We start from the raw sequence: 114158 nt of genomic DNA on the forward strand, positions 1-114158 counted from the left end.
CTCTGCCGTGCCGGGCTGCCAGGCATCGGGCGGGGTCAGGCCCGGCTCGACATAGGCAAAATACAGGGCGTCGAGCTGCGCCCACAACACGTGGCACTTGAAGCGCAGGGCGTTCAGCACCGCCTCCTGCTCTTCCGGCCGGCGGGCGTTCTCCAGACAATACTCCAGCGCGAAATCGGAATCACGCTTGGCCTGCACGGGACGCTTGTCGAAATAGGCCAGCGTCTCGCGCGAGATGAAGTCGTAATGCTCGAGCATGCCGCGCACGCGCGTGCCGATCACGTTCGGCGAGAACAGCTCGGTCAGCGACGAGGCGATGGCCTCCAGCAGCGTCTTCTCCTGCACGAAATGCACATAGGCATCGACCGCGAAACGGGTGCCGGGCAGGATACCGGCGCCACTCTCCACATAGGCACGATCGAGGCCGACACCATCGGTCAGGGCAATCCATTTCTCGATACCGCCGCGCTGCGCCGGCTGCCCCTCGGTGGCTTCCTGTCCGTCGTGGTCGATGATCCGCTGGCGCCATTCCCGCCGCAGCTCCGTCGTCTGCAGACGTGCCAGGATATGCGAATCCTTCACCGGGATCTGCGACTGGTAGTAGTAGCGATTGAGGGCCCAGGCCTGCACCTGCTCGCGGCTCAACTCGCCATTCTGCAGCATCTGTTGGAACGGATGCAGGTGATGGTAGCGCTCGGCGCCGATCTGGCGCAGCGCCGCCTCGAAGGCCTCGCGATCCATCATGGCCGTCATGGCGCGATCTCCATGCCATCCTTCGCGACCTGCCAGCCGGCTGCCTCGACAGCCTGCCGCTGGTCGGATCCCTCGATCAGGATCGGATTTGTGTTGTTGATGTGGATATAGGTCCGGTGGCCGATCCCCAGATCGTCGAAGGCGTTCAGGCTGCCGCCCTCGCCCGAGATCGGGATGTGGCCCATGCGCCGACCGGTCTTCGGACCGACGCCGGCCTGCGCCATCTCGTCGTCCTCGAATACGGTGCCGTCGAAGAGCAGCGCGTCGGCGCCCCGCACGCGCTCGCGCAGCGGTTCCGTGACCGCGGCGCAGCCGGGAATGTAATAGGCGGTCTGGCCATGCGCCGTCAGCCGGACGCCGACGGTCATCTCACCTTCCTCGCCGACGTCGACCTCGCCCTTTTCCAGGTAGAGCGGGACCTTGCCGGGAACCGAGAAGATCTCGACCTCCAGTCCGGGCACCGGCTCGAACACCTGCCCGACCGCGACCGGCCGGCGCTCAACACAAGCGGGGTCGAGGACGGAAAAGATCGGGTTCTGCTGGATGACGTCGAGAACGCCTGCCGTTCCGTAGAGCGGGAAAGTCTGCTTCTCGCGCAATGTCAGGAGGCCGGCGACATGATCGACGTCGCCATTGGTGACGAGCACCGCGCCGATCGGCGACGCACGCCGCGTCGTATCGGCAGCCCCGGCCATCGGCGAGATCGGCGGGGATCGCATGATCTGCTCGCGCAGGTCGGGAGAGGCGTTCAGAAGAAGCCAGTTCTCACCGTCCGCCGTCGCGGCGATCGAGGATTGCGAGCGCGCGCTGACACGGGTGTCGCCGGTCCAGTAGAGGCGGCACACGTCACAGAGGCAGTTCCACTGGGGATAGCCGCCGCCGGCAGCGGAGCCCAATACAAAAAGCCGCAGGCGGGTCTGTGCCCGCCCGCGGCTATCATGTGCAATCGACAATTAGAATTCGATCGGCATGTAGCCGTTGATTTCCATCGCGACGCAGACTTCCGTGATAACGGGCTTGTTCCAGGCCATTGTCATTCTCCCAAAGTGCCGCGACCGACAGAAGGTCGATCGCTGTACCCACCAACGGAAAGCTAGCAAAAGCGTTTCATCATCGAAAGCCACGCGGGGTCACAAAGACCGGTGGGAGCCGTTATCGGGAATGTTTCCCATACGGCGCCGCTACGGTCGACAGCCAGGCCGAGGCCCACTATTGCAGGCTCCCATGGCCGATTTCACCGATCCCGACACATTGGCGGCATCCTTGCTCGAAGGATCGCGCGCCGCGCTCTCGCGAGCGATCACCCTGGTCGAATCGACCCGGGCCGACCATCGCGCGACGGCAGCCGCGCTGCTCGATCGTCTCGCGCCGGAGACCGGACGCGCCATCCGCATCGGCCTCAGCGGCGTTCCGGGGGTCGGCAAGTCGACCCTTCTCGACGCCTTCGGCTCCATGCTCACGGCGAAGGGGCACCGGGTCGCGGTGCTGGCGGTGGATCCGTCCTCGGTCCGCAGCGGCGGCTCGATTCTCGGCGACAAGACGCGCATGGCGCGGCTGAGCGTCGATCGCAGTGCCTATGTCCGTCCCTCCCCATCCTCCGGCACGCTCGGCGGCGTCGCCGCCCAGACCCGCGAGACGATGCTTCTCTGCGAAGCCGCCGGCTTCGACGTGGTGATCGTCGAGACCATGGGGGTCGGCCAGGCCGAGGTCGCGGTGGCGGAGATGGTCGATCTCGTCCTTCTCCTGATGATCCCCGGTGGCGGCGACGAATTGCAGGGGATCAAGAAGGGCATCCTCGAGGTCGCCGACATCATCGCCATGAACAAGGCCGATGGCGGCAATGTCGACGCGGCGAAGACCGCCGCCTCCGAGATCCGCTCGGCGCTCAACATACTGGCGCCGCGTTCGGCCGCATGGCGCGTCCCCGTCGCCACGGTTTCCGGCATGACCGGTACCGGGCTCGACGCGCTCTGGAGCGAGATCGAACGCTTCCGACAGGTGCATCGCGACAACGGCGCCTGGGACGAGCGCCGGGCCGACCAGCGCGTGCGCTGGCTGTGGTCCAGCCTCGACGCCGCGATCCGTCGGCGTGTCCTGTCCGGGCCGAACTGGCCGGCTGAGATCGCCGCCGGCGAAAACGCCGTGCGCACCGGGGAGCGGGCACCCTCGGCCGTTGCCGAAGATATCCTCGACCATCTGGGTCTGCCCCGCTCCGGCGGGAACCGATGACGACCTCGCCACCCTCACAAACATCCATTTCGCGCGTGTCGCAGCCGATGCCTGTGCACCGGCGCCGCGCGCCTTAGATCGCCTCTCACGAGAGCCAAGGATTTCTGCATGTCCAACACGAGACCCGACCGCACCGCGCGCCTAGCCGTGCTGATCGACGCCGACAACGCCTCATCGCGGATCGCCGACGGCCTGTTCGAGGAAATCGCCAAGATCGGCGAAGCCAGCGTGCGTCGCATCTACGGCGACTTCTCCTCGTCGCGCTCGAAGGGCTGGGCCGACGTGCTGTCGCGCCACGCCATCATCCCGCAGCAGCAATTCGCCTACACGACCGGCAAGAACGCCTCCGACATCACCCTCGTCATCGACGCGATGGATCTGCTCCACAGCGGACGCTTCGACGGCTTCTGCCTGGTCTCATCGGACAGTGATTTCACGCGGCTGGCGGCGCGGATCCGCGAGCAGGGTGTCGATGTCTACGGCTTCGGCGAGCAGAAGACCCCCGAGAGCTTCCGCCAGGCATGCCGTCGCTTCATCTACACCGAGAACCTGCTGCCCCAGCGCATCGCGCCGGAGAAGGACGACGGCAAGCCGACCAGCGCGCCGCTCGCCAAGCCGCAGGAAGCCGCCGAACTGCTCAAGCGGGTCATCGACCAGATGGACACCGAGGATGGTTGGGTGAATCTCGGCAGCTTCGGCAAGCAGCTTCTCAACCTGTCGTCGGACTTCGATCCGCGTACCTACGGCTTCAAGAAGCTGTCGGACCTCGTGCGCTCGACCGATCTGTTCGAGGTGGACGACCCGGAAGGCGGCAGCGTCGACATCCGGCTGAAGCCGACGACCAAACCGGCGCCGCGCCGGCGCTCCACCCGCAGCCCTGCCAAGAGCGGCGAGCGGACGCGGTCGGCGCCGAAGAGCGACTGGAGCTGATCGGCTGACGCCGGACTAGTCGAGCGTCGCCCGGACGGCGCCGACCTCGGTCTTCTCCCAGTTGCGCAGGGTTGTCATGGACAGCGCATCGAAACGGGCCGCCAGATCGGCATCGTGGCTGCGCAGCGCTGCGGCGATGACCGCTGCCGCGAGCACTTCGCTGGCCCGCGTCGCGCCGTCGTCGATCTTCAGCGCGAAGCCGAGGCCGAGCTCGGGCAACGCCCCGCAGAACATGCCCTCGGCACCGGTCTTGGCGAAAACCTGGCCGGGTGCGGCCTGCATCAAGGCCTCGCAGGCCCGGCCGGTGCCCGACATTTCCCAGGGATGGGCCATGCAGGCGTCGATGAGGCGCAGGCCGGCAGCTGCGCGCTCGGGCGCAATCCCATGTCCGCTGACCAGCTTGGCGAAGCCATGGGCAAAGCTCTTCAGCGGCGCGGCGAAGGTCGGGATCGAGCAGCCGTCGGTACCGCAGACATCGGAATTCAGATCGAAGCCGGTCAGATCCTCGATCACCGCCTTGGCGCGCTGCTGCACCGGATGACCGAGCCCGACATAGCCGCGCGTTTCCTCACCCTGATGCACCGCCGTGCACAGGAAGCCGGCATGCTTGCCCGAACAGTTGTTGTGCAGCGCCGTCGGCTTCTCGCCGCGCCGGGCAAGATCGCGCGACACCGAGGCGTCGAACGGCCAGTGGCAGCCGCATTCGAGCACCGTGCCGTCGAGCCCAGCTTTCGCCAGCATCTCCGCCGCCAGACGCGCATGGCCGTCCTCACCCGAATGGGAAGCGCAGGCCAGCGCCAGTTCCCGGTCGCCGAAACCGTAGGCATCGGCGGCGCCGGTCTCGATCAGAGGAATGCCCTGGAACACCTTGATCGCCGAGCGCGGGAACACCGGCCGCAGGATGTCGCCGCGATGGTCGATCATCTCGCCCGAACCATCGACGAGCGCGAAACCGCCGCGATGGAAACTCTCCACGATACCGCCGCGGGTCACTTCCACGAGAACCGGGTTTGCCATTGGGCACCTCGACCTTAAGCTGCTGTTTCGAAACGTCGCCTCAATATCAGTCCGACACGCCCCCCGCCACCTGCCCGCGAGCCGATGCGTCCCTTGAAATTGCTGCTGCTTCTCATTGCCGGAGTCTATGTGCTGCCGGCGGCCCTCTCCGCGTTGCTCTGGTGGACCGGCGAACATCCCGGCTCGTGGCGCCAGGCGGACTGGAGCTCGGCCCAGATCCTGCCGGTGCCGGCCAAAGACACGCCGGCGGCCCTCTACATTCTCGCCGCGCGCACCGGCGGAATGAAGGGCGCCGTCTCGCAGCATTCCTGGATCGTCGTGAAGGACGATGGCGCCAGCCCCTACGATCGTTGGGACAAGGTCGGCTGGGGCATGCCGATCCGGCAGAACCACCGGCCGGCCGATGGCCTGTGGTACTCCAATGTTCCCGAGATCGTCGTCGCCGTCACGGGAGAGCGCGCCGAACGCCTGATCCCGCAGGTCCGGGACGCCATCGCCTCCTACCCGTTCGCGGCTTCGGGCGGCTACCACATCTTCCCCGGGCCGAACTCCAATACCTTCGTCGCCCATGTGATGCGCGCCGTGCCCGGCATCGCCGCCACCCTGCCGGCCGCCGCGATCGGCCGCGACTACCCTTCAGAGGGGCGCCTCGTCGCGCTTGATCCCTACCGAGCCGAGTTCCGGCTATCGCTGTGGGGCTATGCCGGCCTCGTCGTCGGCTGGGACTCCGGCGTCGAGGTCAATTTCCTCGGCCTCGTCGCCGGGCTGGACCCCCGCCGCCTGGCGATCAAGGTGCCGGCCTTCGGGACCTACGCCCTGCGCGGGACCTAGCGGAACGCCAAGAAGACGGACGTGTTCGCGAACGCAACATGCAATGCCGCCCCGCACCGATGCTTCACGCGCGGAAACAGCAACCTTTCGTTCACCACGACTTGCTAGGCTTCCCGGAATTGTTGCGGGGGAGACGCCGGCATGCTGCAGATGATGCGCAAACAGAGAAGCTATCGCGAGCAGTTCGCCGACGCGGTGATCGAAGTCTCGCCCGACGGCTACTACGTTCTTCAGGACGGCGTGATCCGTGATTGCAATCCCGCGACCGAGGCGATGCTGAGGGGCAAGCGCGAGGGCATTGTCGGCCTCACCCCAAAGGCGATCTCCCCGGACAACCAGCCCGACGGCAGTCGCAGCGACGCCCGGCTCCACGACATTCTCGCCGAGGCGACGAAGAACGGCGCGGCGCGCTTTGAATGGACGACCAAGCGCCTCGACGGCACCACCTTCCCCGGCTTCGTCACCATCATGGCGACGAAGATCAACGGCAAGCCGGCCTATGTCACTTTCCTCGTCGACCTCACGGTGATGGTCGAGATGCGTGAGGAGGGTGCGAAGGCGCAGGCTGCAGAAGCTAGAGCCGCGGAAGAGCAGACTCGCGCCATAGAGACGCTGGCGACGGCGCTGAACCAGATCGCCGGCGGCGACCTGCGTGCCCGCCTTGCGACGAAGCTGCCGGCCGCCTTCGGCAAGATCGGCACCGATTTCGACAGCGCCATCGGCGCTCTGGCCGACGCGCTCGCCGAAGTGGCATCTACCGTCGGCAGCGTCGAGCAGGCGACGGGCGGCATTGCCCAATCCTCCGCCGATCTGGCGCACCGCACCGAGCAGCAGGCAGCGTCCCTGGAGCAGACGGTCGCGGCCCTCGGCGAGGTGACGGCGGCAGTCAACCGAACGGCCGAGAGTTCCAGCCAGGCGCGGACCGTCGCGACCGCCGCCCGCGACAAGGCGGAAAAGGGCGGCGAGGTCGTCTCCCGCGCCGTCGCCGCGATGAGCCGCATCGAGACCTCGTCCCACAAGATCGGCGAAATCATCGGGGTGATCGACGAAATCGCCTTCCAGACCAATCTCCTGGCGCTGAATGCAGGCGTCGAGGCGGCCCGTGCTGGCGAGGCGGGCAAGGGCTTTGCCGTCGTCGCGCAGGAAGTGCGCGGCCTCGCCCAGCGCTCCGCCGATGCGGCGAAGGAGATCAAGCTGCTCATCTCGGCCTCGGGTGAGGAGGTGAAGAACGGCGTCGAACTCGTCACCGCGTCAGGTCGCAGCCTCGACGAGATCGTCCAGGAAGTTGCCGCGATGACCGACGTCATCGGCCGGATCGCGGTCTCCGCGACCGAGCAGGCGACGAGCCTCAGGGAGGTCTCCGGCGCCGCGGCCGAGATGGACCGGGCGACCCAGCAGAATGCCGCCCTGGTCGAGGAGACCACCGCCGCCGTGCAGGCACTGGCGGCTGACGCGCGCAATCTCGGCGATGTGGTCGAACGCTTCCGCCTGGACGACGATGCCGTCCATCAGCGCAGCGGCTCGCAGCAACCCGCTGCGCGCTCGCGCCTCGACCGCGCCGCCTGAACGGCAGCCAGACGAGGGCGCGTCGCCCGATCGTTGAGCCAGGCAACGCGTTCGCGTTTCGAAGAAGGCCGGAAACACGAGCGGAGTTTCCGTGCCGCTCGCGATCGGCTCAGCCTGTTCGTGCCGCCTGCGCCAGTGACAACCGGCCCAGCAGATCCCGCGCCGTGCGCGTCGCCGCGCCGGCGGCCATCGCCATCTGCGGCAGGATCATCCATTCCAGCGTCCAGGCCGCACCGGACCGCTCGTTCTCATGCACCAGCGACTGGTGCAGACCCGAGACCAACGTGGCGTTGAAGCGCGCCAGCGTGACCAGTACCTCCGCCCCGACGGGGTTCTGCTTGTGCGGCATGGCCGAAGAGCCACCACCTCCCTGCAGCGCCAGTTCGCCGACCTCGTTCTGCAACGACAGTGCGACGTCCTGCCCGAACTTGCCGAGCGCGCCGGTGATCAGCGACAGCCAGGTGCCGAACTCGACGATGCCGTCGCGGTCGGAATGCAGCGAGCCCGGCGCCGACCAGAGCCCCAGTGTCTCGGCGACGCGCGCGGCAATCGCGTCCCCCCTGCCGTCGAGACCGGCACGGTCCCCGACGGCGCCACCGAACCGCAGCGCGAAGGCCCGCGGGGCGATCTCCTCGCGCCGCAGCCGGCACCGCACCAGCGGGTCCGACCACGCCGACAGCTTGCGCTGGAACCGGGTCGGGCGGGCCGCCTGCATGCGGGTATGGGCCATCACCTCGGCATCGCCCGCCGAAATGCTCCACTCTGCCAGCCCGTCGACCAGTGCGGCCAGCCGCCGGTCGAGGACGAGGGACACCCCCTGCATGCGCATCGCCATGGACGCGTCGATCACGTCCTGGCTGGTCGCACCCTTGTGCAGCGCCGCCGCATGATCGTCGGCGAGATCGTCCCTGAGCTGCCGCAGCAGGTCCGGGACGACCACCCCGTCGCGGGCCGTTCCCTCCGCCAGACCGGCAATGTCCGGGGTGAAACCCGCCGTCCGTGCCGCGATCGCGGTAGCGGATTCTGCGGAGATCAGCCCTTCCGCGGCCTCGGCCTCGGCCAGCGCCGTCTCGAAGGCCAGCATGGCTTCGATGTCCGATGCGGGGGTGAAGTAGGAGGAGAGTTCCTCGTCCCCTAGGAGACCGGCGAGGATCGGATTGGAGAAGACGGCTGCCGTCATTGGTTGCCCGCGCCGCCGAACACCTCCGCCGCGAAGTCCGCGACCAGGCGCGTCGTCGCCTGCGGCTGCTCGATGCATGGCAGATGCCCGGCATTCTCGACGATCTCGAAGCGCGCGCCGGCGATGAGATCAGCGGTCGAGCGCACGAGATCGGGCGGGGTCGAGCCGTCGTGGTCGCCGACGACGCAGAGTACCGGTAGCGTCAGCGCTCGTGTCGCCTCCGTATAATCGGCATCGCGCAGGGCGCAGCAACTGCCCAGATAGCCGGCCAGCGGCGTGCGCAGCAGCATGTTGGAATAGCCGACGAAGTCGGGCTTGCCGGGCGCGCGGAAGCCGGGTGTGAACCAGCGCTGCAGGATCTGGTCGGAAATGACCGCGATGCCGTCCGCCTCGATCGCGGTAATCCGCTGGTTCCACAGCTCGTCCGAGCCGATGCGATGCGCCGTATCCATCAGCACCAGCCCCTTGGCGACGCCCGGATGCTGCGAGGCGAGCCCCTGCGCGATCATGCCGCCGATCGACAGCCCGACGACCAGCGGATCGACAAGCCCCAGATGATCGATCAGCGCCTTGAGGTCGGCGACGTGGTCTTCCATCGCATAGGGTGACGGCGTCGCCTCCGACAGGCCATGACCACGCTTGTCGTAGCGAACGATCCGGTAATCGGCCGCCAGATCGGCCACCATGGCGTCCCAGATGCGGAAATCGGTCCCGAGCGAATTGGCGAAGAGCAGCGTCGGCCCTGCCGCGTTCCCCTCGACCTTGTGATGGAGAACGACGCCGTTGACCCGTTCGAATGCCATTGCTGCGGTATCCTTGTTGCTTGCTCCGTTCGCCGATCATAGGCGTGGCGGCGGCGGAAGAAAGCCCGTCGCGGCGTCCGTGCCGAACGCCCCTCGCCTTCCCCGTTTCGCCGAGACCTGCTAGCCGCTAAAGGCACCAGAGTGGATCCGGGGTGCGGGAGGCCTGCCATGTTCCTCAGTTGCGGCGATGCGCTGTTCGATCTTTTCGTCGAAACCGGCGACGACGTAGCGCAGATCGCGCTTGCCGGCCGTGTTGGCGGCTCGCCGCTGAACGTCGCGCTCGGTCTGGCGCGCCTCGGACATCCCGCCGGCTTCTTCACCAAGGTCTCGCGCGACATCTTCGGCACCCGCATTCGCGGCTTCATGGAACGCGAGGCGATCGACCAGCAATTCCTGATCCCGACGGATCGCAACACCACGCTCGCCATGGTCTCGCTCGCGGCCGACGGCTCGGCGGCCTACGATTTCTACATCGAGGGCACGGCCGACCGTTCGGTCGAACCGTCGGACGTCCCGGCCGAATTTCCCGAGGCGCTCGCCGCGATCCATGTCGCGTCCTATTCGACCGTTACCGAACCGACGGCATCCGCACTGATGAAGCTGGTGCGCCAGGAATCCGGACGACGATTCATCTCCTACGATCCGAACATCCGCACTGCGATCGAGCCGGACATCGACATCTGGCGCGCGAAAGTCGCCGAGCTCGTCCCCTTTGCCGGGTTGGTGAAGGCAAGCGAGGAGGATCTCGAACAGCTCTATCCGGGACGCACCGCCGAAGCCGTGCTGGCGGACTGGGTCGGCGCCGGAGCGGAGATGGCGGTGGTCACCCGCGGCGAGAACGGCGCCGTGGCGCTGACGGGTGGCGGCGTCACCGCCACGGTCGCGGGGCAGCGGATCGTCGTCGCCGATACGGTCGGCGCCGGCGACACGTTTCAGGCCGCTCTCCTGGCAGCGCTCGAGGAGCGCGGGCAATTGTCGCGCGCCGCCCTGAAGCAGGCCGACCAGGCCAGCGTGGAATCGCTGCTTCGTTTCGCGGTTGGGGCGGCGGCGGTGACCTGCTCCCGTCGGGGCGCCGACCTGCCGCGCCGCGCCGATCTCGGGCTGCCGCCGCTGGCCTGACCACGGTCATTCCCGCCGGTTTCGGAAATCCCCAAACGAAAAAGCCCGACGGATCGCGAGGATCCGCCGGGCTCTGAAGCGAAACCGGACGCGCGAGGCGTCCGGAACCGTTCTTAGTTGAAGCGATACGAGGCCTTGGCCCAGATCGTGTGGAAGTCCAGGTCGTCGTTGTTCGACTCGCTGGTGAAGCTGACGGTGTTGGTGCCGTTGGTACCGGTGACCGTCTGATCGTTCGAACCGAGGTTCGTGTAGAGATACTCGACGCCGAACGAGATGTTGTTCGTCGCCATCACGTCCACGCCACCACCGACGGCATAGCCGATGTCGGTGTCGTCTTCGTCCTGGTCGAAGGTGTAGCCAGCGAAGCTACCCGACGAAGCCGGAGCCGTCGCGTCGTTGTCGACGCCGGCATAGGCGAGACCGCCCGTACCGTAGAGCAGGACGCTGTCCATGGCGTAACCAACGCGCGCCCGGACCGTGCCGAGGTAGTTGATGTCGCTGCTCGTCGAGAAGGTCGAGCCACCGGTCGTATAGGAGCGGTTGGTCTCGGCGTCGATGTAGTTGATGTCGGCGACCGCACCCACGACGAAGTCGTTGATCTGGTAGTCGTAACCGATGTGACCACCGCCGATGAAGCCGGCATTGTCGTCATCTTCGGAATACGTGCCGGTGCCGAATGCGCCGCCGCCGCCCGGGTTGAACGTCGCGCCATCGGACTCGTTGCCGAATGCGACGCCAGCCTGGCCACCGATGTACAGGCCGGTCCAGGTTGCGGTGGTGGCGACAGGCTCAATGGCCATCGGTGCCGGTGCCGGCGGCTCCTCATAGATGACGTCCGCGGCCAGGGCCGGGGTCACGAAAGCCGTGGTGGCGAGAAGCAGTGCAAGGCGTTTCATAGTCGTACTCCATTATGTCGCTTGCGCGACCTTGTCTCCGGACCGACGCTGCCGTCGGCTCCGAATGCCGCACCCGTCTTGTCGGGTTCGGGAGGGTTATGGTTCGCATCCGTGCTCAGAAAATGGCAGGAATACGTTCTCCTTCGCCGTGTTGCCGATCCGCAACGAGGACCTGCAGGACCCGGCGTCGTGAATCCTTCGTAACGCCCGACCCTTTATTCTCCCTTAAAAACGATGGTTTACGTCAACGGCCCGTTCACGGACGCCCTTAATCAATGAGGCGAAGTTGTGTCGGAAGTTATTCCTAGACCGCAATGCAGCAACGTTCTAAGCCGATCCCGCCGCGGCCTGTGCCCGACATCGCAGGGCGTCGGCGAGGATTGAGGATCGAGCGGCGACCGAGCGGAAAGCCGCCCCATTCCCGCCATGCTCAATCACCGATTTTCACCGATGGAGCATCGGTCCAGATCAGAGCGCAGATCGTCTGTCTGACACATCCGCATGGACATCCGCCGATCGCCGCGCCTCAGCTCTCGTCAGTCCGGCCGGTCATCGCGCTTCGGGAGACTGGAGCGTTGCCACCTTCCCTGCTTGGATACACTTCATCTGGGCAGGCCGGACCGCCGCATGAGCAGGCGCGTCAGGGCGGCGACCGCCTGCCGCCCACGCCGCGCAGCGCCGCCATTCCATTCGCGCGGCCACGCCGCCTGCGACCTGAATTCGCGGTCCGGCTGATTGCCCTCTCTGGAACCGTTCCATATCCTTCCGAAGGCACCGTCATTGGTTGGAGGACATATGAACAGGTTGATCGTCGCTGCGGGAGCCCTGCTCTCGCTGACACTGGCGAACGGGGCTCTTGCCCAGACCGCCGGAGATCCGGATGCCGGCAAGAAGGTCTTCCGCAAATGCATGGCCTGCCACGCCGTCGGCGAAGGCGCCAAGAACAAGATCGGCCCCGAGCTGAACGGCGTCATCGGCGAGAAGCCCGGCGCCGTCGAGGGCTATTCCTTCTCGCCGGCCTTCCAGGAATGGGCGGCCGACAAGGCGGCCTGGAACGAGGAACTGATGACGGCCTGGCTCACCAATCCGCGCGATGTGGTGAAGGGCACCAAGATGGTCTTCCCCGGCATCAAGAAGGAACAGGAGATGGTCGATATCATCGCCTATCTCGCCTCCTTCGACGAAGCCGGCGCAACGCGCGATCCGGCCGAGGCCCTGGCTGCCGCTGCGGCCCAGTAGGCTCACTTCCCGGAGACGCAGATCGCGGCCGCCCTCGGGCGGCCGTTGTCGTTTCGGCGCAGCCGGGCGTCAACGGCCTGCGAACGGACGCCTCATTCGGGAGCCGTTTCCACCACCGGCTCGCCGGCCGGCAGTCGGTCAATCAGGGCGTCGATTTCGGGATAGAACCATTTACGTCCCGGATAGCCCTCGAGCCGTCCGATTTCGCGGCCCTCGTCGTCCACCAGCACGAAGGTGGGCGTGAAGACGGCGGGCACCAGCGTATCGATGCCGCCGCGACGATCGTCATGGATGTCGACCCGGCGCAGCGGGGCCAGCCTCCCGGCGTTGCTGGCGGGATAGCCCGGTGCGATCTCGGCGTCGAAGGCCTCGCAGAACGGACAGCCAGCCTGCTCGAACATCAGGAGCTCGGCAGCATTCGCCTGTCCCTCGGCAGCGAACAGCACCGCCGCCAGCCAGACCGCCGCGAGAGCATCGAAGACCCGGCTTGATAGGAAGAGCGCCGACATGGCGTCACGCTAGCACGAACGCGCAGGTCCCGGAGGGCCCGGCAACTCCAATACCGGCGGCGCCTGTCCCGGCGCCGCCGAACATTGTCTAGCGGTAGATGTCCATGACTTCGTTGAGAAGCGCCAGCGCCTCTTCCTTCGGGCGCTGGAAGGAGTTGCGACCGATGATCGAGCCGTTGCCACCACCTTCGCGGATAGCGCGCACTTCGTCGAGCAACTCGTCGGTGTTCTTCGCGGCGCCGCCCGAGAAGACCACGAGGCGCTTGCCGGCAAAGGCCGCCTGCATGATGTGGCGGACCCGCGCTGCGGCCGTGTCACCGGGGATCTCGTACTTGTCGTAGACCGTCTTGGCCGCGTCGAGATCGAGATGGCTGGTCGGCAGCTTCACCTTGATGATCGTCGCGCCCATCAGCGCCGCCATGTGCGCGGCATAGGCGATGATGTCGAGCGCGGTTTCTCCGTCCTTCGTCACCTTGCCGCCGCGCGGATACGACCACACCACCGTCATCAGGCCGCGCGACTTGGCCTCGTAGCTGATCTCGCGCAGTTCCTCGATCATGGCGTAGGAATTGTCGGCACCCGGATAGATCGTGAAGCCGACGCCGACGCAGCCGAGACGCATGGCGTCCTCGACCTTCGCCGTCACCGCCTGGTCGGCGCCGCCGACCAGCGAATTGCCGCTGTTCAGCTTCAGGATCAGCGGCACCTCGCCGGCAAAGGTGTCAGCGCCCTGCTCGAGCAGGCCGAGCGGAGCGGCATAACCGGAAACACCAGCGTCGATGGCCAGCTGGTAGAGATAGTGCGGGTCGTAGCCGACGGGGTTCGGCGCAAAGCTGCGGGCCGGACCATGCTCGAAGCCCTGGTCGACCGGCAGGATCACGACGCGGCCGGTACCCGCCAGCTTGCCGTGCATCAAGAGGCGGGAGAGATTGCTTTTCAGGCCGGGCGTCTCGCCCTCGTACCAGGACAGGATCTCGCGGACGGTCTGCGTTCTTAGCATGTCTCTCCCCTTCGTGGCACCGGCGGCCACCCTGGCCCACCGGTTGGTTCGTCATCCCTATTGATGACCCGGACGCGTGACGTCCAGTACCGGGCGCATGCTCGCCGGTATTAAAATCGGTTGAATAGCCGGCGGCGTCGATCGCGCCCGTTTTGAGCCGACTAAAGAAACCGGATCAGTGACTTCGGGGGTTTGTCCGCGCAACGAAACGGCCGTTCGCGCGTTAACGGTTCGGAGGTCTGTGATGCTCGGTGTTTCTGCGTTCCCGCCTGGATTTGGTAGCGACGAATATATGATGTTCGCCTGCGGCGGCAGCGCGGCGCGGACGGATGCTGTCTCCGCCGATGTGCCCGCGACTGAAGCGGCGCCATCTGCAGCGGCAGACCCGATCACGACAGCCGCCCAGGCGGACGTCGTGCGCGAGCCCGTCCATGCCGCGGAGCCGGTACATTACACACCGCAGGTCTGGGCGCAGGCCGAACCGACACGGCAGCAGGTCCGGCTGGGCAGACGGGGCTTCTATCTGGCCCGCTCGCAGCGCGACGATCTGGCGAGTGGCGCGGCCGTCGCCGACAACCGGATGACGAGCGTCATGATCCCGACGGCAGTGGTCGGAACCCTCCTCGCCATGGCCGGATATTTCTTCGACGTTCTCCTCTGAGCATTCCGCCCGGCCATGCCCGGGTACCTGCTCAAGGACAAAGACGCCCCAATCGGGCTGACGACACGCGCGGCGTCTCATTTCGGCCCGCCGGTTGATCCATAAGGCTGAATCAGCAACATCGCTTTTCCAGCCGATTGACCGGAGCAGTTTCATGAGATGGTTCGTCACCGTCCTCGCAGTCCTGTTGACTGTGTTCGCCGGACCGACCGCCGCGCAGACGTCCGACGAGACCCTCGTCGTCGGCCAGATCGCCGAGCCGAAATCGCTCGATCCGCAGACCGTGACGGCGACCAACGACTTCCGCATCCTGGTGAACGTCTTTGACGGGCTGGTGCGCTTCAAGCGCGGCACGCTCGAGGTCGAACCGGCGCTCGCGACCGACTGGACCGTGTCCGACGATCAGCTGACCTACACCTTCAATCTGCGCGAAGGCGTGACCTTTCACGACGGCACGCCGTTCGATGCGGAGGCGGTGAAATTCACCTTCGACCGGATGCTCGACCCGGACCACCCGCAGCACGGCACGGGCCCCTTTCCCCTCGCCTTCTTCTTTTCCATGGTCGAGGCCGTCGAGACCCCCGATCCGATGACCGTGACGTTCCAACTGAAGGAGCCGTTCGCGCCATTCCTGTCCAATCTGGCCTACCCGACCGGCCTGATCGTCTCCCCGGCGGCCGTTGCAGAAAGCGGCCAGGGCTTTGGCCGCGCGCCCGTCGGAACGGGAGCGTTCCGCTTCGCCGAATGGACACCGGACGAGGCTGTCACCCTTGCCCGCAACCCCGATTACTGGGATGGCGCGCCATCGATGGAGTCGGTCGTCTTCCGACCGATCCCGGACGCCGCCGCCCGTGCCTCCGACATGCTGTCGGGGGGTATCGACATCATGGCCGAGGTGCCGCCCGCGAGCCTCGTTGCCTTCCGCGACAACCCCAATTTCATCGTCCACGAGGAAACCGGCCCGCATCTCTGGTTCCTGATCCTCAACACAAGGGAAGGCCCCTTCTCCGACAAGCGCGTTCGCCAGGCGGTCAATTACGCCATCGACAAGGAGAGCCTGATCGAGGACGTCCTGCAGGGCACCGCGGACATCGCTGCCGGTCCCATTCCGCCCGCCTTCGACTGGGCCAATGACGGCTCCGTACAGCCCTATCCGCACGATCCGGAGAAGGCGCGCGAACTGATCCGGCAGGCCGGCGTCGAGGGCGCTTCCCTCACCTTCTACGTCGCCGAGGGCGGGTCCGGAATGCTCGCTCCCGTGGCCATGGCCGAAGCCATCCAGACCGATCTGAAGGCGGTCGGGCTCAATGCCCGGATCGAGACCTATGAGTGGAATACCTTTCTTTCCAACGTCAATCCGGGCCTCGCGGGCAAGGCCGACATGGCCGAGATGGCGTGGATGACCAACGACCCCGACACCTTGCCCTTCCTGGCGCTGCGCAGCGATGCCATGCCGGAGACGGGTGGCTTCAATGCGGGCTATTACGCCAACGCCGAGGTCGACCGCCTGCTCGCCGAAGCCCGCCGGACGACCGATCCCGCCGCTCGCGGCGCCCTCTACAACCAGGTGCAGGCGATCATCCACGAGGATGCGCCCTGGGCCTTCATCGCCAACTGGAAGCAGAATGCCGTCGCCACGACGGCGATCGAGAATTTCGACCTGGAGCCGAGCTTCCTCATGCTCCTGCGCGGCGTCTCCAAGGGGTAGCTCCCCCGGCAACCGGCGTCGGCGGACGGCGCGCTCGCCGATGCCGGACTCCGTGCGCCCTCGGCCGACAAATCATCTGCCGCAACACAAGCAAAACCAAGCAGATCGGATTCTTTGAACGACTCTAAACTGGACTTTAAGAGTTGACTTTACACCGGCCCAAGTTCTAGCCCGAAACGACAGTCACGGGCTGACGGCTCGCCCCTGGCAATTTGGCAGAAGCCGGACAGGCGTTCGGCCAGAACTGGAGCACGACCATGAACTCTCTCCGCCCAATGGCCCGAACCGGCCTCGCCGCCCTTTCCGGCGTCTTCCTGCTGGCGGCCGCCCCGTCGGCCCTCGCCGCCGACGGGGCACCGGACAAGGCCGCGGTTCTCGCGAACTATTCCGACATCGCGCTCGCCGGCTACCAGGACGCGCTCGCTGCGGCGAAGACGCTCGACGAGGCCACCGACGCCCTGATCGTCGATCCCAGCGAGGCGACCCTGAAGGCCGCCCGGGATGCATGGCGGGCTGCCCGGCCGAGCTACCAGGAGACCGAGGCCTTCCGCTTCGGCAATCCGATCGTCGACGACTGGGAAGGCCGCGTGAATGCCTGGCCGCTGGACGAGGGCCTGATCGACTACGTCGCCGGCACCTACGGCACCGAGTCCGACGCGAACAATCTCTACACTGCCAACGTCATCGCCAACCCGTCGATCACCATCGGCGGCGAGACCATCGACGCCTCGACCATCACGCCCGAACTCCTTCAGGACAAGCTGCAGGAAGCCGGTGGCGTCGAGGCGAATGTCGCCACCGGCTACCATGCGGTCGAGTTCCTGCTCTGGGGCCAGGACCTGAACGGCACGGACGCCGGCGCCGGCGAGCGCCCGCACACCGATTTTGCCAGCGGCGACGACTGCACTGGCGGCAATTGCGACCGGCGCGGCCAGTATCTCGACGCGGCCACAGACCTGCTGGTCACCGACCTGGAAGAGATGGTCGGCAATTGGGAAGAGGACGGCGCGGCCCGCAAGGCTCTGCTCGATTCCCCCGAGAACGGCATTTCCGCGATCCTCACCGGCATGGGGTCGCTCTCCTACGGCGAACTGGCCGGCGAGCGCATGAAGCTCGGCCTGCTGCTGCACGATCCGGAGGAGGAGCATGACTGCTTCTCCGACAACACCCACATCTCGCACCTTCACGACGCCATCGGCATTCGCAACGTCTATACCGGCCGCTACGAGCGCACAGACGGAACGATTGTCGAGGGCCCGTCCGTCTCCGACCTCGTTGCCGCCAGCGCGCCGGAGATCGATCAGGAGCTGCGCGCCAAGCTCGACGCGACCGTGTCCGCGATGGAGACGATGGCCAAGGCGGCCGAGGACGGCGAGGCCTACGATCAGCAGATCGGCGAAGGCAACGACGAGGGCAACGCCCGCGTCCAGGCCGCGATCGACGGCCTGGTCGACCAGACCCGCGCCATCGAGCGCGCCGTCGCAGCGCTCGATCTGGGCAATGTCAGCATCGAGGGCTCCGACAGTCTGGACAACGTCAACGCCGTCTTCCAGTAAGCTCCGGCGCCACCTCCGGCGGCCCCAGGGTCCGTCGGAGGTGGCCTTGACCGCGCCGACGAGACCCTTCGCCACAGTGCGGCCGGCGCGATAATCGACAATACCGGGGCGCGGCGGGTTCGCCGCGTCGATATCGGGAGAGGCGAATGCGCTTCGCCGCAGGCATGGCAATCTTCGCGGCGGCGCTGACCGTGCCGCTCGCGCTTCCGATCGGCGCCGCCATCGGACTGGACCGCCCGGTCCGCGATGACCTGACGCCGAAGGATCTGGCCCGCGTCCGGGCCGTCACGACCCCGACCACCGACTTCACCAGACCGGAAAATTTCGAGGCGATGCCCGGCGGTGGCGCGACCTCGACCAAGCTCGTCAATCGCGATTCCTTCAGCCAGGTCTCGGCCAACCAGACCTTCGCCGGCGAAGACCGCTTCAAGCTGGGCAACGCCCTTTTCCGCAAGCTCTGGGTGTCCTCGCCCTCCTCGACCGAAGCATCCGACGGTCTCGGACCGCTGTTCAATGCCCGCTCCTGCCAGAGCTGCCATATCAAGGACGGTCGCGGCCGCCCGCCCCGGCCGGGCGAAGACGCCGTCTCCATGTTCCTGCGGCTGTCGGTCCCGCCCTCGACGGACGAAGAGCGCCGCAAGCTCGCCACGCGCGAACTCAGCCGCATTCCCGAGCCGACCTATGGCGGCCAGTTCCAGACCTTCGCCACGCCGGGCCTGAAGCCCGAGGGCCGCGTCGTCATTGACTATGACGAGCGCGACGTCACCCTTGCCGACGGCACCAACGTCTCGCTGCGCCACCCGACCTATTCCGTCGCCGATCTCGCTTATGGGCCGATGGCCGAGAATGTCTTGATGTCGCCGCGGGTTGCCCCGCCGATGATCGGCCTCGGCCTCGTCGAGCAGATCGAGCCCGCCGACATCCTCGCCCGCGCCGATCCGAACGACGCCGATGGCGATGGCATTTCCGGCAAGCCGTCCATGGCGCGTGATCCCAAGACCGGCGAGCCGGTCCTCGCGCGCTTCGGCTGGAAGGCGACCATCCCGACCATCAAGACCCAGACGGCCGAAGCCTTTTCCGGCGACATCGGCATCTCGACCCCGCTGGTCACCGATGCCTTCGGCGAATGCTCGATTGCCCAGACCGTCTGCCGCGACGCGCCCTCCGGCGTCCAGCCCCGCCTCGGCGAGGTGGAGGCGCCCGATCCGATCCTCGGGCTCGTCACCTTCTATTCGCAGAATCTTGCAGTGCCGGCCCGGCGCGACGTCGATGCGCCGGAGGTCCTGAAGGGCAAGCAGCTCTTCTACAATGCCGGCTGCGCCGCCTGTCACACCCCGAAATTCGTCACCTCGCGCGATGCCGAGGACAAGGCGCTGCGCTTCCAACTGATCTGGCCCTATTCCGACTTCCTGCTGCACGACATGGGCGAAGGCCTTGCTGACGGCCGCCCGGTGGGCGACGCCGACGGCAACGAATGGCGCACCCCGCCTCTGTGGGGCATCGGGCTCACCGAGACCGTCAACGGCCACACGATGTTCCTGCACGACGGCCGCGCCGGCAATCTGACCGAAGCGATCCTGTGGCATGGCGGCGAAGGCCAGGCCGCGCGCGATGCCTATGCTGCGATGGACAAGGCCGACCGCGACGCGCTGCACGCATTCCTGGAGTCCCTATGATCGCCTCTCTGTCCCGCAGCGCGCTTGTCGGCCTTGCGCTCCTGTTTGCCGGCGCCACGGCCTCGCACGGCCAGGAGGACGGCACGGCCGAGCCGTCCCGCGCGACGGAGGCCGAGAAACTGGCGGTCGTCGCCAACGCCATCGACGGCTTCATCCGGCCCGGCTATGCGCAGTTCCACGACCACGCCACGGCCGTCGCGAGCGCCATGAATGGCCTCTGCAGCGAACCGGGCGACACCGCACTGCAGGACGCCCGCGACCGCTTCGCCAACCTCGCGACGAGCTGGTCGCGCATCGAGTTCGTCCGCTTCGGCCCGGTCATGGAAGACAACCGGCTGGAGAAGATCCTCTTCTTTCCCGACCGCCGCGGCATCGCATTGCGTCAGATCCAGGGCATTCTCGGCGGCGAGGACGAGACAGCGGCGACGCAGGCGCGCCTCGCCGACAAATCGGTCGCCGTTCAGGGGCTGGGTGCGCTGGAATTCGTCCTGCACGGGACGGATGCCGAGACGCTCGCCACCAATCAGGGCGCCTTCCGCTGCACCTACGGCCGGGCCATCGCCCGCAACCTTGCGTCCATCGCCGGCGAACTCGACGCAGCCTGGGCCGCGGACGTCGGCATCGCCGCCCGCCTGACCGCGCCGGACGCCGCCGATCCGGCCTGGCGCAGCGCCGAAGATTCGCTGCAGGAGATCGTCGGCATCTTCATCCATGGCTTCGAGGCGATCCGCGACCTGCGGCTGCGCCCGGCAATGGGCGAAAGCGCCGAAGCAGCGAAGCCCAACCTCTTCCTGTTTCGCCGCTCCGAACTCGCGCTGGCCTCCCTGCGCGCCAATTTCGCTGGCATGAACGACCTCTTCGCCGCATCGAAGCTCGCTGGCCTCCTGCCCGAGCCGCAGGCCTATCTGGAGGATTCGATCCTGTTCGAATTCGCCAATGCCGAACGCACCCTGTCCGAACTCGCGCCGCCGCTGACGCAGGTGGCGAGCGAACCCGACAAGCGCCAGGGGCTGACCTATCTCCTGATCGTCACCGACAGCCTGCAGAGCCAGTTCGCCGAACAGGTCTCGCCCATTCTCGGCCTGTCGGCCGGCTTCTCGGCCCTCGACGGCGACTGAGAGACGGTCGCGCCGAACCAACGCAGGCGCAGCCCATGGCACGCGCCGGGAATTGTCCGATGTCCTTTCGCCCGCATCCCGCCAGCCGCGGCATCCTTCTCGACCGCCGGCGCTTTCTCGCAGGCGCCGGTGCCGCCTTCGTCGGGGGCCTGACTGCCCGTTCCGCCGCCGCTTTTGAACGAGCCGACGCCCTGTTCGGCGCGTCCTGTCGGCGGCCCGACGGCAGCTATGGCTGCGCGATCTTTTCCGAGCGCGGCGAGATCGTCTCGACGGTCTCCCTGCCGGACCGCGGCCACGACGTCGCCTATGATCCCGTCCGTCGCCGCGCGGTGGTCTTTGCCCGCCGGCCTCGCACCTTCGCCATCGTCTTCGATCCGGTCAGCGGCGAGACACTCCAGACGCTGACCTCGGTCGAAGGCCGGCATTTCTTCGGCCACGGCTTCTTCTCGCCCGACGGCGCGCTGATGTACGCCACCGAGAACGACTACGACGCCGCCCACGGTGTGATCGGGGTCTACGATGTCGCGGCCGGCTACCGGCGCATCGGCGAGTTCGATTCCCACGGCATGGACACCCACGAGGCGCTGCTGATGCCCGACGGCGAGACCATCGTCGTCGCCAATGGCGGCATCGAGACCCACCCCGATTACGGCCGGCAGAAGCTGAACCTTGCCACCATGGAGCCGTCCATCGCCTTCATCGATCGGCGAAGCGGCGACCTTCTCGACCGGCAGCTGCTGCCATCGCATCTGCACAAGCTGTCGCTGCATCACATCGCCGTCGATGCGCAGCACCGGGTCTGGTTCGGTGGCCAGTACCAGGGCGCGTCCGGCGACGCGCCGCCGCTGGTGGGCTTTGCCGAAGCCGGCCGGCCGCTGGCCCTCACCGCCATGCCAGAGACCGACCTTGCCGGCCTTGGCAATTATATCGGCTCGGTCGCCACCAGCCGCGACGGCGCCCGCGTCGCGGTCTCCTCGCCGGTCGGCAACACGATGCTGATCCTCGAGGCTGCCACGGGCGACATCCTCTCCCGCCATGCCCTGCGCGACGGCTGCGGCCTCGCCCCGGACGGTTCCGGCTTCATGGCGACCAGCGGCGCCGGCGACATCGTCCGCCTGGAAGACGACGACAGCCCGACCCGGGCCGACCTCGAATGGGACAACCACATCCTGGCGCTTGACGCGGTGGGCTGACCCGGCGGACGATCCCCCTTCGCACTCAAGGAGGTCACGTCCATGTCCCTGCTCGTTCCCGTCATCCTCGGTTCGGTGCGCACCGAACGGCAGGGCATCAAGGCGGCGAAATTCGTCATCGCGAAGCTGAGCGAGCGCGGGCACGAACCGGTGCTGGTCGACCCGATGGAGCTCGACCTGCCGCTCCTCGACAGGATGTACAAGGAATATCCGCGCGGCGAGGCACCGGAGAAGCTGGAGCGGCTGGCCGACCTCTATCGGCGGGCCGACGGCTTCGTCGTCGTCAGCGCCGAATACAACCAGTCGGTCCCGCCGGCGCTGAAGAACACGCTCGACTATTTTCTCGAGGAGTATTTCTGGCGCCCTTCGACGATCGTGTCCTATTCCGCCGGCCGGTTCGGCGGTGTCAGGGCGGCGATCGCGTTGCGCCCGATCCTCGCGGAAATGGGCATGCCCAGCCTGCCGTCGATCCTCGCCGTCCCGTCGATCGGCAAGTCGCTGGGCGAGGACGGCGCCGCCACGGAGGACTGGATCGACCGCTCGGCTGCAAAATGGCTCGACGAATTCGAATGGTACGCCACGGCGCTGAAGGCCAAGCGCGACGCCGACGGCACGCCGTCCTGAGCCAGGCTGGCAGTAACTTCCCCTCGTCATCGCACTCTGCCATGATCGCCCCGGATGCAGGGCCATGGTCGGGAGACGGACGATGCCGGGTCGGCTGACATTCTACCACAATCCACGCAGCCGGGCAGCGATGGTGCGCTGGATGCTTGAGGAAGTCGGCGCCGAGCACGAGATCGTGCCGATCGATTTCGAGGCGGGCGACAATCGCCGCCCGGACTTCCTGGCGATCAATCCCATGGGCAAGATCCCTGCGCTGGTGCTGGACGACGGCACGGTGATCACCGAGACGCCTGCCATCATCGCTTGGCTCGCCGATGCCTATCCCGCCGCCGGCCTCGCGCCCCGCCAGGACCGCCCCGAACGCGGCAGCTATTATCGCTGGCTGTTCTTCGGCGGAAGCTGCTTCGAACCGGCCCTGACCGAAACGATGATGCGCAAGGACGCCGTGCCTCTGTCGAAATCCACCGTTGGCTGGGGCTGCTACAACGACGTGATAGACACGCTGGAAGCCGCTTTGTCGGGCGGCCCCTATCTGCTGGGTGACAATTTCACCGCCGCCGATCTCTATATCGGCGCGCAATTGAACTGGGCGGGAATGATCGGCGCACCCCGCATCGGCGACAGCACGCCCATCCAGGCCTATGTCGAGCGCGTCATCGACCGCGATGCCTTCCGCCGGTCGATGCGCCCCCTCTGACCCGTCTCAGACCGCCGGAGCCCGGCTCGCTTCGGCGAGGAACGTCCAGACATAATCGGCGAAGGATCGCCAGCACTCGATCTCGAAGCGCTGTTCGCCGGTGCGCCACAGAACGATCTCCGCCTTCGACAGCACCGTGCGGCTGCAGGCCCCCAGCGGAAAGCTGACCGGCCGGATATCCTGCGGACAGCCGGCGGCAACGACCGCTTCGGCGGCCGGCCCGTCGACCACGACCCCGACATTGCGATGGGAAATATCGACCACGGCGATGCCGGAGACGACGGCGAGCGCCTCCGCCAGGGGCCCGTCCGACGCGGCGAGGGATTCCGCCGCCTCGCTCCCGTCGAGGATCAGCCATTCGTCCGGTCCCAGCCAGAGCGCCGATACGCCGCCCTGGCGGGCGCTCGTCTTTGGCCGCACGGGCAATTCCAGACCGAGCGCGGCACCGGCGGCGCCGACGGCATCCCCCCTTGCCCGCAGGATCAGACGGCGGCGCGGTGCGGTCGGAACCAGCGTCACGCCGGGCCCGCTGGCCTGGCGCCCGTCGAGCGGTGAGAGCCGCCGTGGCATCTCGCCGGTCCTGCCGGCCCCATGCGCCGGCGTTGCCCCCTTCGGTCCGTTTGTCTGCGGATCAACCATGCAGCCGCTCCCCGTCCGGATCGAAGAACACCGGCTCCGTCACTTCCACCGCGATCGTCTCCGTCGGCATGGGCACGTAGAGGGTCTGGCCGACCAGCTTGCGCCCGTCCTTGACCATCGCCAGTGCGATGGACCGCCCCAGCGTCTGCGAGCGATAGGCCGAGGTCACATGGCCGAGCATGGTCATCGGCACGCGCTGGTTCGGATCGGCGACGAGCTGCGCCCCCTCTTCCAGAACCGTCAGCGGGTTGGCGGTCTTCAGGCCGACGAGCTGCTTGCGGCCCGGTGCCGACAAATCCGGCCGTTCCAGCCCCCGCTTGCCGACGAAATCCGCCTTCTTGCGCGACACCGCCCAGGCCATGCCGGCATCGGCCGGCGTCACGGTGCCGTCCGTCTCCTGGCCGACGATGATGTAGCCCTTCTCGGCCCGCAGCACATGCATGGCCTCGGTGCCATAGGGCTCGACGCCCAGGCTGCGTCCCCGTTCGCGCAACGCATCCCAGACGCTGCGGCCGTAATCCGAAGGCACGTTTATCTCGAAGCCGAGCTCGCCGGTGAAGGACACGCGGAACAGCCGGCAAGGCAGTCCCATGAAGCGGCATTCGGCGACGGACATATGCGCGAAGGCGTCCGGCCCGATGTCCAGCCCTTCGACGAACGGCGCGATCAGGTCCCGCGCCCGCGGCCCCTGCACGGCGATCACCGACCATTGCTCGCTGATCGAACTGGTCCAGACCGCCATCTCGGGGAATTCGGTCTGGCGGTAATCCTCCATGAGGTTGAGCACGCGCGGCGCACCGCCCGTCGTCGTGGTGACGTGAAAGCGGTCCTCGGCGATCCTCGCAACGATGCCGTCGTCGATGATGAAGCCGGCCTCGTTCAGCATCAGCGCATAGCGGCACTTGCCCACGGCGAGCCGCGACAGCGGCGTCGCATACATCAGATCGAGAAACGCTCCCGCATCGGGCCCGACCAGTTCGATCTTGCCGAGCGTCGAGGCATCGAAGAGCCCCGCCGCCTCGCGCACCGCGTGGCATTCGCGGTCTACCGCCGCGTGCTTGTCGGCGCCGCGCGGGAAATACCAGGCGCGCTTCCACATGCCGACATCCTCGAAGACCGCGCCGTCTGCTGCCGCGCTCTCGTGGATCGGCGTCTGCCGGGTCGGATCGAACAGCGCCCCCTGCGCGAAGCCTGCAATGGTACCGAAGGACACCGGCGTGAAGGGCGCGCGGAAGGTGGTCAACCCCACCTCGGGCATCGGCCGGCTGAGCGCTTCGGCCGCAACGCCGAGGCCGTGAATATTCGACGTCTTGCCCTGGTCGGTCGCCATCCCGGTGGTGGTGAAGCGCTTGATATGCTCGACCGACCGGAAACCCTCGGCGACCGCGAGACGTATGTCGCGGGCCGTCACGTCGTTCTGGAAGTCGACAAAGGCCTTCACGGCCTTGCCGGGTCCGGCCGCCGGCGTCGCCCCGGCCATGCCGCCGCCGAACCCAGCCGCGCCGTCGACCGTGACCGCCTCCGCCGCAGCGTCATCACCGCCAGCGGCGGCGCGACCGGCGCTGCGTGCGCCCGCAATGGTTTCGGCGAGATCGAACTGGCCGGCAGCCGCGCCGACGCTGACGCAGGCCTGCACCGGCTCGGACGGCACATAGGCCTGCAGGTCGGCGTCGAAGGCGAGCTTGCCGCGCGATTGCGAGAACAGATGCACCGACGGCGTGAAGCCGCCCGACATCAGTAGCGCATCGCAGTCGAAGCTGCGATTGTCGTGTCCCGAGCGCAGCTCCTCGATGGTGATCCCGCGGATCCGGCGTCGGCCGCGCACGCTCTTCACGCCATAGCCGCAGAGCACCTCGATGCCCGCAACCCGCGCCGCGCCCGTAAGACCCGGCCCCGGTTCCTCGCGCAGATCGACGATGGCCGGCACGTCCACACCGGCGCGCTTGAGATCCAGCGCCGTGGCATAGGCCGCGTCATGGGCGGTGAAGACGCAGACCCTCTCGCCAACCGCGACGCCGTAGTGATTGAGATAGAGTCGCGCCGCGCCCGCCAGCATGATCCCCGGCCGGTCGTTGTCCGGAAACACCAGCGGCCGCTCGATGGAGCCCGTCGCCAGCACCACCTGTTTCGCCCGTACCTGCCACAGCCGCTCGCGCGGCAGGGCCGGGTCCGGCTGCGCCAGATGCTCGGTCACCTGTTCGCAGAGCGCGACCATGTTGTGATTGTAATAACCGAAGGCGGTGGTGCGGGGCATCACCCGCACATTCGGCATCGCCGCGAGACGGGCAACTGCATCGGCGACCCAGTCCATCGCCGGCACGCCGTCGATCGTCGTGCCGCTTTCGGCCCGCAGCCAGCCGCCGAAACCGGCATTCTCGTCGCAGATCAGGACGCTTACCCCGCTCGCGCCGGCCTCGAGCGCCGAAGCAAGACCCGCCGCGCCCCCGCCCGCAACAAGCACGTCCACATGCGCGAAGCGATTGGCGTAAGTGTCGGTGTCGGGCGCATCCGGTGCCCGGCCAAGCCCCGCGGCGGCCCGGATATAGGGCTCGTAGACCCGGTGCCAGAAGGTCTTCGGCCACATGAAGGTCTTGTAGTAGAAGCCCGCCGTCAGGAAGCGCGAGAACAGACCGTTGACGGCGCCGACATCGAAATCGAGCGACGGCCAGCGATTCTGGCTGACGGCCTCCAGCCCGTCATGGAGCGGCTGCATCGTGGCGCGGATATTGGGCGTGCGCCGCGCCGCGTCGCGGCGGATCTCGACCAGCGCATTGGGCTCCTCCGGCCCCGAGCCGACGATGCCGCGCGGCCGGTGATATTTGAACGAGCGGCCGGTCAGATGGATGCCGTTCGCCAGCAGCGCCGAGGCCAGCGTGTCGCCTTCGCGGCCCGCATAGCGCTGGCCGTCGAAGCTGAAGGCAATGCGCCGGGCATTGCCGAGACGGCCGGCCTCGGGAAGTCGCCGCGACGTCATCGTCCCGTCTCCCCGCCACCGACATTCAGACCGTCGGCGCCGACGGTTGCCGGCGTGGCGCCCGCGCCAAGCGGGTCGAGCGCAAGGCTATTCTCGGCGGCAATGTCCGGCTTCGGCTCGCCGGCCTTGTAGAATGCGAGAAACCGGTCGGACACGGAATGCCGGGCGGCGTTGAAGAACCGGCCGCAGCCATGCACATGCCGCCAGCGCTCGAACACGACACCGCGCGTGTTGGTGCGCAGATAAAGGGATTCCGCGACCGCCCGTCCGGCGTCGAGCTCGGCGGAGGGCCGCGCGATGTGCGCTTCGCCGGCATGGCGGAACTCCGGTTCCGGCCGGTCGTCCTCGCAATAGGGGCAGTGGATCAGCAGCATCGTCCGCCTTTCCGCGCTAGTGGGCGACGGCGGCCGCGGCCGCCTCGTCGATGAAGCGCCCGGTCTCGAAGCGGTCGAGGCTGAAGGCGGCATTGATGGGATGCGGCTCGTCGCGGGCGATCGTGTGGGCGAAGACATGGCCCGAGCCCGGCGTCGCCTTGAAGCCACCGGTGCCCCACCCGCAATTGACGTAGAGCCCCGGCACGGGCGTCTTGGACAGGATCGGCGAGCGGTCCGGCGTCACGTCGACGATGCCGCCCCAGGTCCGCAGCATTCGCATGCGCCGGAAGATCGGGAACATCTCGGCGATCGCGTCGAGCGTGTGGTTGAAGATCGAGAGGCTGCCGGTCTGCGAATAGGACGGATACTGGTCGGTGCCTGCCCCGATCACCAGTTCGCCCTTGTCCGACTGGGAGACATAGGCGTGGACGGTGTTGGACATCACCACGCAAGGAAAGCACGGCTTCACCGGCTCGGAGACCACCGCCTGCAGCGGGAAGCTCTCGATCGGCATGCGCACGCCGGCCATGTCCATGACGACGGAGGTGTTGCCGGCCGCCACGACGCCGACCTTGCGGGCGCCGATGAAACCGCGCGAGGTCTCGACGCCCGCCACGCGGCCGTCGGTGCTGCGCCGGATGCCGGTAACCGTCGTGTTCTGGAGGACATGCACGCCGCGGGCCGAGGCCGCGCGGGCATAGCCCCAGGCGACGGCATCATGCCGGGCGGTGCCGCCACGCCGCTGCAGCGCACCGCCGATCACCGGATAGCGTGTGTTCGCCGAGATGTTCAGCGGCGGGCAATAGGCCTTGCACTCGTCCGGCGTCAGCCATTCGTTGTCGACGCCGTTCAGCCGGTTGGCGTGAATGTGGCGCTGGGCGCCCTGCCGGTCGTGCTCGTTGTGCGACAGCATCAGGACGCCGCGCGGCGAGAACATGACGTTGTAGTTGAGGTCCTGGGAGAGGCCCTCCCACAGATTGACCGCGTGGTCGTAGAGCGCCGCGGATTCGTCATAGAGATAGTTGGAGCGGATGATCGTGGTGTTGCGGCCGGTGTTGCCGCCGCCGAGCCAGCCCTTCTCGATCACCGCGATGTCGGTGATGCCGTGCTCCTTGGCGAGATAATAGGCCGTGGCCAGCCCATGGCCGCCGGCGCCGACGATGACCACGTCGTAGGTCTTGCGGGGTTCGGGCGAGGCCCATTGCTCGGTCCAGCCGGAATGGCCGCGCATCGCTTCGCGTGCCAGCGCAAAGGCCGAAAATCGTCGCATAATTCGCCCCGCATCCGAATGGCGCACGATCGAGGACACCGTCCGCCCGTCAGGTGTAGCGCCGCCCTGCCCGCTGGAGCAATGGCCGCACTCCCCATGTCTAGCGGGGATCGCGCCGCACCATGCTCCGATTGCGACGGCCGGTGACGCAGCGACGAAATGCCGGCGGCGACGGCGCGGAGCGCTGTGATCGCCGCCGGCCCTGACGACTTTACATCACCGGTCGGCGGGACCGGCCGACGAAACCACCGGCCGCGCCGACCAGCAGGCCCAGCAGCAGTGCGACGAAGGCACCGAAGGACGCGGAGGACACCACCTGCGCCGCCTCGGCCGCCGCGCGCCGGGCATCGCGCTGCGCCTCGTCGAAGCGCTGCTGGAACGCCTGCAGCCGCTGGCGCGCCTGCGCCGTCGGGATACCCGCGCCGTCGGCGATGGCCTGCACGGCGGCCGTGCGCTCGTCGGACGTCGCATCCTCGGCAAGTCCGGCGGCGATCGTCGTCACCGCGCCGGCAAGATCGGCGGAGCCGGCCTGCGCAGCGGAACTCGCAACATTTGCGTCACTGTCGCCCGCCACGCCGTCCTCGCCGTCAGGTCCTGCGGCGTCGGTCGCCGCCTGCGAAGCCGGGGCGGCCGTCGCGCGATCGAGAAGCTGCGCGACCTCGCGGCGGATCGGATCGGGCAGGCTCGAATCCGACTGCGGTGCGGCCGTGGCCGCGGCCCGGGTCAGGCCCTGGATCGAACTGCCGATCGCACCGAAGGCGCCGCCCACCACGGCCGAGGCACCGCTGGTCAGGAGAAACACCACCACCAGCGTGGAGGTCGCCCAGGTGATGACGCCGTGCAGAACCGCGTCGGTTCGAGAGACGCTGCCCGACAGGCGACCGGCAGTATAGGCGCCGACGAACAGCCCGATCAGGACGACCGCGATGGTCCACAGCCCTCCGGCGGACAGGAGCGCACCGGCATCTCCGGCGGCGGCAGCCTCGATGCTGGAAAGGCCGATGCCCAGCCCCAGGAGGCCGAGCATGAATTGCAGCGCCATCGCCAGCAGCGAACCCGCGACGATCGCCCCCCAGGAGATGCGCGGCAAGGCCTGTGCAGAGGCCGAAGCCATTGTCCGCTCGCGTCGAATGTCACTCATGTTATGTTGTGTCCCGCTCAGGTGGCCTAGGGTCAGTTTCGCGACCCTAGGCAATTTTGCACTGCACTTGAAGCAGCGAAGGCTGCGCGGGCGCATATACTCTTGGTGGATACGATATCCATCGTGAAATCGCGATTGCCTGTGGGCCCCTGTGCTGGCTGCGGACACGGCGAGACGATACGGCATGGCCGGGGCACCGGCGGGTGGGCGAACGGACGAAGGAACCAGGAATGACCGGATTTCCACGCAAACTCGCCATTGGCCTTGCCGCCGGCCTCATCGCCGCATCGGCCACGGGACCTGCCGCAGCGAACAGCGATGTGCCCCGGATCGCACTCGCCAACATCTACTATCTCGATACGTCGGGCGAGCCGGGCGACAGGACGGCGGAACATGCCGCACGGATCGCTCTGTTCGAGTCGAAACTCGGCGAGGGTCTCGCCGACCGCGCTGCCTATGAGGTCGTCGCGCTGACCTGCGGCCAGCCCGAATGCAGCGTCGGCACGCTCAGCGTCGAAAAGGCGGTCGAGGCCGCCGCGGCGCTCGACGTGGACTATCTCCTGCTCGGGGCGGTCCAGAAGGTCTCGACGCTCGTCGGCATGGGCCGTGTCGACATCATCGACATCGAGGGTCGCAGGGACGTCTTCAGCCGCGTCCTGTCATTTCGCGGCGACACCGACCAGGCCTTCGTCAGGGTCGCCGACTTCGTGGTGACGAATGTCTCGCAGGCCGACTTCGATGCCGCCGGGCCCGGTCCCGCCGGCGCTGCGAACCGCTGACGCCATTCGGCACGGTCAGTGTGGCCGGAGGACCTCGACAAGAAGGCCATCTCCTGCTATCGGCCAGCGCGCTTCGAAGCAACAGGCTCCGCGGCACAGCTTTTCTCGTCCCTATACGGCCCGTCCACACTTCAGAAACGGAACACCCCTGTGCAGGTAGTTGTACGCGACAACAACGTCGACCAGGCGCTTCGCGCGCTCAAGAAGAAGATGCAGCGCGAAGGAATCTTCCGCGAAATGAAGATGCGCGGCGCGTTCGAGAAGCCCTCCGAGAGGCGGGCCCGCGAGAAGGCCGAGGCGGTCCGCCGCAGCCGCAAGCTGGCCCGCAAGCAGGCCCAGCGTGAAGGCCTGCTGGCCGGCGGCCGCGTCCACTAAGCAGCCGTAATTTCGACCGTTTTGGTAATTCAAGTGCGGCGGCCGGCCTCCGGCCGCCGCCTTTCGTCGTTTGCGGCGCAACCGCATGCATGGCATAGGACAGTTCGGTTTGCCGTCGCGCGGGCGAGCGTCCCAGGCGATCCGAACGTCCGAACCGTCTCTTGAGGAACAGTCCGTCGATGCCGCAGCTTTCCCACCCGATCGCCCTTCACCCGGCCGACCATTGCGCGCCGCATGAACCCGCCGGTCGCGCGGCTGGACTTCTGCGGGCCACCGCGGCGCTCGGGCTGATCGCGATTCTTTCCGCCTGCCAGACCGCCGACGGCCCCGCCGTGACCGCGATCGCGCTCGACCAGAACCAGGGACTCGAGCAGAACCTCGCCTCGCTCAGCCAGACGGTGGACGCCAATCCCCGGGACCCGGAAGCCTACAATGTGCGCGGCACCGCCTATGGCCGCGCCGGCAACTACAAGGCCGCGATCGCCGATTTCACCATGGCGTTGCAGCTCGACCCGAATTTCCATCAGGCCTATGCCAATCGCGCGCTGGTCTACCGCCAGACCAACGAGCCGTTGAAGGCCGTCGAGGACTACAACGCCGCCCTGCGGATCAATCCGAACTACGATTCCGCCTATATCGGCCGCGGCAATGTCTACCGCGTGGCCGGTCGCAACCGCGAGGCGCTGGCCGACTTCCAGCGCGCCATCGACCTGAACACCACGGATCCGCGCGCCTATCACAATCGCGGCCTGCTCTATCAGAAGGACGGCCAACACAAGCAGGCGATCGAGGACTTCTCGACGGCCATCTCGCTGCAGGCCAACGCCTCGGAGCCCTATTCGGGTCGCGGCGTCTCCTATCTCGCGCTTGGCGACGAGGAGAATGCCTTCACCGACTTCAATACCGCCCTGAAGCTCGACGACACCAAGGCCGAGTACTGGACCAACCAGGCGCTGGTCTATGAGCGTCGCGGCGAGACCAAGCGCGCCTTCCAGTCCTATGCGCGCGGCGCGCAGATCGACCCAAAATACGTGCCGGCCAAGGACGGCATGGCCCGCACGCGCGGCGGCAACGCCACCTGATCAGTGCGACGCCCGGCCGCGCAAGCGGTCGGGCCGGCTCTCCCCGGCGATCGGGAGAGCGTCCGTGACCTCCGCGATCACGGCCATTTCAAAATGACATCATCCGTCACGGAACAGGAAGGCTCCTGCGCGGTTCTCCCCGGCGAACGGGACAGAACAATGCAAGGAATGCCCTTATGATTTCCAGAATTTCGAGCCTCGCCATCGCAGCCACGCTCGCCGCGGCACCGTTCGCCGCAACCTCCGCTCAGGCGGCAGAAGTGAAGGCCGGCGTGCTCGGCTGCCACAGCGACGGCGCGACGGGCTTCATCGTCGGCTCCTCCGAGGATCTGGTCTGCGAGTTCACGCCGGCCGGTGACGGCCCGGTCGAGCTCTATGCCGCGACCCTCGACACCTTCGGCCTCGATGTCGGCGTCACCGGCCGCACGGTCATGACCTGGGCCGTCGTCACGGCCGACGGCTACACCTACCAGCCGAACGGCCTCCAGGGCACCTATGTCGGCGCCACGGCAGATGCCTCGGCCATCGTCGGCGGCGGCGCCAACGTGCTCGTCGGCGGCGCGCAGGACAGCTATTCGCTGCAGCCGGTCAGCGTCCAGGCGCAGGAAGGCATCAACGCCGCCATCGGCGTGTCGAAGTTCACCCTGACGCCGGCCGAGCCGGTCGTCACCGAGCCGGCCACGGTCGCGGTTCCGGCCGTTCCGGCAGGCCCGGGCGAAGTCCGCCCGAAGTAAGCCGGCCGACCCACGGTCCAGAAACGGAAAAGGCCCTGCCGGCATCGCCGGCAGGGCCTTTTCACATGGGCAGAGCGAAGGGTCGCTAACGCCTAGTCGTTCAGCGACTTGACGATGTCCTCGACCATCTTCTTGGCGTCCGAGAACAGCATCATCGTGTTGTCCTTGTAGAACAGCGTGTTGTCGATGCCGGCATAGCCGGAGCCGAGCGAGCGCTTGATGAACAGGCAGGTCTGCGCCTGGTCGACGTTCAGGATCGGCATGCCGTAGATCGGCGAGGCCTTGTCGTCGCGCGCCGCCGGGTTGGTCACGTCGTTGGCGCCGATGACGAAGGCGACGTCGGTCTGGGCAAACTCGGAGTTGATGTCCTCCAGTTCGAACACGTCGTCATAGGGCACGTTGGCTTCGGCCAGGAGCACGTTCATGTGCCCCGGCATGCGGCCCGCCACCGGATGGATGGCGTATTTCACCTCGACGCCCTCTTCCTTCAGCTTGTCGGCCATTTCGCGCAGCGCGTGCTGGGCCTGTGCCACCGCCATGCCGTAGCCCGGGACGATGATGACCCGGCCGGCATTCTTCATCAGATAGGCAGCGTCCTCGGCCGAACCCTGCTTGACCGTGCGGTCGCCCAGATCGTCGGCACCGGCCGGGCCGCTCTCGCCGCCGAAGCCACCGAGAATGACTGAGATGAACGACCGGTTCATGCCCTTGCACATGATGTAGGACAGGATGGCGCCAGACGAGCCGACCAGCGCACCGGTGATGATCAGCGCCAGGTTCTGCAGCGTGAAGCCGATGCCCGCGGCGGCCCAACCCGAATAGGAGTTGAGCATCGAGACGACCACCGGCATGTCGGCGCCGCCGATCGGCACGATCAGCAGCACGCCGAGCGCCAGCGCCACCAGGACGATCAGCCAGAACATCACATGGCTCTCGGTCACGGCGAAGCCGATGACCAGCGCCACCATCACCACGCCGAGCGCGATGTTGATGAGATGGCGCGACGGCAGCATGATCGGCTTGCCGCTCATCCGGCCGTCGAGCTTCAGGAAGGCGATGATTGAACCCGTGAAGGTGATCGCACCGATCGCCACGCCGATCGACATCTCGACCAGCGCCTGGCCGTGAATGGCGCCGACCGTGCCGATGCCGATGGCCTCCGGCGCATAGAGCGCCGCGGCGGCGACCATGACGGCGGCCAGGCCGACCAGCGAGTGGAAGGCGGCGACGAGCTGCGGCATCGCCGTCATCGGAATGCGCTTGGCGACGATCGCGCCGCCGGCACCGCCGATGGCGATACCCAGCACGATCAGCACCAGGCTACCGAAGGACGGACCGGCCAGAAGCAGCGTGGTAACGATGGCGATGGCCATGCCGACCATGCCGAACATGTTGCCCTGACGACTGGTCGTCGGGTGGGAAAGGCCCCGCAGCGCGAGGATGAAGAGCACCCCCGAGACGAGGTACAGGAAGGCGGCGAAATTCTCTGTCATCGGTCGCTACCGCCTCACTTTTCTTTTTTCTTGTACATCGCCAGCATGCGCTGGGTGACGAGGAAGCCGCCGAAGATGTTCACCGACGCCAGGATCAGCGCGATGAAGCCGAAGGTCGTCGCGATGCCAGAGGCGGAGATGCCGACGGCGAGGATCGCGCCGACGATGATCACCGAGGAGATGGCGTTGGTGACCGACATCAGCGGCGTGTGCAACGCCGGGGTCACCGACCAGACCACGTAGTAGCCGACGAAGATCGCCAGAACGAAGATCGCCAGGTGAAAGACGAAGGGATCGATGCCGGACACGGCATGGCCGACGGCGCCTGCCGCCTCGCCATAGCCTTCGCCGAGCATGCGTTCGACACCGGTGCGCGCGTCGCGGATGGCAACACTGGCATCGTTCAGACGCTGCAGCGTCGCCTGAGCGGTTTCATCGGCCATTACGCCTCTCCCCCTTCGGTCTTCTGTGCCGCGTCACTTGCCGGCGTGGCAGGTGCGGCCGGCGCCTCGGCGGCGGCGAAGTTCGGATGCACGACCTTGCCGTCGCGGGTCAGCAGCGTCGCCTGCACCAGCTGATCGTCGAAGTCGATCTTCAGCGCCTTGGTTTCCTTGTCGATCATCGTCTCGAGGAAGGTCGCGAGGTTCTTGGCGTAGAGCAGCGAGGCACTCGCCGCGATGCGGCCCGGAACGTTGAGATGGCCGATGATCTTGGCCGGTCCGACCTGCGTGACGGTGCCGGCTTCGGCACCCTCGATATTGCCGCCGCGCTCGACGGCGAGATCGACGAGCAGCGATCCCGGCTTCATCGATTCCACCATCGCACGGGTCACGAGGCGCGGTGCCGGCCGGCCCGGGATGAGTGCCGTGGTGATCACCACGTCCTGCTTGGAGATGTGCGATGCGACGAGCTCGGCCTGCTTGGCCTGATACTCCTTCGACATCTCCTTGGCGTAGCCGCCGGCAGTCTCGGCGGCCTTGAACTCGTCGTCCTCGACGGCGATGAACTTGCCGCCCAGGGACTCGACCTGCTCCTTCGCCGCCGGCCGCACGTCGGTGGCCGTGACGATGGCGCCGAGGCGCTTGGCGGTCGCGATGGCCTGCAGACCGGCAACGCCGGCGCCCATGACGAAGACGCGCGCGGCCGGAACTGTGCCCGCCGCAGTCATCATCATCGGAAAGGCCCGGTCGAACTCGGCCGCCGCGTCGATCACCGCCTGGTAGCCGGCGAGATTGGCCTGCGACGACAGGATGTCCATGGACTGGGCGCGGGTGATGCGCGGCATGAACTCCATGGCGAAGGCGAGGACGCCGGCCTCGGCCATGGCCTTGACCTCATCGTCGCGGCCATAGGGGTCCATCGCGGCAATGACCAGCGCGCCCGACTTGTATGACTTCAGCTCATCTGCCGACGGGCGGCGGACCTTCAGCACGACATCGGCGTCGCCGGCATCAGCGGTCGAACCGATGGTGGCGCCGGCGGCCTCGAAGGCCGCGTCGGTAATACGCGAATCGGCGCCCGCGCCGGTTTCCACGACGACCGTGGCGCCCAGACCGGTGAGTTTCTTCACCGTGTCGGGCGAGGCAGCGACACGGGGCTCGCCCGCCTCGCGCTCCTTTGGCACGAACAGTTTCAACGCGTAGGCCTCCCGGAATTGTATTCAGTCATGGGGCAGCCGGCGCGCGGATCGCACCGCTGGCTGCCCGAAGTCGCAACGATCGTCTCAGGCGACGAAGTAGGCGATCACCATGAGGGCGATGAAGGTGCCGAAACCGCCGATGAAGCCACCGCCGGCGAGCAGGCCGACGAGCATACCAAGCATGATCGCGATGACGGCGATCGAGCCCCACTTGGTCGCGACGAGGAAGCCCTCATAGGTCCGCTCGTGCTCGGGATAATCCATCTCGGCCGGATGATCGGTGTCGTAGGTCGGCAGGCCTGCCATTCGAAATTCTCCTGATCGTCAGTCGCTCGGCACATACACGATCCCGCCACAATGTGGCAATGGCAACCGCAATGCAGCATGATCATCCACCGATGCGAAAGCGACCCCTTCCACCTGCGACGGGCTCCGCAACCAAGCGACTGGCATACAAAAATGGCCGGCGCCCGAAGACGCCGGCCATGACGATCGCGGTTGCAATCGGCTGAGAGAGATCAGGCGACCTTGCGGTCCTCGTGACGCCCCTCTTCCACTTCTTCGATGATCTTGGCGACGAAGGCCGGGATGTCGCCCGGGTTGCGCGAGGTGATCAGCGCCTCGTGGACGACGACCTCCTGGTCGAGCCAGTTGCCGCCGGCGTTCTTCACGTCGGTCTTGATCGAGTTGTAGGAGGTGATGTCGCGGCCGCGCACGACGTCCGCCTCGATCAGCAGCCACGGTGCATGGCAGATCGCGGCGAGCGGCTTCTTGGAGTTGAAGAACTCGCGCACGAAGCTGACCACCTTCGGGTCGGCGCGCAGGGCGTCCGGGTTGATCTGGCCGCCCGGCAGGACCAGTGCGTCATAGTCGGTCACGCGCACTTCCGAGAGCGTCTTGTCGACCGTGATCTCCTTGTCCCAGTGATCCTGGTCCCAGCCCTTGATGGTGCCGGATTTCGGCGAGATCACATGAACCTCGGCGCCGGCTTCCTTCAGCTTGGCCAGCGGTTCGGTCAGTTCCACCTGCTCGAAACCGTCGGTGGCCAGAATGGCGATCTTTGATTCCTTGATGCTTGGCATGGTCGTGTCCCTTTCGTTCAGCCGAGCGCCGACACGCCATCCTTAAAGGAAGGCTGCGGACCGGCTCGGCGAGATGTGACGTTCCCCCACCAAACGGGGCCTGGGGCGCCGAGTTCCGCTACTCATCGATCTCGGACGTGTCCGGTGCGTTGAAGATCAGCGAACACATCTTGGCGTGCGGCGATGTTCCCGCGATAAGCTGTGCGAGGAGGGGCAGCCGCTAGCGGATTCGGCGGGCGTCCCGATCACGCCAACGCCAGGGGACCGGCCTTTGCGTTTCTCGGATCTCTCGCTGGTTCTTCAGATCGTCGCAGGCCTCGCGTCGCTGTGGGTCAGCTTCGCCTTCGTCGCCGTCTGCTTCGTGAATATCCTCGAAGTCCGGCGCCGGCCGACGGCCGTGCCGCGGACGGCGCGCACGATCCTGTCACTGGCTCCGGTCTGGCTATTCGCGCAGGGCTACATCGCCGCACTGGCCAAATGGTTCACCATCCGCAACGACATCAGCCTTCCGGCCCTCGGCGAACTGGTCCTCGCCCTGACGCCGGGCGTGAACGTCGTCTATGGCTGGGACTGGTTCGTCGATATCCTGTGGTTCAACGGCAAGCTGCTCGCCGCGCTCTTCGGCGGCGATTTCGGCTGAGGAGCCGAAACGCCGCCGGCCGGCTCACTCCTGATCCGGCAGATCGTCGATCGCCGCCACCGCATCGGCAATGCCAAAGCCCGCTCGCACCATGGCGGCGACGTCGCGATCGCGGCGCTCGGCGCGGTTGCGCAGCCGGTGCGGACCCAGTCGCCGGCGCCGTGCATAGGCAAACGCCGCCTGCCGATCGCTGGTCTCGTCGGCGGCGAGGAGTTCCTCCACCAGATCCCGCTCGACGCCCTTTTCCGATAGCTTGGCCGCGACCATGCGCTGCGAGGTGCCGCGCCGCCGCAGGCTGAGCACACGCGCCTCGCCATAGGCGCGGTCATCGACGAGCTTCAGCTCGACGAACTTCGCGACCGTTTCGTTGATCTCGGCCGAAAACGCGCCCGCATCCTCACCGCGCGCATGGGCCCGCCGCATCACCTTGCGCTCCAGCACCCGGCGCAGATTGGCGGTCGAGGAGGAATAGCGTTCCAGATAATGCGCCGCGGCGCGGAACAGCCATTCGCGCGTGATCGGCCGGGGCGGCTTGGGCGTATCGCCGGCAGTGCCGGCCCGTTTCGAGGTCATCGGGCCTTCTAGCCCCTGGCAAGCGGAAGCCGCAACGCTGCCGCTCGCTTGCTCCTCGCTCTATTCGGCCGCTTCTGCCATCCGTCCCGCATGGTCGAAGGCCGACAGCGCCGTCTCGCGCCTGGTCGCGGCCTCCGCAGCGAAACGCCGACGCACCGGCCCGAAGCCCTTCAGCGTCTCCGGCCAGCGGGCCAGCGCCACTGCGACGTCGTGATTGCCCGGCGAAAGCTCGGCCAGAATGCGATCGAGCGTTGCTTCGTATTGTGCTCGTTCCTCGCGCTCGGCCCGCCGCTCGGCTGTGCGCGCGAAGGGATCGAAGATCGTACCGCGCAGGCCCTTCATGGCCGCCAGCACCTTGAAGCCGGTCATCATCCACGGCCCGAAGGCGCGTTTCTTCGCGCGCCCCTTCGGCCCGGTCTCGCCCATGATTGGCGGCGCGAGATGGAATTCCAGCCGGTCGTAGCCCTCGAAGCGGTCGGAGATCTGCGCCGCGAAGCTGCCGTCCGTGTAGAGCCGCGCGACCTCGTATTCGTCCTTCACCGCCATCAGCCGGTAGAGCTGGCGCGCGACGGCGTCGGTCAGGTCGCTCCGGCCGGGCGCCATCCGCTGCTCGCCGGCCCGGACCGCATCGACGCGCTGGCGGTAGCGCTCGGCGAAAGCGGCATCCTGGTAGGCGGTCAGATCGGCGACGCGCCGTGCAATCGCCTCGTCGAGCGTCTCGGAGACGCGGCGATGTTCCAGCCGCTGGTCGCCGCTGTCCTGCGCGACCGGCATGTTGGCCGGATCATGGGCGATCGCCCGACCCCATTCGAAGGCCGAGAGATTGGCCGCCACCGCCACGCCGTTCATCTCCAGCGCCTTGCGGATCGCTGCGCGCGACACCGGCAGCGCGCCGGTCTGATAGGCCATCCCCAGCATCAGCATGTTGGCGAAGATCGCATCGCCGAACAGCGCCACGGCCAGCTGCTCGGCGTCGACGACATGCAGGTGATCGTCGCCGGCCGCCTCGCTCAGCGCCGAGATCAGCCGCCGCGTCGGGAAGGAGAAATCGACATTGCGGGTGAACTCGCCCGACAGGGTCTCGTCGCTGTTGACGACCACCTCGGTCCGCCCCGCCGCGATGGTGGCGCGCACCTTGGCCGAGGCGGCGGTCACCATGTCGCAGCCGATCACCAGCCCGGCGTCGCCGGCTGCGATGCGGATCGACTTCAGCTCCGCCGGGGTGCGCGCGATCCGCACATGACTCATCACCGCGCCGCCCTTCTGGGCAAGACCGGCCATGTCGATGATCCCGGCGCCGCGTCCGTCGAGATGCGCCGCCATGCCGATGATCGCGCCGATCGTCACGACGCCGGTGCCGCCGACGCCGGTGATGACGATGCCCACCGGCTGATCGAGGTCGCAGGCCGCCGGCTCCGGCACCTCAGGAGCCTCGTCGCTCCTGCGCGCGCCCTTCTTCAAAGCGCCGCCATGAACGGTGACGAAGGAGGGGCAGAAGCCTTCGAGGCAGGAGAAATCCTTGTTGCAGGCCGACTGGTCGATCTGGCGCTTGCGTCCGAACTCGGTCTCGACGGCGGTGACCGCCACGCAGTTGGACTGGACGCCGCAATCGCCGCAGCCCTCGCAGACCCGCTCGTTGATGATGACACGCTTGTCCGGGTCGGGAAACCTGCCGCGCTTGCGCCGGCGCCGCTTCTCGGCCGCGCAGGTCTGGTCGTAGATCAGCACCGTCAGGCCCTCGACCTCGGCCAGATCGCGCTGCACGGCGTCGAGCTCGGAGCGGTGGTGGATGGTGATCCCCGCCGGCAGACCGGCATTGCCGCGGTGCTTGTCCGGCTCGTCGGAGACGATGGCGATCCGCTTCGCACCCTCGCCCGCCACCTGCGCTGCGATCGCCGGCACGGTCAGCCCGCCCTCATGTGCCTGGCCGCCGGTCATGGCGACGGCGTCGTTGTAGAGGATCTTGTAGGTGACGTTGGCGCCCGAGGCCGCCGCCGCCCGCAGCGCCAGCGCGCCCGAATGGTTGTAGGTGCCGTCGCCGAGATTCTGGAAGACGTGGCGACGCGACGAGAAATGATGCTCGCCGATCCAGTTGGCGCCCTCGCCGCCCATCTGCGTGTAGCCCTCGGTCGACCGGTCCATGGCCTGCGCCATGAAGTGGCAGCCGATGCCGGCATAGGCACGCGCCCCTTCCGGCACATGCGTCGACGAGCTGTGCGGGCAGCCGGCGCAGAAATACGGCGTGCGCAGCGCGATCTCGGAGGTCGCCGCGGTGTGGCCGCACAAGGCTGCGAGGCTTGCCAGATGTCCGGCCAGCGCTTCGCTCGGGCTGCTCTCGACGAGGCGCCGGCCGATCGCCACGGCGATGTCGTTGGCGTCGAGCGAGGCCTTCGGGGTGAACAGCGTCCCGCCCGCCTCGTCCGTCTTGCCGATCACCAGCGGCGCATTGGCCGTGCGGTAGAGGATCTCCTTGACCTGCCCTTCGACAAGCCCGCGTTTTTCCTCGACCACTATGATCCGGTCGAGGCCGTCGGCGAAGCGCCGCACGAAGTCCGGATCGAGCGGCCAGGGCAGCGCCACCTTGCCGAGCCGGACGCCGAGATCGGCAGCCGCCACTTCGTCGATGCCAAGGCTCGCCAGCGCCTGCTCGACGTCCAGCCAGGACTTGCCGAGCGACAGGATGCCGGTCTTTGCCCCGCGCCCGCCGGAATGCACGATCAGGTCGAGCCGGTTCGCCGCGATGAACGCCCGCGCCGCCGGCAGGCGGAAATCGTGCAGCATCGCCTCCTGCTCCAGCGGATGGGCGGCGCGGCGAATGTTGAGCCCGCCCGGCGGCATGTCGATCTCGGGATATTCGAAGCGCAGGCCGGACGGGTCAGAGTGGATCGTGGCGGTCGATTCGATGTTGTCCTTGACGCACTTCATCGCCGTCCACAGGCCGGAAAAGCGCGACAGGGCGAAACCCGCCAGGCCGTAATCGAGGATCTCCTGCACGCCGGCCGGATTGAAGATCGGGATCATCGCGTCAACGAAGGCGAATTCCGACTGGTGCGCCGTCGTCGAGGATTCGCAGGTGTGATCGTCGCCCATCAGTGCCAGCACGCCGCCATTGCGCGAGGTGCCCGAGAGATTGGCGTGGCGGAAGGCGTCGCCGGAGCGGTCGACGCCCGGCCCCTTGCCGTACCAGATGCCGAAGACGCCATCGTGGCGTCCCTCGCCGCGGATCTCCGCCTGCTGCGCGCCCCACAGGGCCGTCGCCGCCAGATCCTCGTTCAGCGCCGGCTCGAAGATGATGTCGCTCTTCGACAGCACCGGCTTGGCCCGGGCGAACTGCTGGTCGAGCCCGCCCAGCGGCGAACCGCGATAGCCGGTGACGTAACCGGCCGTGTCGAGCCCTGCCCGGCGGTCCCGCGCCGCCTGCATCAGGGCCAGCCGGACGATCGCCTGGCTCCCCGACAGGAAGACGTCGCAGACGTCGAGATCGTACTTGTCGTCGAGCGAAACGGTGCGTGTGGTCATGGCGCGATGTCCTCCCCTGGCCGACATGCCGGCGAAGGATCGCCGACACGCTCCAAGCATTCTGCCTTGCTTACTGTTTTGCAGCCCGGCGCCGTCTCCGTCAAAGCCTTTCGGGATCATCCCGCGACGGACCCGGCGGGGCTGCCCGCCAGCCGGCGAAAAGCCTGTTCGTCCGACATGCTATCACCGGGTGCGGCTCTTGCGCTGCTTCGGGATTTTCCTTAACGACGGGCGAATTCCCAGGCTTCGGGCAGACTGTCGGCGCAGCGCTTTCGAGCGGCTTCGCCCGTCGAACGCGTCGCGGGGACAGAAACGGGGGCGAACCGGGCCGAAGCTCACTTCACGGCGCGCCAGGGCACCATGGGGAGATCCGGCCGGATGTCAGCTCTTCTATCGTTTTCGCGCGGCGTCGATCGCGTCACCACCTTCGTCGGTCGGGGCGTCTCCTGGCTCGTCCTGCTGGTGGTGCTGGTCAGTGCCGGCAATGCGGTGATCCGCAAGCTCTTCGACATCTCGTCCAATGCCTGGCTCGAGCTGCAATGGTACCTGTTCGGCGCCATTTTCATGCTCGCCGCGGCCTGGACGCTGCTCAAGAACGAACACATCCGCGTCGACATCGTCTCGAACATCCTGTCGAAGCGCACCCGCGACTGGATCGATTTTCTCGGCCACATCCTCGCATTGCTGCCCTTCACCGGCCTGATGATCTGGCTGCTGACCCCTTACGTCCTGCAGTCGTTCAACCGCGGCGAATATTCGCCGAATGCCGGCGGCCTGATTTTGTGGCCGGCCAAGGCGCTGCTGCTGGCGGGCTTCGTTCTCCTGTTCCTGCAAGGGCTGTCCGAGCTGATCAAGCGCGGCGCGATCCTGTTCGGCGGGATGGAGGACACCACCCCCATGGCCTCCAGCCATGCCGAGCCGGTCGAACTGGCGGCGCTCGCCCCCGACCGTCCGGAAGGCGGCACCGAACCTCCACCCCTTGATGACGACGCCCGCAACGGCGGTTCGGGAGCCATCCGATGATCGAGTTCGTCGCCCATAATCTGGCGCCGATCATGTTCGGCTCGCTGGTGATCTTCCTGCTGCTCGGCTACCCGGTGGCGTTCTCGCTGGCCGCCAACGGCCTGCTGTTCTTCATCATCGGCGTCGAACTGGCGCCGCTGTCGCCCGACATCAACCTGTTCTGGCCGCTGCTCGGCGCCCTGCCCGACCGCTTCTTCGGCGGCGTCATGGCCAACGAGACACTGCTGGCGATCCCCTTCTTCACCTTCATGGGGCTGATCCTCGAGCGTTCCGGCATGGCCGAGGATCTGCTCGATACGATCGGCCAGCTCTTCGGCCCGCTGCGGGGCGGCCTCGCTTATGCGGTGATCTTCGTCGGCGCGCTCCTGGCGGCCACCACCGGTGTCGTCGCCGCCTCGGTCATCGCCATGGGCCTGATCTCGCTGCCGATCATGCTGCGCTACGGCTACGACCGCCGGCTGGCCAGCGGCGTGATCGTCGCCTCCGGCACGCTGGCGCAGATCATCCCGCCGTCGCTGGTCCTGATCGTCCTCGCCGACCAGCTCGGTCGCTCGGTCGGCGACATGTATTCCGGCGCACTGGTGCCGGCGCTTGTGCTGACGTCGCTCTATGTCGGCTACGTCTTCATCCTGACCATGCTGCGGCCCAATGTGGCACCCGCCCTGCCGCCCGAGGCCCGCACGCTCGGCCGCGGCGTCACCTCGCTCGCCATCGCGGCGGCGGCGGCCGTCGTCATCGCCTATGCGATGACGGTCTATCTCGACGGCAAGGTCGCACAGGGCGCCGGCATCTGGGGCGCAACGGTCGCGGTTCTGGCCGTCTACGTCGTGGCCGTCGCCAACAAGGCGCTGAAGCTGCCGCTGATGTCCTACCTCACCCAGCAGGTGATCATCGTCCTGATCCCGCCGCTGGCCCTGATCTTCCTGGTGCTGGGCACGATCTTCCTCGGCGTCGCCACGCCGACGGAGGGCGGCGCCATGGGCGCTGTCGGCGCGCTCATCCTCGCCTTCGGCAAGCGCAAGCTGAACCTGTCCCTGATGACCCAGGCGATGGAATCGACGACCAAGCTGTCGGCCTTCGTCCTGTTCATCCTGATCGGCGCGCGCGTCTTCTCGCTGACCTTCTACGGCGTCAACGGCCATATCTGGGTCGAGGAACTCCTGACCTCCGTGCCCGGCGGCGAGACCGGCTTCCTGATCGTCGTCAACATCCTGGTCTTCTTCCTGGCGTTCTTCCTCGACTTCTTCGAGCTCGCCTTCATCATCGTGCCGCTGCTGGCTCCGGCGGCGGACAAGCTGGGCATCGACCTGATCTGGTTCGGCGTGCTGCTCGGGCTGAACATGCAGACCTCGTTCATGCATCCGCCCTTCGGCTTCGCGCTCTTCTACCTGCGCTCGGTCGCAGCCCGTGTGCCCTATCTCGACCGCATCACCGGCAAGCGCATGGAGCCGATCACCACGGGCCAGATCTACTGGGGCGCGGTGCCCTTCGTCTGCATCCAGATCATCATGGTCGCCCTGACGATCATGTTCCCGCAGATGGTCATGCGCTACAAGACCGAGGTCCCGCAGATGGACCCGTCCGAGATCCGGCTGCAGATGCCGTCCTTCGACGGCGGCCTCGGCCTGCCGCCGCTCGGCGGCGCATCGGGAACCGGCGGAAATCAGCAGAACAACCCGCTCGGCCTGCCGCCCCTGGGCCTGCCCCCGATCGGCCAACCCGGCGCTCCAGCGGGTGGCGCGTCGGCCCCGGCGCAGCCTGGCGCGACCGCACCCGCCCAGCCGGCCTTCGGCCTGCCGCCACTGGATTTCAATTCCGGGCTTGGCGGCGGCCAGGCTCCCGCGACGGACACCGCACCGGCAGCGCCCGCAGCCGAACCCGAAGCACCGGCCGCCCCGAGCGGCGAGCCGGCTCCGGTCGACCTGTCGCAGCCGCCGGTCATTCAGTAGCGGTCGGCGCGTGATCCCCAGCGTTGGCGGAATGACGCTTCCGGCCGCTCGCGCCGCAGGCTAGTCTCGGCCGAACCGGCCGGAGACACGCGCATGACGATCACGCCAGACCGGGCGACGGCCCTTGCCGCCGTCGCTATTCTCGCCCTTACGAGCAGCGCGCAGGCCAACGACACGACGGCCAATCTGGCGGCGGGCGGGCTGGTCTTCACCACCACCGACGCCATCGCCATGCAGCGCGAGGAGCTGTTCATCTCCGAGGAGCGCATTCGGTGCGCTACGAGTTCGTGAACGCCGGCGCCGAACCGGTGACGACGACCGTCGCCTTTCCCATGCCCGATATCCGCATCGATCCCTATGGCGGCGACGTCTCCATACCGTCGGGCAACCCGGACAATCCGCTGGCCTTCTCGACCCGCGTTGACGGCGAGCCGGTCGCCATGCGCCTCGAGCAGAAGGTCTTTGTGGGCGATCGCGACGTGACGGCGACGATGCGCCTACTGCGCCTGCCCCTCGCCCCGCAGGCAAGTTCGGCGCGGGATGCCCTCGACGCACTGCCGCCCGCCGACCGCGCCACCGTGCTCGACCTCGGCATCGCGATCGAGGAAACCTACGATATCGGCCAGGGGATGGAGACGCATCTGGCGCCCGACTGGACGCTGCGCGCCACCTATCACTGGGAGCAGACCTTCGCCCCGGGCAGGACGATTGTCGAGCATGACTACGTCCCGTCGGTCGGCGGCAGCGTCGGCGCCATGCTGGGCCAGCCATGGGCCGGTCCCGACGATGTCGCCGCCCAGCGGGAGCGCTACTGCATCGACGACGATTTCATGGCCACCGTCGAGCGGCGCACGCGGGCGGCCGGCCCCGATGCCATGCCCTTCCAGGAGCGCTGGATCGACTACATCCTTGTGACGGGCGGCAACTGGGCGGAGCCGATCGGCGACTTCAGCATGGTCATCGACAAGGGCGCGCCGGAAAACCTCGTCAGCTTCTGCGCGACCGGCGTCACCAAGATCGCGCCGACCCGCTTCGAGGTCCGCAAGCGCGACTACACGCCAACGGAAGACCTGCACGTCCTGATCCTGATCCCCACCGGCCGCTGAGTCTGGTCGAGGGCAGACGCAAAACGGCCCCGCGCGTCGCCGACGCCGGGGCCGTTTCGTAGCGATGGCTGCCGATGGTCAGGCGGCGGTGCGCAGACGGGCTTCGGCGGCCGGTGCGACCGGCGCGGCCGGCGTCTCGGCGACCCGGCCCAGAATGCCGAGCTCATAGGCGAGCGAGGCTGCTTCCGCGCGGGCCCGGTCGAGGCCCGGCGCGACCTCATCGGGCAATGTGAAGATCGTGCCGCCATGCAGGAACGGCGCCTCGTAGGCGGCGCGCTGAACGAGACCGATCGGCAGGCGGCGGGTCTCGCTGGTGCCGATGATCGCCTCGACGCTGCGGGCCACGCGGCTCGGGATCGCCGTCACGGCGCTGGCGACGAAGCAACGGTCGCGGCCCTTGCGGCCGGTTCCGGCATCGGCCGCCAGAAGCTGGTCGGTCAGAAGCGCCGAATAGGCCGACAGCGGCGAGAACCGCACCGGGATCAGCGCGTGGTCGGCAAGCCGCGCGCAAAGCCGGATCATCTCGCCCTCGTCGCCGGCGTCGATGATCGCTGCGTCGCCGCGGCGGCGCGCCGCGCGAACGAGCTGCTCGATGACCAGCGGATCATTGGTCCGCTCCACCGTCACCTTGGCAGGCAGGCCGGCCTGTGCCCAGGCGGCCAGATCGCCGTCGCGCGCGGCGTCGATGACGATGACCGGGATCTCGGCGGCCGCAGCGACGCCCGCGAGCGTCATGGCCAGGGTGGACGTGCCGGAGGTCTTCAGGGAGCCGACGGAAATGACAGGGATCATGGGAAAGCCTCGTAGCGGAACGCGAAGCGATCATTGTCCCGACATGGTTAACAGCCGGTTAACGAACCGGCCGCGGCTTAATCATTCGGCAAGGAAAAGGCCCGGCGCGCTGTCGCACCGGGCCTTCGGTCTCGGATCGGATCGTTGAGCGATCAGTTGCCCTGCGGCACCAGCGCACCTTCGCGCTGCTTGATCATCATGAAGGTGTCGAAGGTGTATTCCGCCACCTGCTGCCAGAGATAGGTATCGTTGCGATACGCAACCATCGAATCGTAGATCTTCTTGAAGGCCGGATTGCTGCCGTTGATCTCGGCATAGACCTCCTGCGTGGCGTCGAAGCTCGCCTGCATGATCTCCTGGCTAAACGGACGCAGCTGCGCGCCGCTCTGGACCAGCGTCTTCAGCGCCGTCGGGTTCTTGTAGTCGTATTCCGACAGCATCTCGAGCGTGACGGCGCGCGACGCGGTGGCCAGGAGGCTCTTGTAGGCCTCGGGCAGCTTGTCGTACTCGGCCTTGTTGGAGAAGAAGCACAGCGCCAGGCTACCTTCCCACCAGCCGGGATAATAGTAGAACGGCGCGACCTTGTAGAAGCCGAGCTTCTCGTCGTCATAGGGGCCGATCCATTCCGCGGCGTCGATGACGCCCTTCTCCAGCGACGGGTAGATGTCGCCGCCGGCAATCTGCTGCGGCACCACGCCGAGCTTCTGCAGCGCCTGGCCGGCGAGACCCGCAATGCGCATCTTCAGGCCGTCGAGGTCCTGGACCGTGTTGATCTCCTTGCGGAACCAGCCGCCCATCTGCGTGCCGGTGTTGCCGCCCGGCAGATACTGCAGGCCCTCGGTGTTGAAGAACTCGTTTAGGAGACCGAGGCCGCCACCGTAATAGAGCCAGGCGTGCAGGCCGCGGGCGTTCAGCGTGAACGGCACGGTGGCGCCCAGCGCGTAGGTCGGGTCCTTGCCGACATAGTAATAGGATGCGGTGTGGCACATCTGGACGGTGCCGTCGCTGACCGCGTCGGCGGCCTGCAGGCCCGGCACGATCTCGCCGGCCGCGAAGACCTGGATGTCGAAATTGCCGTCGGTCGCCTCGCGCACGAACTTCGCCATGTCCTCGGCACCGCCATAGATGGTGTCGAGGGATTTCGGGAAGGACGAAGTGCAGCGCCACTGCACCTTCGGCGTCGACTGCGCGATGGCCGGGGCCGCGAGGGAGCCGGCGCCGGCAACGCCCAGGGCGCCGACGGTGGAATTCCTGATGAACTTACGACGATCCATATCGAACAAGACCTTAGACTGCGCCAGGGGACACGGGGGTCCGGCGCTGGGGAGTGAACGTCTGGCCTCGGGCCGGTGCGAGCGGCCGTCCATGCCAGCACGACAATCCCGCCGGCGGGTGCCGACGGGCATCACGGTCGGACAACGGCCCGCCACGGCGGGTGCCATGGCGGGCCGTTGTCCGGAACTATCGATCGGCGCCGCCTCGGGCGGCACGCGACCTTTCGATCAGAGCGCGCCTTCGCGCTGCTTGACCATCATGAAGGTGTCGAAGGTGTATTCGGAGATCTGGCTCCACAGATAGGCGTCCCGCTTGAAGGCGTTCTGGCTCTCCAGAAGCTTGCGGTAATCCTCGTTCTCGGAGGCGATCTCCTCGTGGAGTTCCTGCGCGGCCGCGAAGCTCGCCTGCATGATCTCCTGGCTGAACGGACGCAGCTGCGCGCCGCCCTCGGCCAGACGCTTCAGAGCCAGCGGATTGCGATAGTCGTAGCTGGCCATCATCGAGCAGTTCACCGCCCGGCTGGCCGCGTTCAGCATCGCCTTGTAGCTGTCCGGCAGGCTGTTCCACTTGTCGGCATTGACCATCAGGTGCAGCGCGGCGCCGCCTTCCCACCAGGCCGGGTAGTAGTAATACGGCGCCACCCGGTAGAAACCGAGCTTCTCGTCGTCATACGGACCGACGAACTCGACGGCGTCCAGCGTGCCCCGCTCCAGCGCGGCATAGATGTCGCCCGCCGCGATCTGCTGCGGCACGACGCCGAGCTTCTCCACCACGCGGCCGGCGAGACCGGCGATGCGCAGCTTCAGACCCTTCAGGTCCTCGACGCTGTTGATTTCCTTGCGGTACCAGCCGCCCATCTGCGCGCCGGTATTGCCGGCCGGCATCGCATAGACGCCGCTCTTGGCGTAGAATTCGTTGAGCAGCTCGTTGCCGCCGCCCTCGTAGAACCAGGCGTTCTGCTGGCGCGCGTTCAGGCCGAACGGCACCGCCGTGCCGAAGGCGAAGGCCGGGTTCTTGCCGACGTAATAATAGGACGCGGTGTGGCCGAGTTCGACCGTGCCGCCCTGCACGGCATCGAGCACCTGACCGCCCGGCACGATCTCGCCGGCGGCGAAGAGCTGGATGTCGAACTGGCCGTCGCTGATCTCGCGCACATGGTTGGCGAGAGCTTCGGCCGTCCCGTACAGCGTGTCGAGCGACTTCGGGAAAGACGAGGTGAGGCGCCACTGGATCTGCGGGCGCTCCTGCGCGATGGCGGGAGCCGCGAGGCTCGACGCGCCAAGGCCGGCCACGCCGGCGCCGATCGCGCCCTTGGCCGCACCACCGATGAATTTGCGTCTGTCCATGAGAAGCCTCCCCGAATGCAAGGCGCCGCCTCGTCGGCGGCGTGAATCCATGCTGGCCGGGTCCTCCCGCCAGCCGTCGCGCGGGATCGTAAGCATCGAGGATCAAAAGGCAAGCGCGCATCGCGATGCTCACGGCGCCCGGCCGCGAAGGCCGCCGGTACGAAGCTCCCGCCCCGCGCCTCAGCCCTGGAGCTGAAACGCCTCGAAACGGTGCAGCGCCTCCTCGATCGGCTGCTTGTGGCGAGACGGCTCGCCCTCCCCTACCCAACTCCATTGCTGCGTCAGCAGCCTGCCTTCGGCGCGGTCGGTCTTCAGGTCGATGGCCGCGACGATCCGGTCGCCGACGAGAACCGGCAGGGCGAAATAGCCGAGAACCCGCTTCTCCTTCGGGACATAGGCCTCGAAGCGGTGCTCGTAATCGAAGAACAGGGCCAGGCGCCGGCGCTGGATGATCAGCGGGTCGAAGGGCGACAGGACATGGACCACCGGCGCGGTCGCCTCGGGGATCGTCGTCAGCGTCTCCGGCTCGGCCCAGTGCTCGACCTTGCCGGCGTCCTCCACCGCCACCGGGACCAGACGCCGGCTGCTCACCCGCGCCTCGATCAGCTCGCGGATTGCCGGCTTGCGGCCAGCGGAAAGATGGCAGACGGAATCGAGGCTTACGAGCCCCTGCGCCCGTAGCGCCCGGTCCAGCATATAGGCGGCGACCTGGCGCTCGCTCGCCGGGCGCGGCCGCCGCTCCCAGCCGAAATGCCGGTCCATCAGCTCGTAGGTCTTCAGCATGCCGGTGCGTTCGCTGACCGTCAGCGCGCCGGTGTAGAACGCCATCTGCAACGCCCGCTTCGAGGGCTTGCGGCTGGCCCAGGCATGATCCTTCTCGACCAGCACGTCGTCCTCGATATCGCGGATCGACAACGGCCCTTCCTTGCGGATGAGGGTCAGCACCTTCTTCAGGTCGGCAGGGCTCACGCGCTCGAACCAGCGCGACGGCGCCTCCCGGTGCCGTTTCATTTCCGGCAGGAAGAAGCGGATGTCGCGGGTCGGGACATAGGACAGGGCGTGCGTCCAGTATTCGAAGACGCTCTTGTCTAGGCTCTGGGCCCGGTGCAGATCCGCCCGGCGATAGCCGGGAATGCGGCTCCACAGGATATGGTGGTGGCAGCGTTCGATGACGTTGATCGTGTCGATCTGAACATAGCCGAGATGTTCGACGGCGGCGCGGGTTGCGTCCGGACCGTCGCCGAACGGCGCAGCGACGTCCAGCCGCTGGGCACGCAGCCAGATTCGCCGGGCTTCGGCCTTGCTGAGGGGAACTGGCGGTCGGGAGGCAGGCGGCATGGGGCGGGGCAGTCTCTCGGCGGGCAAAGCGGCGGGAGGCAAGTCTAGCCTTCGCCAACGCTCCATTGCCAGCACGGTTGCCGCAGCCGGGCCACCCGGAAACCCGGCGTCATGGCCGCGTAGCGAGCCAGATGACATGGCGGGCGCCGCGCTTCTTCTGCCGGGCCCGCACCTTGACCTCCTCCACCGCAAAGCCCGTGCGCTGCAGCCGGGTGGTAAAACTGCTGTCGGGTCCCGACGACCAGACGGCGAGAACACCGCCCGGCCGCAGCGCCGCATAGGTCCGCGCCAGGCCCTTGGTGTCGTAGAGCCTGTCGTTCTCGCGGCGCGTCAGCCCTTCGGGGCCGTTGTCAACATCCAGGAGAATGGCGTCGAAGGCTTCCTTCTTCGCGGCAATCAGCTCGCCGATGTCGCCCTGCGAGATCGAAACGCGCGGATCGTCGAGGCAACCGTCGAACAGATCGGCCATCGGCCCCCGCGCCCAGGTCACGATCGCCGGAACGAGTTCCGAGACGGTCAGGCGGACCTTCGGCCCGGCGACGGCGAGCGCGGCGCGCAGGGTGAACCCCATGCCGAGCCCGCCGATCAGCACATGCGCCTCGTCACGGTCGGCGATCCGCTCCTGCGTCAGCGTCGCCAGCGCCTCCTCAGACCCGCTGAGCCGGCTGTTCATCAATTCGATGGTGCCGACCATGATCGAATATTCGGTGCCGCGGCGCGACAGCTTCAGCTGGCCGCCACCCGGCACCTCGGCCGTATCGAGACGTTCCCAGGGGATCATGCGTCACTCATCGTTCGGGCGGTCAAAGGGCTGTTCGTGCACGCGCGCTAGCACAGCCCAGCCGGTTTGGCGAAGGCCGATCAGGTGCCGCAGAAGGTCTGCGTGACCCGTTCCTCGGCCCGCGGCGCCTCGGCATAGGCGGCATACTCGGGCTGATCGTCATAGGGGTTGGCCAGCACCGCGAGCAATTCCTCGAAGGGCGCGTAGTCCTGCCGCTCGACCGCCGCGACGATCGCCGCCTCGACCCGATGATTGCGCGGGATGAAGGCCGGATTGACCCGCCGCATGGCAGCGGCCCGCTCGCCGGCCGGCCGGGTCTCTTCGGACAATCGCGCACGCCAGCGCGTCGCCCATTCGTCATAGGCCGCCGGATCGTCGAAGAGCGCCGGAACGCCGGCATCCGCGTTCTCGCTTACCGCCGCGTCGCAGAGGCGGCGGAATGTCAGCGTGTAGTCGGCGGTGTTCGCGGCCATGCGCTCCAGGAGATCCTGCGCCAGTTTCAGATCGCCCTCGCGCGCCTCGCCGATGCCGAGCTTCGCCTGGAGCCCGCCGACATAGGCGGCGTTGAAGCGGTCCGAGAAGCCGGACAGCGCGTCGCGCGCCTTGGCGATCGCCGCCTCCTCATCCGTGTCGATCAGCGGCAGCAGCGTCTCGGCAAGCCGCGTCAGGTTCCACAGCGCGATGCTCGGCTGGTTGGCATAGGCGTAGCGGCCCTGTCGGTCGATGGCGCTGAAGACCGTGCCGGGATGATAGGCGTCGAGGAAGGCGCAGGGGCCGTAATCGATGGTCTCGCCGGAGATCGCCATATTGTCGGTGTTCATCACGCCGTGGATGAAGCCGAGATTGAGCCAGCGCGCCACCAGTTCGGCCTGCCGGCCGGCGACGGCTTCGATCAGCGCCAGATACGGATCCTCGGCTTCCGCCGCTTCCGGATAGTGGCGGGCGATCGCATGGGCGCTCAATTCCCGCAGCGCCGCCTCGTCGCCGCGCGCGGCGAAATACTGGAACGTGCCGACCCTTATGTGGCTCGATGCCACCCGCGTCAGGACAGCGCCGGGCAGCAGCGTCTCGCGAAACACGCTCTCGCCCGTGGTCACGGCGGCGAGCGCCCGCGTCGTGGGAACGCCCAGCGCCGCCATCGCCTCGCTGACGATATATTCCCGCATCACCGGCCCGAGCGCCGCGCGCCCGTCCCCGCCACGCGAAAACGGCGTGCGCCCCGCACCCTTCAGCTGCAGATCGCGCCGCCGACCCGCCGTGTCGACCACCTCGCCCAGAAGGATCGCCCGGCCGTCGCCGAGCTGCGGCACGAAATGCCCGAACTGGTGCCCGGCATAGGCCATGGCGATCGGCTCGGCGCCCTCGGGCAGTCGCTTGCCGGCCAGCATGTCGACGCCCTCGGGCGTTTCCAGCATGTCGGCATCGATGCCGAGTTCGGCAGCCAGTGCGCGATTGACCTTGATCAGCTGCGGCGCGTCCACGACGGCCGGCGCAACCTGCGCGTAGAAGTCGGCCGGCAGACGGGCGTAACTGTTGTCGAAGGGGATCTGGGCGTTCACGGGCCGCTCCGTGGTCTGGGCGATCACGGCGTCCGGCGGCGGCTGCAGTCTCGTTGCAGCACGCGGCGCCTGCGCCGGTCACAAGATGGCGGCGCCATGTCGCCAGGATCATGCGCGCGCCCTGACCCGCACATGGCGTCCGCCCGGCCCGATTTCCAGACATCGCGTGGCCGGGCACAGATGATGTCGGCCATCCTGCATGGCATCGCCGGGCGCCGGCACATGCCGGGCCCGGCCATGATCAGCGCATCGGGCTACATCGTGCCGTTGCGCTGCTGGATCATCATGAAGGTGTCGAAGGTATATTCGCTGAGCTGCGCCCAGAGAAAGGCGTCCTTCTTGAAGGCAAGCTGGTTCTCGTAGATCTCCTTGAACTTCGGATTCTCGGCGGAGATCTCGGCATAGGTCTCCTTGGCCGCGTCATAGGCCGCCTGCAGGATATCCTGGCTGAACGGCCGCAGCTGCGCACCCTGCTGCACTAGGCTCTTGATCGCTGCCGGATTCTTGTGGTCGTAGGACGCCATCATGTCGCAATTGGCCGCCTGGCAGGCGGCACGCACGATCTCCTGATAGTGCTTGGGCAGCCCGTTCCACTTCTCCAGATTGATCATGGTGTGCAGCGCCGGGCCGCCTTCCCACCAGCCGGGATAATAATAGAACGGCGCGACCTTCACGAAGCCGAGCTTCTCGTCGTCATAGGGCCCGATCCATTCGGCGGCGTCGATGACGCCCTTCTCCAGCGACGGATAGATGTCCCCGGCCGCGATCTGCTGCGGCACCACGCCGAGCTTCTCGATGATCTTGCCGCCCATGCCCCCGATCCGCATCTTCATGCCCTTGAGATCGTCGAGGGTGTTGATCTCCTTGCGGTACCAGCCGCCCATCTGAACGCCGGTATTGCCGCAGGGCAGACCGTAGAGCCCCTCGGTCTCGAAGAACTCGTTCATCAGCCGCGTGCCGTCGCCGTAATAGAGCCAGGCGTTGGTCTGGCGCGCGTTGAGGCCGAAGGGCACCGCCGTGGCCAGCGCATAGACCGGGTTCTTGCCCCAGTAGTAATAGGATGCCGTGTGGCACATCTCGGTGGTGCCGGAGGCGGCGGCATCGGCGGCCTGCAGCCCCGGCACGATCTCGCCCGAGGCGAAGACCTGCACGTCGAACTTGCCGTCCGATGCGCCCTTGATGAAGGCGGCCATGGTCTCGGCGGCGCCGTAGATGGTGTCGAGCGACTTGGGGAAGGACGAGGTGCACCGCCAGGTCAGCTGCGGGCTTTCCTGCGCAATGGCCGGCGCCGCGAGCGTCGAGGCCGCGGCCGCGCCGAGGCCGGCACCGCCCGCCTTCTTGATGAAAGAACGACGATCCATATCATACCCTCCACTTATTGTTCACATCGCAGAACAATTCTGCCGACCGGAAGTCACGGCGATCATTCCTCCCGATCGCACCCGACATTTACTGATTAGCTTACTGGGAAGATCGGCGAAAGCACCGCGCGCGAAAGCGCATTCCGGCCCAGCCTTGGTAGCGTCATCGCCTGCGGCAGCACGGCATTCGACATTCGGCGGCCGTCACCTTATCTGCCGGGAAACCCTGTCGCCGAAGGCCCCTCCATGACCGCCTTACCCATCCTCGTCGCCGTGCCCGCCGACGTTCGCAGCTTCGAGAACTATGACTGGCACGCGACGCCCGACACCTATCTGAAGGCGCTGACGCGGGTCGCGGGCGCCACCCCGGTGATCGTGCCGGCCCTGTCCGGCGAATTCGACGTCGATGCCCTTCTCGAACAGGTCGACGGGCTGCTGATGACGGGCTCGGCCTCCAACGTGCACCCCGATCGCTACGGCGTCCCGCCGAGCCGGGCCCACGAGCCCTTCGACCCGGCCCGCGACCGGCTGACCGAAGCGATGATCCGGGGGGCTTTGGCTGCCGGCGTGCCGATGCTGTGCGTCTGCCGCGGCCATCAGGAACTCAACGTCGCCCTGGGCGGAACGCTGGCCACCGAGATCCAGGAGCTGGATGGCCGCATGGATCATCGGGCAACGCCCAACAAGGACCAGCGCGAGCGCTATGCCACCCGCCACGCCGTTGCGGTGACGCCGGGCGGCGTGCTCGCCGGCATCGTCGGCAGCGACGAGATCCGCGTGAACTCGCTGCATCGGCAGGCGATCGACCGCTTGGCCGAAAGCCTCGCCGTCGAGGCGAGCGCCCCGGATGGCACCGTCGAGGCCGTCTCGGTCGAGGGCGCCAAGGCCTTCGCCCTCGGCGTCCAGTGGCACCCCGAATACTGGGCGGAGACGGACGCTGCCTCCACCGCGATCTTCAAGGCCTTCGGCGATGCCTGCCGCGCCCATGCGGCGCAGCGCGCCGACGCGCGCCGATGAGCGAGTTGACCGTCTGGTTCGATGGCGGCTGCCCGCTCTGCCGCCGCGAAATCGCGATGATGCGGCGGCTCGACACCGCGCAGGCGATCGACTTCATCGATGTCGATGATGCGAGCGCCGATTGTCCGATCGACCGCGGCGACCTGCTGGCAAGGTTCCATGCCCGCGAGGACGGCACGCTTCTGTCGGGCGCCGCCGCCTTCGCGGCCATGTGGCGTGCCATCCCGGGCCTGCGGCCCTTGGGCCTCGCCGCCCGCAACGGCGCCGTCCTGTGGGTGCTCGAACGCGCCTACCGGCAGTTCCTGCGGATCAGACCGCGCCTGCAAGGGATGGCCCGGCGCGCGGACAGTTCCGCCCGCGTCTAGAACGAGGCGAAAGTCAAAGAAGCCGTGCCATCAGGTCTGCTGCACGATGCCTCGCCAGAGGATCGCGCGGGATCACACGGTCTGCAGCGCACCGCCGAGCAGAAGCAGGCCGACCAGCATCAGGAACAGTGCGCCGGCGATTTCCAGGCCGGCCCCGATCCAGCGTCCGCGAGCTCCGTCGCCGCCGAAGCGCAGCGCCGTGCCCTTGGCGAAAACGGCGAGGGAGGCGATGGCGGAAACGGTGATCGCAGTGCCCAGCGCCATGGCGAACACCGAGAGAATGCCGCCGAGATACAGGCCGTTGACCAGCCCGAAGGTCAGAACGACGATCGCGCCCGAACAGGGTCGCAGCCCCACGGCGATCACCGCGGACAGGGCCGAGCCCAATGTCATCCGGTCGTTCAGCGCCTTCGGATCGGGCATGTGGGACCGCCCGCACCCGCAGAGTTCCGCATCGTCGGTACAGATCTCCGCGGCAAATCCCGACGAGGCCGGCTGCATCAGCGGCGCCGATCGGGTCCGCTCGGGGGCCGCGAAGGCAAGGCTTCCGACCGCCCCGCCGCTTCGCGAGGCTGCGAAACCTCCCGGCGATGCAAACGCAAGCGCGCCGCCCGTCGGCCGCATCCGCCGCGCCAGCGCGACAAGCTTGCGGATCAGGAGCCACGCACCGAAGCCGGCGATCAGGGCGTAGGAGGCGATTTCCAGAAGATCGGTGGCGTCGGTCATCGACACCGCGGTGCCGCGCAGCAGGAACCAGCCGGCGCCCACGACGACGATCGCCGAGAGCGCCTGCACCAGCGAAGAGGCGAAGGAGAGGACGATCCCGCGGCGCAGCTGCACCTCGTTGGCCAGCATGTAGGCCGAGATCACCGCCTTGCCGTGGCCCGGCCCCGCGGCATGGAACACGCCGTAGACGAAGGACAGCCCGACGAGGAACGGCAGCGCCGCGCCATCGGTCTTCAGCGCCACCAGCGCATGGCGCAGCGAGGTGAAGAACTGGCGCTGATAGACGGCGATCTCGGTGAAGATCGCGCCAAAGAAGCCGCTGGATGGCTGCGCCGTCACTTCGGCGCTGCCGATGCCGAGCGATGATTTGGCCAGCGCCGGCTCCACCGCCATCGCGGCGAGGAGCGCGGCGCAGAGGACGATCAGCTGGCGGCCGCGCACGACACCTCCACCCGCGTCGCCAGCGCCTGCGAGTAATTGATGCCGTCGTCAGGAATGCTTTCGTCGGGCCCGAGGCTCGCGACCGATTCCATCCATTCCTTAGCGGCGGCATCCTGGTCCGGCACGACCAGCTGCTTGGCGCAGCTCTTCGGCATGTCGATCATCAGGAAGTCGTCGGCGCTGGTGAAATCGAAGGCGACGAAGAAGGTCTCGTCGAAATTCGACACAGTCAGCTTCGACTTGGAAAGATCGACGGCCTCAGTGGCCGGCATCTCGAAGAACATCAGCAGCTGGCCGTTCTCCCAGAGGGTGCGGATCTCGTCCGGCGGCGACATCGCGACCTTCTTTCCGTCGGCCTCGACGAAGGTGTAGAAATCCCACTCCGCGATGGATTCCTTCACGGTGTCGCCCACCGCGACGAGTTCGCCATCCTCAAGCTGGCCATTGGCGTTGGTGTCGAAATCGACCAGCACCGACGAGGAGAAGAGCTCGTCCATGCGCCAGATGTTGCGGATGGCCCCAAGGTGTCCGTCCGGCGTGCCGACGATCTCGACATTGGCCTCGGCGAAGACATGCGGATGGGCAGCAGCAATCGTCGGCGTCAGTGACACCGCCATCACTGCCAGCGCAGCAGCCAAACCTCGGTCGATCATCGCCATCCCTCGTGAAGTCCCGCCAACCAGAACAGGACAAGCATGGCCGAAATTTGAACCGGGAGGCTTTCGCGAAGCCGAAGCCGTCAGCGCAGGACGAGGACCTGGGCGCCGACATGCACCCGTTCGAACAAATCCTTCACGTCGGCATTGCGCATCCGGAAGCAGCCGGACGACGCGGCGCTGCCGATGGAGTTCGGCGAATTGGTGCCATGGATGCGGTAGGCACCCCAGCCCAGATTGATCGCGCGCTCGCCCAGCGGGTTCTTCGGACCGGGCCCGATCGACTGCGGCAGCCGAGGGTTGCGCGCACGCATCGAGGGCGTCGGCGTCCAGGTCGGATGCTCGCGCTTCTTCGACACCCAGCTCTTGCCGAACCATTGCTCGCTCGGCTTGCCGACGGCGATGTCGTAGACCAGCGCCCGGCCGCCGCCGGTCACGAGGTAGAGCTTGCGCTCCCCGGTCTTGACGATGATCGTGCCGGAATCGTGCTCGGCCGCGAAACTGATCTCGCGTGCCGCGCCGCCTGCAAGGCTGTAGGCGGGCGACGACGCGGTGGTGAGAACGACGGCCGCGAAGGCCGCGAGAAGGGCGCGGTTTTGCATGCCGCGAGACTAGCCCGACATCGCTGAATCTTCGGTAAAGGCCGCGGTGCTAGAGCCCCCTTGGGAACGACCTCTCGACGGGCGAGCGTCAGGTGCGGTCGTCGCAGCTGAGGCCCTGCAGGCGCCGGGAATCGCACTTCTTGAACCAGTTGGCGAGGTAGTCGACGAACAGGCGGACGCGCGCCGGCAGATGCCGGCGATGCGGGAAGACGGCATAGATGCCGGCCTCGCTCGGCATGTAGTCGTCGAGCACCGTCACCAACCGGCCGCTTTCCAGATCCCGCCGGACGACGAAGGTCGGGCTGAGCGCCAGGCCGAGCCCGGCGATCGCCGCGGCCCGCACGGTCACCGGGCTGTTCGCGGTGAACTGGCCCGACACCGTCACCGGGATGGTTTCCTTGGTCTGCGGATCGCGGAAGACCCAGTTGGAGAACATCCGCGAATTGGAATCGATGACCGCCGGATAGCCGGCGATCTGCGAGGGGTGATTCGGCCGCCCGAGACGCTGCAGCAATTCAGGGCTCGCCACGATGGCGAAGTCGAGCGAGGCCAGGCGGCGGGCAATCATCGCGGAATCGGCCAGGCGCGTCATGCGGATGGCGACGTCGAACCCCTCCTCCACCAGATTGGCGAAGCTGTCGTCCAGATGGATGTCGAGCCCAATATCGGGATGATCCTTGGCGAAGTCGACGAGGCTGAGGCCGAGCTCGGCGTCGCCGAAGGTGCGGGCCGCCGAGACCCGGATCGTTCCCTTGGCCTCGCCGGTCGCCTCGCGGGCCTCCTCGTTGAGGCTTTCCAGATCCGACAGGATCGCCGAGGCGCGCGACAGATAGACTTCGCCGGCGGCGGTCAGCGCGATCTGCCGCGTCGTGCGGTTGATCAGGAGCGCGCCGAGTTCGTCCTCCAGCTCACGGACATATTTCGACAGCAGCGCCTTGGATCGCCCGGTCTTGCGGGCCGCCGCCGAGAACCCCTCGTTCTCCACGACCGAGATGAAGGCGCGCATCCGCGTCAGAGTATCCATGGTGCACCTTCTGAAGGCTTGGCATCGCTGCTGCCGATCGGCGGCCGGCCCCCTTCCTTGATCGGACCGGACCAAAAATCAACTCCGGGAACTTTTTCCACTTGCATATGACGAATCCCGGGCATAGGTCTCGCCTTGCCCCAAGTCGCACGTGCCTGTGGGCGTCCCCCGGTCCTCGAATGCGAGGGTTGCCGGGACGGTACCTGGATCTGACGATCCAGTCGGTTTCGCTGCTGGCGAAATCGTGGACGCCTTGAAGCAACGACGGTCCGGGCCTTTCTGGTCTCTCCTGGTCTCCACCGCCGGGAAAACTGAAGAGGCACACCATCATTGCCTGAAGTGCGGCGGGTCCAAGCCCTCCAATCCATGGCAGACTTTACCCGGCAACGGCGCGTAGCGCTTGCAGCCGGTCATCGTCGCGTCTCGCAGGGGACCGCTGCGGCAGCCTTTCGGCGGCCATCGCGGGCCTGTGCGTGCGCACACCATCGATTGCCCGGTCCGTGACGGCCGGGACCATGGGAGAGACCCAATGGCCACGCAGCGCATCCTCGACTTCCTCGCCACCCGACGTCCCGATGGCCCCTGCCTCATCGTCGACCTCGACATCGTCGAGGACAATTTCAACGCCTTCCGCAAGGCGCTGCCGGACTCCGCGATCTTCTACGCCGTCAAGGCGAACCCGGCTCCCGAAGTGCTGAAGCTGCTCGCCGGCCTCGGCTCGAACTTCGACTGCGCGTCGGTCGCCGAGGTCGAGATGGCGCTGAACGCCGGCGCCACCCCGCGCCGCATCTCCTACGGCAACACCATCAAGAAGGAGCGCGACATCGCCCGGGCCCATCAGCTCGGTGTGTCGCTCTTCGCCGTCGATTGCGTCGAGGAAGTCGAGAAAGTCGCCCGTGCGGCGCCCGGCGCCCGCGTCTTCTGCCGCGTCCTGACCGATGGCGAGGGCGCAGAATGGCCGCTGTCGCGCAAGTTCGGCTGCGTCCCGGCCATGGCGATCGACGTGCTCGTCCACGCCAACGCCCTCGGTCTCGTCGCCACCGGCGTGTCCTTCCATGTCGGCTCGCAGCAGACCGACACCGGCGCCTGGGACGCGGCGATCGCCGATGCGCGCTTCGTCTTCGAGGCGCTGGCCGAGAAGGGCATCGTCCTGACCCTGGTCAACATGGGCGGCGGCTTTCCGACCCGCTATCTCAAGGACGTCCCGGCAGCCGCCGAATACGGCCGCGCGATCTTCGCCAGCCTGCGCAAGCATTTCGGCAACCGCCTGCCCGAGACGATCATCGAGCCGGGCCGCGGCATGGTCGGCGACGCCGGCGTGGTGAAGGCCGAGGTCGTGCTGGTGTCGAAGAAGTCCGACACCGACGCCAATCGCTGGGTCTATCTCGACATCGGCAAGTTCGGCGGTCTCGCCGAGACCATGGACGAGGCGATCCGCTACCCGATCGTCACCCGGCATGACGGCGGCGCGACGGAGCCCTGCGTGATCGCCGGCCCGACCTGCGATTCGGCCGATGTCCTCTACGAGAAGACCCCCTACCCGCTGCCGCTCGCTCTGACGGTCGGGGACGAGGTGCTGATCGAGGGCACCGGGGCCTACACGACGACCTACGCCTCGGTCGCCTTCAACGGCTTCGAGCCGTTGCGGTCCTACGTGATCTGAGCGCCGCGATGATGCTCTCGACCCGACGACGGAGCCTGGAACTCCGAAGCTGACCCGGCGCTGCGGCGCCGGGGTTTCAACCCGCGTCGCCCGATCTCCGGCTCCGCTCCTGTTCGCCTCCTTCCATGTCGTGGGGGTCTTCATGTCCGCTTTTCCGCACGCCGCTGCCTTCGAGAATGCCGCCCGGCTGTTCGCCATCGGCGCCGAACTGCCCCACCAGATCGACGCGCGCGAGGCGCTTCTCGATCGGGCCATGGGCCCGGGGCGCACGCGCAAATCCTCGGAAACGATCCGCCAGGGTCGCCTGCCCGCCGAAGGCCTCGCCTTCAGCGCCACCGCCGCGGACGGCACGCTGATGGGCACGGTGCGCCTGTGGAACATCGAGGCCGGCGCCCGCGACGGCAGCCCTGTCCCGGCGCTCCTGCTCGGGCCGCTGGCCGTCGATCCGCAGCTGGCCGGAACCGGCATCGGGGCCGCCCTGATGCGTCACGCGATCGCCGAAGCGGCAAGGCTTGGCCACGCAGCGATCCTGCTGGTCGGCGATCCGGAATATTACGCGCGTTTCGGCTTTTGCGCCGACGCCACCGCGACGCTGGCCATGCCCGGCCCCTTCGAGCCGCGGCGCCTTCTGGCGCTCGAACTCGCGCCGGGGCATCTGCGTGGCGCGTCCGGCATCATCGCCCCGTCTGGTCGCCCGGCCCTGCCGACGCGTGCGAGCGGCCGGACGCCACTTGCCGACGTGGCCTGAAGCCGCACCGGCAGCCATCGCCTGAGCGAATTGTCGTTTGAAATGAGGCCTTTGCGTTCACTAGTTGCTTGTCCGACTATTGCGGAAATGCGATACGACAGAACGTAAGCGAAACAGATGGCGTTTCGGAGGGGCACCTTCCCTCGCGCCGGTTTCCGGTGCGCAGATTGGGCGGCATGGCGTTCGCAGATGAAGACCGGGTGGCCGCCCTCCTGGCCGAGAACGAAGAGCTGCGCCGCAGGCTCGACGAGCGCAGTTCCGGTGTGCAGCCGGAGCTCGACACCGCTCGCGACGAGATCGCCGCGCTCAAGCGCACCCTGCATGGCACCGAATCCCGCTACCGCCTGATCGTCGAGAGCGCCGTCGATCACGCCATCATCGTCGCCGACCTCGATGGCGTGATCTCCACCTGGAACGACGCGGCACAGCGGGTCCTCGGCTGGACCGAAGCCGACATGATCGGCCAGCCGATCGCCAGGATCTTCACGCCGGAAGACATCGAGGCCGGCGTCCCCACCAAGGAGATGCGGCTGTCGCTGGAGCGCGGGAAAGCCCAGGACAATCGCTGGCATCTGCGTTCGGACGGAGGACGCTTCTTCGCCAGCGGCGAAATGATGCCGCTTCTGGGCGATGACGACGCCCCGGCCGGATTCCTCAAGATCCTGCGCGACAAGACTCGCGAAGTCGCCGAACGCGAGGAGCTGGAAGCCAGCCGCGAACGGCTGCGGCTCGCCCTGGAAGCCTCCGATCTGGTCGGCACCTGGGACTGGGACATTCCCGGCGACGTCGTCTATGCCGATGCGCGCTTCACGCGGCTGTTCGGCCTCGACCCCGAGCAGGGCGAAAGAGGACTGCAGGTCCAGGACTTCATTGCCGGCATCCATCCCGAGGACCGCGACCGGGTCGCGGCGGCGATCACCGTCGCGGTCGAGGAATGTGGCAGCTTCGCCCAGGAATACCGGACCGTCGATCTGAACGGCGACAGCCACTGGATCTTCGCTCGGGGTCGCTGCTTCAGTGACGCGCAGGGCCGCGCGGTTCGCCTGCCCGGAGCGATCGTCGACCGCACCGTCGAGCGCACACGCGAAATTCGCCAGGCCGCGCTCCTGCGGCTGAGCGACGAACTCACCCGCAGCGAGGGCGCCGGCAGCGCCACGCTGAAGGCCTTGCAGATCCTTGGCGAGACGCTCGGCGCGTGCCGGGTCGGCTATGCGACGGTGGACCCGCAGGACATCTCCGCCCGCATTCTCGGCGAGTGGACCGACCGGCGCACGCCGCCCCTGTCCGGGCGTTATCCGCTGGCCCATTACGGCCAGCAATTCCTCGACGAGCTGCATTCCGGCATCGTCGTCATCGAGGACACTGCCGACTATTCGCCGATCCCGGAACAGGCGGCGGCCTGGGCCGCCATCCAGGTGCGCTCGCTGGTCAACATCGCCGTCATCGAGAACCAGACGGTCAAGGTTCTGCTCTACCTGCATTCCGACACGCCGCGCCGCTGGGTCGAGGAAGAGATCGCCTTCATCCGGGAGGTTCTCAACCGGGCCTGGGCCTTCAGCCAGCGCCGACGCGCCGAGCAGACGCTGATCGAGACCGAGACGCGGCTGCGGCTCGCGCAGGAAGCGGCGCAGATCGGCACCTTCGACTTCGACGCCCGCACCGGCGCGCTGGTCTGGGACAATCGGTGCCGGGCGATCTTCGGCCTGTCACCCGACGTTCCGGTGACCTACGAGACCAGCTTCCTGGAGGGGCTGCATCCCGAGGATCGCGCGCGCATTGCGGCCACGGTCGAACGGGTCCTCGACCCCGGCTCGGACGGCATCTTCGACGTCCTCTATCGCACGATCGGCCACGAGGACGGCGTCGTCCGTCACGTCAAGGCGAACGGCCAGACCATCGTCGAGAACGGAGCGACCACGCGCTTCGTCGGCGCCGTGCGCGACGTGACCGACGAGAAGGAGGCCGAGGAACGCCAGCTTCTTTTGACCCGGGAATTGCAGCACCGGGTCAAGAACACCCTCGCCATGGTCAATGCGCTGGCCAACCAGACCCTGCGCCGCGCGGCGAATGTCCAGGACGGGCTGGCCGCCTTCTCGGCGCGGCTCATTGCCCTCGGCCATGCCCATGACATCCTGACCCAGACCAGCTGGACCTCGGCCCCGATCGCGGCCATCGTCGACAATTCGCTGAAGACCCATTCGGCCGACGACAACACCCGCATCGTCGCGTCCGGCCCCGATCTTCGGCTGACGGCACGCCAGAGTCTCGCCCTGGCGCTGGGTCTGCACGAGCTGGCGACCAACGCGATCAAATACGGCTCGCTGTCCAACGATACCGGGCGTGTGGCGATCGAATGGGAGCTGGCGCACCGGGCAGGACAGAAGCACCTCAGCTTCGTCTGGCGCGAGATGGACGGTCCTGTCGTCGAAAAGCCGGCGACCCGGGGCTTCGGTTCGCGGCTGATCGAACAGGCCATGGCCGCCGAGTTCGGCGGCGAAGTGACCATCGACTACAAGCCTGACGGTCTCGTCTGCACCATCTCCGCCGACATCAGCAGCGACATGGCCGAGGCCGACAGCCCCAACGTCATCTGACGGCGGGCGGCGGACGCAAGGCCGCGCCGCCGCTCCCGCCGATAGGTGAACTGCGTCCGGGATCAGCCGGCGATGTCGATGATCCCGGCTTCGCCGCCCTCGCTGCCGAAGGCCAGCCGTTCGCCCTTCGCATCCCAGGCAAGGGTCCGTACCGGGCTGGCGCCGCCGCGACGCAGCAGCGCCTCCTTGGCGTCGGCGAAACGCACCGCCAGCACCATGCCGTCGCCATAGCCGATCGCCATCATGTCCTCGGCCGGGTGACAGGCGACGGCGGTGACCATCGTGTCGCCGCGGGTGCCGAGTTCGAGCGGCGCCTTGCCCATCGGCCCGTCCTTGCCGGAGAACGGCCACAGGATCGCGGCCGGCGCGCCGGAGGTCGCCAGGAACTTGCCCTTGGCCGACCAGGACCAGTCCTTCACTTTGGAAGGATAGCCGGTCATCCGCATGTGCTTGCCGTCCTCGACCCGCCAGCCATGCAGGGCATTCTCCTGCATGGTGGTGACGAGGAAGCGCCCGTCCGGGGAGAAGTCGACGCCCAGATGGGCGCCCTTCCATTCCAACGTGGCCGGTGCCGCACCGGTGGCGGGAAAGAACATCGAGGCGCCGTCATAATGGGCGGTTGCCGCGCGCACGCCCTTCGGGGCGAAGGCGATGTCCTCGACGGTGCGCTCGTGGCGGATTTCCTTCAGATCCCCGGCGCCGAGCCGCACATAGGCGGTCTTGCCGGATGCGAAGCCGACCGTGTTCTTCGGCCCGCCGGCCACCGCGTCGATCCATTTGCGACCGATGGAGGCGAGTTCCTCGACCGCGCCGTCAGCGGCGATGGCAAGCACCCGACCGTCCTCGCCACCAGTCAAAAGGCGCGGCGCATAGCGGTCGAGCCGCGCGGTCAGAAGGCCGCCGGCATGAGCTTCCACCGTCCGGTCGCCGCCGGCCGGAAACCGCACCGTACCGTCGGCGACGGCGAAGACCGCCTGGTCCTTCAGAAAGACCGCGGTCTCGACGAAGTCGCCGAAATCATAGGACGCAATGGACGGCATCAGGCATCGGCCCGCTGGCGAGCGGAACAGGCTTCGAACTCCGCCGACAATTCGTCGGCGTCGAGATTGCGGCCGATGAACACCAGCCGGCTCTCGCGCTTTTCGTCGTCGCGCCAAGGGCGCTGGTGATCACCCTCGACGATCATGTGGACGCCCTGCACGACATAGCGCTCCGGATCGTCCTCGAAGGCGATGATGCCCTTCAGCCGCAGGATGTTCGGACCCTGCTCCTGGGTGAGCGCCTGGATCCAGGGGAAGAACTTCTTCGGATCGAGCGTTGCGCCGCGCAGCGACACCGAGGTCACGGTCACGTCGTGCAGCTCGGCGACCTTGCCATGGTAATGATGGCCGTGATCGTGGCCCGCATGGTCGTGACCGGAATGATCGTGCCCGTCGCCGTGGTGATGGTGATGCCCGTGATCGTGATCATGGCCGCAGTCCGGCCCGCAGGTCTCGTCGTGGACGTGTTCCGCTTCCGTCAGGAACTCCGGATCGGCGTCGAGCACGCGCTTCAGATCGAACGCCCCCTGCCCGAGGACGCGCTTCAGGTCGATGCCGGCGCGCTCGGTCCGGTGGATGACGGCGTAGGGGTTGATCGCCCGCACGGTCGCCTCGACGGCCGCCAGTTCGTCCGGCGTCACGAGATCGGTCTTATTCAGCAGCACCACGTCGGCGAAGGCGATCTGGTCCTCGGCCTCGCGCGAATCCTTCAGCCGCAGCGGCAGGTGCTTGGCATCGACCAGCGCAATCACCGCATCGAGCTGGGTCTTGGAGCGCACGTCCTCGTCCATGAAGAAGGTCTGCGCCACCGGAACCGGGTCGGCGAGGCCCGTGGTCTCGACGATGATCGCGTCGAAGCGGCCCTTGCGCCGGGTCAGCCCTTCCACCACCCGCACGAGATCGCCGCGCACCGTGCAGCACACGCAGCCATTGTTCATCTCGTAGATTTCCTCGTCGGATTCCACGATCAGATCGTTGTCGATGCCGATCTCGCCGAATTCGTTGACGATGACGGCATAGCGCTTGCCGTGGTCTTCCGAGAGGATGCGGTTGAGGAGCGTCGTCTTGCCGGAGCCGAGATAGCCGGTGAGGACGGTCACGGGGATCTGGTCGGGCGTCACGCTGGGCGTATCGGACATGGAAGCTCTCCGTCTTGGGTCGGGCACGATATAGGCGCCACGCGGCGAGAATGCACGGGGGTGGTCAACGCCCGAAAGCAACTCGCCGCCGGCGGCGGAAATCAGGCGAGCCGCGCCAAGTCGAACGCGAGGACATCGTCGAGAAACGCCGTGAAGGCGTCGGCCTGATGCGCGGCGATGGCGGCGCCGATCTCGGCGGTCGCCAGCCGCGCGTCGCCGACGACGCCGGCCGGGTTGAGATCCTGCGCCATCCAGCCGAAGCCGATCCGGCCATGGGCCCTCAGATGGGCCGCCGAACCGCCGAGCTCGTCCTGCAGCGAATCGAAGGCCGCGATCGCCTCCCGCCGGACCATGTCGGGGCGCAAATGCAGCATCAACGCGGTCTCGACCGCACCGCCATGAATGCCCGAAGCAATCTCTTGCGGTGGCAGCAGGCCGTCGGGGTAGCCGAAGCGGAGCCAGGAGCAGGTCGCGACCAGAAGCCCGTGGCGGCGGCGCAGTTCGAGGGCCGCCGTGTCCATCACCGGCGTGTTGCCGCCATGGGCGTTGACGATCACCAGCCGCCGGAACCCCGCGGCGGCGAGGCTCGCCCCGACCTCGATCAGCGCCGACGTCGCGGTCTGCCATTCATGGCTGAGCGTGCCGGGAAAGGCCGCATGTTCGCAGGACTTGCCGATCCGCAATGTCGGCAGGAAGGTCACCGGCCGGTCTTCCGGCAGGCGCGCGATGACCGCCTCGACCATCGCATCGGCCAGCATCGCGTCGGTTCCGAGCGGCAGATGCGGCCCGTGCTGCTCGATGGCCGCGATCGGGACCACGGCGACGGCATCGGCCAGACCGGCGCCTTCGGCGCTCATCTCCGTCGTTGTCATCTCCTCGTAGCGACGCCGCATCATTCCTCCGCAAGGGTCGACAAGCCACCGCGCAGCGGCCAACAAGGTGGACAACATAGCGGGGCTTCGTCATTTTTGCCCCCGTGAAATCGGATCGGGGTTCCATGGCCAGCAAGAAAACCGGCAAACGCTCCGTGACGACTCAGTTGAGCCTGGCGGCGCGCGGCGCCCGCACGGCCCTGTACCAGCGCCTGGCACTGCTCGACGTCTATCCCGGTCAGGATGCGGTCCTGCTGGCGATCGGCGAGGAAGACGGCATTTCCCTGCGCGATCTGGCCGAACGCCTGTCCGTGCGCCCGCCGACCATCACCAAGACCGTGACGCGGCTGGCGGCCCAGGGCCTCGTCGAAAAGCGCCTCTCCAACAGCGACGGACGGCAGAATCACGCCCACCTGACCGAACGCGGTGCGGCGCTCGTCGACGCGGTTGGCAAGTCCCGCAAGCGGGTCGAGCGCGATGCGCTGAAGGGATTTTCCAACAAGGAGCGCAAGACCCTGCGCAAGCTCCTCGAACGCGTCACCGCCAATCTCGGCAATGCCGCCCCGGCGCCCGCCGGCTCCAGCTCCACCGCCGAGGACGATGACTGACGCAACCATTCCGTCCTGCAACGACATCTGCGGGCTTTGCGTGGCGGCCAGTCTGGGCCATAGATCGACTGGGCGTCGGGAGGAGCCCGCGTAAGTGGCGCAAAAGGTCAAACTTTCGACGATTGCCGATTCGCTGGGCCTGTCGACGGCGACAGTCTCGCTGGCGCTGCGCGACAGTCCGCTGGTGGCCGAGGTCACCCGCGAGCGGATCAAATGCACAGCCCGCGAACTCGGCTACATCTACAATCGCCGCGCCGCCTCGCTGCGCACCTCGCGCTCGGGCATTGTCGGTGTCTGCGTCCACGACATCATGAACCCGTTCTTCGGCGAGATCCTGAAATCCGTCGAGAACGAGCTCGATCGGCAGCGCCAGACCTTCATCCTGTGCAATCACCATGACGACCTCGCCAAGCAGCGCTCCTTCGTCGACACGCTGCTGCAGCTGGGCGCTGACGGGCTGATCCTGTCGCCGGCGATCGGCACGCCGGCCAGCGACATACGCCTTCCCGAGGAGAACGACCTGCCGGTGACGCTGATCGCCCGCACGGTCGAGGGCTCGGGCGTCCTCGGCTTTCGCGGCGACGATTCCTACGGCATGGGGCTGGCGGTCGATCATCTGGTCGCCCTCGGCCATCGCCGCATCGCCATGATCGGCGGCACGGCGCTGACCTCCACCGGTCGCGACCGCGAGGCCGGATATCTGGCCGCGCTGGAGCGCGCCGGCATCGAATTTCGCCCCGAATGGCGGATCGAGGGACCGCGCAACCGTCATTCCGGCTTCGACGCGGCCGCGACCTTTCTTCAGATCGAGAACCGCCCGACGGCCGCGGCCTGTTTCTCCGACCTCGTCGCCCTCGGCTTCATGTACGGCCTGTCGCGGGCCGGGCTGCGTCCCGGCGTCGATATCGCGGTCACCGGCTATGACGACATCGACGAGGCGGCGATCGCCACCCCGCCGCTATGCACCGTGTCGAATGGCCAGAGCGAGGTCGGCCGCCGCGCCGCCGAAGCGCTGCTGGCTCGCCTGGCCGGCCAGCCCGCCGCCGACGAGACCATCCTCATTACCCCCGAGCTCCGTGTCCGCCAGTCCAGCGACTACAGCTGGCCCGACTGAGCCTGTCCGGGTTTCACCACACGAACGACAACAAGCAGAAGAGGAAGCCTACATGTCAGACCTGTCCGCCGTTACCATCCTGGTCCCCGGCAAGATGAACCCCGATACGCTGGATACCCTGAAGGCGACGTTCGACGTGGAGCATCTCGCCGGCCGCAAGCTGGAGGATCTGTCGGAGGAGCGCCGCCAGGCGATCCGCGGCATCGCCCAGATGGGCCAGGTGCCGGCCGCGATGATCGACGCGCTTCCGAATCTCGAGCTGATCGCCAATTTCGGCGTCGGCTATGACGGCGTCGATACGGCCCATGCCACGAAGAAGGGCGTCGTCGTCACCAACACGCCGGAGGTCCTCACCGAGGAGGTGGCCGACATCACCCTCGCCCTCGTCCTGATGACGACGCGCGAACTCGGCGCCGCCGAGCGCCACCTGCGCGAGGGCAAGTGGGAGAGCGAGGGCCCGTACCCGCTGACCCAGACGACCCTGCGCGGGCGCACGGCCGGCATCATGGGCCTCGGCCGCATCGGCCTTGCCATTGCCCGCCGCCTGGAAGGCTTCGACGTCAAGATCGAATACCACAACCGGTCGAAGCGCGATGACGTGGCCTACCCCTATCACGCCGACCTCCTGAGCCTGGCGAAGTCCGTCGACACGCTGATCGTGGCGGCCCCGGGTGGGGCGTCCACCGAAAAGGCGGTCAACGCCGAGGTCCTGAAGGCGCTCGGCTCCGACGGTATCCTGGTCAATATCGGCCGCGGCACCACGGTGGACGAGCCGGCCCTGATCGAGGCGTTGGAGAACGGCACGATCCGCGCCGCCGGCCTCGACGTCTTCGAGAAGGAGCCGCATGTGCCCGAGCGGCTGAAGGCGCTGCCGAACACCGTGCTCCTGCCGCATGTCGGCTCGGCCTCGCGCCACACCCGCGCCGAGATGGGCAAGCTGGTCGTCGGCAATCTGGTCGAATGGTTCTCCGGCCGCGCGCCGGTGACCCCGGTCTCCGAATCGGTCGAGGCCGGCATCGCCCGCAAGGGCTGAGCCATGCGGCACCGCACCCGTCGAAGGGTGCGGTGCCGAACCAGACCTGAACACATTCCTAAATTCGAGGGTGGTCATCAACCTTCGCTTAAGGTTGTTCGCATCATAATGGGTCCTGACGAAGAAAAGGGCCCTCCATGAACTTCGCCGCAACCGCTCTTGGCGCCGGAATTGCCGCCGCCGTAGTCATCGCGCATCTGCAGGGTGCCCTGACGCCTGCGTCCGACGCCTTCACCGGCGCGACCGTCATCGACGCACGGCTCGATCCCATGACCACGGCCTCCATTGCGCCCACCGTCAGCGACACCTCGCGTCCGGCCGCGATCCGGCTGATCGACCTGCGCAGCGGCGTGACCTGCAAGATGGCGACGCCCGAGAGCGCGGCACGGCATTTCGCGCCGGCGCCCATCGGCCCCGACTGCGCCGGCTCGCCCGATCTGCAGAATGTCGCCCTCTGGCGCTCCAGCAGCGACGGCTCACTGGAACTGGCCGACAGCGATGGCCAGACGGTCCTCCGCTTCATGCCTGGCGACGGCGTCCTCTACGAATCCATCTATCCGTCCGAAGCCATGGTGACGATCGTCCGTTCGCGCGGCTGATCGGAACGCGCTCCTTCGGGCTTCCCCGTCCGTTTCGCTCCCTGCTGAGACTTGCCCCAACCGGCCCGGCGCGCGCAGATGCACGCTCGCCAGCGCGTGCCCGGCGACAGTTTTTGCTGCAATGCAGCATCCGGCCATTGAACCGGCCTGCCCACCCTTCCATCTACCGCTCTGGCGAATGGTGATGTGAAGCACGATCCATTGGCCGCGGGAGACCGACGCGCGTGTGACGATCGAAGGATTGTCCGCCCCGTCCCTCCCCGAAGCCACGCACCATCCGTGAGACCTGAGGTCTCGATGGTGGCGCGGCGCGGCAGCAAAGGATCGAGCCCATGCATATTCCCTCCCAGTCCGACATGGCGGAAGTCACGCGCCTGACCCGCAGCGGCCGCCTGCGCGAGGCGATGGCGCTGCTGCGCAAGGGCCATCCCGGGGCGTCCGACGCCGCCAAGGCGCCCCAGACTGCCGATGGCGACACCGCCATGCCCGATCCCGGCGAAGTCGCCCGATCGATGCTGGGCGCGATGTTCGGCAATGCTGCGGGGGCCACTGCTTCGCAGACACCCGCACCGGCACAGTCGCGTTTCCGCAGGGCCCGGGCCAAGCCTGCCCAGGACGATCCGCGCTTCCGGACGCGCCGCTACAGCGCCGTCGCCGGCAGCCGCGACTACAAGCTCTATGTCCCGACCAGCCTTCCCGCAGGTCCTGTGCCGCTGGTCGTGATGCTGCATGGCTGCACCCAGTCGCCGGACGATTTCGCCGCCGGAACCCGTATGAACGAACTGGCCGAAGAACAGGGCTTCCTCGTCGCCTATCCGGCGCAGTCCAAGGCGGCGAACGTCAAGAAGTGCTGGAACTGGTTCTCCGCCGCCGACCAGATGCGCGAACAGGGCGAACCGTCGCTCATCGCCGGCATCACCCGGGAGATAATGGCCGAGCATGCGGTGGATCCGGGCCGGGTCTATGTCGCAGGCCTCTCCGCCGGCGGCGCTGCCGCGGCGATCATGGGCGCTGTCTATCCCGAACTCTACGCGGCCGTCGGCGTCCATTCGGGGCTGGCGCGTGGCGCGGCGCGCGACATGGCCTCGGCCTTCGCCGCCATGCAGGGCGCGAACGTCGCCACGGTGCCGGTCTCGCGGCAGGTGGTGCCGACCATCGTCTTCCACGGCGATGGCGACACGACCGTACATCCCGCCAATGCCGAGAGTGTCATCACGCAGGCCAGCGCCGGCAACCGCTTCAGCGTTACGAGCGAAGATGGCCGGGCCGCAGGCGATGTCGCCTGGCAGCGCACCCTCCATACCGACGCCGATGGTCGCGCAGTGCTGGAAAACTGGACGATCAAAGGCGCGGGCCATGCCTGGTCCGGCGGCAGTTCGGCCGGAACCTACACCGACCCGAACGGCCCCGATGCCAGCCGCGAAATGCTGCGGTTCTTCTTCGCCCGGACGGACTGATCAGCGATCTGCGACAACGGCACGGCGCATGTCTTCGAGACTGCGCCGTTGCCGTCCCGCAGCGTCCAAATTCTCCGGCGCCAGCCAGGCCTCGAAACCGGCGCGCAGCGCCGGCCATTCGCCGTCGAGGATCGAGAACCACGCCGTATCGCGGTTGCGTCCCTTGACGATCATGTGCTGGCGAAAGAGCCCCTCATGGGTGAAGCCGAGCCGCAGCGCGGCACGCTTGGACGGCGCATTGCCATCGTCGCATTTCCACTCGAAGCGCCGGTAGCCGAGGTCGTCGAAAACCCGGCCCATCAGCAGGAAGAACGCTTCCGTCGCCGCGACCGTGCGCTTCAGTGACGGCGCCAGGCAGATATGGCCGATCTCGATCACGCCATTCGGCCGGTCCATCCGCATCAGGGCGGCGACACCCTCGGCCCGGCGGCTCGTCGCCGGCACCAGCGCGTGGAACAGCATTTCCCCGGACAGGTAGGTGCGGTTTGCCCATTCCGAGAACGCCGGCGCGTCCGTGAAGGGCCCGTAGGGCAGGTAGTCGTAGAGGCTCTCGTTGCCCGGCTGGCCGTAGGCGGCAAAGAGTTCGCCGAAACGACGGTCGTCGGTGATCGGCTCGACCGTCACCGATCGCCCGACCAGCGGCGTCGTTCCGGGCGCCGCCCGGCTCCTGTAGCCTGAAAGATCGCTCACCGGGCGGTCTCCTGATGGCTGCGCTCGCGGATGAACAGCAGCGTGCGGTCGCGGATCGTCTCGTCGTTCAGCGGCAGCGCCGTGGCGAAGGACGTGATCGCCCCGATATGATCGACGCCCGGATAGATGATCTCGGTGGCATCGCCGCCCTGTGCGCGCATCTTGGTGGCCAGCGAACGGGTGTTCTGCGGATTGACGGTGGTGTCGTCCTCGCCGGCGATCAGCAGCATCGGCGGCTCGTCGCCATCGACGAAGTTCACCGGCTGGCTGGCCGAGCGGGTCTCCTGCGGGAAGATCTGCTTGTAGCGATCCTCGGTCAGCGGCAGGAAGTCATAAGGTCCGGCAAGCCCGATGAAGCCGGCCAGCGTCTCGATCGCCGCGCCTTCGCGTGCCAGCCAGTCGCCATTGGTCGCCAGCAGGCCGGCGATCTCCGCTCCCGCCGAATGCCCCATCAGGAAGACCGGGTGCGCGCCGCCCGGCATGCCGTAGGCCCCGCCGCGCACCGTGGCGATCGCCCGCGCCGTGGCCTCGGCGGCGTCCTCGACGAAGCCGGGAAAGCGGACCTCGGGATAGAGCCTGTAGTCGGGGATCGCGACGATGATGCCGGCGCTGGCCAGCGACTGGCCGACGAAGAGATAGGTCTCCTTGTCGCCCGAATCCCAGCTGCCGCCATAGAGGAAGACGACCAGCGGCGTCGTCTCGGTGACGGTCGCGGGAATGTAGAGGTCGTAGCGGCCACGCTCGCCGCTGCCATAGGGAATGTCGCTGACGACGCCGTAGCCGTCGCCGCTGGTCGCCGCATTGAGAACGGCCGCACACCCCGACAGGGCCAGCCCGACCGCAAGCGACAGAAGAATTGCGGCGCGCCGTGGCCAGCGGGACGATAACGCACGAAGGAACAGGTCAGCTCTCATGACGCCGTGATGTAGCGCCGCGCCCGACCGCAGCAATCCTGCCATCGGGTTGAATTGATTGAACTTCCTTAATTCTCGGCAAGATGGGTGCCGATCCGCTCCAGCGAGGCTGCGGCTTCGTTCAGCGTTTCCACGAAACGCGCCCGTTCGGCCTTCAGGCTGTCCTCGTTCTCGCCCGACTGCGCCGCGTTCGCGGCGATGCCCGATTCCAGCTCGGCAATCCGCCGCCTTGCTTCCGCCAGTTCGTCCGTCGCCATGATCGCCGCCATGACGGTCAGCCGCAGATCGCCGATCTGTCCGAAACTGTCGCGCAGTCCGGCAATCTTGCGGTCCACCTCCTTCGCCAGTTCGGTCAGATGGGCTTCCTCGCCATCACCGCAGGCCATGCGATAGGTCTTGTCGTCGATGGTCACGACCACCTGGGGCATGCGACGCTCTCCCGCTTAAGCCGATTTGTGCCGGTCGAGGACGGAGCGCACGCGCTCCATCGCATCGACCAGACGCCGCGAGACGTCCCGATTGGCGCGGTCCAGCCGTTCGCCGCGCGCCAGCGCCGTGTCCAGCTCCTTCGCCAGCCGACCCCTGTCGGCGGTCATGCGCTGGATCTCGACCTCGGCGTCGCGCACCGCGGCCTCCCGCTCACGGCGCAGCTCCACCAGATCGTCCAGACGTTGGATCGCGGTTCGAAGGCGCTGTTGCGCCGCCTCGAAACCCTCCTCGGCCGACATGGCTCCATCTCCCCTCGCGACCGGGCAGGGCCGGTCCCCAAACGCATTTCCATCATGTTCCGCCGTCCCTTGCCGGCGAATGTCCATGTGGAGCACTAAACCATTGCCGCCAAAAGTGCAGGCGATTTTCGGGCGGTGCAATCTCTTCGTCCCGCGCTTTCCCAGCCACCCGCCTGGCGAATGGCCTCACCCGGCCGGCGCGACTGCGGCGCGATCTGCGACTTTGCCTTTGTTGACAGCACGATGCCCGTATGATGTTTGCCGCCGGTCTCGGCACCGCCGGAACGCCCAGCTTCCAAGCGCTACCGGAGCAGAACATGACGTCACCCGACACGCACCGCGACATGGCGAATGCCATCCGCTTCCTGTCGGCCGACGCCGTGGAAGCGGCGAATTCCGGCCATCCCGGCCTGCCCATGGGCGCGGCCGACATCGCCACCGTCCTGTTCTCGCGATTCCTGACCTTCGATCCGCGCGCCCCCCACTGGGCCGACCGCGACCGCTTCGTGTTCTCGGCCGGCCACGGCTCGATGCTGCTCTACAGCCTGCTCTATCTGCTCGGCTATGACGGCGTCGGCATCGACGATCTCAAGGCCTTCCGCCAGCTTGGCTCGAAGACCGCCGGCCATCCCGAATACAAGCATTGCGAGGGCATCGAGACGACCACCGGTCCGCTTGGCCAGGGTCTGGGCAACGCCGTCGGCATGGCGCTTGCCGAGCGGATCATGAACGCCCGCTTCGGCGATGCGATCGTCGACCACCGCACCTATGTGCTCGCCGGCGACGGCTGCCTGATGGAGGGCCTCAGCCAGGAATCCATCGCGCTCGCCGGCCATCTGCGCCTGTCGAAGCTGATCGTCCTGTGGGACGACAACGGCATCACCATCGATGGCGACGTCGCCCTGTCGGATTCCACCGACCAGATGGCACGCTTTGCCGCCTGCAACTGGAACACCCTGCGCTGCGACGGTCACGACCCGGAGGCCATCGCCGAGGCGATCACCGCCGCGCAGGGCAGCGACCGCCCGACCCTGATCGCCTGCAAGACCACCATCGGCCACGGCGCGCCGACCAAGGCCGGCAGCGCCAAGGCCCATGGCGCGCCGCTCGGCGCCGATGAGATCGCCCAGATGCGCGAGGCGCTCGGCTGGGAGCACGCGCCGTTCGAGATTCCCGCCGCGATCCTCGATCGCTGGCGCCTCGCCGGTCTGCGCTCGTCGACCCACCGCAAGGAATGGGAGCGTCGCTTCGCCGAGATCGACGCCGAGACCCGTGGCGAGTTCGAGCGCCGGGTCCGCGGCGACCTGCCCAGCGGCTTCACCCAGGCGCTGCAGCGCTGCAAGCGACGCTTCAACGAGGAGCGGCCGGAGATCGCCACCCGCAAGGCCTCGGAACTGGCGCTCGAGGTCCTCAACGCCGTGGTCGTCGAGACCATCGGCGGCTCGGCCGATCTCACCGGGTCCAACAACACCCGCACCAGCCAGACCGAAGCGATCGTGCCGGGCGACTATGCCGGCCGCTACGTCCATTACGGCATTCGCGAACACGGCATGGCTGCCGCGATGAATGGCCTCGCCCTGCATGGCGGCATCATTCCCTATGGCGGCACCTTCCTCGTCTTCTCCGACTATGCCCGCGGCGCCATGCGCCTGTCGGCCCTGATGGGCCTGCGGGTCGTCTATGTGCTGACCCATGATTCCATCGGCCTTGGCGAGGACGGCCCGACCCACCAGCCGGTCGAGCATCTGGCCTCGCTGCGCGCCATGCCGAACATGCAGGTATTCCGCCCGGCTGACGCGGTGGAAACGCTGGAATGCTGGCAGCTCGCGCTGGAATCGCGCAATGCGCCATCAGTGCTCGCCCTCAGCCGCCAGAACCTGCCGACCCTCCGGCTCGACCAGCACGACGAGAACAAGAGCGCCCGCGGCGCCTACGAGATCAGCTCGACCTCGGGCGACGCCGAGGTCACGATCTATGCCACCGGCTCGGAGGTCCAGATCGCGCTGGCCGCCAGCACCATCCTGGAAGCCGACGGCATCCCCACCCGCGTCGTCTCCGTCCCCTGCTTCGAGCTGTTCGATAGGCAGAGCCCGGAATATCGCAGCGCCATGCTCGACAATGGCGGCCTCAAGGTCGCCATCGAGGCCGGCGTGCGGCAGGGCTGGGATCATTTCGTCGGCCGCAACGGCATCTTCATCGGCATGGACGGCTTCGGCGCCTCGGGCCCCGCGTCCGAGCTCTACGAGCATTTCGGCATCACCACCGAAGCGGTGGTCGCGGCCGTGCGTGCGCGCCTGGCCCCGGAGCCCGAGGAAAGCTGACGCTTTCCGTCATCACGGAAAGTCATCCGGACCATAAGAATTGCTGACCGCCGGCAATATTGATCCCAGCCGCCCGCTTCTGTAGAGGCCATGGCGAACGAGATGCCCGGCGGGTACGGCCGCGCGCCACCACAGGAGACGGATCATGACAGTTCGCGTTGCAATCAATGGCTTCGGCCGCATCGGCCGCAATGTGCTGCGTGCCATCATCGAATCCGGCCGCACCGACATCGAGGTCGTCGGCATCAACGATCTCGGCCCGGTCGAGACCAATGCGCATCTGATCCGCTTCGACAGCGTCCATGGCCGCTTCCCGGGCACCGTCACGGTCGACGGCAACACCATCGACGTTGGCCGCGGTCCGATCCGCGTGACCGCCGAGCGCGACCCGAAGAACCTGCCCTGGAAGGAACTCGGCGTCGACATCGCCCTCGAGTGCACCGGCATCTTCACCGATCCCGCAAAGGCCTCGGCCCATCTGGAAGCCGGCGCGAAGAAGGTGCTGATCTCCGGCCCCCTCTCCGGTACGGCCGGCGCCGAGAAGACCATCGTCTATGGCGTCAATCACGACACGCTGACCGCCGACGACACGATCGTCTCCAATGCCTCCTGCACGACCAACTGCCTGGCCCCGGTCGCCAAGGTCCTCAACGACGCGATCGGCATCGACAAGGGCTTCATGACGACGATCCATTCCTATACCGGCGACCAGCCGACGCTCGACACCATGCACAAGGATCTCTACCGCGGCCGCGCCGCCGCCCTGTCGATGATCCCGACCTCGACCGGTGCCGCCAAGGCCGTCGCGCTGGTGATGCCTGAGCTCAAGGGTCGCCTCGACGGCGTCGCCATCCGCGTCCCGACCCCCAACGTCTCGGTCGTCGACTTCAACTTCATCGCCAAGCGCGAGACCACCGTCGAGGAAGTGCAGAACGCCATCCGCACCGCCGCCGACGGCCCGCTGAAGAACATTCTCGGCTACACCGACGCCCCGAACGTCTCGTGCGACTTCAACCACGACCCGCATTCCTCGGTCTTCCACATGGACCAGACCAAGGTCATGGACGGCACCTTCGTGCGCATCCTGTCCTGGTACGACAACGAATGGGGCTTCTCCAACCGCATGTCCGACACCGCCATCGCGCTCGCCAACGCGGGCTGAGCGAGGCGGGTCGCGACCGACGAGGAGCGTGCGGGGCTGCCCTGACGGGCGGCCCCGCTTCACGTCCCGGCTTGGCCCGTCCGGTGTCGTACAGGCCGCCGGAGTAGCGCGAACGGGACGGATTCGCGGCGGATATATTATTCTTGCTTGCATGTTTCTGTGCGCAGCTGCGCAATTAAGCAGCAATGGCGCGGATTTATACTATTCAGGGCGGGCGACTTAACCACGGATGTGGGAAACCAAGTTTTCCGTTGACGCCACAGCCGACCGCCGTATGGTGCGCGGCCAGCTACGGAATTCCGGATCGGCGCGGAGGTTGCGCACCGGATGTCATTGCTCGCGAAAGTGGGTTTCGTAGACGACACAAGACGCTCAGGGAGAAGCAACTTGCTCAATACAACTATTAAGGCCCTTCTGACCGGCGCGGCATTTGCCGTTCTGACCACGGGCGCCATGGCGCAGGAAGTCGCGCTGAAGTTCCAGTCGAGCGATCCGGCCGGCGATGCGAACTACCAGCTCTACAAGGAATGGGCTGACGGCGTCAGCGAGGAGACGGGTGGCAAGGTCTCCATCGAGCTCCTGCCGGTCGGCGCAGTCGTCGACTTTCAGGAAACCCTCGACGCGGTCGGCGCCGGCATCCTCGACGGCCACATCACCGACACCTCCTATTTCGCCGGCAAGGACGCGGCCTTCGGCCTGATCGCCAACCCGGTCGGCGCATGGTCGGACCCGCAGCAGATGCTGAAGTTCCTCAACGAGGGCGGCGGCAAGGAGCTGATGAACGAGCTGGTCGAGCCCTATGGCACGCACTTCTTCGGCGGCACCACCCCAGGCCTCGAGGCTTTCGTCTCGTCGGTCCCGCTCGAGGGCGTCGATGACCTGAAGGGTCTGAAGCTGCGCGCTCCGGCCGGTCTCGTGCAGAACATCTTCGCGGCCGCTGGCGCCTCGCCGGTGAACCTGCCGACCTCGGAAGTCTTCACCGCCCTCGACAAGGGCGTCGTCGACGCGGCCGACTACAGCGTCTTCCACGTCAACCAGGCGCAGGGCCTCAACGAGATCGCCAAGCACCCGGTCTTCCCGGGCTTCCACTCCATGCCGCTCATCGAGTTCTCGATGAACAAGCAGAAGTGGGATGCGCTGTCCGAGGACGTCCAGAAGACCCTCGAGGAATCGGTCGTCGAGCTGGCACAGCGCCAGAACGCCGCGCTGGCCGACAAGAACAGCAAGGCTGTCGAGGAAGCCAAGGCGCAGGGCGCCACGATCCACGACTGGTCCGACGAGGAGCGTGCGAAGTTCCGCAAGATCGCCATCGGCGAGTGGGAGAAGCAGGCCAGCCAGTCCGAGAACGCGCAGAAGGTGTACGACACCCTGACGACGTATCTCGAGAAGGAAGGCCTTCTCGCCGCACAGTAAGCAGACCGAGTATGACCGGCGGACGGGGCAGCGCGCCCCGTCCGCCTTTTTTTCCTCACCAAGGACGATCCGAGCATGACTCGTGACCCCATTGCCGTGGACGGACGCGATCCGGACCTCAGCGCCACCAGCGAAGGCACCGGAGACACCACGCCCGAGGCGGGGATTCTCGGGCGCAGCATCGAGCGAGTCGGCATCATCTTTGCCGCAGCCATCGTCCTTGCGGCGGCCATTCTGCTGTTCGAAATTTTCATGCGCTACGCGCTCGACAGCCCCACCAACTGGGTGCACGAGCTGAGCATCTTCCTGTGCGCCATCGCCTTCATCTACGGCGGCCTGTTCTGCGCCGCCCGCGACAGCCACATCCGTGTCGTGCTGATCTATGACGCGCTCGGCCCCCGCCTGCGCACCATCTTCGACGTGATCATCTACGTCATCAGCGCGATCTCGGCGGCCTTCTTCGCCTGGGCCTCCTGGCTCATGGTCAAGGGTTCGTTCTGGACCCCGAGCGGCGCTTTCCACATGGAAGGCACCGGGTCCGCCTGGAACCCGCCGACCCCCGCCCTTCTGAAGGGCTTTCTGTTCATCGTCATGATCATTCTGGCCGTCCAGTTCGTGGTGCTGGCCGTCAATCATGCTCGTCGCGCACGGCGCGGTTCCAAGCAGGACGCATAAATGGCCGAAATTCTCGACCTCGGCATCAATCTCAAGGCGCTTGGCATCGGCTACGGCACCCTGGTGATGTTCCTCATGCTGTTCGGGTTGCTCCTGACCGGCATGCCGCTCGCCTTCGTCACGCTTCTCGTGGCGCTGATCTTCGCTCTCGGCTGGTTCGGCCCGATGGCGGTGCCGCTGATCACCAGCCGGGTGTTCAGTTTCGTCTCGTCCTTCATCTTCGTCTCGGTGCCGATGTTCGTGCTGATGGCGGCGATCCTCGATCGATCCGGCATTGCGCGCGACCTGTTCGACGCCATGAAGCTGATCTCCAACCGCATTCGCGGCGGCGTGGCGATCCAGACCATCTTCGTGGCGGTCATCCTGGCGGCGATGAGCGGCATCATCGGCGGCGAGATCGTGCTGCTCGGGCTCCTGGCGCTGCCGCAGATGCTGCGTCTGGGCTACGACCGCAGCCTGTCAATCGGTGTCGTCTGCGCCGGTGGCGCGCTCGGCACGATGATCCCGCCCTCGATCGTCCTGATCGTCTACGGCCTGGCCGCCAACGTCTCGATCGGCGCGCTGTTCACCGCGTCCTTCCTGCCGGGCGTGATGCTGGCCAGTTTCTACGTGCTGTACATCCTGTTCCGGGCGTATTTCACCACGGGCGCGGTGCCGGATCCCGATCCGGAAATCATCCCGCTGTCGCAGAAGATCTCGCTGCTCAAGGGCCTGATCCTGCCGCTTCTGGTCGTCACCTTCGTGCTCGGCTCGATCTATGGCGGCATCGCCTCGGTCACCGAAGCATCGGCCATCGGCGTCGGCGGCGTGCTTCTTGCCACTATCGTGCGCGGCGAGTTCACCTTCGAGCTGCTGCGCGGCGCGGCCATGCAGACGCTGGCCACCGTCGGCATGATCGTCTGGATCGGCATCGGCGCCAGCGCCATCGTCGGCGTGTTCAACCTGATGGGCGGCATCGACTTCGTGTCGTCGCTGATCATCGGCATCTCGGACGAGCCGCTCTACGTGCTCCTGTTCATGATGCTGATCCTGTTCGTGCTCGGCATGTTCCTCGACTGGGTCGGCATCGCGCTGCTGACCCTGCCGATCTTCGTGCCGATCATCGTCGAGCTGGGCTACGATCCGATCTGGTTCGGTGTCCTGTTCTGCATGAACATGCAGGTGTCGTTCCTGTCGCCGCCCTTCGGCCCGGCCGCCTTCTACCTGAAGAGCGTCGCGCCGCCGGAGATCTCGCTCGGCGACATCTTCAAGGCCCTGCTGCCGTTCATTGCGCTGCAGATCCTGGCGCTTGCCGTGCTGATCATGTTCCCGGGCATCACCGGGCGCTAGACCGCAGCACAGGCCTGCAAGGCATCGAGGCCGGTCCGCCATCTTGGCGGGCCGGCCTTTTTCATGTGACGGCAACCATGTTCGCCGAACCCGGCGCCCATCCGACACGCTGCCGCAGATTTTCGGCGTCAGGAGACCTGTCCGAGTGGATACCGGCCGCGGGCCGGCTATATGCTGGGTCTCGTGGCCCTTCGGCCGCCGACGGCGCGGCGTTCAGCCCCGGAGGCGGCGCGCGGGCTCAGCCCTCGTCAGAAGGACTGCCGATCCCGCCGATGCTCGAATCGCTTTACCTCGTCATCCTCGTCGGCACCGTCCTCATCCTGCTGGCCGCGTTTTCCAGCCTCCTCGCCTTCCGCTTCGGCGCACCCCTCCTGCTTCTGTTCCTGTCGATCGGCCTTCTGACCGGCGTCGACGGACTGGGCATCGACTTCGACAATGCCGACCTCGCCTATTTCGTCGGGACACTGGCGCTGGCGATCATCCTGTTCGATTCCGGCTTCGGCACGTCCCTCCAATCCTTCCGCCAGGCCGCGGTGCCGGCGGTCATGCTGGCGACGGTCGGCGTCCTCATCACCGCGATCCTGTTCGGCTTCGCGGCATCATGGCTCCTGGGCCTGCCGATCCTCGAAGGCATGCTGCTCGGCGCCATCGTCGGCTCGACCGATGCGGCGGCCGTGTTCTTTCTCCTGCGCGTTGGCGGCATCACCATCCGCGAGCGCGTCCGTTCGCTGCTGGAGATCGAATCCGGCACCAACGATCCGATGGCGATCTTCCTGACCATCGCGCTGGTCGAGTTGCTGTCGTCGGGCACGGGACTGGACGAACTCGGCGCGGACGTCTTCCTCGGCTTCGTGCGCCAGATGGGGCTCGGCGTTGCCTTCGGCTTTGCCGGTGGCTGGCTGATCCGCACGCTGGTCTCAAAGCTGGCGATCGATCGCGGTCTCCTGCCGATCTTCACCCTCGCCCTCGCCATGCTGGTCTTCGCCGCAACGGGAGCCGTGGACGGCTCGGGCTTCCTGGCCGTCTATATCGCCGGTCTCTACGCGGCCAATAGCGGCCTGCGCAGCGCCCCCAGCCTCAAGCGCTTCCAGGACGGGCTGACCTGGCTCGCGCAGATCGTCATGTTCCTGATCCTCGGCCTGCTGGCGACGCCGTCGGAGTTCGGCGCCATCCTCCTGCCGGCCATCGCGCTGGCGGCCTTCCTGATCTTCGTCGCGCGGCCCTTCGCGGTCTGGCTGTGTCTCCTGCCCTTCGATTTCCAGCGCCGCGAAGGCGCCTTCATCTCCTGGGTCGGCCTGCGCGGCGCGGTCTCGATCCTTCTGGCCATCGTGCCGCTGATCGGCGGCCTCGACGAGGCGCGGCTGTTCTTCAACACCGCCTTCATCATCGTCCTCGCCTCGCTGCTCGTGCAGGGCTGGACGCTGGGCCTCGTCGCCCGCCGCCTCGGCCTCGTCGTCCCGCCGCGGATCGGGCCGATCGAGAAGGTCGAGCTCGAACTGCCGGGCACCGCCAATCACGAGCTCCTGTCCTACCGTGTGGTCCCCGACAGCCCGGTGGCCCGCGGCGAGCGCATTCCGCGCTGGGCCCGTCCCTCGCTGGTCATTCGCGACGGCCAGTCCATGCGTTACCAGTATGCCGGACGACTGCGGGCCGGCGACTACGTCTATCTCTTCATCTCCCAGCGCTATCCGCCGTTGCTCGACCGGCTCTTCGCCAGCCCCGCGCGGGTGAGCCCGGACGATGCCGAGTTCTTCGGCGAGTTCACCGTCGATCCCGCCTCGCCGGCCAGCGGCCTTGCCGTTGCCTATGGTGCCCGCGTGTCGGACGCCGAGGCGGATCTGTCGATCTCGCAGATGATGATCGCGCGCCTCGGGGGCCGCGCCGAATATGGCGACCGGGTCACGGTGCGGCCGGTGGAACTGATCGTCCGCGAGGTCGGCGTCGACGGCAACGTCGTCAGTGCCGGCCTGTCGCTGGAGCCGGAGGGCGGGCGCGGCGGCCAGATCCCGCTCTTCCTCAATCTCCGCGATCTGCTGGCACTGGCGCACAAGGTGCTGGGCCGACGCAAGGCGGACTGAGGCTTAGGGGCGAAAACCGGCCGCCAGCGCGCCAACGCCGTTGCCCTCGCTCGGCCTCCCGCGCTACATCGCCTTCGGCGCCTGCGGCACCGCCCGGGCGCTTTCGACGGGGTACCCGCCTATCGACGGGACGCGGACGGTCCACCAAGATCGCCGGCGTCCTTCTGGCCTGATCCGGCGCCCCTCGGCGTGTTTCCATGAGGAGAACCACCATGACGCAGTTCAAGACGCTCGACGATGCCGACGTCACCGGCAAGCGCGTATTGCTGCGGGTCGACCTGAACGTGCCGATCAAGGACGGCGAGGTCGGCGACCGCACCCGCATCGAGCGGATCCTGCCGACCATCCGCGAGATCGCTGACAAGGGCGGCCGCGTCATCCTTCTCGCCCATTTCGGTCGCCCCAAGGGACAGCCGAACCCGGAGATGTCGCTGGAGCCGCTGGCACCCGTCCTGTCGCAGATGCTCGGCACGCCCGTCGGCTTTGCCGATGATTGCGTCGGACCCGTCGCTGCCGGCATCGTCGCGGCGCTGAAGGACGCCAATGTCGTCCTCCTCGAGAACACCCGCTTCCATGCCGGCGAAGAGAAGAACGACGAGGATTTCGCCAGCCAGCTTGCTTCGCTCGGCGACATCTTCGTCAACGACGCCTTCTCGGCCGCCCATCGCGCCCATGCCTCGACCGAGGGCCTCGCCCGCCATCTGCCATCCTATGCCGGCCGCACCATGCAGGCCGAGCTGGAAGCGCTGGAAAAGGGTCTTGGCAATCCCGAACGCCCGGTGGTGGCCGTGGTCGGCGGCGCCAAGGTCTCGACCAAGATCGATCTCCTCAGCAATCTCGTGACGCGTGTCGATGCGCTGGTCATCGGCGGCGGCATGGCGAACACCTTCCTCGCCGCGCAGGGGATCGATGTCGGCAAGTCGCTCTGCGAGCATGATCTGGCCAACACCGCCCGGTCGATCCTGGACGCGGCGAAGACCGCCGGCTGCGAGATCGTCCTGCCGGTGGATGCGGTCGTTGCCCGCGAGTTCAAGGCCGGCGCCGCCAACGAGACCGTCGCCGTCGATGCCGTTCCCGCCGATGCGATGATCCTCGATGCCGGGCCGAAGACCGTCGAACTGGTCTCCGGCTGGCTCGACAAGGCGAAGACGCTGGTCTGGAACGGCCCGCTCGGCGCCTTCGAGATCGAGCCCTTCGATGCCGCCACCATGGCGGCCGCCCGCCATGCCGCCCGTCGTACGAAGGCCGGCGACCTCGTCTCGGTCGCCGGCGGTGGCGATACCGTCGCGGCGCTCAACCAGGCCGGTGTCGCCGACGACTTCACCTATGTCTCAACCGCCGGCGGCGCCTTCCTGGAATGGATGGAAGGCAAGCCCCTGCCCGGTGTCGAGGTGTTGAAGGCCTGATCCGGACTTCGCCGCGGCGGTCAGCCGCTGCGGCGGGTCCGTCTCGGACCCATCCCGACCCGTTTTCGATTTCGCAACACGACGGAGCCGCCGCATGGCCATTGGCGACGCCTTCCTCTCCTGGCTCCTGTTTCCGGTCTATGTCTGGCAGGGCCTCGGCGTGCGCCGGCGCGTCGAGCGCATGGTGCCGCCAGCCGGCCGCCACAGCGGTCTCTGCGGAACGTCCGCCGGGACAGACGCCCCGATCCGCCTGCTGGTCATCGGCGACAGCTCGGCCGCCGGTGTAGGCGTGGATGTCATCGAGGACAGCCTGGCGCCGAAACTCGCCGAACGGCTCTACGCGCTGTCCGGCCGGGATGTCTTCTGGCGCGCCGCCGGCTCCAATTCCGCCGTCTCGGCGGACATCCGCGATCACGTGGTGCCGCATCTGGACGAGCCCTTCACCCATATCGTCCTGATGATCGGCACCAACGACGCCAAGAACTTCCACGGTACCCTGCGCTTCAAGAAGGCGTTCGGGACGCTGCTCTACGCCCTCAAGGCCAAATGGCCGGACGCCCGCATCGTCTGGTCGCCGCCCGTCGATTTCGAGAGGGTCCCGGCGCTGCCCCGCGGCCTTGCCACGGTGCTGGAACTGCGCGCCCGCATCGTGCGCCGCATGGGCGCGCGGCTCTGCGCCGAGCGCGGCGCCATCTCGGCCACCACCCTGCCCCGCGTCGAACCCGCCGGCTTCTCGCGCGACGGCTTCCATGCCTCGATCGAGGGCTACGCCTATGTGGCCAACCATCTGGTGACCTATGTCGTCGGCGATGCGGCTGCGTGGAGCTCCGGTGCCTCGGCCGGTTCACCCGAGACCGCGCCGGACTGAACGGCCGATCACGCCCTCAGAAGTGCACACGCTGCCATGCGCGACCGGTCCTGCCCTCAGGCATCGACGTTTGCGGGTCGCGGCCCGGCATGCTCTTCCAGCTTTTCCATGGTCAGGATCACCCGCAGGCCTTCCGGGCTGATCTGTCGCTGGATACCCGCATTCAGGCGGCTGGCCATGGCGTCGAGCATCACCGAGCCGAAGCCGGTGTGCTGTGCCTGATCGACATCATCGCCCGTCGGGGGCTCGGTCGGCGTTTCCGCCCACACCATCCGCACCGCGCCATCGCCGGCCGCCGACCAGCGAACCTCCAGGACGCCGCCGCTCCCGCGCAGCGCACCGTATTTGGCCGCATTGGTCGCCAGTTCGTAGAGGATCAGGCCAAGCGGGGTGACGGAAGACGAGGAGACCGTCACCGGGTCGCCCTCGATGGTCAGCTTGACCTCGTCGATCCCCGCATAAGGCTTCAGAACGCTCGTCACGATCCCGGCGAGCTGCGTTTCGCGGGCGCTCTGCGTATCGGCATGGGCCCGGGCCAGCGCGTTGATCCGCCCGCGCGCCTCGTCCGCCGCCTCCATGGGGGTGGTGGCGTGCTTGGCCGCCAGTGTGACCAGCGAGGCGGTGATGGCGAAGAGGTTCTTCACCCGGTGATCGAGCTCGTGGGTCAGCATCTCGGCATTGCCGTGGGCCTTTTCGAGCCCGCGATTGGCCACCTCCAGTTCCTCGGTGCGCTCCTCGACCCGCCGCTCCAGCACACGGCCCGCCTCGCGCAGCTGTTCGGTCAGCGTCTCGTTTTCGCGCCGATAGTCCCGTAGCCAGCTCGTCGCCCGGCGCATCGCCTGCCGGGTCCCCGCCAGCTCCTTGGTCCACATGGACGGCAACGGGATGTCCCCGAAATCACCCTCCGAGATGCGTTCCGCCTGGGACGCTAGGGCGCCGAGCGGCCGCGTCAGGGCCCGTGCCAGAAGCACGCCAAGCAGCGCGGTCAGTGCCGCCACGCCCGCGACCACAGCAATTCCGATGTTGCGGACGCTGTGGATCGGTCCGAGAATGTCGCTCTCCGGCAGGTAGGTAACGACCGCCCAGGGGGTCCGCGACCCGGCCAGCCGCTTGACCGCGCCACGCCAGTTCTCCCCGTTGGCCTCGAAACGGGTCAGCCGCGTCTCGCCCGGTTTCACGCTGGCGAGACCGCCCGGCAGGGTGCTAACCGCCTGGGCCAGTGCCGGATCGTCGATTTCCCAGACTCGGGCAAAGCGCTGCCCGCCGGAGACGTCCTCGGCCAGCAGGAAGGACGAGTCGCGGTGGGCGATCACTTCGCCCGATTGCGAGACGATTGCGGCCGACCCGCGCTCGCCGATCCTCAGACCGTCCAGGAATCTCGACAGCGCATGGATCTCGATGTCGATGCCGACCGCCCCGCGCATGCCCAGCCGATCGTCCGCCCGCACCGGTGTCGCGACCGTGATCCCCGGCCGCTGCGACGAGAAGAAGATGTAGGGGTCGGTCCAGACCACTTCTCGGCTCATCGACGCCTTCACGTACCAGGGCCGCGTGCGCGGATCGTAGGTATCGGCATCGTCGCGGCGCCGCGACACCGGCCGCAGATCCTCCGTCAGATAGACCAGCTCCACCGTCCGGGTCGGCTGCGTCGCGATCCGCTTCACCCGGTACTGGGCGCCCTCCACGGTGGTGTCGCGGCTGACATAGATGAACGAGCCATCGGCGGCACCGTAGAAGATGCCGGCGAAATCGATGCGCGATCGCAGGATTTCGTAGAAATAACGCTCCAGCGCCGGGCGGTCCGACGTGCCGAGGACCGGGCTTTCGGCCAGACGCTGGGACAGCGCCGCCGCATCGTCCGCGGGGTTGAGGAAGTTCTGGGTGAAGGTGGTGGTGTCGTCGGCGACCCGCTGCGTCAGTTGCTCGGCATAGGACAAGAGCACGTTCTGCGACGCGAAATAGGTCAGCGCCAGGATCGCCAGCAAGGCAACGACCTGCAGCGCGACGAGCGTCGACGTCAAAACCGTTCGAAAGGACCACATGCCGTTTTGTCCCCCCCACCCCAATGGCAGGACAGGGGCAAGTTTGAACGCACCGGCCACGATCCACAACCCGGCGGCCTGCCGGACATGACGGCATCCTGCCGGACGCGCCGCCCCGGAAGCGCTGGAATGAAGTGCAGTCCGAGAAGCACCGGCCCTCGCCGAAGACAAGCGGATGCCCCCGCGCCGATCAGCGCGAGAACACGCACGCTAAGCCGATGACATAAAAACCATATCGCGCGAGATCGGACAGTCCTCGAATAGACACGAATGTCTCGGCCGGTGAACCGGGTAATATCGCATCAGCAAATTTTTCGGCCACCGCGGAGCACCGATTGCATCTGCGAAGTTTGCGATCGCGGATAAATTTGCGGGAAGTCGATCAATGGTTTGCGATCAAGCGCTTACCGATGATGCGGGCCGGATATTACTCGCTGACCGGACATCGTCTCGCGCCACAACGGTTATAACCATTTGCGTCCCGTGGTATGTGCAGTGCGTCATGGCACCGCAATCGACAGGAGACGACATTTGCACGATTCCGTCAGCACGATTCATGCCTCGCACGCCCTTGATGGCGACCCGGACAAGCTGAACGATTATTACGCCGGCTGGGCCGGCCGTTACGACAAGGATGTCGGCGACCAGGACTATGGCTGTCCGCGCGTCGTCGCCTCGACTGCCCTGCTCGTGGCCGAGGCCTATCTCAACAAGGCACCCGGCGAGGTGTCGGTTCTCGATGCCGGCTGCGGGACCGGCCTTGCCGGCGAGGAACTGCGCAAGCGCGGCTTTCGCCACGTCGACGGCTTCGACCTGTCCAACGAGATGGTCGACATCGCGGCGAAAACCGGCGTCTACGGCAGGCTCGCCGGCGGCATCGACCTCAACGAAGATCACGAGAACCCGCTTGAGCAGCAATACCACATCATCGTCTGTGCCGGCGTCTTCACCCTCGGCCATGTCGAACCCCGCGCGCTGACCCGGATGGCGCGGTATCTCAAGGCCGACGGCCTGATGGTGATCTCGACCCGCAACAGCTATCTCGACGCGTCCGACTACGCCGCCGTGAGCAGGCAGCTGGAGGAAGAGGGCCTCGTCAGACTGGTGATGGAGATCCCCAACGCCCGCTACATCGCCGAGGAAGGCGCGCATTACTGGATCTACGGCCGCGGTCCGCGGGCCTGAGGCCGTCCGCCGAACTGAACGCATGAGGGCGCCCCTGCACTGGCCGGAGCGCCCTTTTTCTTCAGGCCAGAGCCCGGTCCACGCAAGCCCGCTCTATTCGGCCTCGTCCTCGTAGCCGACCAGATGCAGCGGCCGGGCGCGCGTCTGGCGCAGTTCGCACCAGCGCACCAGCGCCTCCTCGCGGCCATGGGTGACCCAGACCTCCTGCGGCCCGATCTCGTCGATCGTCTCGGTCAATTCGTCCCAGTCGCAATGGTCCGAAATGATCAGCGGCAGTTCCACGCCGCGCTGCCGGGCGCGCTGGCGCACCCGCATCCAGCCCGACGCGAAGCACGAGACCGGATCGGGAAACCGCCGGGCCCATTTGTCCGCAAAGGCCGAGGGCGGCCCCACCACCACCGTCCCGGCAAAGGCCGCCTTCGCCGTGCCCGCCTTTGCGTCGACGGTCGCGGGGCGCAATTCACCGAGGTCGATGCCTTCGCTCTGGTAGAAGTCGCAGAGCTTCTTCAGCGCGCCGTGGATGTAGATCGGGGCGTCGTAGCCCGCATCGCGCAGATGTTTGATCACCCGCTGCGCCTTGCCCAGCGCATAGGCGCCGACCAGATGCGCGCGCTCGGGAAACTGCGCCACGGAGGTCAGCAGCTTGTCCACCTCCCCCGCCGTGTCCGGATGGCGGAAGACCGGCAAGGCGAAGGTCGCCTCGGTGATGAAGACGTCGCAGGGCACCGGCTCAAAGCCGGCGCAGGTCGGATCGGCACGCCGCTTGTAGTCGCCGGACGCCACGATGGTCAGTCCCTTGTGGGACACCGCGATCTGCGCCGAACCCAGCACATGGCCAGCCGGGTGAAACGTCACGTCGACGTCGCGGATGCGGACCGTCTCGCCGATCGCCGCCTCCTGCCGTTCGACGCAGAACTCCTCGCCATAGCGAACGGCCATGATCGCCAGGGTCTGGCGCGTCGCCATGACCTTGGTGTGGCCGGAGCGGGCATGGTCGGCATGGCCATGGGTGATCAGGGCCCGCTCGACCGGGCGCACCGGATCGATGAAGAAACTGCCCGGCGGGCAGTAGAGCCCTTCCGGCGTCGGTCGCAGCAATTCGTCGGGACGCATGCGAAATTCCTCGTGGCGATGCTGCGGGGTCGGCTGCGCCGGCAAAGCCAAATCGCCCGGCGCGCATCGTGGTTCCTTTCGCAGCGCAACAGATTATGCTGGAAGGAGCGATCCGCCACCATTCGAGTCCGACCGATGCTGACCATCATTCCCGAATCCGACGCTGTCATCGCCTTCGAGATCGACGGGCGCATCGACAAGGACGACGTCGAGCGCGTCATCGCGGTGGTCGACACCAAGCTCGCCGAACGGCCCGGCGCGCTGTCGATCCTCGTCATCGTGCGCGAGGTCGGCATGTTCACCCCTGCCGCGATCGCCCGCGACCTGCAATATTCCCTCGGCCGCTTCCGCGACCTGTCGCGCTTCCGCCGCGTCGCGGTGGTCACCGACAAGAGCTGGGTGCGCTCGCTGGTCGGGCTGCAGGACCTCGCCATGCCCATGGTCGACATCAAGGCCTTTGCCCTCGCGGACGATGATATCGCCCGTCTCTGGGTGAAGAACGGCAACCCCGCGGCGACCTTCTGAGCCATGACCTCGGGTTTCGGACGCTGGTCGGCAACGGCCACCCACCATTCGCCGCTCGAGGATGCGCAGGGCATTCTCACCGGCGCCCTCATGGTCACGATCGGCCTGTCGATCCTCGCCCATCTCGGCTTCGTCACCGGCGGCACGGCCGGCCTGGCGCTGATCGTCTCCTACGCCACCGGCTGGAATGTCGGTATCGTGTTCTTCCTGATCAATCTGCCCTTCTACGGCCTGGCGATCACCCGCCTCGGCTGGGCCTTCACCATCAAGACCTTCCTCGCCGTCGCCTGCCTGTCCGTACTGACGGCGTTGCAGCCGGAATATTTCACGCTTGGCGCGGTGAATCCGCTGGTCGGTGCGGTGCTGGGCGGCGTCCTGATCGGCTACGGGCTTCTCGCCCTCTACCGCCACCGGGCCAGCCTTGGCGGCGTCGGCATCCTGGCGATCTACCTGCAGGACCGGCTGGGCTGGAAGGCGGGACTGACGCAGCTCGCCGTCGATCTGGTGATCCTGGTCCTGTCCTTCGCCGTCGCCGACCCGGTCGCCATCGTCTATTCGATCATCGGCGCCTTGGTGCTGAACCTGTGGCTCGCCGTCAATCACCGGCCTGACCGCTACATCGCCGCCTGACGCGAACCGTCGCCATCGCGCGGGTCGACGGCGGCCACCAGCTCCTCACGCTCGCGCGGCAGGTAGACGGCGCGGTCCGTGCCAGGTCCGCCATTCTCCGCCTCCAGCCGGACCACGGCCTTCAGCATCGTCTCGCGCAGGCGGCACTGCATCGTCCAGCCGGTGGAGGGATCGGAGGCCGCCGCGAGGAACCAGACCAGCATGCCGGAACGGTCCTGGTCGACCACATAGACGTCGGCCGTCTCCCGGTTGATGACGTCCTCGTCGTTCTGGACGAACTCCTGGAAGGCCTCGCGCAGCCGGTCGACATCGGCCCGGTGGTCCAGCCGCAGCGCCACGATCTTGGTGATGCTGGAATCCTGCTTGGTCCAGTTCTCGAAGGTGTGGGAGACCAGCTCGTTGACCGGCACGATCAGCCGCCGGTTGTCCCAGGTCTGCAGCTGAATGTAGGTGAAGTTGATCTTCTCCACGTAGCACCACTGGTCGTCGTAGAGCACCGCGTCGCCGATGCGGGCGGTCTTGGCCAGCGCGATCTGCAGGCTCGCCATGATGTTGGCCAGCACCGAGCGGGCGGCGAAGGCGAGCACCAAGCCGATCACGCCGGCCGAGGCCAGCAGCGAGAAGCCGAGGGATTCGAACGCATTGGTCTGGATCAGGACGAGCGACACGCCGGCGCCCAGCGCCAGCACGATGGCGACGCGCCGGGCCGCCGAGATGTTGGTGTAGAGATCGCGCTGCTCGGCCGCTTCGGAATCGCCGAGCGCCTCCACGTTGCGCTGCACGACGCGGTCGAGGACGGCATCGACGATGCGCACGCCGATCATGGCGAGCGCGATGACGAACAGGGTCGACTGCAACGGCGTCAGGAACCGGTTCACCGCCCCGGAGAAGGTGAACAGCAGCGTGTTCACCAGCGAGAAGGTGCCGACGCAGGCCATCAGCGCGACTGGCATCTGGATGGAGTCGAGGATCCGCCGGGCAATACGCGACGGCTGCCGCCACTTCACCCGGCCGACCCAGGCATGGACCAGGAAGGCGGCGCCGATGGCAATCAGGAGAACCAGCGGAAGCGCCACCACCTCCCACCAGGCCAGCGTCCAGAAGGCGCGTTCCCGCAGAAAGCCCGGCAGCGACTGCTCGAACCGGGTCGGCCCGTAGATTTCGTGGAGGGCCAGAATGTTGCCGACGGTCTGCCGGGAGAACAGCCAGACCGGCTCGCCATCCGCAGGCTTGACCCGCGCGATCCGCACCGAGACCGGCCGGTCCGGCAGTTCGAGGATCGCCAGCCGGATGTTGCGCCGTGGCTCTCCGGCCATCGGGTTCTCAGCCGCGACGTTGGTCGCCATCGCGTCGGGCCGGTCCGACAGATCGCCCCAGTCGAGCCACATGCCGTTCTCCGCGATGTCGAACATCCGCTTCGCCAGCACCGGTCCCATCTCGGCCTGCAGCGCCGGGTCGATGTCGGAAAGGTCCAGCATATGGGTCGCCATCTCCCAGTTCCGGGCATTGGCGGCGGCGACGAAGCTCTCCATCATCCCCTGCGGAGTCTCGTGACCGATATAGGCCTCGGCCGGGGGCAGCCCGCTGTTCAGCGTGTCGATCTCGTAGTAACGGGTCGGCGCACTGTCCTGGGCGGCGGCACCGGTCAGCGTCGCGAGAAGGATGAGGAAGACTGCAAGCAAGCGCATCGGCGGGCCCGGACTGAGGGTTCGTGGTCGAGAAGTCTGCCTAACTAGGCAGCCGGGCCCCTTCGCCTAGCTTAGCAATTGCAGCAACGGCGATCCGGCCCGCCGGAGCCTGTCCACGAAACCGGTCCGCGGACGCACGCGACCCGACGAGACAAGGCGGCGCAATTTCATGACAGCGACCATCTGGCTGACCGTTGCGGCAATGATCGCCTTTGCCGGCAATTCGCTGCTGGCGCGCCTTGCTCTCGCCGACGGCGCCATCAACGCGGCGGGCTTCACCGGCCTGCGGCTTCTCTCCGGCGCGCTGGTCCTGGCGTTCATTCTCCTGAAGGCACGGGGCCAAACGCCGGTGCGCTGGCGCACGCTGGAAGGGAGCTGGGCATCGGCGCTGGCGCTCTTCGTCTACGCCCTCGCCTTTTCCCTTGCCTATCTGAAGCTTGGCGCGGCCGTCGGTGCGCTGATCCTCTTCGCCGCAGTGCAGGCCTCGATGATCGGCTGGGGCCTCATCCGGGGCGAGCGGCCCGGCACCCGCGAGGCGCTGGGCCTCGTCGTGGCGGCCGGGGCCTTCGTCTGGTGGCTGGTCCCCGGCCTTACCCGGCCCGATCCGCTCGGCACCGCGCTGATGATCGTCTCCGGCATTGCCTGGGGCGTCTATTCGCTGCACGGCCGGGGTGCGGCCGACGCCACCCGCGCCACCGCCGGCAACTTCATCCGCACCGTTCCGCTGGCGCTGCCGCTCGTTGCGCTCTCGCTGTTTCAGGCGGGCATCGGCGGTGCCGGGCTCCTCATCGCCATCGTCTCGGGCGCCGTCACCTCCGGTCTCGGCTATGTCCTGTGGTATCGGGCGCTGAAGGGCCTCACCGCGCTGTCGGCGGCCATCGTGCAATTGTCCGTGCCGATCATCGCCGCCCTGGGCGGCGTCCTGTTCCTCTCCGAGGACCTCGGCCTGCGCTTCGTCATCGCGGCCGGCCTCGTTCTCGGCGGCATCGCCTTCGCGCTTTCGACACGCCGACGCTGAGACGGGACATCGGCGGGACGCGACACTATCTGAAGCGCTGTGACCGTTAGACCCGACCCCTTCCTGCCCGGCTCCGCGCCGTTCCCCCTGCCCGCGCCGTTCCTGGAATGGTTCGCGCGCAATGGCTGGAGCCCGCGTCCGCACCAGCTCGACCTCCTGGCCCGCGCCGAATCCGGCGCGTCGTCGCTGCTGATCGCGCCGACCGGGGCCGGCAAGACGCTGGCGGGCTTCCTGCCGTCCCTCGTCGATCTGCACCGCCGCGGCCGGCCGAAGCCCGGCACGCGGCCCTATGGCGTCCACACGCTCTACATCTCGCCGCTGAAGGCACTGGCCACCGACATCGCCCGCAACCTGGAAAAGCCCGTCACCGAGATCGGCCTGAAAGTGACCCTGGAGACCCGCACCGGCGACACCTCGCAGGTCCGCCGCCAGCGACAGAAACTGAAGCCGCCGGACATCCTCCTGACGACGCCCGAGCAGATCGCCCTGCTGATCGCCGGCAAGGATGCGCGCGGCTTCTTTTCGGACCTGCGCTACGTCATCTTCGACGAGCTGCATTCGCTTGTCACCTCCAAGCGCGGGCACCTTCTGTCGCTCGGCCTCGCACGCCTGCGCATGCTGCGCCCGGACATCCAGACCATCGGCCTGTCGGCGACCGTGTCCGAGCCCGACGATCTGCGCCGCTGGCTGGTCTCGCAGGCGCCCGGCGGCGGCGTGGAGGAAATCGCGGACGCGGACGGCGTCCTGCCGGACGTCGCCCCAGACGCCGATCCTCGCCTGTCGGAGCTGATCACCGTCGCCGGTGGCGCCAAGCCGGAGATCACCATCCTGAAATCCTCCGAACGTGTGCCCTGGCAGGGGCACACGTCGCGCTACGCCATGCCGGAGATCTACGAGGCGATAAAGGCCCACAAGACGACGCTGCTCTTCGTGAACACCCGCTTCCAGGCCGAGATGCTGTTCCAGGAGCTGTGGCGGATCAATGACGAGACGCTGCCGATCGCGCTGCATCACGGCTCGCTGGATGTCGGGCAGCGGCGCAAGGTCGAGGCCGCCATGGCCGCCAACCAGCTGCGCGCCGTCGTCGCCACCTCGACGCTCGATCTCGGCATCGACTGGGGCGATGTCGACCTTGTCGTGCATGTCGGCGCGCCGAAGGGCGCCTCGCGTCTTGCCCAGCGGATCGGCCGCTCCAACCACCGCATGGACGAGCCGTCCAAGGCGATCCTCGTGCCGGCCAACCGCTTCGAGGTGCTGGAGTGCCAGGCCGCGCTCGACGCGAATTATCTCGGCGCGCAGGACACCCCCGCCATGCGCGACGGAGCGCTCGACGTGCTCGCCCAGCACGTCCTCGGCATGGCGGTGGCCGAACCGTTCCGGGCCGACGACCTCTATGCCGAGGTGACCACCGCCGCGCCCTATGCGAACCTCGATCGCGAGACCTTCGACCGGGTGATCGACTTCGTCGCCACCGGCGGTTACGCGCTGCGAGTTTACGAGCGCTATGCCAAGATTGTCCTCACCGAGGACGGCACCTGGCGGGTCAGCCATCCGCGCATCGCCCAGCAATACCGCATGAATGCTGGCACGATCCTCGACGCGCCATCGCTGCAGGTTCGGCTGATCCGGCGTCGCACCAAGAGTGCCATCGCCCGCGGCGGGCCGATCCTCGGCAAGATCGAGGAGGGCTTCGTCGAGGCGCTGGCGCCAGGCGACACCTTCTCGTTCTCCGGGCAGGTGCTGCGCTTCGAGACGATTCACGAGAACCAGTGCCTCGTCACCAAGGCGGTGTCGGAGGATTCCAAGATCCCGACCTATGCCGGAGGCAAGTTCCCGCTGACGATCTTTCTGGCGGCGCAGGTCCGAGCGATGCTGGCCGACCCTGCGCGCTGGGGCGAACTGCCCGAGCAGGTGTCGGACTGGCTCGCCATCCAGCAGCGCAAGTCGCTGATCCCCGGGCCCGACGAGCTGTTGATCGAGACCTTTCCGAACGGCAAGCGCTTCTTTCTCGTCGCCTATCCCTTCGAGGGGCGATTGGCTCACCAGACCCTCGGCATGCTGCTGACCCGCCGGCTGGAGAGGGCCCGGGCCAAGCCGCTCGGCTTCGTCGCCACCGACTACGCCATCTCGATCTGGGGCCGCGGCGACATGGGCGCGATGATCGCCGACGGCCGCCTGTCCCTCGATGCCCTGTTCGACGAGGACATGCTGGGCGACGATCTGGAAGCCTGGATGGCCGATTCCTGGCTGCTCAAGCGAACCTTCCGGCAATGCGCGGTGATCTCGGGCCTGATCGAGAAGCGTCATCCGGGCCAGGAAAAGACCGGCCGCCAGGTCACTGTTTCGGCCGATCTGGTCTACGACGTGCTGCGCGCCCACGAGCCGGACCACATCCTGATGCGCGCCACCTGGGCCGATGCCGCGACGGGCCTTCTGGACGTCTCGCGGGTGTCGGACCTCCTCGGCCGGATCAAGCACCACATCGTCCACAAGAACCTCGACCGGGTCACGCCACTGGCTGTGCCGATCATGCTGCAGATCGGTCGCGAGAGCGTCATGGGCGAGGCGCGCGACGACCTTCTGGCCGAGGCGGCGGAAGAGGAACTGGTCCGCGCCGCGCTCGACTGAGCCGAGGGCGCTGGCGATTTCGGCTAGGTCCGAATCTCGTCGGTCCAGACCTTGAAGCCGGTCAGCGTGTTCGGCCCGAAAGTATGGGTCAGCGGCACGTCAGAAGCATCGCGACCCTGCGCGATCAGGACGCGTCCCCAGCGCGGCGCGTTGTTGCGCGGATCGAAGGTCCACCAGCGGCCGCCTAGATAGACCTCCATCCAGGCGGCGAAATCCATCTCGCCATGGGGCGGCGCCAGCCCGATGTCGCTGATGTAGCCGGTGCAGTAGCGGGTCGGGATGTTCATCGCCCGGCACATGGCAACGGCGAGATGGGTGTAGTCACGGCACACCCCCACCCGCTCCGAATAGGTTTCGGCTGCGGTGCGCGTCGGCCGGGAATATTCGTAGCCGAAGCGTACATGGTTGTGGACGAAGTCGCAGATCGCCTGCACCCGCGGCCAGCCGAGCGGCGTGTTGCCGAACAGCCGCCACGCTTCCTCCGACAGGAGGTCGGTCTCGCAGTAACGGCTGCCGAGGAGAAACAGCAGCGTATCGGCCGGCAAATCCTCGACGGCGTGCTGCACGGCATCGAGGCCGACCGGATCGGACAGGCCGTCGTCGTGGATGATCCCGTCCGTGCCCAGCGTGAACGCTCCGGCGGGCGCGACCAGACGGTTGCACCAATTGCCGAAACTGTCGCGGTAGTTCTCGATATTCACCGAGGGCGTCGTGACCAGATGGTCAGGACGCTCGAGCGACCCGGCGCGCGAATAATGGACGTTGAGATTGATGATCATCGGCGTCGGCATCGGGAACTGGTAGTTCAGTTCGCAGCCCAGTCGAATGCGCATGCGCGCCCCTTTTCCCGAGCCCTGCCCATCCCGTTCCGCCCGGCCACGGCGACAACGGTCTTCAGCTGTTGCAAGCCGCACTGCCATGCAGCCGGACACCGGACCCGGCGCCTCCGGCGCGGGCTCGGCCAACCTCTTCGGACCCTAGGCGCTCGCCAGGGGTTTGGCGAGGCATCGTTATTGCGTCGGGCGGCCAGCTCGGCCTAGCGGAACATCAGCACCGGCCGCAGGCAGGAGCGGACGATCTCGCTGGTAGTCGAGCCGATGAAATAGCTGCGGATACGCGAATGGCCGTAGGCACCCATGACGATGAGATCGATCTCGTCGCGCTCGACATGGGCGGCGATGACGGCGTCGGGCTCGCCCTTTTGCAGAATGCCGGTGGCGTCGTAGCCGGCGGCGTTCAGCGTCTCCACGGCCCGGTCGAGCCGGGGATCGCTGGTCTTGTCGGAGACCATCAGGAGTTCGCAGGCCGCCCCCTTCAGAAGCGGGCTGGCGACCAGATGGTCCAGCGCCTTGGCAACGCTCGGACCGCCGTCGAAGGCGACGAGGAAGCGCTTGACCGGCCGGAAGGCCCGGGCGCTGACCAGCACCGGGCGCGTCGCGCCGCGCAGGACGCGTTCCAGGTTGGAGCCGAGATGCAGCTTGGCGAAATCGGCCGCCTCGCCGCGCTTGCCGATGACCAGCAGCTCCGCGCCACTCTCCTGCTCGCGGACCGTATCCACCAGATCGCCCGACAGGAGCCGTTCCGAGACGCTTTCAACACCGCGGTCGCGCAGCCGCGCGGCGCCTTCCGAGAGCACCAGCCGGCCGCGCTTGCGGGCCAGCCGGCCCTTCTGCTCGTCGAACTCGGCCAGTTCCTTCAGAAGCTGCTCGCGCTCGCCGAGATCGAGGCTGCCGGAATAATCCGCCGGCGCCGAGGCCGTGTCGCGCCGCCCGATGACGTGCAGGAGATCGACCTCGGCCGACAGTCGTTCCGCCGCCCAGGCGGCGTTGTCGCAGACGCTCTGCGAATATTGCGAACCGTCGACGAGTGCCAGGATCTTGGTCATCTGGGTCCTCCCTTGCGCGGCGAGTGTTCTCGCCTGTCCTTCCGACGCGACCCGCAGGGCGGCCCCCGTCACAGTGACAGGAACCGGCCGGGTTCGCCTGCTTTCATGGGTATTAGTGGCCCGGGGCCGTGTCCAGCGCGCCCGGCTTGTCGGCGACGCCGAGCCGGTCGACCAGGGTCGTGCTGGCCTCGTTCATGCCCAGCACCTCGACCTCGGTGCCCTCGCGGCGGAACTTGATCACCGCGCGGTCGAGCGCGCCGACACCCGACAGGTCCCAGATATGGGCCCGCGAGACGTCGATGATCACCTTGTCCAGGGCTTCCTTGAAGTCGAAGGCGGCTGCGAAATCCTCCGCCGAGGCGAAGAACACCTGACCGATCACGCGATAGGTCCGCTCGCGGCCATCGCCCGACAGGGTCGAGGTAACCGAGAAGATCTGCGCCACCTTGGAGGCAAAGAAGATGCCCGAGAGCATCACGCCGACAATGACGCCGATGGCGAGATTGTGCGTCCACACCACCGTGATGACAGTCGCCAGCATGACGATCGACGAGCGCCGGGGATGGGTCTTCAGATTGACGATGGATTCCCAGGAGAAGGTACCGATCGACACCATGATCATGATGGCGACCAGCGCCGCCATCGGGATCACCGCCACCCAGTCGCCGAGAACGACGATCAGGAACAGAAGCGTCACGCCGGCAAAGAAGCAGGACAGCCGGCCACGGCCGCCCGACTTCACGTTGATCACCGACTGGCCGATCATCGCGCAGCCCGCCATGCCGCCGAAAAAGCCGGTGACGGTGTTGGCGATGCCCTGGCCATAGCATTCCTGGTTCTTGTTCGAACCGGTGTCGGTCAGGTCGTCCACCACCTGGGCCGTCATCAGCGATTCCAGCAGGCCGACCACCGCAATGCCCGCCGAATAGGGCAGGATGATCTGCAGCGTCTCGAGCGTGAACGGCACGTCCGGGATGAAGAAGGTCGGCAGCGAGGACGGCAGGTCACCCATGTCGCCGACGACCCGCAGGTCGAGGCCGAAGGTCAGCGACAGCGCGGTCAGGACGACGATCGTCACCAGCGGCGACGGCACCGCCGTGGTGATGCGCGGCAGCAGGTAGATGATGGCCAGACCCAGCGCGACCATGGCGTAGGTGATCGACGGCACCCCGACGAGTTCGGGGATCTGCGCCATGAAGATGAGGATCGCCAGGGCGTTGACGAAGCCGGTCATCACCGAGCGCGAGACGAAGCGCATGGCGTTGCCGAGCTTCAGGACGCCCGCCAGCAACTGCAGCAGTCCGGCGAGAATGGTCGCGGCGAAGAGATACTGCAGGCCGTAATCAGCCACCAGCGTGATCATCAGGACGGCCGTGGCCGCCGTCGCGGCCGAGATCATGCCCGGTCGGCCGCCAAAGATCGAGGTGAGGACGGCGATCGAGAAGGAGGCGTAGAGGCCGACCTTCGGGTCGACGCCGGCGATGATCGAGAAGGCGATGGCCTCGGGGATCAGGGCGAGCGCCACGACGAGACCGGACAACAGGTCGCCGCGGATATTGCCAAGCCAGTCGGCGGAAAGGGTGCGAGTCGAGAACATCGGCTCCAGGAACATCTGCACGTCGTGCGGCTGCGGTGGCCTCGGCGATGCCGGCCATGCGTGATCTGCACGAAATGTGATTGGCCGAGGGATAGGCGCCCGGCATAGCCACCTGCCAGGGCAGGTCCATGTTGCGGCGCAAACATCGCCGATTGCGGCGGGCAAATCAACCCGCGACAAAATCCGCCTTGCCTTTGCCGGAATGCTCGGCTCGATAGAACGAAACGCGAATCAAACGGCAAAACGGGACCTTGCGGATGAATGCGCTGGCGCGGCGGCTGCGGCAGACGGAGTGCGACGGCGTGGAGATGCCCCTCGCCGGGGCGCGGATCGTATGCGATCCGTCCGGCGTCCTCTATGCCCCGGACGAACGCCTGCTGATCGTCTCCGACCTGCATCTGGAGAAGGGCGCCGCCTTTGCCCGGCGCGGCATGATGCTGCCGCCCTACGACACTGCCGCGACCCTGACGCTGCTGGAGGCGGCCCTGACGCGCTACGCCCCGCAGAGGGTCATCAGCCTCGGCGATTCCTTCCACGACCGGACCGGCGCGGCGCTGATGCCGGAGGCCTCGCGCGAGACGCTGCGCCGGCTGATGGCGGGCCGCGACTGGATCTGGATTTCCGGCAATCACGACCCCGAGCCGCCGGCCTTCGTCGGCGGCGAGACCCGCGAGGAGATCGCGGTCGGGCCCTGGACCTTCCGGCACGAGCCGAGCGCCGCCTATCGTGCCGGCGAGGTGGCCGGCCACCTGCATCCGGTCGCCCGCGTCGCCAATGGCGCGCGCTCGACCCGCGGCGCCTGCTTCGCCAGTGACGGATCGCGCATGATCATGCCGTCCTTCGGCGTCACGACCGGCGGCCTCAACGTCCTCGACCGGGCCTTTCACGGCCTGTTCGATCTGGCGACGGCCAAGGCCTATGTGATCGGCCTGACCCGCATCTACCCGATCGGCTTTCGCTCGCTCAGCCCCGGATAGGGCTCAGAAGGTCGAGGCGAAGGCGACGAGCTGGCAGAGCACCACGACGATCGTCAGCACCAGCCGCAACCGGCCGAACCAGTCGGGCAGTGTGCGATGGCGCGCCGCCAGCACGTCCCAGACTCCGACCAGCACGAAGGCAATGGCGAAGCCGGCGAACATCCACGGCGTCGGGACGAACAGCAACGCCCAGCCGACCAGCGACGCCAGCACGGACAGGACGAGGATGTGGCGCTGGCCCTCATCGCGCCACAGCGCCGCGCCCCAGCGAATGCCGCCGAGAAAGGCGAGGATCGTCGCCGAATAGCCCGACAGCGCGAGGACCAGCTGCGGATAGGCGATGAAGGCGCGGCCCGCATAGGCAAGCGCGGCGGTCATCGCCACGAAGGGGATCAGCCCCGCCAGGCCGAGGATCCACGCGGTCTTGTGGGTGATGTCCGTTGCCGCCAGCGCCGCGTTGGGGGTCGGCGCGTCGCCGTGTCGATCGAGATCCGTCATGCCGATCCAACTAGGTCAGGAAGGGAAAAGCGTAAAGCGCTGGCCGGGTGTCAGTCCCGCTTGAACACGACGCGGCCGAACCAGCCCATGAAGATCGCCAGCGCGACGGCGAACAGCCCGTAGAGAAACGCATAATTGCGGGCGAAATCGTCGACCACCGCCTCGAAGCCGGTCTTGATGACCAGCAGCGGCTCGCTGCTCTGGCGGATGAAGACGCCATTGCGAAACAAAAAGGCACGGACCGTGTGGTTGCCCACGGGCAGATCGGCCGGCAATTGCAGATCGGCGCGGAACAGCGTGGCGCTGACGAACTCGACACTGCCGATCGTCTGGTTGTAGAGGCCGCGCTCGCGCCGGATCCGGCGCAGCGCGGTCGCATATTCGTCGCGGTTGGGCACCAGCGCCGGAGCATCGTCGGTCGGCGCCGAGATCACCAGGCTTTCCGGCTCCGGGAACACGTGCGAGCGCCCGCCCTCGCTGGTGCTCAGCCGCAGATCGTCGATGCCCATGGAGAGGCTGACCCGGAAGCTCTCGCGGGTGATGTCGCTGAGCGGGCGCGTCGAGGCCAGTGCGTAGGAGGCCGGGGCGATGTCGAAGGTCTCCGATCCGCGATTGATCCACAGGCCGAGCGTGCGTTCCTTCTTGCGCACCACCACCGGCTGGCGCGGGCCGACCAGCGAGACGACGATGTCGTAGCGCTGCTGGCGCAGGATGCGGGCATCGGCATTGTCGAGCGCGCCGAAGATGACCAACCGGGTGCCGGAAAAGTCGGAGGTGATGCCGATGCGGTCGGTGGAGAGCCCGATCTCGAAGGTTTCCAGCGCCTGCCCCGCCACGGGACCGGGCACGGCCGCCATCAGGGCGCATGCCGCGACGAGGCCGGTCAAGCGTTGCCCCGCAAACCGGCGGCAGCGATCGAGAAGTGAGGAGACGGCCGCCCTCATCCGATCTCTCCGCTCGGCATGCTGGTGGAATAGGGCTCGGTCGGCGTCGAGACCAGTTCGAAGCCGAGCCGCAGGGCGACCGCCAGGACGAGCAGCGCCAGCAATGCCCGCAACTGGTCGCCGCGCAATTTGCGGCCGGCCTCGGCCCCGAACTGCGCGCCGATCACGCCGCCGAGCATCAGGAAGAAGGCCAGCACCACGTCGATCGTGTGATTGGTCGAGGCCTGCAGCACGGTGGTCACGGCCGCGGTGAAGATGATCTGGAAAAGGGACGTGCCGATGACGACGTTGGTCGGCACCCGCAGGAGATAGATCAGCGCGGGCACCATGATGAAGCCGCCGCCGACCCCCATGATGCCGGCGAGCGTCCCGATCAGGAAGCCGATGCCCAGCACCGGAATGACCGAGACGAACAGCTTGGAGCGCTGGAAGCGCATCTTCAGCGGCAGGCCGTGGATCCAGTTGTGCTTGCCGGAGCGGCGGATTTCGCCCGACCCGCCGCTCGAACGGCGGAGCGACTGGATGCTCTCGACCAGCATCAGCCCGCCGACACCGCCCAGGAACACCACGTAGAGAAGCGACACGACCAGATCGAGCTGTCCGATCCGCCTGAGCAGCGTGAACAGGGCGACGCCCGCCGCGGAGCCCGCCGTGCCGCCGATCAGCAGCACTGTCCCGAGCTTCAGGTCGACCGTGCCGCGCTTGTAGTGGGCGAGCGCCCCGGAGAAGGACGACGCGATCACCTGGTTGGCGCCGGTGGCCACGGCCACGGCCGGGGGGATGTTGTAGAAGATCAGCAGCGGGGTGATCAGAAAGCCGCCCCCGACCCCGAACAGGCCCGACAGGAATCCCACGGCGGCGCCCATCCCGAACAGGACGACCAGATTGACCGAAAGTTCCGCGATCGGGAGATAGAGGTTCACGTGCGGTCCGGCTCAAGGGGTTGATGGAGCCAAGGAAAAGGGGGCCGAACCGTCTTGGCCCGAACCCCCTTGCCTGTCAAATCCGCGATGCCGCCGAAGCGCCCCGCAGCATGGCGTCTCAGCCGTCCTTGCGCGCCAGCAGGGCCCGGATCAGCGTCTCGTCGATGCTGCCGTCCGCGGTCAGCCCGGCTTCCTTCTGGAAGGCCTTGATGGCGGCCGTGGTCTGCTGGCCGACGACGCCGTCCGGCTCCCCCGGCTCGTAGCCGAGCTTGATCAGGATTGCCTGGATGTTGCGGATCGCCCGCTTCATGTCGATGGACGAGGTCTGCATCGGTGCGGTGCTGTCGGCCCAGTCGGCCGGAACGTCCACGGTGTTCACCGCCTCGTCGCGCGGCTTCGGCGTGAAGCCCGCCACCTTCTCCTCCGCCGACTTCAGCCGTTCCGGCGTCAGCGACTTGGCAACCTCGTCGCGCTTGCGACCGGCATCCTCGTCGCCGGCCGTGGCGACGATCGAGAACCATTTGAAGGATTCCGTCAGGTCCTGATCGACGCCGGCCCCGCGGGCATAGAGAATGCCGAGATTGTACTGGCTGTCGGTCATGCCGTATTCGGCGGCCTTCTCGAACCACTGCGCCGCCAGCTTCGGCTCCGACTTACCGTCGACGCCGGTGGCGAACAGCACCGCCAGATTGTGCATGGCGCGCACGTTGCCCTGCTCGGCGGCCTTCAGATACCAGTCCCGCGCCGCGATCGTGTCGCGCTCGACCCCGTTGCCCTTCTCGTAGAGCGTGCCGAGGCTGTACTGGGCCGGCGCGAAGCCGCGCTCAGCGGAGCTGGCGAACCATTCCGCCGCGACTGCCGGCTTGGGCTCCGAGTCCCGTCCTTCCATCAGCCTCAGGCCGATCTCGAAGATTGCCTTGGGGTCGCCGGCTTCGGCCGCATCGGTCAGCGCCTCGTTGCCGATACCGTCCGGGATCGGCGGAACCGGACCGACCGAGCTCATGGCCGCAGCGGCCCCGGCATTGGCGACGTCGGCACCGCTGGTGGGGGTGAAGCCGGCAGCGCTTGGTGCGCCCGACAGGGAACGGCTGATCAGCGTGTCGGCGGCCTTGGCCGGCGTCGCCGTCGCAACCTCGTCGTCGATCGCACGCGGTCCGGCTTGTGTCGGCGACAGCGCCGCGGGCGACATCAGGGCATCGCTGCCGGCCTCGGCGGTGCGCGTGTCGTCCGACGCAGCGGTCGCGGGTGCCGTGCCATCGGTCCGGTCGGCAGTCGCCGGCGCGACGGCCTCCGGGGTGCTGTCCGCGACGAGCGGTGTCGTGGTCGCCTGTTCGGCGAGAATCTCGGGCTGACTGGTGTCGGCGACCAGTTCGTCGCCGTCGGAAGGCGCGTTCAGCGCCTGGCCGAGCGGCAGCGCCATCAGTGCCAGGAGCACCGCGCCGATCGCCATCAGGATCGGCTTGCGCCGGCGCGCGATGAAATCGGTGACGCCTCCGCCACGCTCGTCGCTGTCGTCGCCGGCCTCACCGGAGCGCAGGCCCTCGGCTTCGGAGGCGGCGGCCATGGCGGCGCGCCGTGCGGCGGCGATGAAGTCGGCGCGGCCGCCCTCGTCCGCCTCGCCGGTCTGGCCAGCCTGCTGGGCCCGCACCCGCTGCAGCAGCGCGGCTATGTCCGGCGTGCCGGAGCCGATGGCGAGCGGCCGGTTGGCCTCGTCGGATTCGAAGATGTCGGCAGCGTCCAGTGACGGCGCCTCGACCGGCGGCACCGGGCTCGACGACACGTCATGGTTCCCCGGGAACTCGGCGACCATGACCTCCGGGTCGTCCGTCTGCCGTGCCGCGTCGGCACGTCCGGTGACGGCATCGGCGTCGACCGCCGCCTTGCCGGCGCCGAGCTTGCGGCCGAGAAGTCCGCGCAGGCCACGCGGCGCCTGCGGTTCGGCGGCAGCGGCGACCTTCGGCTCGGCCTGGACGAAGCGTGCCTCGCCGGCAGCGGCGCCTGCGCCGTCCTCGCCGCGATCCCTGCGCTGCATCTCGTTGTCGATGGTGTCGATCCGCTCGACCAGCCGGATCAGCGTCGCATGGACCGTCTTGTAGAATTCCTGCGACTGCTCGCCGGTCTGGCGGGACATGGCTTCCAGCGAACGCAGGTCCTCGGAGAGCTGCGCCACATGCTGGCCCTGGCGCAGATCGCCGGATTCCATCATCTGCCGGATCGCCTCGTCGGCGGCGGCCCGGGCGGAAACGACGATGGCGTCGCGGTTCTCGTCCAGCCGGCGCTCGATGTCGGCCAGACGCTCGTCGAGTTCCGGATCGATCATCGCGCCGGACATGCTGCCCTCGCCGATCTGGTCCGACAGGCGGGCGATCTGGGCGCCCAGCGAACGCACCATGTCGTCATTGACGCGCGAGGCGGAGGTGGTCTCGATCTGCTCGGCCAGCGTCTGCAGCCGGTTCTCGATGGCGACTGCTTCGAGGGACGAGCCCTCGCTGGCATTGAGGAGATGTTCCAGCCGCGTCGAGAAGCGCTCGATCCGTTCGGCGAGATCGGCGGCGGCGGTCCCGTCGGCCAGCGATTCGATCCGGTCGGACAATTCGCCGATGCGACCGGACAGCACCTGGGTATCGCCCTCTTCGGCGAGATGGTCGACGCGGGCGGTCAGGCTCTGCAGCCGGGCCTCGATCCGCTCGACCGGGCTCATGTCGATCGCCGGCGCGCGGCTTGCCGCCACGACGATGGCGCGGGAGATCTCGTCGAGACGCTCCTCGAGCTGGGCGAAATGGTCGAGTTCGAATTCGTCCTGCTGCTGCTTGGCGATCGCCTCGATGCCGACGGCGAGCGCGTGCACCCGCTGCTCCAGCGGGGCGATGGCCAGCGTCTCGGGCAGCTTGGCAAGCGCGGCCTCGAGCTGCTCCATGCGGCCCGACATCGCCTCGATCTTGCCTTCGATCTCGCGCGAGGCGAACTTGTCCTCGAGCGCGTCCCAGCGCTCCTCGACGGCCCGCATCGACTTTTCGGAGGCCAGCGTCTCCAGCTTGCCGCGCAGACCGTTGATCTCGGTCTTGAGCATGTCGGAAATGCCGCCCTCGGCAAACTCCTGGAACACCGCCGTGTGGCGGGCCTCGAACTCGTCCAGCCGGCGCTCGACCGACTTGACGTGATCCTCGCTGGCCAGCGACCCGAGCGAGACGCGGATGCGCTCCAGCTCGTCCTTGAGGTCGCGGCGGGCCCGGGTGTCCTCTTCGGCCCGGTCGCTGAATTCGGTGCCGACCGCATCCCAGCGCCGGCCGAGATCCTTCACGGTCTCCTCGCGGGCCATCTCGCCGACGAGCGAGCGCATGGCTTCCAGTTCCTTGCGCAGCGACTGCACGGCTTCGCGATCGGCGCCGCCATCGGCCATCCGCGACAGCCCGTCATCGACCCGGGCGATCTCGGCGTCGATCGTCTCGGCGCTGGCGCGGTCGGCGATCATGGTGCGCAGGTCGTCGAAGGCGTGCCGCATGTCGTCAAATCGCGACTTCAGGCTGCGGTCCATGTCGTCGCGCAGTTCGGTGCGCAGGCGCTCGAGGTCGCGGGAGATGTCGGAGCCCGGTGTCGCATCGCGGGCCTGGCGACGGGGAGCCGGCGCGGCCGCCGCCGCACCGTCACGCACGTCGCCATTTTCGCGGTCGAGCATCTGCTGGCGCATGACGATCTGCGACACAGCTTCGGAGAGTGTCGGCCGGTTCGGCCGCTGGCCGTCGGCGGACTTGGCGACGGATTTCAGGCGGGTTGCGGTCCGCGGAGCGGCCGCGGGCTCCGCCGCGACGTCGGCGACAGGTCGCGGCGGCGCCTTGGCGGAACTCATCTGGGTCAAACGGAGTTCTAGTTCTTCCAGGGTACGGCTGAGCGTATCGAGGGACGAATCGTCGCGGGGCGATCCACCTTGCGCCAATTTCGACTTCTTCTCGGCCATATCACATTCCCGATCGGCTTGAGCCTCGCTGGGCCGGCTCCGGTGCCTGCTGGTGTCTGGAGCAAATTCGTCCAACAGGGTTAATTGCGGGTTAACCCCATTACCGCTTTGTTAGTGAATAACACCGGAAGCCGACCCGAGGCTGGACCGTCAATTGACGCTACGTCTTGTAACAGCCTCAATTCACGCGTTATTCGCCGCACAATGGCCTATGTAGCCGAAACAGGATGAGTCGCCGGCCCTCGGGTACGAGCCGTTCAAACGAATGCGCAGTTACGGAATTCAAGACATGACCAATCTGAAGCTCGCCGAACGCGAAGACGACACGACGTCGATCGACATCGGCTTTCTGCTCAACCTCGACGATCAGGCGGCGACCGATAAGGAGTTGTTCAAGATCGGCGACCTGTCGAAGGAATTCGGCGTCACCCTGCGCACCCTCCGCTTCTACGAGGATCGCGGTCTTCTGGCGCCCGAGCGCCGCGGCACCACGCGCCTCTACAGCCGTCACGACCGGACCCGGCTGCGGCTGATCCTGCTCGCCAAGACGCTGGGCTTCTCGCTGACCGAAGCCAAGCAGATGATCGAGATCTATCATCAGCCCAACGGCAAGCGGAAACAGCTCGAGGTCGTGCTGGAGCGCTTCGAGGAGCAGCAGGAGATCCTGCAGGACCAGAAGCGCGAGATCGAGGATTCGATCCACGCCATGGACGTCTCGATCAACTACGTCCGTGCCCGGCTGAGCGAAGTCACCGACTGATTGTCCGGCGGGCGCGTCTGACGATGCGCCCGCCACTTCCCGGCCCGGTCAGGCCGCCGCCGCGCTTCGCGCCGCCGTATCCGCCCTGACCCCGGCTTCGCGCACGCCGCGCGTCCCCTTCTCCCTCTCCATATCCACCCTGCGACATCGATGTGTCATCCGCCCATGCGACATCATGGGGGTCCATCCATGCCGATCGGCCGTTGACGTTTACGTCAAAGTTAGCGATAAGCTGCCGACGCTCGAGACGGAGGAATCGCATGCCGACCTACCAGGCCCCCACCGAAGACACGCTGTTCGTCCTGAACGACCTGCTCGGCTTCGACCGCTACAACAATCTTCCCGGTTTCGCGGACGCGTCGCCCGACGTCGTCGAAGCGATCCTCGGCGAGGCCGGCCGCGTCGCCAGCGAAGTGCTGCAGCCGCTGAACCGGGTCGGCGACCTCGAGGGCTGCACCCGCGCCGCCGACGGTTCGGTGACGACGCCCCAGGGCTTCAAGGCCGCCTACGACACCTTCCGCGAAGGCGGCTGGGGCAGCCTGCCCTTCGATCCCGAATATGGCGGCCAGGGCCTGCCGCACACGCTCGCCACCGCCGTGTCGGAGTACATGTCCTCGGCCAACATGGCCTTCGCCATGTATCCGGGCCTGACCGCCGGCGCGATCGCCGCGATCTCGGTTCACGGCTCGAACGAGCAGAAGCAGACCTACCTGCCGAAGATGATCGAGGGCTCGTGGACCGGCACCATGAACCTGACGGAGCCGCATTGCGGCACCGATCTCGGCCTCTTGCGCACCAAGGCGGTGCCGCAGGATGACGGCAGCTACCGCATCTCCGGCCAGAAGATCTTCATCTCCGCCGGCGAACACGACATGGCCGACAACATCGTCCATCTGGTCCTCGCCCGCATCGAGGGCGCGCCGGAGGGCGTGAAAGGCATCTCGCTCTTCATCGTGCCGAAATTCGTCCTCGACGCCGACGGCAATCCGGGCGCGCGCAACGGCGTCGTCTGCGGCTCGCTCGAAGAGAAGATGGGCATCCACGGCAACGCCACCTGCGTCATGAACTACGACGACGCGACCGGCTACCTCATCGGCGAGGCCGACAAGGGCCTGCGCGCCATGTTCACGATGATGAACGAGGCGCGGCTCGGCGTCGGCGTCCAGGGCCTGGCGATTTCGGAAGTCGCCTACCAGAACGCCGTCACCTATGCCCGCGAACGCATCCAGGGCCGCTCGCTCTCCGGCGCAAAGGCACCGGAGAAGAAGGCCGACCCGATCATCGTCCATCCGGACATCCGCCGCATCCTGATGACCATCCGGTCGATCAACGAGGCCGGCCGGGCGCTGGTCCTGTGGACCGCGCTGAAGGGCGACCTGTCGCATCGCGCCGAGGAAGAGAAGGAGCGCCAGGCCGCCGACGACTGGATGGGCCTGATGACCCCGGTCATCAAGGGTGTCCTGACCGACAAGGGCTTCGACAACGCGGTGATGGCCCAGCAGGTCTATGGCGGCCACGGCTATATCGGCGAATGGGGCATGGAGCAGTTCGTTCGCGACGCCCGCATCGCCCAGATCTACGAGGGCGCCAACGGCATCCAGGCGCTCGACCTCGTCGGCCGCAAGCTCGGCCTCAACGGTGGCCGGGCGGTGCAGTCCTTCTTCGCCGAGGTCGGCCAGTTCTGCGAGGAGAACCGCGCCAACGAGGCGATGGCGCCCTTCACCAAGGCGCTGAAGAAGGGCCTGAACGACCTGCAGCAGGCCACCATGTGGCTGATGCAGAACGCCATGGCCAAGCCCGACAATGCCGGCGCCGCCTCGACCGACTACATGCACCTCTTCGGCCTCGTCGCCATGGGTTACATGTGGGGCCGCATGGCCAAGGTCGCCCAGGAGAAGATCGCCGCCGGCGCCAATGGTCGTTCGGAGTTCATGGAGAAGAAGCTCCTGACCGCGCGCTTCTACATGGAGCGGGTGATGCCGGAGAGCGCCGCCCATCTGGCGCGCATCTCCACCGGCGCCGATTCCATGATGGCGATGGACGCCGACGCCTTCTAGGCGGCGACCGCCCGGGAGGGCGTCCGGCAGCGGCGGCCATTGCCTTGGCGCTGCCGGGTGGCCATGTCGGAGGCGACCGGACACTGCACCCGTCGCGCCTTCGCGACGGGCCGTCCCGGCCACAAACGGCCGGGTCCATGAGGAATTCATCGCGGCATACGGCGCGCCGCCCGCAGGCGGCCTGGGCGCGCGGAACACGGAGGAACATCAATGACCGAAGCCTATATCTACGATCACGTCCGCACGCCCCGCGGCCGCGGCAAGAAGGACGGCGCGCTGCATGAGGTGCCTGCCGTGCGCCTCGGCGCCAAGGTTCTGGAAGCTCTGCGCGACCGCAATGGCATCGACACCCGCACCGTCGACGACATCATCTTCGGCTGCGTCGATCCGGTCGGCGAGGCCGGCTCGGTGATCCCGCGCGCCAGTGCCTTCGAGGCCGGCTACGACTTTGCTGCCCCCGGCATGCAGATCTCGCGCTTCTGCGCCTCCGGTCTCGACGCGGTGAATCTCGGCGCCGCCAAGATCGCCCAGGGCGCCGAGGACATCGTCATCGCCGGCGGCGTGGAATCCATGTCGCGGGTCGGCATGGGCATGTCCGGCGGTGCCTGGATCATGGATCCGTCCGTGGGCATCCCGTCCTATTTCATGCCGCAGGGCGTCTCGGCCGATCTGATCGCCACCAAATACGGCTTCTCGCGCGACGACGTCGACGCCTATGCCGTCGAGAGCCAGAAGCGCGCCGGCAAGGCGTGGGAGGACGGCCGCTTCGCCAAGTCCGTCGTTCCGGTCAAGGACCAGAACGGCCTGACCATCCTCGACCGTGACGAGCACATGCGCCCGTCCACCGACATGCAGTCGCTCGGCAGCCTCAACGCCTCCTTCGCCATGCATGGCGAGATGGGCGGCTACGACGCCGTCGGCATCCAGGCCCATCCCGAGATCGAGGCGGTCAACCACGTCCATCACGCCGGCAATTCCTCCGGCATCGTCGATGGCGCCGGCGCCGTCCTGCTCGGCTCCAAGGCCGGCGGCGAGGCCCTCGGCGTCAAGCCGCGCGCCCGCATCAAGGCCTTTGCCAATATCGGCTCCGATCCGGCGCTGATGCTGACCGGCCCGGTCGACGTGACGGAAAAGCTCCTGAAGCGCGCCGGCATGACCATCGGCGACATCGACCTGTTCGAGCTGAACGAGGCCTTCGCTGCCGTCGTCCTGCGCTACATGCAGGCCTTCGACATCGACCACGACAAGATCAACGTGAATGGCGGCGCCATCGCCATGGGCCATCCGCTCGGCGCCACCGGCGCGATGATCTTCGGCACGGTGCTCGACGAGCTCGAGCGTCAGGGCAAGCAGACCGCGCTGGTCACCCTGTGCATCGGTGCCGGCATGGGCACCGCCACGATCATCGAGCGGGTCTGAGGCGACATGCTGCCGGGGCTGGGGTCAGGCGACGTGCTGGACACCGATCTCATGCGGATGCACCGCGAGCGCCGGCAGCGTCTCGAAGGCCGGCTTGGCGAAGTAGTAGCCCTGGAACAGGGTAACGCCCGCCGCCTTCAGCGCCGCGAACTCCGCCGCCGTCTCGACGCCCTCGGCCAGCACCGTGATGTCGAGCTCGCGGGCGACGAAGAGGGTCGCGGCGAGGATCGCCTGGCGGGCGCGGCTGGTGTCGATGCCGCGCACGAGATGCATGTCGATCTTGATCAGGTCGGGCTGGAAGTCTGCGAGGAGGCCCAGTCCGGCATAGCCGGCGCCGAAATCGTCGAGGGCCGTGATGAAGCCCATCTTGCGGTACTCGGCGATGATGTTCTGCAGATGCGCGACATCGGTCATCTGCTCGCTCTCGGTGAACTCGAACATGATCGAGGTCAGCGGGAAGCTGCTCTTGCGGGCGGCCGCAAGGGTCGCGCGCAGGCAGGCGGACGGCTCGTAGACGGCGTTGGGCAGGAAGTTGATCGACAGATGCGGCAGTTCCCCGGTGGGGAACAGCTGCGACGCCAGCGAGATCGCCTTCACCCGGCAGGCCTGGTCGAAGCGGTATTTCTGGTCGGCCGAGACCTGCGACAGGATGCTGTAGGCGCCCTCCCCGTTGAGGCCCCGCACCAGGGCCTCGTAGCCCCAGACCCGCTCCGACGCGATGTCGAGGATGGGCTGGAAGGCCATGGAGAACTGGAAGTCCAGCGGGCGGGAAGTCTGGCAGCCGGGGCAGGCGGTTTCGGACATGGGCAGCAACTCGTCGGTGCGTATGAAGGCCCGCATTGTAAGGGTCGAGTGGTTTAACAACCCTGAAAGTTTCACACCCCTGCCGGTGGCAACGCCTTGGCGGGACATGGAAAATGATAGACGGCAAGCGTCCGATCTGGGAGCGAATTGATGAACAGCGAGAACTTCACCATCGAGATCGACGGCGACGGCCTGGCCCTCGTCACCTGGGACATGCCCGGTCGCTCGATGAACGTCTTCACCCAGGAGGTCATGGGTGAGTTCGACGCCATGGTCGACGAGATGGTCGCCGACGCGGCGGTCAAGGGCGTCGTCATCACCTCCGGCAAGACCGGCTCCTTCACCGGCGGCGCCGACCTGAAGATGTTGTCCGGCATGTTCGAGAGCTTCGAGGCGAAGAAGCGCGACAACCCCGACGAGGCGATCCGCGAGCTCTTCGACGGTGCCGGCCGCATGTCCTGGATCTGGCGCAAGCTGGAAACCTGCGGCAAGCCCTTCGTCGCCGCCATCAACGGCACCTGCATGGGCGGCGGCTTCGAGCTGGCGCTGGCCTGCCACGGCCGTGTCGCCGCCACCAGCGCCAAGATGGGCCTGCCCGAGGTCAAGGTCGGCATCTTCCCCGGCGCCGGCGGCACCCAGCGCGTACCGCGCCTGACCGACACCCAGAGCGCGCTGCAGATGCTGCTCAAGGGCTCCACCCTGACCGCCGACAAGGCCAAGGGCATGAAGCTGATCGACGCGGTCGTGTCGCAGGACGAGCTCGTCGCCACGGCCAAGGAGATGCTGAAGTCGGGCCTCTCGGCGGTGAAGCCGTGGGACCAGAAGGGCTTCAAGCTGCCCTCCGGCCCGGTCTACTCGCCGCAGGGTGCGCAGGTCTGGCCGGCAGTCGCCTCGCTCTACCGCAAGGAGACCAACGACAATTATCCCGGTGCCCGCGCCATCGTGAAATGCGTCTATGAGGGCCTTCTCGTCCCCATGGACACCGCGCTGACCATCGAGCAGCGCTACTTCACCGAGGTCCTGCAGACGACCGAGGCGGCGATGATGATCCGCTCGCTCTTCGTCTCCATGCAGGAGCTCAACAAGGGCGCGCGCCGGCCGAAGAACGTGCCGGCCAGCGATCTGAAGACGGTCGGCATCGTCGGCGCCGGCTTCATGGGCGCCGGCATCGCCTATGTCGCGGCCCAGGGCGGCCTCGACGTCGTCCTCATCGACCGCGACCAGGAGGCCGCCGACAAGGGCAAGGCGCATTCGCGCAAGCTGATGGAAGGCCTCGTCTCCAAGGGCCGCGCCACCAAGGAACAGGCCGAGGCCGTGCTGGCGAAGATCACCGCCACGCCGGACTACGACGCCCTGAAGAATGCCGACCTCGTCGTCGAGGCGGTCTTCGAGGACCGCGACGTGAAGGCCGAGGTGACGAAGAAGGTCGCCGCCGTCCTGCGCAAGGACGCGATCTACGCCTCCAACACCTCCACCATCCCGATCACCAGCCTGGCCGAGGCCTTCGAGGACCAGGAGCGCTTCATCGGCATCCATTTCTTCTCGCCGGTCGACCGGATGATGCTGACCGAGGTGATCCTCGGCGAGAAGACCGGCGACAAGGCCCTGGCCGTCGCGCTGGACTTCGTGCGGGCGATCAGGAAGACGCCGATCGTCGTCAACGACACCCGCGGCTTCTTCGCCAATCGCTGCGTGCTCCGCTACATGTCGGAAGCCTACGACATGCTGGTCGAGGGCGTGCCGCCGGCGATGATCGAGAATGCCGCCAAGTTCGCCGGCATGCCGGTCGGCCCGCTCGCCCTCAACGACGAGACCGCGGTCGATCTGTCGCTGAAGATCATGAAGGCGACCATGCGCGACATGGGCGAGGATTCGGTTGATCCGCGCCACTTCAAGCTGGTCGAGCAGATGAACGGCGATGGCCGGCTCGGCCGCAAGGCGGGCAAGGGCTTCTACAACTATCCGGCCAAGCCCGCCAAGAAGTCGCTGTGGCCCGGCCTGAAGGACATGTTCGAGCAGCAGCCGGCCGACCAGATCGACTTCGAGGAGCTCAAGCAACGCTTCCTCGCCACCATGGCG

The 114158-nt window shown here is 67.2% G+C and carries 99 protein-coding genes, 1 pseudogene and 1 other annotated feature (2 of these 101 only partly in view); of the genes and pseudogenes, 50 read left to right on the plus strand and 50 right to left on the minus strand.

Translation table 11 applies throughout. The features are described 5' to 3' along the window. The 3 genes in view from pqqC to pqqA are tightly spaced (at most 42 nt apart) and all read right to left on the minus strand, a layout consistent with a single transcriptional unit that may run on beyond the window. Positions 1-753 carry the 5' portion of a pyrroloquinoline-quinone synthase PqqC gene (gene pqqC, locus N7I30_RS05200; protein ID WP_277023031.1) on the minus strand. The gene continues 21 nt to the left of window position 1, outside the view, so 753 of the gene's 774 nt are visible here — the first part of the coding sequence; it begins with the start codon at positions 751-753; its stop codon lies off the left edge, out of view. Next, a complete protein-coding gene (gene pqqB / locus N7I30_RS05205; RefSeq protein ID WP_230785741.1) occupies positions 750-1664 on the minus strand; it encodes a pyrroloquinoline quinone biosynthesis protein PqqB in 915 nt (304 codons plus the stop codon). The genes pqqC and pqqB overlap by 4 nt, the downstream gene beginning before the upstream one ends. A 42-nt stretch (positions 1665-1706) precedes the next feature. Then, positions 1707-1784: a pyrroloquinoline quinone precursor peptide PqqA gene (pqqA, locus tag N7I30_RS05210; protein WP_007067894.1), complete on the minus strand. Its 78-nt coding sequence runs from the start codon at positions 1782-1784 to the stop codon at positions 1707-1709. A 193-nt stretch (positions 1785-1977) separates the two neighbouring features. On the opposite strand from pqqA, the gene meaB reads away from it, so the two are divergent. Beyond that, positions 1978-2982 (plus strand): methylmalonyl Co-A mutase-associated GTPase MeaB, encoded by a 1005-nt coding sequence (gene meaB, locus N7I30_RS05215; protein WP_498637218.1) that lies wholly within the window; start codon positions 1978-1980, stop codon positions 2980-2982. 108 nt (positions 2983-3090) lie between these two features. Continuing rightward, positions 3091-3912, plus strand: coding sequence for an NYN domain-containing protein (locus tag N7I30_RS05220; protein ID WP_187390315.1), 822 nt, complete (start codon positions 3091-3093; stop codon positions 3910-3912). Between the two features lie 15 nt (positions 3913-3927). Here N7I30_RS05220 and N7I30_RS05225 read toward each other — a convergent pair whose 3' ends face one another. Next, the gene (locus N7I30_RS05225; protein ID WP_498637220.1) at positions 3928-4929 is read right to left on the minus strand and encodes an asparaginase; all 1002 of its coding nucleotides are present in this window, start codon (positions 4927-4929) and stop codon (positions 3928-3930) included. Between the two features lie 84 nt (positions 4930-5013). On the opposite strand from N7I30_RS05225, the gene N7I30_RS05230 reads away from it, so the two are divergent. Both N7I30_RS05230 and N7I30_RS05235 read left to right on the plus strand, forming a co-directional pair. Continuing rightward, a complete protein-coding gene (locus tag N7I30_RS05230; protein ID WP_498637222.1) occupies positions 5014-5760 on the plus strand; it encodes a DUF3750 domain-containing protein in 747 nt (248 codons plus the stop codon). Positions 5761-5901: 141 nt separating this feature from the next. Next, positions 5902-7326, plus strand: a complete 1425-nt coding sequence (locus N7I30_RS05235; RefSeq protein WP_498637224.1) for a methyl-accepting chemotaxis protein — start codon at positions 5902-5904, stop codon at positions 7324-7326. A 109-nt stretch (positions 7327-7435) separates the two neighbouring features. Here the strand turns inward: N7I30_RS05235 and N7I30_RS05240 are convergent, their stop codons facing one another. After that, positions 7436-8506 carry a 3-carboxy-cis,cis-muconate cycloisomerase gene (locus N7I30_RS05240; RefSeq protein ID WP_498637226.1) on the minus strand — a complete coding sequence of 357 codons (1071 nt, stop codon included), beginning with the start codon at positions 8504-8506 and terminating at the stop codon, positions 7436-7438. Continuing rightward, the gene (gene pcaD, locus N7I30_RS05245; RefSeq protein ID WP_498637228.1) at positions 8503-9309 is read right to left on the minus strand and encodes a 3-oxoadipate enol-lactonase; all 807 of its coding nucleotides are present in this window, start codon (positions 9307-9309) and stop codon (positions 8503-8505) included. Before pcaD ends, N7I30_RS05240 begins: the two co-directional genes overlap by 4 nt. Positions 9310-9477: 168 nt before the next feature. On the opposite strand from pcaD, the gene N7I30_RS05250 reads away from it, so the two are divergent. Next, positions 9478-10428, plus strand: coding sequence for a carbohydrate kinase family protein (locus N7I30_RS05250; protein WP_498637230.1), 951 nt, complete (start codon positions 9478-9480; stop codon positions 10426-10428). A 113-nt stretch (positions 10429-10541) separates the two neighbouring features. On the opposite strand, the gene N7I30_RS05255 is transcribed toward N7I30_RS05250, so the two are convergent. Beyond that, positions 10542-11324, minus strand: a complete 783-nt coding sequence (locus N7I30_RS05255) for an outer membrane protein (protein ID WP_024349016.1) — start codon at positions 11322-11324, stop codon at positions 10542-10544. Positions 11325-12119: 795 nt separating this feature from the next. On the opposite strand from N7I30_RS05255, the gene N7I30_RS05260 reads away from it, so the two are divergent. Continuing rightward, positions 12120-12563: a c-type cytochrome gene (locus N7I30_RS05260; protein ID WP_024349017.1), complete on the plus strand. Its 444-nt coding sequence runs from the start codon at positions 12120-12122 to the stop codon at positions 12561-12563. Positions 12564-12655: 92 nt separating this feature from the next. Here N7I30_RS05260 and N7I30_RS05265 read toward each other — a convergent pair whose 3' ends face one another. Then, on the minus strand, positions 12656-13072 hold the full coding sequence (locus N7I30_RS05265; protein WP_498637233.1) for a thioredoxin fold domain-containing protein: 417 nt from the start codon (positions 13070-13072) through the stop codon (positions 12656-12658). Between the two features lie 88 nt (positions 13073-13160). Further along, the gene (locus N7I30_RS05270; protein ID WP_024349019.1) at positions 13161-14072 is read right to left on the minus strand and encodes a class I fructose-bisphosphate aldolase; all 912 of its coding nucleotides are present in this window, start codon (positions 14070-14072) and stop codon (positions 13161-13163) included. 415 nt (positions 14073-14487) lie between these two features. Here N7I30_RS05270 and N7I30_RS05275 point away from each other — a divergent pair, with 415 nt between their 5' ends. The 8 genes from N7I30_RS05275 to N7I30_RS05310 all read left to right on the plus strand — a co-directional run bounded on the left by N7I30_RS05275 (position 14488) and on the right by N7I30_RS05310 (position 23305). Beyond that, entirely contained in the window at positions 14488-14733 is a 246-nt protein-coding gene (locus tag N7I30_RS05275) for a hypothetical protein (RefSeq protein ID WP_498637235.1), read from the plus strand. A 154-nt stretch (positions 14734-14887) separates the two neighbouring features. Continuing rightward, on the plus strand, positions 14888-16441 hold the full coding sequence (locus N7I30_RS05280; RefSeq protein WP_498637237.1) for an ABC transporter substrate-binding protein: 1554 nt from the start codon (positions 14888-14890) through the stop codon (positions 16439-16441). A 257-nt stretch (positions 16442-16698) separates the two neighbouring features. Beyond that, a complete protein-coding gene (locus N7I30_RS05285; protein ID WP_498637239.1) occupies positions 16699-17997 on the plus strand; it encodes an imelysin family protein in 1299 nt (432 codons plus the stop codon). A gap of 146 nt (positions 17998-18143) precedes the next feature. Further along, positions 18144-19673, plus strand: a complete 1530-nt coding sequence (locus N7I30_RS05290) for a di-heme oxidoreductase family protein (protein WP_498637240.1) — start codon at positions 18144-18146, stop codon at positions 19671-19673. Continuing rightward, positions 19670-20791 (plus strand): imelysin family protein, encoded by a 1122-nt coding sequence (locus N7I30_RS05295; RefSeq protein WP_498637242.1) that lies wholly within the window; start codon positions 19670-19672, stop codon positions 20789-20791. Before N7I30_RS05290 ends, N7I30_RS05295 begins: the two co-directional genes overlap by 4 nt. A 59-nt stretch (positions 20792-20850) precedes the next feature. Further along, on the plus strand, positions 20851-21984 hold the full coding sequence (locus tag N7I30_RS05300; protein WP_498637244.1) for a DUF1513 domain-containing protein: 1134 nt from the start codon (positions 20851-20853) through the stop codon (positions 21982-21984). A gap of 42 nt (positions 21985-22026) precedes the next feature. After that, positions 22027-22608 (plus strand): NADPH-dependent FMN reductase, encoded by a 582-nt coding sequence (locus tag N7I30_RS05305; protein WP_498637246.1) that lies wholly within the window; start codon positions 22027-22029, stop codon positions 22606-22608. Positions 22609-22690: 82 nt separating this feature from the next. After that, complete coding sequence (locus N7I30_RS05310; RefSeq protein WP_475362306.1) at positions 22691-23305, plus strand: glutathione S-transferase family protein; 615 nt, start codon at positions 22691-22693, stop codon at positions 23303-23305. A 6-nt stretch (positions 23306-23311) separates the two neighbouring features. Here N7I30_RS05310 and N7I30_RS05315 read toward each other — a convergent pair whose 3' ends face one another. The 5 genes from N7I30_RS05315 to N7I30_RS05335 form a co-directional block, all read right to left on the minus strand. Continuing rightward, a complete protein-coding gene (locus tag N7I30_RS05315) occupies positions 23312-23875 on the minus strand; it encodes a sarcosine oxidase subunit gamma (RefSeq protein ID WP_498637248.1) in 564 nt (187 codons plus the stop codon). Between the two features lie 61 nt (positions 23876-23936). Then, the gene (locus N7I30_RS05320) at positions 23937-26918 is read right to left on the minus strand and encodes a sarcosine oxidase subunit alpha family protein (RefSeq protein WP_498637250.1); all 2982 of its coding nucleotides are present in this window, start codon (positions 26916-26918) and stop codon (positions 23937-23939) included. Further along, entirely contained in the window at positions 26915-27292 is a 378-nt protein-coding gene (locus N7I30_RS05325; protein ID WP_498637252.1) for a sarcosine oxidase subunit delta, read from the minus strand. The genes N7I30_RS05320 and N7I30_RS05325 overlap by 4 nt, the downstream gene beginning before the upstream one ends. Before the next feature lie 16 nt (positions 27293-27308). Then, positions 27309-28562: a sarcosine oxidase subunit beta family protein gene (locus tag N7I30_RS05330; RefSeq protein WP_498637254.1), complete on the minus strand. Its 1254-nt coding sequence runs from the start codon at positions 28560-28562 to the stop codon at positions 27309-27311. A 211-nt stretch (positions 28563-28773) separates the two neighbouring features. Beyond that, positions 28774-29703 (minus strand): hypothetical protein, encoded by a 930-nt coding sequence (locus N7I30_RS05335; RefSeq protein WP_498637256.1) that lies wholly within the window; start codon positions 29701-29703, stop codon positions 28774-28776. A 230-nt stretch (positions 29704-29933) separates the two neighbouring features. On the opposite strand from N7I30_RS05335, the gene N7I30_RS05340 reads away from it, so the two are divergent. The 4 genes from N7I30_RS05340 (at position 29934) to N7I30_RS05355 (ending at position 32673) form a co-directional block, all read left to right on the plus strand. After that, positions 29934-30482, plus strand: a complete 549-nt coding sequence (locus N7I30_RS05340) for a DUF2380 domain-containing protein (RefSeq protein ID WP_498637258.1) — start codon at positions 29934-29936, stop codon at positions 30480-30482. A 150-nt stretch (positions 30483-30632) separates the two neighbouring features. Then, entirely contained in the window at positions 30633-30857 is a 225-nt protein-coding gene (gene rpsU / locus N7I30_RS05345) for a 30S ribosomal protein S21 (RefSeq protein ID WP_029702632.1), read from the plus strand. A 179-nt stretch (positions 30858-31036) separates the two neighbouring features. Then, positions 31037-31939 carry a tetratricopeptide repeat protein gene (locus N7I30_RS05350; protein WP_498637260.1) on the plus strand — a complete coding sequence of 301 codons (903 nt, stop codon included), beginning with the start codon at positions 31037-31039 and terminating at the stop codon, positions 31937-31939. Positions 31940-32115: 176 nt separating this feature from the next. Beyond that, a complete protein-coding gene (locus N7I30_RS05355; protein ID WP_187390338.1) occupies positions 32116-32673 on the plus strand; it encodes a DUF992 domain-containing protein in 558 nt (185 codons plus the stop codon). 92 nt (positions 32674-32765) lie between these two features. Here N7I30_RS05355 and N7I30_RS05360 read toward each other — a convergent pair whose 3' ends face one another. The 5 genes from N7I30_RS05360 to N7I30_RS05380 all read right to left on the minus strand — a co-directional run bounded on the left by N7I30_RS05360 (position 32766) and on the right by N7I30_RS05380 (position 36887). Beyond that, a complete protein-coding gene (locus N7I30_RS05360; protein ID WP_024349035.1) occupies positions 32766-34166 on the minus strand; it encodes an NAD(P)(+) transhydrogenase (Re/Si-specific) subunit beta in 1401 nt (466 codons plus the stop codon). A 14-nt stretch (positions 34167-34180) separates the two neighbouring features. After that, positions 34181-34609, minus strand: a complete 429-nt coding sequence (locus tag N7I30_RS05365) for a proton-translocating transhydrogenase family protein (protein ID WP_009208550.1) — start codon at positions 34607-34609, stop codon at positions 34181-34183. Continuing rightward, complete coding sequence (locus N7I30_RS05370) at positions 34609-35802, minus strand: Re/Si-specific NAD(P)(+) transhydrogenase subunit alpha (protein WP_498637263.1); 1194 nt, start codon at positions 35800-35802, stop codon at positions 34609-34611. The genes N7I30_RS05365 and N7I30_RS05370 overlap by 1 nt, the downstream gene beginning before the upstream one ends. A gap of 87 nt (positions 35803-35889) precedes the next feature. Beyond that, positions 35890-36111, minus strand: coding sequence for an aa3-type cytochrome c oxidase subunit IV (locus tag N7I30_RS05375; RefSeq protein ID WP_024349038.1), 222 nt, complete (start codon positions 36109-36111; stop codon positions 35890-35892). A gap of 212 nt (positions 36112-36323) precedes the next feature. Continuing rightward, positions 36324-36887 (minus strand): type 1 glutamine amidotransferase domain-containing protein, encoded by a 564-nt coding sequence (locus tag N7I30_RS05380; RefSeq protein ID WP_187390342.1) that lies wholly within the window; start codon positions 36885-36887, stop codon positions 36324-36326. A gap of 271 nt (positions 36888-37158) precedes the next feature. Between N7I30_RS05380 and N7I30_RS05385 the strand changes: the two genes are divergently transcribed. Further along, positions 37159-37527, plus strand: coding sequence for a hypothetical protein (locus N7I30_RS05385; protein WP_498637266.1), 369 nt, complete (start codon positions 37159-37161; stop codon positions 37525-37527). A 24-nt stretch (positions 37528-37551) separates the two neighbouring features. Here the strand turns inward: N7I30_RS05385 and N7I30_RS05390 are convergent, their stop codons facing one another. Both N7I30_RS05390 and N7I30_RS05395 read right to left on the minus strand, forming a co-directional pair. Next, complete coding sequence (locus N7I30_RS05390) at positions 37552-38100, minus strand: regulatory protein RecX (RefSeq protein WP_498637268.1); 549 nt, start codon at positions 38098-38100, stop codon at positions 37552-37554. 60 nt (positions 38101-38160) lie between these two features. Further along, positions 38161-41619: an indolepyruvate ferredoxin oxidoreductase family protein gene (locus N7I30_RS05395; protein ID WP_498637270.1), complete on the minus strand. Its 3459-nt coding sequence runs from the start codon at positions 41617-41619 to the stop codon at positions 38161-38163. Positions 41620-41997: 378 nt separating this feature from the next. Here N7I30_RS05395 and N7I30_RS05400 point away from each other — a divergent pair, with 378 nt between their 5' ends. The 3 genes and pseudogenes from N7I30_RS05400 (at position 41998) to N7I30_RS05410 (ending at position 45697) form a co-directional block, all read left to right on the plus strand. Beyond that, entirely contained in the window at positions 41998-42642 is a 645-nt protein-coding gene (locus N7I30_RS05400; protein ID WP_498637272.1) for a TRAP transporter small permease subunit, read from the plus strand. Then, a complete protein-coding gene (locus tag N7I30_RS05405; RefSeq protein ID WP_498637274.1) occupies positions 42639-44591 on the plus strand; it encodes a TRAP transporter large permease in 1953 nt (650 codons plus the stop codon). Before N7I30_RS05400 ends, N7I30_RS05405 begins: the two co-directional genes overlap by 4 nt. 93 nt (positions 44592-44684) lie before the next feature. Beyond that, a pseudogene (locus N7I30_RS05410) lies at positions 44685-45697 on the plus strand (DUF4424 domain-containing protein). A 78-nt stretch (positions 45698-45775) separates the two neighbouring features. Here the strand turns inward: N7I30_RS05410 and N7I30_RS05415 are convergent. From N7I30_RS05415 to N7I30_RS05445, 7 genes are all read right to left on the minus strand, one after another. Then, positions 45776-46489 carry a P-loop NTPase family protein gene (locus tag N7I30_RS05415; RefSeq protein WP_187390349.1) on the minus strand — a complete coding sequence of 238 codons (714 nt, stop codon included), beginning with the start codon at positions 46487-46489 and terminating at the stop codon, positions 45776-45778. Between the two features lie 152 nt (positions 46490-46641). Then, positions 46642-47763: a TRAP transporter substrate-binding protein gene (locus N7I30_RS05420; protein WP_370193399.1), complete on the minus strand. Its 1122-nt coding sequence runs from the start codon at positions 47761-47763 to the stop codon at positions 46642-46644. Between the two features lie 228 nt (positions 47764-47991). Beyond that, positions 47992-49110 (minus strand): TRAP transporter substrate-binding protein, encoded by a 1119-nt coding sequence (locus tag N7I30_RS05425; protein ID WP_498637276.1) that lies wholly within the window; start codon positions 49108-49110, stop codon positions 47992-47994. Positions 49111-49290: 180 nt separating this feature from the next. Beyond that, entirely contained in the window at positions 49291-50448 is a 1158-nt protein-coding gene (locus tag N7I30_RS05430) for a winged helix-turn-helix domain-containing protein (protein WP_498637278.1), read from the minus strand. A gap of 109 nt (positions 50449-50557) precedes the next feature. After that, positions 50558-51229, minus strand: coding sequence for a spermidine synthase (locus N7I30_RS05435; protein WP_009208538.1), 672 nt, complete (start codon positions 51227-51229; stop codon positions 50558-50560). 80 nt (positions 51230-51309) lie between these two features. Beyond that, positions 51310-52788, minus strand: a complete 1479-nt coding sequence (locus tag N7I30_RS05440; RefSeq protein WP_498637280.1) for a protein adenylyltransferase SelO — start codon at positions 52786-52788, stop codon at positions 51310-51312. A gap of 254 nt (positions 52789-53042) precedes the next feature. Next, entirely contained in the window at positions 53043-54149 is a 1107-nt protein-coding gene (locus tag N7I30_RS05445) for a TRAP transporter substrate-binding protein (RefSeq protein ID WP_277020332.1), read from the minus strand. A gap of 246 nt (positions 54150-54395) precedes the next feature. On the opposite strand from N7I30_RS05445, the gene N7I30_RS05450 reads away from it, so the two are divergent. Together N7I30_RS05450 and N7I30_RS05455 are read left to right on the plus strand one after the other, a co-directional pair. Further along, positions 54396-55166, plus strand: a complete 771-nt coding sequence (locus tag N7I30_RS05450; RefSeq protein ID WP_498637283.1) for a gamma-glutamyl-gamma-aminobutyrate hydrolase family protein — start codon at positions 54396-54398, stop codon at positions 55164-55166. Next, positions 55163-55531 carry a thiol-disulfide oxidoreductase DCC family protein gene (locus tag N7I30_RS05455; RefSeq protein ID WP_498637285.1) on the plus strand — a complete coding sequence of 123 codons (369 nt, stop codon included), beginning with the start codon at positions 55163-55165 and terminating at the stop codon, positions 55529-55531. The genes N7I30_RS05450 and N7I30_RS05455 overlap by 4 nt, the downstream gene beginning before the upstream one ends. 72 nt (positions 55532-55603) lie before the next feature. Here N7I30_RS05455 and N7I30_RS05460 read toward each other — a convergent pair whose 3' ends face one another. From N7I30_RS05460 to N7I30_RS05475, 4 genes are all read right to left on the minus strand, one after another. Further along, positions 55604-56650, minus strand: a complete 1047-nt coding sequence (locus N7I30_RS05460) for a nickel/cobalt transporter (RefSeq protein WP_498637823.1) — start codon at positions 56648-56650, stop codon at positions 55604-55606. A 29-nt stretch (positions 56651-56679) separates the two neighbouring features. After that, entirely contained in the window at positions 56680-57351 is a 672-nt protein-coding gene (locus tag N7I30_RS05465) for a DUF1007 family protein (RefSeq protein WP_498637287.1), read from the minus strand. Positions 57352-57437: 86 nt separating this feature from the next. Then, positions 57438-57956 carry a L,D-transpeptidase gene (locus N7I30_RS05470; protein WP_024349057.1) on the minus strand — a complete coding sequence of 173 codons (519 nt, stop codon included), beginning with the start codon at positions 57954-57956 and terminating at the stop codon, positions 57438-57440. Between the two features lie 88 nt (positions 57957-58044). Further along, the gene (locus tag N7I30_RS05475; RefSeq protein WP_498637289.1) at positions 58045-58980 is read right to left on the minus strand and encodes a LysR family transcriptional regulator; all 936 of its coding nucleotides are present in this window, start codon (positions 58978-58980) and stop codon (positions 58045-58047) included. Between the two features lie 529 nt (positions 58981-59509). Between N7I30_RS05475 and N7I30_RS05480 the strand changes: the two genes are divergently transcribed. The 3 genes from N7I30_RS05480 to N7I30_RS05490 all read left to right on the plus strand — a co-directional run bounded on the left by N7I30_RS05480 (position 59510) and on the right by N7I30_RS05490 (position 63985). Continuing rightward, on the plus strand, positions 59510-60643 hold the full coding sequence (locus N7I30_RS05480) for a type III PLP-dependent enzyme (protein WP_187390360.1): 1134 nt from the start codon (positions 59510-59512) through the stop codon (positions 60641-60643). A 142-nt stretch (positions 60644-60785) separates the two neighbouring features. Continuing rightward, a complete protein-coding gene (locus N7I30_RS05485) occupies positions 60786-61391 on the plus strand; it encodes a GNAT family N-acetyltransferase (RefSeq protein ID WP_498637291.1) in 606 nt (201 codons plus the stop codon). 176 nt (positions 61392-61567) lie between these two features. Then, entirely contained in the window at positions 61568-63985 is a 2418-nt protein-coding gene (locus N7I30_RS05490; RefSeq protein WP_498637294.1) for a PAS domain-containing sensor histidine kinase, read from the plus strand. A gap of 62 nt (positions 63986-64047) precedes the next feature. Here the strand turns inward: N7I30_RS05490 and N7I30_RS05495 are convergent, their stop codons facing one another. The 3 genes from N7I30_RS05495 to N7I30_RS05505 form a co-directional block, all read right to left on the minus strand. After that, complete coding sequence (locus tag N7I30_RS05495; RefSeq protein ID WP_498637296.1) at positions 64048-65025, minus strand: WD40 repeat domain-containing protein; 978 nt, start codon at positions 65023-65025, stop codon at positions 64048-64050. Further along, on the minus strand, positions 65025-66164 hold the full coding sequence (locus tag N7I30_RS05500; RefSeq protein WP_498637298.1) for a CobW family GTP-binding protein: 1140 nt from the start codon (positions 66162-66164) through the stop codon (positions 65025-65027). Before N7I30_RS05500 ends, N7I30_RS05495 begins: the two co-directional genes overlap by 1 nt. A gap of 101 nt (positions 66165-66265) precedes the next feature. After that, on the minus strand, positions 66266-67021 hold the full coding sequence (locus N7I30_RS05505) for a creatininase family protein (protein ID WP_498637300.1): 756 nt from the start codon (positions 67019-67021) through the stop codon (positions 66266-66268). A gap of 140 nt (positions 67022-67161) precedes the next feature. Between N7I30_RS05505 and N7I30_RS05510 the strand changes: the two genes are divergently transcribed. The 5 genes from N7I30_RS05510 to N7I30_RS05530 all read left to right on the plus strand — a co-directional run bounded on the left by N7I30_RS05510 (position 67162) and on the right by N7I30_RS05530 (position 71847). Further along, complete coding sequence (locus N7I30_RS05510) at positions 67162-67644, plus strand: MarR family winged helix-turn-helix transcriptional regulator (RefSeq protein ID WP_498637301.1); 483 nt, start codon at positions 67162-67164, stop codon at positions 67642-67644. A 94-nt stretch (positions 67645-67738) separates the two neighbouring features. Further along, entirely contained in the window at positions 67739-68758 is a 1020-nt protein-coding gene (locus tag N7I30_RS05515) for a LacI family DNA-binding transcriptional regulator (RefSeq protein WP_498637303.1), read from the plus strand. 52 nt (positions 68759-68810) lie between these two features. Beyond that, complete coding sequence (locus N7I30_RS05520; protein WP_024349067.1) at positions 68811-69791, plus strand: 2-hydroxyacid dehydrogenase; 981 nt, start codon at positions 68811-68813, stop codon at positions 69789-69791. 137 nt (positions 69792-69928) lie between these two features. Next, positions 69929-70390: a hypothetical protein gene (locus tag N7I30_RS05525; protein ID WP_498637305.1), complete on the plus strand. Its 462-nt coding sequence runs from the start codon at positions 69929-69931 to the stop codon at positions 70388-70390. 332 nt (positions 70391-70722) lie between these two features. Further along, entirely contained in the window at positions 70723-71847 is a 1125-nt protein-coding gene (locus tag N7I30_RS05530) for an extracellular catalytic domain type 1 short-chain-length polyhydroxyalkanoate depolymerase (protein WP_498637307.1), read from the plus strand. Here the strand turns inward: N7I30_RS05530 and N7I30_RS05535 are convergent, their stop codons facing one another. The 4 genes from N7I30_RS05535 to N7I30_RS05550 all read right to left on the minus strand — a co-directional run bounded on the left by N7I30_RS05535 (position 71848) and on the right by N7I30_RS05550 (position 74179). Further along, positions 71848-72537 (minus strand): GNAT family N-acetyltransferase, encoded by a 690-nt coding sequence (locus N7I30_RS05535; protein ID WP_498637309.1) that lies wholly within the window; start codon positions 72535-72537, stop codon positions 71848-71850. Beyond that, positions 72534-73451, minus strand: a complete 918-nt coding sequence (locus N7I30_RS05540; RefSeq protein ID WP_498637311.1) for an alpha/beta hydrolase — start codon at positions 73449-73451, stop codon at positions 72534-72536. Before N7I30_RS05540 ends, N7I30_RS05535 begins: the two co-directional genes overlap by 4 nt. A 68-nt stretch (positions 73452-73519) precedes the next feature. Next, positions 73520-73879, minus strand: a complete 360-nt coding sequence (locus tag N7I30_RS05545; RefSeq protein WP_187390371.1) for a cell division protein ZapA — start codon at positions 73877-73879, stop codon at positions 73520-73522. A gap of 15 nt (positions 73880-73894) precedes the next feature. Then, the gene (locus tag N7I30_RS05550) at positions 73895-74179 is read right to left on the minus strand and encodes a DUF4164 domain-containing protein (RefSeq protein ID WP_024349073.1); all 285 of its coding nucleotides are present in this window, start codon (positions 74177-74179) and stop codon (positions 73895-73897) included. Between the two features lie 317 nt (positions 74180-74496). Between N7I30_RS05550 and tkt the strand changes: the two genes are divergently transcribed. The 8 genes from tkt to N7I30_RS05590 all read left to right on the plus strand — a co-directional run bounded on the left by tkt (position 74497) and on the right by N7I30_RS05590 (position 85431). Then, positions 74497-76500: a transketolase gene (gene tkt / locus N7I30_RS05555; protein WP_498637314.1), complete on the plus strand. Its 2004-nt coding sequence runs from the start codon at positions 74497-74499 to the stop codon at positions 76498-76500. A gap of 145 nt (positions 76501-76645) precedes the next feature. After that, entirely contained in the window at positions 76646-77662 is a 1017-nt protein-coding gene (gene gap, locus N7I30_RS05560; protein WP_024349075.1) for a type I glyceraldehyde-3-phosphate dehydrogenase, read from the plus strand. A gap of 387 nt (positions 77663-78049) precedes the next feature. Continuing rightward, positions 78050-79075 carry a TRAP transporter substrate-binding protein gene (locus N7I30_RS05565; protein WP_370266228.1) on the plus strand — a complete coding sequence of 342 codons (1026 nt, stop codon included), beginning with the start codon at positions 78050-78052 and terminating at the stop codon, positions 79073-79075. Between the two features lie 75 nt (positions 79076-79150). Then, positions 79151-79750 (plus strand): TRAP transporter small permease subunit, encoded by a 600-nt coding sequence (locus N7I30_RS05570; protein ID WP_277020266.1) that lies wholly within the window; start codon positions 79151-79153, stop codon positions 79748-79750. Then, positions 79751-81079 (plus strand): TRAP transporter large permease, encoded by a 1329-nt coding sequence (locus N7I30_RS05575; protein WP_024349078.1) that lies wholly within the window; start codon positions 79751-79753, stop codon positions 81077-81079. A 272-nt stretch (positions 81080-81351) separates the two neighbouring features. Further along, a complete protein-coding gene (locus tag N7I30_RS05580) occupies positions 81352-83157 on the plus strand; it encodes a potassium/proton antiporter (protein ID WP_187390376.1) in 1806 nt (601 codons plus the stop codon). Between the two features lie 212 nt (positions 83158-83369). Next, a complete protein-coding gene (locus N7I30_RS05585) occupies positions 83370-84563 on the plus strand; it encodes a phosphoglycerate kinase (protein ID WP_498637317.1) in 1194 nt (397 codons plus the stop codon). A gap of 94 nt (positions 84564-84657) precedes the next feature. Next, the gene (locus N7I30_RS05590; protein ID WP_498637319.1) at positions 84658-85431 is read left to right on the plus strand and encodes an SGNH/GDSL hydrolase family protein; all 774 of its coding nucleotides are present in this window, start codon (positions 84658-84660) and stop codon (positions 85429-85431) included. A gap of 56 nt (positions 85432-85487) precedes the next feature. Here the strand turns inward: N7I30_RS05590 and N7I30_RS05595 are convergent, their stop codons facing one another. Next, on the minus strand, positions 85488-87473 hold the full coding sequence (locus tag N7I30_RS05595) for a sensor histidine kinase (protein ID WP_498637321.1): 1986 nt from the start codon (positions 87471-87473) through the stop codon (positions 85488-85490). Positions 87474-88004: 531 nt separating this feature from the next. Between N7I30_RS05595 and N7I30_RS05600 the strand changes: the two genes are divergently transcribed. Further along, the gene (locus N7I30_RS05600; RefSeq protein ID WP_498637322.1) at positions 88005-88658 is read left to right on the plus strand and encodes a class I SAM-dependent DNA methyltransferase; all 654 of its coding nucleotides are present in this window, start codon (positions 88005-88007) and stop codon (positions 88656-88658) included. Positions 88659-88751: 93 nt separating this feature from the next. On the opposite strand, the gene N7I30_RS05605 is transcribed toward N7I30_RS05600, so the two are convergent. Further along, the gene (locus tag N7I30_RS05605) at positions 88752-89771 is read right to left on the minus strand and encodes a ligase-associated DNA damage response exonuclease (protein ID WP_498637324.1); all 1020 of its coding nucleotides are present in this window, start codon (positions 89769-89771) and stop codon (positions 88752-88754) included. Between the two features lie 135 nt (positions 89772-89906). Here N7I30_RS05605 and N7I30_RS05610 point away from each other — a divergent pair, with 135 nt between their 5' ends. Further along, complete coding sequence (locus N7I30_RS05610) at positions 89907-90296, plus strand: SpoIIAA family protein (protein ID WP_228238144.1); 390 nt, start codon at positions 89907-89909, stop codon at positions 90294-90296. A gap of 3 nt (positions 90297-90299) precedes the next feature. Beyond that, positions 90300-90926: a YitT family protein gene (locus N7I30_RS05615; RefSeq protein WP_024349086.1), complete on the plus strand. Its 627-nt coding sequence runs from the start codon at positions 90300-90302 to the stop codon at positions 90924-90926. Here N7I30_RS05615 and N7I30_RS05620 read toward each other — a convergent pair. Next, positions 90911-92614, minus strand: coding sequence for a mechanosensitive ion channel family protein (locus tag N7I30_RS05620; protein ID WP_498637327.1), 1704 nt, complete (start codon positions 92612-92614; stop codon positions 90911-90913). The genes N7I30_RS05615 and N7I30_RS05620 overlap by 16 nt on opposite strands. 169 nt (positions 92615-92783) lie before the next feature. Between N7I30_RS05620 and N7I30_RS05625 the strand changes: the two genes are divergently transcribed. After that, positions 92784-93632: a DMT family transporter gene (locus tag N7I30_RS05625; protein WP_498637328.1), complete on the plus strand. Its 849-nt coding sequence runs from the start codon at positions 92784-92786 to the stop codon at positions 93630-93632. A 39-nt stretch (positions 93633-93671) separates the two neighbouring features. Continuing rightward, positions 93672-96260: a ligase-associated DNA damage response DEXH box helicase gene (locus N7I30_RS05630; protein WP_498637330.1), complete on the plus strand. Its 2589-nt coding sequence runs from the start codon at positions 93672-93674 to the stop codon at positions 96258-96260. Between the two features lie 23 nt (positions 96261-96283). Here N7I30_RS05630 and N7I30_RS05635 read toward each other — a convergent pair whose 3' ends face one another. The 3 genes from N7I30_RS05635 to N7I30_RS05645 form a co-directional block, all read right to left on the minus strand. Beyond that, complete coding sequence (locus tag N7I30_RS05635) at positions 96284-97093, minus strand: transglutaminase-like domain-containing protein (protein WP_024349090.1); 810 nt, start codon at positions 97091-97093, stop codon at positions 96284-96286. 203 nt (positions 97094-97296) lie between these two features. Further along, positions 97297-98145: a universal stress protein gene (locus tag N7I30_RS05640; protein ID WP_498637332.1), complete on the minus strand. Its 849-nt coding sequence runs from the start codon at positions 98143-98145 to the stop codon at positions 97297-97299. A 112-nt stretch (positions 98146-98257) separates the two neighbouring features. Then, positions 98258-99742, minus strand: a complete 1485-nt coding sequence (locus N7I30_RS05645) for a SulP family inorganic anion transporter (RefSeq protein WP_277020366.1) — start codon at positions 99740-99742, stop codon at positions 98258-98260. A 78-nt stretch (positions 99743-99820) separates the two neighbouring features. Next, positions 99821-99873: a sequence feature (sul1 is cis-regulatory element that is thought to sense ions involved in sulfur or methionine metabolism; They are found in Alphaproteobacteria), on the minus strand. Between the two features lie 126 nt (positions 99874-99999). Here N7I30_RS05645 and pdeM point away from each other — a divergent pair. Continuing rightward, on the plus strand, positions 100000-100719 hold the full coding sequence (gene pdeM / locus N7I30_RS05650; protein WP_498637334.1) for a ligase-associated DNA damage response endonuclease PdeM: 720 nt from the start codon (positions 100000-100002) through the stop codon (positions 100717-100719). A 3-nt stretch (positions 100720-100722) separates the two neighbouring features. On the opposite strand, the gene N7I30_RS05655 is transcribed toward pdeM, so the two are convergent. From N7I30_RS05655 to N7I30_RS05670, 4 genes are all read right to left on the minus strand, one after another. Beyond that, the gene (locus tag N7I30_RS05655) at positions 100723-101217 is read right to left on the minus strand and encodes a DUF3429 domain-containing protein (protein ID WP_498637336.1); all 495 of its coding nucleotides are present in this window, start codon (positions 101215-101217) and stop codon (positions 100723-100725) included. A gap of 50 nt (positions 101218-101267) precedes the next feature. Further along, positions 101268-102074, minus strand: coding sequence for a TIGR02186 family protein (locus tag N7I30_RS05660; protein ID WP_498637338.1), 807 nt, complete (start codon positions 102072-102074; stop codon positions 101268-101270). 83 nt (positions 102075-102157) lie between these two features. Next, positions 102158-103084 (minus strand): sulfite exporter TauE/SafE family protein, encoded by a 927-nt coding sequence (locus N7I30_RS05665; protein WP_024349096.1) that lies wholly within the window; start codon positions 103082-103084, stop codon positions 102158-102160. A gap of 118 nt (positions 103085-103202) precedes the next feature. Continuing rightward, on the minus strand, positions 103203-106931 hold the full coding sequence (locus tag N7I30_RS05670) for a peptidoglycan-binding protein (protein ID WP_498637826.1): 3729 nt from the start codon (positions 106929-106931) through the stop codon (positions 103203-103205). A 397-nt stretch (positions 106932-107328) separates the two neighbouring features. On the opposite strand from N7I30_RS05670, the gene N7I30_RS05675 reads away from it, so the two are divergent. The 3 genes from N7I30_RS05675 (at position 107329) to N7I30_RS05685 (ending at position 111275) form a co-directional block, all read left to right on the plus strand. After that, entirely contained in the window at positions 107329-107799 is a 471-nt protein-coding gene (locus tag N7I30_RS05675) for a MerR family transcriptional regulator (RefSeq protein WP_040325166.1), read from the plus strand. A 260-nt stretch (positions 107800-108059) separates the two neighbouring features. Continuing rightward, positions 108060-109856 carry an acyl-CoA dehydrogenase C-terminal domain-containing protein gene (locus N7I30_RS05680; RefSeq protein WP_498637341.1) on the plus strand — a complete coding sequence of 599 codons (1797 nt, stop codon included), beginning with the start codon at positions 108060-108062 and terminating at the stop codon, positions 109854-109856. 210 nt (positions 109857-110066) lie between these two features. Further along, positions 110067-111275 carry an acetyl-CoA C-acetyltransferase gene (locus N7I30_RS05685; RefSeq protein ID WP_491390492.1) on the plus strand — a complete coding sequence of 403 codons (1209 nt, stop codon included), beginning with the start codon at positions 110067-110069 and terminating at the stop codon, positions 111273-111275. 24 nt (positions 111276-111299) lie between these two features. On the opposite strand, the gene N7I30_RS05690 is transcribed toward N7I30_RS05685, so the two are convergent. Next, entirely contained in the window at positions 111300-112079 is a 780-nt protein-coding gene (locus N7I30_RS05690) for an EAL domain-containing protein (protein ID WP_498637343.1), read from the minus strand. A gap of 150 nt (positions 112080-112229) precedes the next feature. Between N7I30_RS05690 and N7I30_RS05695 the strand changes: the two genes are divergently transcribed. Beyond that, on the plus strand, positions 112230-114158 hold the 5' portion of the coding sequence (locus tag N7I30_RS05695; protein WP_498637345.1) for an FAD-dependent oxidoreductase. It continues 279 nt past the right edge of the window; the window shows 1929 of its 2208 coding nt (coding positions 1-1929); it begins with the start codon at positions 112230-112232; its stop codon lies off the right edge, out of view.

The organism is Aurantimonas litoralis (assembly GCF_026153195.1).
Lineage (GTDB): Bacteria > Pseudomonadota > Alphaproteobacteria > Rhizobiales > Rhizobiaceae > Aurantimonas > Aurantimonas coralicida.

What these genes read in the sequence shown, in the direction of transcription:
- N7I30_RS05400 (WP_498637272.1), top strand. Translation starts at nt 41,998, where the DNA reads ATGTCAGCTCTTCTATCGTTTTCGCGCGGCGTCGATCGCGTCACCACC.
- N7I30_RS05485 (WP_498637291.1), top strand. Translation starts at nt 60,786, where the DNA reads ATGTCCGCTTTTCCGCACGCCGCTGCCTTCGAGAATGCCGCCCGGCTG.
- N7I30_RS05420 (WP_370193399.1), bottom strand. Translation starts at nt 47,763, where the DNA reads ATGGATCGTCGTAAGTTCATCAGGAATTCCACCGTCGGCGCCCTGGGC.
- N7I30_RS05395 (WP_498637270.1), bottom strand. Translation starts at nt 41,619, where the DNA reads ATGACCACACGCACCGTTTCGCTCGACGACAAGTACGATCTCGACGTC.
- N7I30_RS05350 (WP_498637260.1), top strand. Translation starts at nt 31,037, where the DNA reads ATGCCGCAGCTTTCCCACCCGATCGCCCTTCACCCGGCCGACCATTGC.
- N7I30_RS05590 (WP_498637319.1), top strand. Translation starts at nt 84,658, where the DNA reads ATGGCCATTGGCGACGCCTTCCTCTCCTGGCTCCTGTTTCCGGTCTAT.
- N7I30_RS05305 (WP_498637246.1), top strand. Translation starts at nt 22,027, where the DNA reads ATGTCCCTGCTCGTTCCCGTCATCCTCGGTTCGGTGCGCACCGAACGG.
- meaB (WP_498637218.1), top strand. Translation starts at nt 1,978, where the DNA reads ATGGCCGATTTCACCGATCCCGACACATTGGCGGCATCCTTGCTCGAA.
- N7I30_RS05255 (WP_024349016.1), bottom strand. Translation starts at nt 11,324, where the DNA reads ATGAAACGCCTTGCACTGCTTCTCGCCACCACGGCTTTCGTGACCCCG.
- N7I30_RS05470 (WP_024349057.1), bottom strand. Translation starts at nt 57,956, where the DNA reads ATGCAAAACCGCGCCCTTCTCGCGGCCTTCGCGGCCGTCGTTCTCACC.
- N7I30_RS05445 (WP_277020332.1), bottom strand. Translation starts at nt 54,149, where the DNA reads ATGGATCGTCGTTCTTTCATCAAGAAGGCGGGCGGTGCCGGCCTCGGC.
- N7I30_RS05250 (WP_498637230.1), top strand. Translation starts at nt 9,478, where the DNA reads ATGTTCCTCAGTTGCGGCGATGCGCTGTTCGATCTTTTCGTCGAAACC.
- N7I30_RS05455 (WP_498637285.1), top strand. Translation starts at nt 55,163, where the DNA reads ATGAGCGAGTTGACCGTCTGGTTCGATGGCGGCTGCCCGCTCTGCCGC.
- N7I30_RS05640 (WP_498637332.1), bottom strand. Translation starts at nt 98,145, where the DNA reads ATGACCAAGATCCTGGCACTCGTCGACGGTTCGCAATATTCGCAGAGC.
- N7I30_RS05500 (WP_498637298.1), bottom strand. Translation starts at nt 66,164, where the DNA reads ATGTCCGATACGCCCAGCGTGACGCCCGACCAGATCCCCGTGACCGTC.
- N7I30_RS05450 (WP_498637283.1), top strand. Translation starts at nt 54,396, where the DNA reads ATGACCGCCTTACCCATCCTCGTCGCCGTGCCCGCCGACGTTCGCAGC.
- pdeM (WP_498637334.1), top strand. Translation starts at nt 100,000, where the DNA reads ATGAATGCGCTGGCGCGGCGGCTGCGGCAGACGGAGTGCGACGGCGTG.
- N7I30_RS05670 (WP_498637826.1), bottom strand. Translation starts at nt 106,931, where the DNA reads ATGAGTTCCGCCAAGGCGCCGCCGCGACCTGTCGCCGACGTCGCGGCG.
- N7I30_RS05545 (WP_187390371.1), bottom strand. Translation starts at nt 73,879, where the DNA reads ATGCCCCAGGTGGTCGTGACCATCGACGACAAGACCTATCGCATGGCC.
- N7I30_RS05355 (WP_187390338.1), top strand. Translation starts at nt 32,116, where the DNA reads ATGATTTCCAGAATTTCGAGCCTCGCCATCGCAGCCACGCTCGCCGCG.
- N7I30_RS05645 (WP_277020366.1), bottom strand. Translation starts at nt 99,742, where the DNA reads ATGTTCTCGACTCGCACCCTTTCCGCCGACTGGCTTGGCAATATCCGC.
- N7I30_RS05405 (WP_498637274.1), top strand. Translation starts at nt 42,639, where the DNA reads ATGATCGAGTTCGTCGCCCATAATCTGGCGCCGATCATGTTCGGCTCG.
- N7I30_RS05625 (WP_498637328.1), top strand. Translation starts at nt 92,784, where the DNA reads ATGACAGCGACCATCTGGCTGACCGTTGCGGCAATGATCGCCTTTGCC.
- N7I30_RS05620 (WP_498637327.1), bottom strand. Translation starts at nt 92,614, where the DNA reads ATGCGCTTGCTTGCAGTCTTCCTCATCCTTCTCGCGACGCTGACCGGT.
- N7I30_RS05415 (WP_187390349.1), bottom strand. Translation starts at nt 46,489, where the DNA reads ATGATCCCTGTCATTTCCGTCGGCTCCCTGAAGACCTCCGGCACGTCC.
- N7I30_RS05680 (WP_498637341.1), top strand. Translation starts at nt 108,060, where the DNA reads ATGCCGACCTACCAGGCCCCCACCGAAGACACGCTGTTCGTCCTGAAC.
- N7I30_RS05490 (WP_498637294.1), top strand. Translation starts at nt 61,568, where the DNA reads ATGGCGTTCGCAGATGAAGACCGGGTGGCCGCCCTCCTGGCCGAGAAC.
- N7I30_RS05365 (WP_009208550.1), bottom strand. Translation starts at nt 34,609, where the DNA reads ATGGCCGATGAAACCGCTCAGGCGACGCTGCAGCGTCTGAACGATGCC.
- pcaD (WP_498637228.1), bottom strand. Translation starts at nt 9,309, where the DNA reads ATGGCATTCGAACGGGTCAACGGCGTCGTTCTCCATCACAAGGTCGAG.
- N7I30_RS05300 (WP_498637244.1), top strand. Translation starts at nt 20,851, where the DNA reads ATGTCCTTTCGCCCGCATCCCGCCAGCCGCGGCATCCTTCTCGACCGC.
- N7I30_RS05425 (WP_498637276.1), bottom strand. Translation starts at nt 49,110, where the DNA reads ATGGACAGACGCAAATTCATCGGTGGTGCGGCCAAGGGCGCGATCGGC.
- N7I30_RS05525 (WP_498637305.1), top strand. Translation starts at nt 69,929, where the DNA reads ATGAACTTCGCCGCAACCGCTCTTGGCGCCGGAATTGCCGCCGCCGTA.
- N7I30_RS05605 (WP_498637324.1), bottom strand. Translation starts at nt 89,771, where the DNA reads ATGCGTCCCGACGAATTGCTGCGACCGACGCCGGAAGGGCTCTACTGC.
- N7I30_RS05265 (WP_498637233.1), bottom strand. Translation starts at nt 13,072, where the DNA reads ATGTCGGCGCTCTTCCTATCAAGCCGGGTCTTCGATGCTCTCGCGGCG.
- N7I30_RS05580 (WP_187390376.1), top strand. Translation starts at nt 81,352, where the DNA reads ATGCTCGAATCGCTTTACCTCGTCATCCTCGTCGGCACCGTCCTCATC.
- N7I30_RS05520 (WP_024349067.1), top strand. Translation starts at nt 68,811, where the DNA reads ATGTCAGACCTGTCCGCCGTTACCATCCTGGTCCCCGGCAAGATGAAC.
- N7I30_RS05660 (WP_498637338.1), bottom strand. Translation starts at nt 102,074, where the DNA reads ATGGCGGCCGTGCCCGGTCCCGTGGCGGGGCAGGCGCTGGAAACCTTC.
- N7I30_RS05315 (WP_498637248.1), bottom strand. Translation starts at nt 23,875, where the DNA reads ATGCCACGGCGGCTCTCACCGCTCGACGGGCGCCAGGCCAGCGGGCCC.
- N7I30_RS05505 (WP_498637300.1), bottom strand. Translation starts at nt 67,021, where the DNA reads ATGAGCGCCGAAGGCGCCGGTCTGGCCGATGCCGTCGCCGTGGTCCCG.
- N7I30_RS05340 (WP_498637258.1), top strand. Translation starts at nt 29,934, where the DNA reads ATGACCGGATTTCCACGCAAACTCGCCATTGGCCTTGCCGCCGGCCTC.
- N7I30_RS05550 (WP_024349073.1), bottom strand. Translation starts at nt 74,179, where the DNA reads ATGTCGGCCGAGGAGGGTTTCGAGGCGGCGCAACAGCGCCTTCGAACC.
- N7I30_RS05610 (WP_228238144.1), top strand. Translation starts at nt 89,907, where the DNA reads ATGCTGACCATCATTCCCGAATCCGACGCTGTCATCGCCTTCGAGATC.
- N7I30_RS05595 (WP_498637321.1), bottom strand. Translation starts at nt 87,473, where the DNA reads ATGTGGTCCTTTCGAACGGTTTTGACGTCGACGCTCGTCGCGCTGCAG.
- N7I30_RS05570 (WP_277020266.1), top strand. Translation starts at nt 79,151, where the DNA reads ATGACTCGTGACCCCATTGCCGTGGACGGACGCGATCCGGACCTCAGC.
- N7I30_RS05320 (WP_498637250.1), bottom strand. Translation starts at nt 26,918, where the DNA reads ATGACGTCGCGGCGACTTCCCGAGGCCGGCCGTCTCGGCAATGCCCGG.
- N7I30_RS05310 (WP_475362306.1), top strand. Translation starts at nt 22,691, where the DNA reads ATGCCGGGTCGGCTGACATTCTACCACAATCCACGCAGCCGGGCAGCG.
- N7I30_RS05290 (WP_498637240.1), top strand. Translation starts at nt 18,144, where the DNA reads ATGCGCTTCGCCGCAGGCATGGCAATCTTCGCGGCGGCGCTGACCGTG.
- N7I30_RS05390 (WP_498637268.1), bottom strand. Translation starts at nt 38,100, where the DNA reads ATGACCTCGAAACGGGCCGGCACTGCCGGCGATACGCCCAAGCCGCCC.
- N7I30_RS05335 (WP_498637256.1), bottom strand. Translation starts at nt 29,703, where the DNA reads ATGAGTGACATTCGACGCGAGCGGACAATGGCTTCGGCCTCTGCACAG.
- N7I30_RS05330 (WP_498637254.1), bottom strand. Translation starts at nt 28,562, where the DNA reads ATGCGACGATTTTCGGCCTTTGCGCTGGCACGCGAAGCGATGCGCGGC.
- N7I30_RS05360 (WP_024349035.1), bottom strand. Translation starts at nt 34,166, where the DNA reads ATGACAGAGAATTTCGCCGCCTTCCTGTACCTCGTCTCGGGGGTGCTC.
- N7I30_RS05260 (WP_024349017.1), top strand. Translation starts at nt 12,120, where the DNA reads ATGAACAGGTTGATCGTCGCTGCGGGAGCCCTGCTCTCGCTGACACTG.
- N7I30_RS05295 (WP_498637242.1), top strand. Translation starts at nt 19,670, where the DNA reads ATGATCGCCTCTCTGTCCCGCAGCGCGCTTGTCGGCCTTGCGCTCCTG.
- N7I30_RS05475 (WP_498637289.1), bottom strand. Translation starts at nt 58,980, where the DNA reads ATGGATACTCTGACGCGGATGCGCGCCTTCATCTCGGTCGTGGAGAAC.
- N7I30_RS05530 (WP_498637307.1), top strand. Translation starts at nt 70,723, where the DNA reads ATGCATATTCCCTCCCAGTCCGACATGGCGGAAGTCACGCGCCTGACC.
- N7I30_RS05495 (WP_498637296.1), bottom strand. Translation starts at nt 65,025, where the DNA reads ATGCCGTCCATTGCGTCCTATGATTTCGGCGACTTCGTCGAGACCGCG.
- N7I30_RS05540 (WP_498637311.1), bottom strand. Translation starts at nt 73,451, where the DNA reads ATGAGAGCTGACCTGTTCCTTCGTGCGTTATCGTCCCGCTGGCCACGG.
- N7I30_RS05690 (WP_498637343.1), bottom strand. Translation starts at nt 112,079, where the DNA reads ATGTCCGAAACCGCCTGCCCCGGCTGCCAGACTTCCCGCCCGCTGGAC.
- N7I30_RS05430 (WP_498637278.1), bottom strand. Translation starts at nt 50,448, where the DNA reads ATGCCGCCTGCCTCCCGACCGCCAGTTCCCCTCAGCAAGGCCGAAGCC.
- N7I30_RS05240 (WP_498637226.1), bottom strand. Translation starts at nt 8,506, where the DNA reads ATGACGGCAGCCGTCTTCTCCAATCCGATCCTCGCCGGTCTCCTAGGG.
- N7I30_RS05465 (WP_498637287.1), bottom strand. Translation starts at nt 57,351, where the DNA reads ATGATCGACCGAGGTTTGGCTGCTGCGCTGGCAGTGATGGCGGTGTCA.
- tkt (WP_498637314.1), top strand. Translation starts at nt 74,497, where the DNA reads ATGACGTCACCCGACACGCACCGCGACATGGCGAATGCCATCCGCTTC.
- N7I30_RS05480 (WP_187390360.1), top strand. Translation starts at nt 59,510, where the DNA reads ATGGCCACGCAGCGCATCCTCGACTTCCTCGCCACCCGACGTCCCGAT.
- N7I30_RS05685 (WP_491390492.1), top strand. Translation starts at nt 110,067, where the DNA reads ATGACCGAAGCCTATATCTACGATCACGTCCGCACGCCCCGCGGCCGC.
- N7I30_RS05270 (WP_024349019.1), bottom strand. Translation starts at nt 14,072, where the DNA reads ATGCTAAGAACGCAGACCGTCCGCGAGATCCTGTCCTGGTACGAGGGC.
- N7I30_RS05655 (WP_498637336.1), bottom strand. Translation starts at nt 101,217, where the DNA reads ATGACGGATCTCGATCGACACGGCGACGCGCCGACCCCCAACGCGGCG.
- N7I30_RS05230 (WP_498637222.1), top strand. Translation starts at nt 5,014, where the DNA reads ATGCGTCCCTTGAAATTGCTGCTGCTTCTCATTGCCGGAGTCTATGTG.
- N7I30_RS05585 (WP_498637317.1), top strand. Translation starts at nt 83,370, where the DNA reads ATGACGCAGTTCAAGACGCTCGACGATGCCGACGTCACCGGCAAGCGC.
- N7I30_RS05510 (WP_498637301.1), top strand. Translation starts at nt 67,162, where the DNA reads ATGGCCAGCAAGAAAACCGGCAAACGCTCCGTGACGACTCAGTTGAGC.
- pqqA (WP_007067894.1), bottom strand. Translation starts at nt 1,784, where the DNA reads ATGGCCTGGAACAAGCCCGTTATCACGGAAGTCTGCGTCGCGATGGAA.
- N7I30_RS05325 (WP_498637252.1), bottom strand. Translation starts at nt 27,292, where the DNA reads ATGCTGCTGATCCACTGCCCCTATTGCGAGGACGACCGGCCGGAACCG.
- N7I30_RS05375 (WP_024349038.1), bottom strand. Translation starts at nt 36,111, where the DNA reads ATGGCAGGCCTGCCGACCTACGACACCGATCATCCGGCCGAGATGGAT.
- gap (WP_024349075.1), top strand. Translation starts at nt 76,646, where the DNA reads ATGACAGTTCGCGTTGCAATCAATGGCTTCGGCCGCATCGGCCGCAAT.
- N7I30_RS05225 (WP_498637220.1), bottom strand. Translation starts at nt 4,929, where the DNA reads ATGGCAAACCCGGTTCTCGTGGAAGTGACCCGCGGCGGTATCGTGGAG.
- N7I30_RS05675 (WP_040325166.1), top strand. Translation starts at nt 107,329, where the DNA reads ATGACCAATCTGAAGCTCGCCGAACGCGAAGACGACACGACGTCGATC.
- N7I30_RS05460 (WP_498637823.1), bottom strand. Translation starts at nt 56,650, where the DNA reads ATGGCGGTGGAGCCGGCGCTGGCCAAATCATCGCTCGGCATCGGCAGC.
- N7I30_RS05280 (WP_498637237.1), top strand. Translation starts at nt 14,888, where the DNA reads ATGAGATGGTTCGTCACCGTCCTCGCAGTCCTGTTGACTGTGTTCGCC.
- N7I30_RS05235 (WP_498637224.1), top strand. Translation starts at nt 5,902, where the DNA reads ATGCTGCAGATGATGCGCAAACAGAGAAGCTATCGCGAGCAGTTCGCC.
- N7I30_RS05285 (WP_498637239.1), top strand. Translation starts at nt 16,699, where the DNA reads ATGAACTCTCTCCGCCCAATGGCCCGAACCGGCCTCGCCGCCCTTTCC.
- N7I30_RS05615 (WP_024349086.1), top strand. Translation starts at nt 90,300, where the DNA reads ATGACCTCGGGTTTCGGACGCTGGTCGGCAACGGCCACCCACCATTCG.
- N7I30_RS05220 (WP_187390315.1), top strand. Translation starts at nt 3,091, where the DNA reads ATGTCCAACACGAGACCCGACCGCACCGCGCGCCTAGCCGTGCTGATC.
- N7I30_RS05575 (WP_024349078.1), top strand. Translation starts at nt 79,751, where the DNA reads ATGGCCGAAATTCTCGACCTCGGCATCAATCTCAAGGCGCTTGGCATC.
- N7I30_RS05435 (WP_009208538.1), bottom strand. Translation starts at nt 51,229, where the DNA reads ATGATCCCCTGGGAACGTCTCGATACGGCCGAGGTGCCGGGTGGCGGC.
- N7I30_RS05635 (WP_024349090.1), bottom strand. Translation starts at nt 97,093, where the DNA reads ATGCGCATTCGACTGGGCTGCGAACTGAACTACCAGTTCCCGATGCCG.
- N7I30_RS05380 (WP_187390342.1), bottom strand. Translation starts at nt 36,887, where the DNA reads ATGCCAAGCATCAAGGAATCAAAGATCGCCATTCTGGCCACCGACGGT.